General features: G+C 40.8%; 114 protein-coding genes, 1 tRNA gene and 3 riboswitches (2 of these 118 cut by a window edge). Of the genes, 95 read left to right on the top strand and 20 right to left on the bottom strand.

Features of this window, described 5'->3' with window-relative positions:
• The 10 genes from spoIVA to mrdA all read left to right on the top strand — a co-directional run.
• Positions 1 to 158, top strand: the final stretch of a protein-coding gene (spoIVA, locus tag SRRS_RS12685; protein ID WP_371369334.1) for a stage IV sporulation protein A. The gene continues 1321 nt to the left of window position 1, outside the view; 158 of the gene's 1479 nt are visible here — the last part of the coding sequence; its start codon lies off the left edge, out of view; it ends in the stop codon at positions 156 to 158.
• Positions 159 to 310: 152 nt separating this feature from the next.
• Positions 311 to 760 carry an ACT domain-containing protein gene (locus SRRS_RS12680; RefSeq protein WP_371369332.1) on the top strand — a complete coding sequence of 150 codons (450 nt, stop codon included), beginning with the start codon at positions 311 to 313 and terminating at the stop codon, positions 758 to 760.
• Positions 761 to 770: 10 nt separating this feature from the next.
• On the top strand, positions 771 to 2063 hold the full coding sequence (locus SRRS_RS12675) for a homoserine dehydrogenase (RefSeq protein ID WP_371369330.1): 1293 nt from the start codon (positions 771 to 773) through the stop codon (positions 2061 to 2063).
• A 20-nt stretch (positions 2064 to 2083) separates the two neighbouring features.
• Positions 2084 to 2989 carry a homoserine kinase gene (gene thrB, locus SRRS_RS12670; protein WP_371369328.1) on the top strand — a complete coding sequence of 302 codons (906 nt, stop codon included), beginning with the start codon at positions 2084 to 2086 and terminating at the stop codon, positions 2987 to 2989.
• Positions 2990 to 3133: 144 nt separating this feature from the next.
• A complete protein-coding gene (locus SRRS_RS12665) occupies positions 3134 to 4417 on the top strand; it encodes an FAD-dependent oxidoreductase (RefSeq protein WP_371369326.1) in 1284 nt (427 codons plus the stop codon).
• Positions 4418 to 4642: 225 nt separating this feature from the next.
• Positions 4643 to 4719: transfer RNA gene (locus SRRS_RS12660), tRNA-Pro, on the top strand.
• 371 nt (positions 4720 to 5090) lie between these two features.
• Positions 5091 to 5729, top strand: a complete 639-nt coding sequence (locus SRRS_RS12655) for a hypothetical protein (RefSeq protein WP_371369324.1) — start codon at positions 5091 to 5093, stop codon at positions 5727 to 5729.
• Positions 5730 to 5752: 23 nt separating this feature from the next.
• The gene (locus SRRS_RS12650; RefSeq protein ID WP_371369322.1) at positions 5753 to 6571 is read left to right on the top strand and encodes a prolyl oligopeptidase family serine peptidase; all 819 of its coding nucleotides are present in this window, start codon (positions 5753 to 5755) and stop codon (positions 6569 to 6571) included.
• Between the two features lie 610 nt (positions 6572 to 7181).
• Positions 7182 to 8693, top strand: coding sequence for a peptide MFS transporter (locus tag SRRS_RS12645; RefSeq protein WP_371369320.1), 1512 nt, complete (start codon positions 7182 to 7184; stop codon positions 8691 to 8693).
• A gap of 327 nt (positions 8694 to 9020) precedes the next feature.
• Positions 9021 to 10877: a penicillin-binding protein 2 gene (gene mrdA, locus SRRS_RS12640; RefSeq protein ID WP_371369318.1), complete on the top strand. Its 1857-nt coding sequence runs from the start codon at positions 9021 to 9023 to the stop codon at positions 10875 to 10877.
• A gap of 119 nt (positions 10878 to 10996) precedes the next feature.
• Here mrdA and SRRS_RS12635 read toward each other — a convergent pair whose 3' ends face one another.
• Both SRRS_RS12635 and htpG read right to left on the bottom strand, forming a co-directional pair.
• The gene (locus SRRS_RS12635; RefSeq protein WP_371369316.1) at positions 10997 to 13234 is read right to left on the bottom strand and encodes a UvrD-helicase domain-containing protein; all 2238 of its coding nucleotides are present in this window, start codon (positions 13232 to 13234) and stop codon (positions 10997 to 10999) included.
• Positions 13235 to 13464: 230 nt separating this feature from the next.
• Positions 13465 to 15420, bottom strand: a complete 1956-nt coding sequence (gene htpG, locus SRRS_RS12630; RefSeq protein WP_371369314.1) for a molecular chaperone HtpG — start codon at positions 15418 to 15420, stop codon at positions 13465 to 13467.
• 498 nt (positions 15421 to 15918) lie between these two features.
• Between htpG and SRRS_RS12625 the strand changes: the two genes are divergently transcribed.
• On the top strand, positions 15919 to 16611 hold the full coding sequence (locus SRRS_RS12625; protein WP_371369313.1) for a TerC family protein: 693 nt from the start codon (positions 15919 to 15921) through the stop codon (positions 16609 to 16611).
• Between the two features lie 284 nt (positions 16612 to 16895).
• Here SRRS_RS12625 and SRRS_RS12620 read toward each other — a convergent pair whose 3' ends face one another.
• Positions 16896 to 18155, bottom strand: a complete 1260-nt coding sequence (locus SRRS_RS12620) for a DNA recombination protein RmuC (RefSeq protein ID WP_371369311.1) — start codon at positions 18153 to 18155, stop codon at positions 16896 to 16898.
• Positions 18156 to 18344: 189 nt separating this feature from the next.
• Here SRRS_RS12620 and SRRS_RS12615 point away from each other — a divergent pair, with 189 nt between their 5' ends.
• The 21 genes from SRRS_RS12615 (at position 18345) to pyrR (ending at position 37449) form a co-directional block, all read left to right on the top strand.
• Positions 18345 to 19601, top strand: a complete 1257-nt coding sequence (locus SRRS_RS12615; RefSeq protein WP_371369309.1) for an acetylornithine/succinylornithine family transaminase — start codon at positions 18345 to 18347, stop codon at positions 19599 to 19601.
• Between the two features lie 27 nt (positions 19602 to 19628).
• A complete protein-coding gene (locus SRRS_RS12610) occupies positions 19629 to 20072 on the top strand; it encodes a type II toxin-antitoxin system RatA family toxin (protein WP_371369307.1) in 444 nt (147 codons plus the stop codon).
• Positions 20073 to 20221: 149 nt separating this feature from the next.
• Complete coding sequence (gene htpX / locus SRRS_RS12605) at positions 20222 to 21091, top strand: zinc metalloprotease HtpX (protein ID WP_371369305.1); 870 nt, start codon at positions 20222 to 20224, stop codon at positions 21089 to 21091.
• 140 nt (positions 21092 to 21231) lie between these two features.
• The gene (locus tag SRRS_RS12600) at positions 21232 to 21996 is read left to right on the top strand and encodes a fumarylacetoacetate hydrolase family protein (protein ID WP_371369303.1); all 765 of its coding nucleotides are present in this window, start codon (positions 21232 to 21234) and stop codon (positions 21994 to 21996) included.
• An 87-nt stretch (positions 21997 to 22083) separates the two neighbouring features.
• Positions 22084 to 22500 carry a nucleoside-diphosphate kinase gene (gene ndk, locus SRRS_RS12595; protein WP_371369301.1) on the top strand — a complete coding sequence of 139 codons (417 nt, stop codon included), beginning with the start codon at positions 22084 to 22086 and terminating at the stop codon, positions 22498 to 22500.
• A 22-nt stretch (positions 22501 to 22522) separates the two neighbouring features.
• Positions 22523 to 23029, top strand: a complete 507-nt coding sequence (locus SRRS_RS12590; protein WP_371369299.1) for a cob(I)yrinic acid a,c-diamide adenosyltransferase — start codon at positions 22523 to 22525, stop codon at positions 23027 to 23029.
• 433 nt (positions 23030 to 23462) lie between these two features.
• Entirely contained in the window at positions 23463 to 25544 is a 2082-nt protein-coding gene (gene fusA / locus SRRS_RS12585; RefSeq protein ID WP_371369297.1) for an elongation factor G, read from the top strand.
• A gap of 169 nt (positions 25545 to 25713) precedes the next feature.
• A complete protein-coding gene (pgeF, locus tag SRRS_RS12580) occupies positions 25714 to 26535 on the top strand; it encodes a peptidoglycan editing factor PgeF (protein WP_371369296.1) in 822 nt (273 codons plus the stop codon).
• A 201-nt stretch (positions 26536 to 26736) separates the two neighbouring features.
• Positions 26737 to 27408 (top strand): YggS family pyridoxal phosphate-dependent enzyme, encoded by a 672-nt coding sequence (locus SRRS_RS12575; RefSeq protein ID WP_371369294.1) that lies wholly within the window; start codon positions 26737 to 26739, stop codon positions 27406 to 27408.
• A gap of 17 nt (positions 27409 to 27425) precedes the next feature.
• A complete protein-coding gene (locus SRRS_RS12570) occupies positions 27426 to 27872 on the top strand; it encodes a cell division protein SepF (RefSeq protein WP_371369292.1) in 447 nt (148 codons plus the stop codon).
• 26 nt (positions 27873 to 27898) lie between these two features.
• Entirely contained in the window at positions 27899 to 28714 is an 816-nt protein-coding gene (proC, locus tag SRRS_RS12565; RefSeq protein WP_371369290.1) for a pyrroline-5-carboxylate reductase, read from the top strand.
• The gene (locus SRRS_RS12560; protein WP_371369288.1) at positions 28714 to 29508 is read left to right on the top strand and encodes an RNA-binding protein; all 795 of its coding nucleotides are present in this window, start codon (positions 28714 to 28716) and stop codon (positions 29506 to 29508) included. The genes proC and SRRS_RS12560 overlap by 1 nt, the downstream gene beginning before the upstream one ends.
• A 16-nt stretch (positions 29509 to 29524) precedes the next feature.
• Complete coding sequence (locus tag SRRS_RS12555) at positions 29525 to 29977, top strand: DivIVA domain-containing protein (protein WP_371369286.1); 453 nt, start codon at positions 29525 to 29527, stop codon at positions 29975 to 29977.
• Positions 29978 to 29979: 2 nt separating this feature from the next.
• Positions 29980 to 30291, top strand: coding sequence for a DUF167 domain-containing protein (locus tag SRRS_RS12550; protein ID WP_371369284.1), 312 nt, complete (start codon positions 29980 to 29982; stop codon positions 30289 to 30291).
• Positions 30292 to 30595: 304 nt separating this feature from the next.
• Positions 30596 to 33388 (top strand): isoleucine--tRNA ligase, encoded by a 2793-nt coding sequence (gene ileS / locus SRRS_RS12545; protein ID WP_371369282.1) that lies wholly within the window; start codon positions 30596 to 30598, stop codon positions 33386 to 33388.
• 77 nt (positions 33389 to 33465) lie between these two features.
• A complete protein-coding gene (locus SRRS_RS12540; RefSeq protein WP_371369281.1) occupies positions 33466 to 33789 on the top strand; it encodes a DUF5665 domain-containing protein in 324 nt (107 codons plus the stop codon).
• A gap of 23 nt (positions 33790 to 33812) precedes the next feature.
• A complete protein-coding gene (locus SRRS_RS12535) occupies positions 33813 to 34340 on the top strand; it encodes a nitroreductase family protein (protein WP_371369279.1) in 528 nt (175 codons plus the stop codon).
• Between the two features lie 314 nt (positions 34341 to 34654).
• The gene (locus tag SRRS_RS12530) at positions 34655 to 35359 is read left to right on the top strand and encodes a TVP38/TMEM64 family protein (protein WP_371369277.1); all 705 of its coding nucleotides are present in this window, start codon (positions 34655 to 34657) and stop codon (positions 35357 to 35359) included.
• 104 nt (positions 35360 to 35463) lie between these two features.
• Positions 35464 to 35916 carry a signal peptidase II gene (gene lspA, locus SRRS_RS12525; protein ID WP_371369275.1) on the top strand — a complete coding sequence of 151 codons (453 nt, stop codon included), beginning with the start codon at positions 35464 to 35466 and terminating at the stop codon, positions 35914 to 35916.
• 15 nt (positions 35917 to 35931) lie between these two features.
• Complete coding sequence (locus tag SRRS_RS12520) at positions 35932 to 36882, top strand: RluA family pseudouridine synthase (protein ID WP_371369273.1); 951 nt, start codon at positions 35932 to 35934, stop codon at positions 36880 to 36882.
• Positions 36883 to 36885: 3 nt separating this feature from the next.
• On the top strand, positions 36886 to 37449 hold the full coding sequence (gene pyrR, locus SRRS_RS12515) for a bifunctional pyr operon transcriptional regulator/uracil phosphoribosyltransferase PyrR (protein ID WP_371369271.1): 564 nt from the start codon (positions 36886 to 36888) through the stop codon (positions 37447 to 37449).
• On the opposite strand, the gene SRRS_RS12510 is transcribed toward pyrR, so the two are convergent.
• Positions 37436 to 39187 (bottom strand): NFACT family protein, encoded by a 1752-nt coding sequence (locus tag SRRS_RS12510; protein WP_371369269.1) that lies wholly within the window; start codon positions 39185 to 39187, stop codon positions 37436 to 37438. The two genes, pyrR and SRRS_RS12510, sit on opposite strands and share 14 nt — an antisense overlap.
• A gap of 154 nt (positions 39188 to 39341) precedes the next feature.
• On the opposite strand from SRRS_RS12510, the gene SRRS_RS12505 reads away from it, so the two are divergent.
• The 31 genes from SRRS_RS12505 (at position 39342) to hslO (ending at position 69853) form a co-directional block, all read left to right on the top strand.
• Entirely contained in the window at positions 39342 to 42098 is a 2757-nt protein-coding gene (locus SRRS_RS12505; protein WP_371369267.1) for a calcium-translocating P-type ATPase, SERCA-type, read from the top strand.
• 26 nt (positions 42099 to 42124) lie between these two features.
• Complete coding sequence (dapF, locus tag SRRS_RS12500; RefSeq protein WP_371369265.1) at positions 42125 to 42958, top strand: diaminopimelate epimerase; 834 nt, start codon at positions 42125 to 42127, stop codon at positions 42956 to 42958.
• A gap of 251 nt (positions 42959 to 43209) precedes the next feature.
• Positions 43210 to 43812, top strand: coding sequence for a hypothetical protein (locus SRRS_RS12495; RefSeq protein WP_371369263.1), 603 nt, complete (start codon positions 43210 to 43212; stop codon positions 43810 to 43812).
• A gap of 146 nt (positions 43813 to 43958) precedes the next feature.
• Positions 43959 to 44843 carry a YicC/YloC family endoribonuclease gene (locus tag SRRS_RS12490; RefSeq protein ID WP_371369261.1) on the top strand — a complete coding sequence of 295 codons (885 nt, stop codon included), beginning with the start codon at positions 43959 to 43961 and terminating at the stop codon, positions 44841 to 44843.
• 50 nt (positions 44844 to 44893) lie between these two features.
• Entirely contained in the window at positions 44894 to 45160 is a 267-nt protein-coding gene (gene remA, locus SRRS_RS12485) for an extracellular matrix/biofilm regulator RemA (RefSeq protein WP_075755680.1), read from the top strand.
• 20 nt (positions 45161 to 45180) lie between these two features.
• On the top strand, positions 45181 to 45798 hold the full coding sequence (gene gmk / locus SRRS_RS12480; protein ID WP_371369259.1) for a guanylate kinase: 618 nt from the start codon (positions 45181 to 45183) through the stop codon (positions 45796 to 45798).
• Between the two features lie 44 nt (positions 45799 to 45842).
• The gene (gene rpoZ, locus SRRS_RS12475) at positions 45843 to 46049 is read left to right on the top strand and encodes a DNA-directed RNA polymerase subunit omega (RefSeq protein ID WP_371369257.1); all 207 of its coding nucleotides are present in this window, start codon (positions 45843 to 45845) and stop codon (positions 46047 to 46049) included.
• A gap of 6 nt (positions 46050 to 46055) precedes the next feature.
• Positions 46056 to 47261: a bifunctional phosphopantothenoylcysteine decarboxylase/phosphopantothenate--cysteine ligase CoaBC gene (gene coaBC, locus SRRS_RS12470; protein ID WP_371369255.1), complete on the top strand. Its 1206-nt coding sequence runs from the start codon at positions 46056 to 46058 to the stop codon at positions 47259 to 47261.
• Positions 47262 to 47314: 53 nt separating this feature from the next.
• Positions 47315 to 47420: riboswitch (SAM riboswitch) on the top strand.
• A 71-nt stretch (positions 47421 to 47491) separates the two neighbouring features.
• On the top strand, positions 47492 to 48682 hold the full coding sequence (metK, locus tag SRRS_RS12465; RefSeq protein WP_371369253.1) for a methionine adenosyltransferase: 1191 nt from the start codon (positions 47492 to 47494) through the stop codon (positions 48680 to 48682).
• 70 nt (positions 48683 to 48752) lie between these two features.
• Entirely contained in the window at positions 48753 to 48980 is a 228-nt protein-coding gene (locus SRRS_RS12460) for a heavy-metal-associated domain-containing protein (protein ID WP_371369251.1), read from the top strand.
• 11 nt (positions 48981 to 48991) lie between these two features.
• Complete coding sequence (locus SRRS_RS12455) at positions 48992 to 49120, top strand: hypothetical protein (protein WP_371369249.1); 129 nt, start codon at positions 48992 to 48994, stop codon at positions 49118 to 49120.
• A gap of 185 nt (positions 49121 to 49305) precedes the next feature.
• Entirely contained in the window at positions 49306 to 51726 is a 2421-nt protein-coding gene (priA, locus tag SRRS_RS12450) for a primosomal protein N' (protein ID WP_371369247.1), read from the top strand.
• A gap of 79 nt (positions 51727 to 51805) precedes the next feature.
• On the top strand, positions 51806 to 52258 hold the full coding sequence (gene def, locus SRRS_RS12445) for a peptide deformylase (RefSeq protein WP_371369245.1): 453 nt from the start codon (positions 51806 to 51808) through the stop codon (positions 52256 to 52258).
• A gap of 5 nt (positions 52259 to 52263) precedes the next feature.
• A complete protein-coding gene (gene fmt, locus SRRS_RS12440) occupies positions 52264 to 53205 on the top strand; it encodes a methionyl-tRNA formyltransferase (protein WP_371369243.1) in 942 nt (313 codons plus the stop codon).
• Between the two features lie 13 nt (positions 53206 to 53218).
• The gene (locus SRRS_RS12435) at positions 53219 to 54025 is read left to right on the top strand and encodes a DUF116 domain-containing protein (RefSeq protein WP_371369241.1); all 807 of its coding nucleotides are present in this window, start codon (positions 53219 to 53221) and stop codon (positions 54023 to 54025) included.
• Positions 54018 to 55373: a 16S rRNA (cytosine(967)-C(5))-methyltransferase RsmB gene (rsmB, locus tag SRRS_RS12430; RefSeq protein WP_371369239.1), complete on the top strand. Its 1356-nt coding sequence runs from the start codon at positions 54018 to 54020 to the stop codon at positions 55371 to 55373. Before SRRS_RS12435 ends, rsmB begins: the two co-directional genes overlap by 8 nt.
• A 13-nt stretch (positions 55374 to 55386) precedes the next feature.
• On the top strand, positions 55387 to 56442 hold the full coding sequence (gene rlmN, locus SRRS_RS12425) for a 23S rRNA (adenine(2503)-C(2))-methyltransferase RlmN (protein WP_371369238.1): 1056 nt from the start codon (positions 55387 to 55389) through the stop codon (positions 56440 to 56442).
• Positions 56443 to 56524: 82 nt separating this feature from the next.
• Positions 56525 to 57298: an FhaA domain-containing protein gene (locus SRRS_RS12420; protein ID WP_371369236.1), complete on the top strand. Its 774-nt coding sequence runs from the start codon at positions 56525 to 56527 to the stop codon at positions 57296 to 57298.
• Between the two features lies 1 nt (position 57299).
• Positions 57300 to 57782, top strand: coding sequence for an FHA domain-containing protein (locus tag SRRS_RS12415; protein WP_371369234.1), 483 nt, complete (start codon positions 57300 to 57302; stop codon positions 57780 to 57782).
• 5 nt (positions 57783 to 57787) lie between these two features.
• Complete coding sequence (locus SRRS_RS12410; RefSeq protein WP_371369232.1) at positions 57788 to 58501, top strand: Stp1/IreP family PP2C-type Ser/Thr phosphatase; 714 nt, start codon at positions 57788 to 57790, stop codon at positions 58499 to 58501.
• A gap of 3 nt (positions 58502 to 58504) precedes the next feature.
• Positions 58505 to 59767: an FtsW/RodA/SpoVE family cell cycle protein gene (locus tag SRRS_RS12405; protein ID WP_371369230.1), complete on the top strand. Its 1263-nt coding sequence runs from the start codon at positions 58505 to 58507 to the stop codon at positions 59765 to 59767.
• Positions 59760 to 61184, top strand: a complete 1425-nt coding sequence (locus tag SRRS_RS12400; protein WP_371369228.1) for a peptidoglycan D,D-transpeptidase FtsI family protein — start codon at positions 59760 to 59762, stop codon at positions 61182 to 61184. Before SRRS_RS12405 ends, SRRS_RS12400 begins: the two co-directional genes overlap by 8 nt.
• Positions 61185 to 61196: 12 nt before the next feature.
• Positions 61197 to 63077 (top strand): Stk1 family PASTA domain-containing Ser/Thr kinase, encoded by a 1881-nt coding sequence (pknB, locus tag SRRS_RS12395; RefSeq protein ID WP_371369226.1) that lies wholly within the window; start codon positions 61197 to 61199, stop codon positions 63075 to 63077.
• Between the two features lie 11 nt (positions 63078 to 63088).
• Positions 63089 to 63964, top strand: coding sequence for a ribosome small subunit-dependent GTPase A (rsgA, locus tag SRRS_RS12390; protein ID WP_371369224.1), 876 nt, complete (start codon positions 63089 to 63091; stop codon positions 63962 to 63964).
• Positions 63965 to 64621 carry a ribulose-phosphate 3-epimerase gene (gene rpe, locus SRRS_RS12385; RefSeq protein WP_371369222.1) on the top strand — a complete coding sequence of 219 codons (657 nt, stop codon included), beginning with the start codon at positions 63965 to 63967 and terminating at the stop codon, positions 64619 to 64621.
• A gap of 58 nt (positions 64622 to 64679) precedes the next feature.
• A riboswitch (FMN riboswitch) is annotated at positions 64680 to 64812 on the top strand.
• A gap of 108 nt (positions 64813 to 64920) precedes the next feature.
• Entirely contained in the window at positions 64921 to 66057 is a 1137-nt protein-coding gene (gene ribD / locus SRRS_RS12380; protein WP_371369220.1) for a bifunctional diaminohydroxyphosphoribosylaminopyrimidine deaminase/5-amino-6-(5-phosphoribosylamino)uracil reductase RibD, read from the top strand.
• Positions 66020 to 66673, top strand: a complete 654-nt coding sequence (locus tag SRRS_RS12375; RefSeq protein WP_371369218.1) for a riboflavin synthase — start codon at positions 66020 to 66022, stop codon at positions 66671 to 66673. The genes ribD and SRRS_RS12375 overlap by 38 nt, the downstream gene beginning before the upstream one ends.
• 28 nt (positions 66674 to 66701) lie before the next feature.
• A complete protein-coding gene (locus SRRS_RS12370; protein WP_371369216.1) occupies positions 66702 to 67916 on the top strand; it encodes a bifunctional 3,4-dihydroxy-2-butanone-4-phosphate synthase/GTP cyclohydrolase II in 1215 nt (404 codons plus the stop codon).
• The gene (gene ribE, locus SRRS_RS12365) at positions 67916 to 68386 is read left to right on the top strand and encodes a 6,7-dimethyl-8-ribityllumazine synthase (RefSeq protein WP_371369214.1); all 471 of its coding nucleotides are present in this window, start codon (positions 67916 to 67918) and stop codon (positions 68384 to 68386) included. Before SRRS_RS12370 ends, ribE begins: the two co-directional genes overlap by 1 nt.
• 12 nt (positions 68387 to 68398) lie before the next feature.
• Positions 68399 to 68956: a phosphodiesterase gene (yfcE, locus tag SRRS_RS12360; RefSeq protein WP_371369212.1), complete on the top strand. Its 558-nt coding sequence runs from the start codon at positions 68399 to 68401 to the stop codon at positions 68954 to 68956.
• Positions 68957 to 68974: 18 nt separating this feature from the next.
• Positions 68975 to 69853, top strand: a complete 879-nt coding sequence (gene hslO, locus SRRS_RS12355) for an Hsp33 family molecular chaperone HslO (RefSeq protein ID WP_371369210.1) — start codon at positions 68975 to 68977, stop codon at positions 69851 to 69853.
• Positions 69854 to 70017: 164 nt separating this feature from the next.
• On the opposite strand, the gene rpmB is transcribed toward hslO, so the two are convergent.
• Complete coding sequence (gene rpmB / locus SRRS_RS12350; RefSeq protein WP_371369208.1) at positions 70018 to 70209, bottom strand: 50S ribosomal protein L28; 192 nt, start codon at positions 70207 to 70209, stop codon at positions 70018 to 70020.
• A 196-nt stretch (positions 70210 to 70405) separates the two neighbouring features.
• On the opposite strand from rpmB, the gene SRRS_RS12345 reads away from it, so the two are divergent.
• The 4 genes from SRRS_RS12345 to SRRS_RS12330 all read left to right on the top strand — a co-directional run bounded on the left by SRRS_RS12345 (position 70406) and on the right by SRRS_RS12330 (position 73799).
• Positions 70406 to 70609, top strand: coding sequence for a DUF1858 domain-containing protein (locus SRRS_RS12345; RefSeq protein WP_371369207.1), 204 nt, complete (start codon positions 70406 to 70408; stop codon positions 70607 to 70609).
• Position 70610: 1 nt separating this feature from the next.
• Complete coding sequence (gene recG, locus SRRS_RS12340; protein ID WP_371369206.1) at positions 70611 to 72683, top strand: ATP-dependent DNA helicase RecG; 2073 nt, start codon at positions 70611 to 70613, stop codon at positions 72681 to 72683.
• Positions 72684 to 72871: 188 nt separating this feature from the next.
• On the top strand, positions 72872 to 73078 hold the full coding sequence (locus SRRS_RS12335) for a hypothetical protein (RefSeq protein ID WP_371369204.1): 207 nt from the start codon (positions 72872 to 72874) through the stop codon (positions 73076 to 73078).
• 49 nt (positions 73079 to 73127) lie between these two features.
• Positions 73128 to 73799, top strand: coding sequence for a TVP38/TMEM64 family protein (locus tag SRRS_RS12330; protein ID WP_371369202.1), 672 nt, complete (start codon positions 73128 to 73130; stop codon positions 73797 to 73799).
• 119 nt (positions 73800 to 73918) lie between these two features.
• Here the strand turns inward: SRRS_RS12330 and SRRS_RS12325 are convergent, their stop codons facing one another.
• Complete coding sequence (locus tag SRRS_RS12325; RefSeq protein ID WP_371369200.1) at positions 73919 to 74704, bottom strand: HipA family kinase; 786 nt, start codon at positions 74702 to 74704, stop codon at positions 73919 to 73921.
• Between the two features lie 251 nt (positions 74705 to 74955).
• Positions 74956 to 75558, bottom strand: coding sequence for a hypothetical protein (locus tag SRRS_RS12320; protein WP_371369198.1), 603 nt, complete (start codon positions 75556 to 75558; stop codon positions 74956 to 74958).
• A gap of 571 nt (positions 75559 to 76129) precedes the next feature.
• Between SRRS_RS12320 and SRRS_RS12315 the strand changes: the two genes are divergently transcribed.
• The 4 genes from SRRS_RS12315 (at position 76130) to guaB (ending at position 79610) form a co-directional block, all read left to right on the top strand.
• A complete protein-coding gene (locus SRRS_RS12315) occupies positions 76130 to 76309 on the top strand; it encodes a 2-hydroxymuconate tautomerase (protein WP_371369197.1) in 180 nt (59 codons plus the stop codon).
• 60 nt (positions 76310 to 76369) lie between these two features.
• Positions 76370 to 76858 (top strand): hypothetical protein, encoded by a 489-nt coding sequence (locus tag SRRS_RS12310; protein ID WP_371369195.1) that lies wholly within the window; start codon positions 76370 to 76372, stop codon positions 76856 to 76858.
• A gap of 374 nt (positions 76859 to 77232) precedes the next feature.
• Positions 77233 to 77370: riboswitch (cyclic di-AMP (ydaO/yuaA leader) on the top strand.
• A 4-nt stretch (positions 77371 to 77374) separates the two neighbouring features.
• Positions 77375 to 78013 (top strand): peptidoglycan-binding protein, encoded by a 639-nt coding sequence (locus SRRS_RS12305; RefSeq protein WP_371369193.1) that lies wholly within the window; start codon positions 77375 to 77377, stop codon positions 78011 to 78013.
• Positions 78014 to 78155: 142 nt separating this feature from the next.
• On the top strand, positions 78156 to 79610 hold the full coding sequence (gene guaB / locus SRRS_RS12300; protein ID WP_371369192.1) for an IMP dehydrogenase: 1455 nt from the start codon (positions 78156 to 78158) through the stop codon (positions 79608 to 79610).
• Positions 79611 to 79744: 134 nt separating this feature from the next.
• Here guaB and SRRS_RS12295 read toward each other — a convergent pair whose 3' ends face one another.
• Positions 79745 to 80674: a polysaccharide deacetylase family protein gene (locus tag SRRS_RS12295; RefSeq protein WP_371369190.1), complete on the bottom strand. Its 930-nt coding sequence runs from the start codon at positions 80672 to 80674 to the stop codon at positions 79745 to 79747.
• Between the two features lie 132 nt (positions 80675 to 80806).
• Between SRRS_RS12295 and SRRS_RS12290 the strand changes: the two genes are divergently transcribed.
• From SRRS_RS12290 to SRRS_RS12190, 21 genes are all read left to right on the top strand, one after another.
• Positions 80807 to 82774: a transglycosylase domain-containing protein gene (locus SRRS_RS12290; RefSeq protein WP_371369188.1), complete on the top strand. Its 1968-nt coding sequence runs from the start codon at positions 80807 to 80809 to the stop codon at positions 82772 to 82774.
• A 58-nt stretch (positions 82775 to 82832) separates the two neighbouring features.
• The gene (locus SRRS_RS12285) at positions 82833 to 83561 is read left to right on the top strand and encodes a WecB/TagA/CpsF family glycosyltransferase (protein ID WP_371369186.1); all 729 of its coding nucleotides are present in this window, start codon (positions 82833 to 82835) and stop codon (positions 83559 to 83561) included.
• An 85-nt stretch (positions 83562 to 83646) separates the two neighbouring features.
• Positions 83647 to 84288 carry a phosphatidylserine decarboxylase family protein gene (locus tag SRRS_RS12280; protein WP_371369184.1) on the top strand — a complete coding sequence of 214 codons (642 nt, stop codon included), beginning with the start codon at positions 83647 to 83649 and terminating at the stop codon, positions 84286 to 84288.
• Positions 84285 to 84959, top strand: coding sequence for a CDP-diacylglycerol--serine O-phosphatidyltransferase (gene pssA / locus SRRS_RS12275; protein ID WP_371369182.1), 675 nt, complete (start codon positions 84285 to 84287; stop codon positions 84957 to 84959). The genes SRRS_RS12280 and pssA overlap by 4 nt, the downstream gene beginning before the upstream one ends.
• A gap of 154 nt (positions 84960 to 85113) precedes the next feature.
• Complete coding sequence (locus SRRS_RS12270; protein WP_371369180.1) at positions 85114 to 86397, top strand: glycosyltransferase family 2 protein; 1284 nt, start codon at positions 85114 to 85116, stop codon at positions 86395 to 86397.
• A 109-nt stretch (positions 86398 to 86506) separates the two neighbouring features.
• Positions 86507 to 86884, top strand: a complete 378-nt coding sequence (gene queD / locus SRRS_RS12265; RefSeq protein WP_371369178.1) for a 6-carboxytetrahydropterin synthase QueD — start codon at positions 86507 to 86509, stop codon at positions 86882 to 86884.
• A 3-nt stretch (positions 86885 to 86887) separates the two neighbouring features.
• On the top strand, positions 86888 to 87613 hold the full coding sequence (locus tag SRRS_RS12260) for a 7-carboxy-7-deazaguanine synthase QueE (RefSeq protein ID WP_371369176.1): 726 nt from the start codon (positions 86888 to 86890) through the stop codon (positions 87611 to 87613).
• A 17-nt stretch (positions 87614 to 87630) separates the two neighbouring features.
• Complete coding sequence (gene surE / locus SRRS_RS12255) at positions 87631 to 88389, top strand: 5'/3'-nucleotidase SurE (protein ID WP_371369175.1); 759 nt, start codon at positions 87631 to 87633, stop codon at positions 88387 to 88389.
• A 75-nt stretch (positions 88390 to 88464) separates the two neighbouring features.
• The gene (locus tag SRRS_RS12250) at positions 88465 to 88881 is read left to right on the top strand and encodes a TIGR04086 family membrane protein (RefSeq protein WP_371369173.1); all 417 of its coding nucleotides are present in this window, start codon (positions 88465 to 88467) and stop codon (positions 88879 to 88881) included.
• Between the two features lie 219 nt (positions 88882 to 89100).
• Positions 89101 to 89751 carry a pyrophosphatase PpaX gene (gene ppaX / locus SRRS_RS12245; RefSeq protein ID WP_371369171.1) on the top strand — a complete coding sequence of 217 codons (651 nt, stop codon included), beginning with the start codon at positions 89101 to 89103 and terminating at the stop codon, positions 89749 to 89751.
• A 9-nt stretch (positions 89752 to 89760) separates the two neighbouring features.
• Positions 89761 to 90552 (top strand): S-methyl-5'-thioadenosine phosphorylase, encoded by a 792-nt coding sequence (mtnP, locus tag SRRS_RS12240; protein WP_371369169.1) that lies wholly within the window; start codon positions 89761 to 89763, stop codon positions 90550 to 90552.
• A gap of 57 nt (positions 90553 to 90609) precedes the next feature.
• Positions 90610 to 91851: an adenosylhomocysteinase gene (locus tag SRRS_RS12235; protein WP_371369167.1), complete on the top strand. Its 1242-nt coding sequence runs from the start codon at positions 90610 to 90612 to the stop codon at positions 91849 to 91851.
• A 25-nt stretch (positions 91852 to 91876) separates the two neighbouring features.
• Complete coding sequence (locus SRRS_RS12230; RefSeq protein WP_371369165.1) at positions 91877 to 93151, top strand: amidohydrolase; 1275 nt, start codon at positions 91877 to 91879, stop codon at positions 93149 to 93151.
• Positions 93152 to 93272: 121 nt separating this feature from the next.
• Positions 93273 to 94439 carry an aminotransferase class I/II-fold pyridoxal phosphate-dependent enzyme gene (locus tag SRRS_RS12225; RefSeq protein WP_371369163.1) on the top strand — a complete coding sequence of 389 codons (1167 nt, stop codon included), beginning with the start codon at positions 93273 to 93275 and terminating at the stop codon, positions 94437 to 94439.
• Positions 94440 to 94458: 19 nt separating this feature from the next.
• On the top strand, positions 94459 to 94806 hold the full coding sequence (locus SRRS_RS12220; RefSeq protein WP_371369161.1) for an ASCH domain-containing protein: 348 nt from the start codon (positions 94459 to 94461) through the stop codon (positions 94804 to 94806).
• 38 nt (positions 94807 to 94844) lie between these two features.
• Entirely contained in the window at positions 94845 to 95417 is a 573-nt protein-coding gene (gene pduL, locus SRRS_RS12215; RefSeq protein ID WP_371369160.1) for a phosphate propanoyltransferase, read from the top strand.
• Positions 95418 to 95534: 117 nt separating this feature from the next.
• The gene (locus SRRS_RS12210) at positions 95535 to 95759 is read left to right on the top strand and encodes a 4Fe-4S binding protein (protein ID WP_371369158.1); all 225 of its coding nucleotides are present in this window, start codon (positions 95535 to 95537) and stop codon (positions 95757 to 95759) included.
• A 256-nt stretch (positions 95760 to 96015) separates the two neighbouring features.
• Complete coding sequence (locus tag SRRS_RS12205; protein WP_371369156.1) at positions 96016 to 97482, top strand: diguanylate cyclase; 1467 nt, start codon at positions 96016 to 96018, stop codon at positions 97480 to 97482.
• A gap of 59 nt (positions 97483 to 97541) precedes the next feature.
• Positions 97542 to 98258: a cyclopropane-fatty-acyl-phospholipid synthase family protein gene (locus SRRS_RS12200; protein WP_371369154.1), complete on the top strand. Its 717-nt coding sequence runs from the start codon at positions 97542 to 97544 to the stop codon at positions 98256 to 98258.
• A 117-nt stretch (positions 98259 to 98375) separates the two neighbouring features.
• Positions 98376 to 99296 carry a patatin-like phospholipase family protein gene (locus SRRS_RS12195; protein ID WP_371369813.1) on the top strand — a complete coding sequence of 307 codons (921 nt, stop codon included), beginning with the start codon at positions 98376 to 98378 and terminating at the stop codon, positions 99294 to 99296.
• Between the two features lie 93 nt (positions 99297 to 99389).
• The gene (locus tag SRRS_RS12190) at positions 99390 to 100406 is read left to right on the top strand and encodes a hypothetical protein (protein WP_371369153.1); all 1017 of its coding nucleotides are present in this window, start codon (positions 99390 to 99392) and stop codon (positions 100404 to 100406) included.
• Between the two features lie 124 nt (positions 100407 to 100530).
• Here SRRS_RS12190 and SRRS_RS12185 read toward each other — a convergent pair whose 3' ends face one another.
• Together SRRS_RS12185 and SRRS_RS12180 are read right to left on the bottom strand one after the other, a co-directional pair.
• Entirely contained in the window at positions 100531 to 100887 is a 357-nt protein-coding gene (locus SRRS_RS12185) for a spore coat protein (protein ID WP_371369151.1), read from the bottom strand.
• A gap of 35 nt (positions 100888 to 100922) precedes the next feature.
• Positions 100923 to 101156 carry a ferritin-like domain-containing protein gene (locus SRRS_RS12180; protein ID WP_371369150.1) on the bottom strand — a complete coding sequence of 78 codons (234 nt, stop codon included), beginning with the start codon at positions 101154 to 101156 and terminating at the stop codon, positions 100923 to 100925.
• Positions 101157 to 101505: 349 nt separating this feature from the next.
• Between SRRS_RS12180 and SRRS_RS12175 the strand changes: the two genes are divergently transcribed.
• Positions 101506 to 102027 (top strand): hypothetical protein, encoded by a 522-nt coding sequence (locus tag SRRS_RS12175; protein WP_371369148.1) that lies wholly within the window; start codon positions 101506 to 101508, stop codon positions 102025 to 102027.
• A 109-nt stretch (positions 102028 to 102136) separates the two neighbouring features.
• Positions 102137 to 102451 carry a hypothetical protein gene (locus SRRS_RS12170; RefSeq protein WP_371369146.1) on the top strand — a complete coding sequence of 105 codons (315 nt, stop codon included), beginning with the start codon at positions 102137 to 102139 and terminating at the stop codon, positions 102449 to 102451.
• An 875-nt stretch (positions 102452 to 103326) separates the two neighbouring features.
• Here the strand turns inward: SRRS_RS12170 and SRRS_RS12165 are convergent.
• Positions 103327 to 103620 carry a LysM peptidoglycan-binding domain-containing protein gene (locus SRRS_RS12165; RefSeq protein ID WP_371369144.1) on the bottom strand — a complete coding sequence of 98 codons (294 nt, stop codon included), beginning with the start codon at positions 103618 to 103620 and terminating at the stop codon, positions 103327 to 103329.
• Between the two features lie 164 nt (positions 103621 to 103784).
• Here SRRS_RS12165 and lexA point away from each other — a divergent pair, with 164 nt between their 5' ends.
• Positions 103785 to 104405, top strand: a complete 621-nt coding sequence (gene lexA, locus SRRS_RS12160; protein WP_371369812.1) for a transcriptional repressor LexA — start codon at positions 103785 to 103787, stop codon at positions 104403 to 104405.
• A gap of 1383 nt (positions 104406 to 105788) precedes the next feature.
• Here the strand turns inward: lexA and SRRS_RS12155 are convergent.
• The 9 genes from SRRS_RS12155 to SRRS_RS12115 all read right to left on the bottom strand — a co-directional run.
• Positions 105789 to 107168, bottom strand: coding sequence for a VanW family protein (locus tag SRRS_RS12155; protein ID WP_371369142.1), 1380 nt, complete (start codon positions 107166 to 107168; stop codon positions 105789 to 105791).
• Between the two features lie 102 nt (positions 107169 to 107270).
• The gene (locus SRRS_RS12150; RefSeq protein ID WP_371369140.1) at positions 107271 to 108068 is read right to left on the bottom strand and encodes a PRC-barrel domain-containing protein; all 798 of its coding nucleotides are present in this window, start codon (positions 108066 to 108068) and stop codon (positions 107271 to 107273) included.
• A 31-nt stretch (positions 108069 to 108099) separates the two neighbouring features.
• Positions 108100 to 110916, bottom strand: a complete 2817-nt coding sequence (locus SRRS_RS12145) for a hypothetical protein (protein ID WP_371369139.1) — start codon at positions 110914 to 110916, stop codon at positions 108100 to 108102.
• A gap of 25 nt (positions 110917 to 110941) precedes the next feature.
• Positions 110942 to 112276, bottom strand: a complete 1335-nt coding sequence (miaB, locus tag SRRS_RS12140; RefSeq protein ID WP_371369137.1) for a tRNA (N6-isopentenyl adenosine(37)-C2)-methylthiotransferase MiaB — start codon at positions 112274 to 112276, stop codon at positions 110942 to 110944.
• A 126-nt stretch (positions 112277 to 112402) separates the two neighbouring features.
• Positions 112403 to 112774 carry a sulfite exporter TauE/SafE family protein gene (locus SRRS_RS12135; protein ID WP_371369135.1) on the bottom strand — a complete coding sequence of 124 codons (372 nt, stop codon included), beginning with the start codon at positions 112772 to 112774 and terminating at the stop codon, positions 112403 to 112405.
• The gene (locus tag SRRS_RS12130; RefSeq protein WP_371369134.1) at positions 112771 to 113127 is read right to left on the bottom strand and encodes a sulfite exporter TauE/SafE family protein; all 357 of its coding nucleotides are present in this window, start codon (positions 113125 to 113127) and stop codon (positions 112771 to 112773) included. The genes SRRS_RS12135 and SRRS_RS12130 overlap by 4 nt, the downstream gene beginning before the upstream one ends.
• A gap of 15 nt (positions 113128 to 113142) precedes the next feature.
• Positions 113143 to 113487, bottom strand: a complete 345-nt coding sequence (locus tag SRRS_RS12125) for a DUF3870 domain-containing protein (RefSeq protein WP_371369132.1) — start codon at positions 113485 to 113487, stop codon at positions 113143 to 113145.
• 24 nt (positions 113488 to 113511) lie between these two features.
• Positions 113512 to 114342 carry an Asp23/Gls24 family envelope stress response protein gene (locus SRRS_RS12120; RefSeq protein ID WP_371369130.1) on the bottom strand — a complete coding sequence of 277 codons (831 nt, stop codon included), beginning with the start codon at positions 114340 to 114342 and terminating at the stop codon, positions 113512 to 113514.
• A gap of 249 nt (positions 114343 to 114591) precedes the next feature.
• On the bottom strand, positions 114592 to 115343 hold the 3' portion of the coding sequence (locus SRRS_RS12115; RefSeq protein ID WP_371369128.1) for a PHP domain-containing protein. The gene runs 70 nt beyond the window's last position; the window shows 752 of its 822 coding nt (coding positions 71-822); its start codon lies off the right edge, out of view; its stop codon occupies positions 114592 to 114594.

Here is a 115343-nt window from a genome sequence, read left to right as displayed (position 1 = left end):
GAACCAATTTATTTGGTAAATCATTAAATGAACTTGTCCGTGAAGGTATTCAAAATAAACTGACAGGTATGCCGGAAAATGCACAAATAAAACTAAAAGATACACTGCAGAAGATTGTAAATGATGGTAGTGGCGGGTTAATATGTATCATTTTTTAAAAAGGACTATATTTTTCACAAAACTAATCGTCAGTCTGTAAAGGGCTGACTTTTTTTTTGTATTTTCGCTTGTATTTATACGCTATTTGATGATATAATGTCTACCATATACAGATATAAATCCGCAACAGCAGTACCAAGGAGGGAATCGTATGGTTACAGGTCAAAAAGCCGTTTTTTATCTAGTTCGGGAAGAGATTTTGCCTGAAGCGATAAAGAAAACAATTAAAGTAAAAGAGTTATTAAAACGTGGAGAAGCAAGAACAATTAACGAAGCCGTAGAAAAAATGGAATTAAGCCGTAGCGCCTATTATAAATATAAGGACTATGTATTTCCGTTTTACGAAGCTAGTAAAGAAAAAATTGTTACACTTGCTTTATTATTAGAGCACAAATCAGGTGTATTATCGAGAGTTTTAAACACTATCGCTAATGAACATGGAAGCGTACTTACCATCAATCAGGGCATCCCGTTACAGGGAGTTGCCAACGCAACAATCTCCATTGAGACTGCCGAGTTAGTTATTGATTTGGAAGCAATGCTTGACAAACTACGCATGGTAGACGGAGTGAAAAGGCTAGAAGTTTTAGGTCAAGCTTAGGAGGAGAACTATGAGCGCAATCCATATTGCCTTGCTGGGAATGGGGACTGTCGGTACCGGTGTTGTAAAAATATTATCTAATCATGCTCCTAACATTGAAAAAAAGGTAGGAGCACCCGTTATTATAAAGAAAATACTGGTACGAAATCCCAATAAAACAAGAGATATAGCTACAGATGCTCAGATTGTCACCAATTTTGATGAAATATTAACTGACCCTGACATCAAGGTTGTTGTTGAAATTATGGGTGGCGAATTTCCTGCTAAAGACTATATGTTAGCCGCACTTAACGCGGGCAAACATGTTATTACCGCAAATAAAGACGTCGTCGCTAAACATGGCCGCGAACTATTTGAAGCGGCCGAAGAAAATCATACCGATTTCTTATTTGAAGCTAGCGTTGGCGGTGGTATTCCCATTATCAGACCACTTAAACAGTGCTTAGCCGCCAATAAAATTAGCGACATTATGGGTATTGTCAATGGTACTACCAACTATATGCTCACCAAAATGACTAATGAAAAAATGGATTACGGCGATGTGCTGGCAGAAGCCCAAAGTAAAGGCTACGCTGAAGCCGACCCTACAGCTGATGTTGGTGGTTACGATGCAGCCCGCAAAATTGCTATTTTGGCTTCTATCGGATTTGGTGCCAGAATTACCTTGGATGACGTCTATGTTGAAGGGATAACTAATATTACTATTGAGGATATAGAGTACGCCCGGGAACTTGGCTATGTAATCAAACTTCTCGCTGTAGCCAAACAAGATGAACACGGCATCAACGTCCGGGTACATCCGGCGTTCTTACCCAATACGCATCCGTTGGCCGCAGTAAATGACGTATACAATGCCATATTTATCAAAGGTGATGCCGTAGGAGAAACTATGTTTTATGGCCGCGGCGCAGGGGAATTACCAACAGCCAGTGCAGTAACTGCCGATATTATTGATGTTGCCCGTGATATTCGCCATAATGTCAGCAGTAGAATCTTGTGCACTTGCTTTGAACAAAAACCTATATATCCTGTTAACAAGACTGAATCCCCTTACTATATCAGGTTATTAGTAGAGGATAAACCGGGTGTGCTAGCGGCAATCGCCGGCGCTTTTGGCGCTCAACAGGTCAGCCTGCACTCAGTAATTCAGAAACGTAAAGTTGGTTCTGCAACCGAACTTGTACTTATAACCTACCGGGTATCGGATGAAAGCATCCGCCTAGCCATGAATACCTTGCTTGGTATGTCCATAGTGAGTAAAATTGGCAACGTAATTCGCGTAGAAGCAGAACAAATTTCATAGCATAACAAGGTGGCGATACCATGGCAAATGCCGTAAAAATCCGCGTACCGGGAACAACGGCCAACTGCGGTCCAGGCTTTGATGCGGTCGGCATAGCCTGTACAATATATAACGAGCTGGAGCTTAGCTTGAGCAATGAAGGCGGGATATCTCTCGAAGTAATTGGCGAAGGTGCGGGAGCCATCCCCTCCGATAATTCCAATGTTGCCGTTAAGGCAATTAAAATGGTTCTAGCCAAAACCGGCCACAATTATCAAGGTATCCAATTGAAACTGACAAATAACATTCCTTTAGCAAGGGGACTGGGAAGTAGTGCTGCAGCCATCGTCGGCGGCCTTATCGCTGCTAACGAACTAACCGGTAACTCGCTTACTAAAGAAAATATTCTTGACATGGCAACCGCTCTTGAAGGTCATCCCGATAATGTGGCTCCAGCTATTTTTGGCGGGATTACCATTAGTATCCTAGACAGCGGTAATACCCAGTACTTACGCTTCCTGCCACCCAGCGGCTTTTCTATGGTAGTTGTTATTCCTGCGTTTAATTTATCGACAAAGGCGGCCCGTAAAGTTTTACCGGACTCGGTACCTTTTTCCGATGCAGCTTTCAATGTAGGCCGGACAGCGCTCTTAGTTGGTGCTTTGTGTTCCGGCGAACTAAAACTACTATCTTCAGCGCTTGAGGACAAATTACATCAACCATACCGTGAAAAACTTATTCCGGGTATGGCGCAGGTACTGTCAGCAGCTCGTCAAGCCGGAGCCCTGGGAGCCGCGTTAAGCGGTGCCGGCCCCTGTCTTATAGCCTTTACTTCTAGCAATCCCGAGGAAGTAGGGCACGCAATGGTTAAAGCCTTCAGAATCCATAATGTAGAAGCAAAGTTTCATATACTAAATATCGATACGCAAGGCGCAATTAAATTATAGCTAATAACGAACCCCTGCTCAAAATAAATGAGCAGGGGTTATTTTATGTATTTTTACGACACAATAACTTCAACTGACTGAATTTTACCATTAGGATTAGAGCTCAGGCTTAGTTTACTACTACGACAACAGGAGGTATCCCTCGTGGCTAAAGTAATCGTTATTGGTGGGGGGTGGGCAGGCTGCAGTGCAGCCGTATCCGCAAAGAAAGCCGGGGCAGAGGAAGTAATCCTGCTTGAGCGAGCAGATATGCTCCTTGGTACAGGATTAGTCGGTGGTATCATGCGCAACAATGGCCGCTTCACAGCTACTGAAGAAGCCTTTGCACTGGGCGGTGGTGATATATTTGAGGCAATTGACAAAGTTGCCCGCCACAAAAACATTGAATTTCCCGGCCATAAACATGTTACCCTTTATGATGTTGCCCATATTGAACCTGCCATTAGAAAAGTTTTAGAGAGTTATGGTATTACCTATAACCTTATGGCCAGAGTACGCGATATTACTATGGAAGGTCAAAAAATTAAATCCGTTATTACCGACAAAGACGACGAAGTATACGGTGATGCTTTTGTCGAAGCTACCGGTACAGCTGGCCCACAAGGTCAATGCAGCAAATACGGTAACGGCTGCGTAATGTGCATTATTCGCTGCCCGTCGTTTGGCCCTAGGATAAGTATTGCCGCCCGCGCTGGTGTTAGGGAAATGCTCGGAAGAAAAGCGGATGGGAGTTTGGGCGCAATGAGTGGTTCATGCAAGCTTCATAAAGAATCCTTAAGTCAAAATATTGTCAATGAACTTAATACCAAAGGAGTTGTTGTTGTCCCTATCCCGGAGGAGCTAAAGAAGGCTGATTCTCTTTCAATTAAAGCCTGTCAACAGTATGCCTTAAAAGAATTTGCTGACAACCTAATTCTTCTTGATACCGGCCATGCCAAACTGATGTCACCATTCTATCCTCTGGACAAATTGAGGAAGATACCTGGGTTTGAAAATGCCCGTTACGAAGATCCCTATGCCGGTGGCGTAGGGAATTCGATGCGGTTTACGGCGCTGTCTCCTCGTGATAATACCCTTAAGGTTCAAGGCGTAGACAATCTATTTTGCGGCGGCGAAAAAGCCGGGCTCTTGGTAGGTCATACCGAAGCCATTGTTACAGGCACACTAGCAGGTCACAACGCCGTTCGCTATACTTTAGGAAAAGAACTTTTAGTACTGCCTGAATCCTTGGCTATTGGAGATGCGATTGCCCATGTCAGAGAACAGATGCAAACAGAAGATGGCTTAAAACTTAAATACACTTTTTCCGGCGCCGACTATTTCAAGCGTATGCAGGAAAAAGGCTTATATACTACTGATGTCCAAAAAATAAAAGATCGTGTAGCCAAAACAGGTTTAACCAATATTTTTGCCCGACCCATCAAATAATAGTAATGGGAAAGTTTTAAATAACTACGATTTTCCGCCTTATCTAGATGTTGGCATAACACTTCAAGGTAAAATCCATACCCGTCTATGCCGTTGGGCGAAACAAACAGACTAATCGAAGCTTCCATAAAAAGCGGGGCTGTGCTGTTGACAACACAGCGTAAATTAGGTAAAATATAATTTGTCAGTCAGCACATATAAGAAAATAAATGACGGCATAAATATCGGGGCGTAGCTCAGTTTGGTAGAGCGCTACCTTGGGGTGGTAGAGGCCGCACGTTCAAGTCGTGTCGCTCCGACCAGAATTACAAGAAAAAATCTAGATAAGTTAGGACTTTGCGAGTTTTACTTGCAAGGTTTTTTTTATTGTCAAACCAAAACTACCCTGATAACACCATCGTGAAAATGCCTTGAACGATTATTTCACCTAGCGGATGATCAAATAGGAAACTCCAAAATACTTACACATTCCATTGAAGAATGCTTTTTTAATCTTCATGCACATTTTTTTTGCAATGATAATATAAGACAACTGTTATTGTCTTTGATAATAAATTCCAGTAGTATATAATTCATAAGCTACAGTTCTTTTTGTTGCCTATTGTTTTATTATTTTCTGACTAATAGACAATGATATGCATTCAATTTAACGTCTTGCCAGGGAGCAAATACCATGAAACGAACTTGGATTACAATTTGTTATATAATAATTATCCCTTTCTTAGGATTAACTGCAATAGCACTAAACGTGAATCAGCATGATAAAACCGCTGCTGATCAGCAACCGATAGTAGAAAAATCGTCAGTACCCAATAAGAGGATTTATAAACCGGCTAATGCTAATGAATCAAGAAATGATTTTACAACGAATATTGTTACTAAACCACAAAAAGTTGACTGGACAGGTGCGGTCTTGTTTGCCACGGTAATGCAATACCTAGAAACTCCACAGACTAATATCCAACAATTATTTGACGGAAAAATAAACCGTCTTAGTCAGGAAGAATTTTATGCTGGATCATACTATTTGGAAGACAGTTTGTATTGTGAATTAATATGGATTTCAAATAAGGATCATTTGTCATTGGGTTTTAAAATATCGGGCATAACTCCGAATGTCAAAGCGTTAGAAAATGTAATAGAAGCAAGATTAAACAAGCCATCAAAAGAAATTTATCAAAAAAATGATTATATGAAAGGGTGGTATGATAAGACATACAATAATATGAATTATGATATTGAATATTACCACCACGCTGACAATGAGCGATCAACTTTAATAATGAACATTCATCCGTACGTTTATCATTAAGATGATTGGAAAGGGATGCTATTTTGAAGAACACGATTGGCATCATAATTTTTCTGTTGATTTTAGTATCATGTTATTTTTATCAAGAAAGTTTTAATGCTAATGAACGGAAGGACGTAAATATTGAATCATCATCAATACTTGCGCCACCTACAAATGAAACTATTGAACCATCAGATACTTTTGTGGAAAAAAGAAGTACTTTTACATATAAAGATCAAACAATTCAATACCTACTTATTTTCCCTGCTGGATACACCCAAACTACCAATCGGTGGCCATTAATTTTATTTTTACATGGAAGTTCACTTCGTGGACAAAATTTAGATTTAGTGAAGGAATATGGTCCAACCTGGGTTGCAGAACGCCGCATCGATTTTCCCTTTGTTGTTCTTGCACCACAATGTTCCGAAAATGATGACTGGGTGAATAAGCCAGATATTCTAGTTACACTGCTTGATGAAGTTTTAAAGAAATATCGTATAGATCAGGACAGAGTTTACTTAACAGGAACAAGTATGGGAGGAAGGGGCACATGGTCTTTAGCTTGTCAGCATCCGGAATATTTCGCAGCAATCGCTCCTCTGGCCGCTGCCAAACCAATAATTCCCACAAATTGGAGTAAGCAAATGATTTCTATGCCAATATGGGCTTTTCATGGCGAAAAAGATACTATTGCTCCACTAAAAAATGATGAAGCTATCCTTGATGCACTACGCAATCAAGGAGGTACACCTCGTTTCACGATTCTGCCCGGTCAAGGACACTACATCGCTGGTGTTTATAAAAATCAAGAACTTTATGATTGGTTTCTTACCAATACTCGTACTCATCTGCATTGATATAAACAATAGTGAAAGTAAGTAGCTTGCTGAACAGCTGATACCGATGTTTTTGCCATCGGTCAAGAGTCAGACTCAGTTGCTCATAAAAAATTTATCGGACATAACACCTAATCTAGGTCATTCGATGCTTACTGCATTACAGCCAAAAGAGATCCACATACTCACGAACTTGAATTTTCTAGATTACTCTTACTGACAAAGCCGCTAGCCTATGTTGGGGTGGGAGAGACCGCACGTTCACTCTCCGAGCAGAAAATTCGCGGGTTCGCAGGTATTGCGAATCCGCTTTTGTATTAATCTATCTCCAGAGTTGTCCCCTAAAGCAATTTTAAGTGGACAAAATTACATATTGTACACATATAAAGGGCAGGTCATTAATGACCTGTCTTTATTTTAATGTCTACTTAATGAAAGTTACATTTTCATAGTCGTTCGTAAAAATGGCAATATCAAAAAATGTCCACTTCCGCCGGACTTTTTGGCAGGAATTTCCAGATAGATGAAGAAGTAGCAACGATGTGAGCGAATTAGACATTTCAAAAGCTTTACCTTTGATCCGGGCGGAGGCAGTGATCTCCGTAAAAATAAAAAAGGAGCAGTGATAAACATGGTTGAATCAAGTACCCCGCAAGCCCAGACGGATAAATCAATGTCCAAAGCAACAGGCGCTTTATTTTTCATTCAGACTTTTTCCACGCTTGGATATGCAATTCTTTACTCAACGTTAGTACTTTATGCAACAAAAAAACTGGAAATACCCACAGATATGGCAACCGCCGTAATGGGCAGCTTCGCCGCCTTCAATTACGGGCTGCATTTTCTTGGCGGCTACATGAGCGGGAGGTTTATTTCCAATCGTCACCTTTTTATTATCGGTATGGTGTTTCAACTGATAGCTTGCTTTGTTATGGCACAATGTACTATTTTTACGATGTTCCTGGGATTGGCCATGTTCCTGACGGGATGCGGTCTCAATGTAACCTGTATAAATAATATGCTTACCCAGTTGTTTGACGCGGAAGACCCGCGGCGGGAAAAGGCCTTTTTATGGAACTACAGCGGCATGAATATTGGCTTTTTTATTGGCTTTACAGTGAGTGGCTATTATGAATTAGCTGCCGATTACACCTCTTTATTTCTTTTCGGTGGCATTGGAAACTTGGTCGCCATTGTAGTTGTACTCCTTAACTGGAAGATTTTAGCCGACAAGGATACTTACCTTACGGATAAACCGGTTGGGGAACGGCACAAACAGTTGTGGAAAGCTTACCTTATTATATTTGGACTCTTTGCAGCCTTGAATGTTTTACTTAAAAATTCCGACTTAAGCAACTACTTATTAATTGGCACCGGTATTGCAATGTGGGCCGTCACTCTGGCCATTTCCCTATCAAGGCCAACATTGCAAGAAAAGGCCCGAATGTTGGTTTTCTTTATTCTCACCATGTCTTCCCTGGTCTTCTGGATGTTATACCAGCTTGCTCCGATGGCCTTGGTCATCTTTATTGATAACAATGTAAATAACATCATGGAGATTTTCGGAAATTCCATTAAAATTGCTCCGCAATGGGTTCAAAATATAAATACCGTAGTAATTGTTTTTGGTGCTCCGGCTATGGCTTGGTTATTAGATATTTTACGCAAGCGCGGCTTTACTATTTCAAACCCCACACTGTTTGCTATTTCATTAACTTCAATTGGCATTGGTTTTGTCATATTGCCTTTAGGTATCAGCCTGGCGGATGCAACAACCGGTTTGGTAGCTTTTAGCTGGGTATTCTGGTCCTATATTTTGCAAAGCATCGGCGAACTTTGTATCTCCCCAATCGGATATGCGATGGTCGGAAAGCTAATACCGAAAAAATTGCAGGGAATGATGATGGGTATTTGGATGATGACCTCCGGCGTGGCGGCAGTTGGCTCTACTTATATTTCCAACTGGGCTATGGGCAATTCAAATGAAACTAACCCTCTATTGACGAATGCCGGCTATTCTCACACGTTCGGTATCATTGGCTGTATTGCAATTGGCGTAGGGATCCTCCTATTTATCCTATTACCCTTGCTTAATAAAATGATCGACTCAAAAGAGGAAATGCCAACAAGCATAAGTGCATAATCCTTCTTAAAGCAAAGAGGAAGTAATAATCAGAAGAAAGAGCCTGATAGTAGTCACAACATTACTATCAGGCTCTTTTGTTTAGTGTTCTCGATTTTTTTTTGCCTTTTTGTACCCACGCAACTATGCTATTGAAAACGCTGACGTGCCACCCCGACTTATTCAAGCTGAAATCTTCACTAACTATTAACCATTAACTGAACTATTGCTAAAATCTGGTCGTTGAGGCTGTTATGAGCATCTGATAAACTAATATAGATACTTGTATTGGGCTAGATAGAATAATATCGCGTGAGGCTAGTTTTCTAGAAAGTAGGGAGGTTCGTTTTGGTCAAAAGCAGTTCTAATCGCAGACTTGACACCTTGCTCATCATCGTATTCTTAATTATTTCCGTACTTATCGGCAGACTAGCAATTTTACAGATGATCCAAGGCAAATCTTATGCGCTGCAGGCCGATGATAATCGCATAAGATTGATGCCAATCACTGCCCCGCGTGGTACCTTTTATGACCGAAATGGTACCTTATTGGTTACTAACCGCCCAGGTTTTACCGTATCGTTAGTGCCAATTTCCGGTCCAATAACTGATGATGTTATTATCAAGCTTGCAAGCATTTTAGACATGAAACCAGAGGAAATTAAAAAGAAGATTGCACAGCAAGAGAATCCACTTGAACCAGTTCGCATAAAAAATGATGTTGGTCCTGAAATTGTCACCAAAATCGAAGAACGCCGCAACCAACTTGAAGGAGTTGTTATTGAAGTTCAAGCTGTGCGGAATTACATTAACAACGAAATGGCTGCCCATCTCTTTGGTTATGTTGGTGAAATAAGTGAGTCAGAGCTTGAAAAAGCAAAAAATGAAGGTTATAAAACCGGAGACCTTGTTGGAAAATCCGGTCTGGAAAAAGTATATGATAAAGAGTTACGCGGCGTTAACGGCGGCAGCCAAATTGAAGTAAATGTTAGCGGTAAACCGCAACATTTACTAGGAAAAAAAGAGCCGATACTTGGTAACGGTTTGGTACTTACAATTGATGCCAAAATACAGAAAGCCGCCGAACAAGCCATGGATAACCAATTATTATACTTACAAAAACAACTTGGCAATCCGAATGCCAAGGCAGCGGCGGCTGTTGCTATTAACCCGCAAACGGGAGAAATTCTAGCAATGGTAAGCCGTCCCACCTTTAATCCCAATTTATTTAACGGCGGGATTTCAGCCAGAAACTGGAAAGCAATCACTGATAATCCTGACAACCCTATGCAAAATCGAGTAATAAATGCTGAGTATCCTCCTGGATCTGCTTTTAAAATAGTTACCGGTACAGCAGCCCTGGAAATGGGAAAAGTGACACCTGAAGAAAAGATTTATGATACTGGCCGCCACTGGCTAATACCTAAAGGCAACGCTCATGGCGCAGCATTAGGATGGATTGACTTTAATGTTGCGATGGTCAAATCAGATAATGTCTATTTCTATGAAATGGGTAACAGGGTAGGTATTGATAACTTAGAAAAATGGGCTAGAGCCTATGGTCTCGGAGCAAAGACCGGTGTCAACTTACTTGGCGAAGATGAAGGTCTTGTTGCTAATCGAAAGTACAAAGAAAAAGTATACGGAGAAGAATGGTACTTATCTGAAACCTTCGACGCTGCTATTGGTCAAGGTTTTCAATTGGCTACACCGCTGCAAATGGCTTCTTTGATTGCCCAAGTAGCCAACGGCGGCCACCGTTACCGCCCTTATCTGGTAAGCAAAATCGTATCGCCAGAAGGAGCAGTCGTTAAAACGTTTGCTCCTGAAGAGCTGAGCAGAGTACCAGTTTCCGAAAAAAATCTCAACGTTATCCGCAACTCTCTTAGGGCTGTTATTGCGCCCGGTGGCACAGCTTCTTATATCTTTGAAGGATTTCCAATACCAATAGCCGGCAAAACCAGCACTGCTGAGAACTCGCACGGTGACGACCACGGATGGTTTGTCGCCTATGGGCCTTTCGACAACCCGACAATTGCCGTAGCAGTAATTGTCGAGCAGGGCGGTTACGGCTCAGATTCCGCTGCGCCAATAGCCAGAAAAATTATGGAAGCAGCCTTTAATTTGCCGCCTGCCAAAGATGTGGCTGACATTTTCGCAGAAGGTGAAGCCGCAAAAGCAAATGGGGGGCAGGCCAAGAAATAACTGTTATCCAATATTGCCCGAATTAAAAAATCTTACATTCTATTATTTCTAAATAGTTAGCAGCCCTATAATCAAAATTTAGGACTGCTATTTTCTATATCCTATTTTTTCGTCTTACGCTATATCCACTCAGGCTTCTGGTACAATTTAGTATCTATTTCATTCAAAAAGTGAGAGGGAGTACCCATATAATAGATATATAGGCAATGCAGAGCACGGGTGCAAACAGTATATAAGATTTGGCGATCTTGACTTCGCCTATAATTTTCTGCATCAGCATTTACCACAAGTACCGCATCGAATTCTAATCCTTTAGCTAAATAGGAAGGAATAACAATAACCCCACTATAGTATTCATCATCTTCCTTGGTAACAAGAGTAATATTCTTGAGGCTTTTTAACAGCTCATAAACTTCTGTGGCTTGTACTGCATTTTTAGTGATTATGCCAATAGAATGCCAGCCCGCATGTAAAATCACCTGAACCGTCTGGTTAATTTGCTCTGCTAACATTTCAAAATCCTTCACTGAAATAACTGTCGGCATTTGCCCCTTTCGTCTGATTGCTACCTCGGTGTGTATACCTGGCAGCAAAGCTTGACAGAAAGCTTGAATCTCCAATGTTGCGCGATAACTCTTAGTAAGCGTAAAGATGAGAGTATGCTCCTGGTCAATAATCTCGCTGGCCTCGGCAAATTTTACGGTTGACAAAAAAGGCTGTATGGATTGGACTGGGTCACCAACAATTGTCCACGAACAGTTAGGAAATAACCGGGTAAGTATTTTATAGTGAAAAGCAGTATAATCCTGTGCTTCGTCAATTACGATATGCTTAATATCTTTGTTTACGGCAAACCCCTGTATCACTCCTAAAAAATATAAAAACGGGGGTAAATCTTCAAATGGAAGTATACCTCTGCTCACAGATTTGACGGTATGAGTTTTAATTGCTTGCCAATCCGTAGGAGAAGTAGTATTACTAACAGCACTGTACAATTTATCGTCTGCGAATAATCTTTTGTATTCAGCGATAATATCAAAACTTGTAAGCTGCTCAATTTGCTCAATAAGCGGCCTTAATTCCTCCCGTGCTTCAATCCTTGCCAACGCTTTTATTATTTTTTCGTTAATTTCTTCACCGGCAGCGGTTATTTGGTCCACTTTTTCCTGACGAATGGTATGAACAAGATCACGCATTCTGTTCTGCAAAATTATTCTTATTTTCTCCAGCCTTATCGAAGGCGGCATCATTGCAAAACTTTCTTGGTAATAATGCAGCCATTCCTCTTTGCGAAATATGGTTTCACCACGGAACTCAATAGCAGGATATTCGCCAACCCATTCCGATGATAGCCATTCTAGATATTTGATTAATGCTTGCATAAAAGGGCTTGAAGACTTAAAGCTTATATTGACTGCTCGTTTTTTGCTAACATTATTCGATAGCACTTCCTCCAGGTAGTCCTTACGGCTTTGGAAGTGCAATTGGATATTAGCATTCGATAAAGTTACATAGTCTTGAAAAGTCATTTGTACAACGTTTTCTTCGCCGATTTCAGGCAATACATTAGAAATATAGTCACTAAAAATATGATTGGGAGATAAAATTAATACGTTTTTAGACGTTAAACTTTCACGATTTTGGTATAACAAAAAAGCTATCCGGTGCAAAGCAACTGATGTTTTGCCGCTGCCGGCCGGACCTTCTACAAACAGCACTTTGTGTTTCTGATCACGGATAATTTGATTCTGTTCGCGCTGGATGCTATTAACAATGGTATGCATCTTATCATCTGCGCTTTTTCCCAGCAGTTGCTGCAAAATTTCATCATCTATTTTTAGGTCAGAATCAAACATATACTCAATACGGCCATCCACAATTTTAAATTGGCGCTTTAGCATTATAACTCCGGTAATAGTTCCGGCAGGGCAATTATAGGACGCCTGACCCCGGCCAAAATCATAAAACATAGCAGACACCGGGGCACGCCAATCATAAACAAGGAATTCACCAGTTTCATTGTCTGATAAACTACCAATACCAATATATATTTTTTCGGTCTCGGAAAACCCACTTTCGATAAAATCAACCCGCCCAAAGTAAGGCGATTTTAGCATTTTTCTCAAGTGTTCCGCCGTATAATGGATGTGTGAAGTGAGGGCGCGCTGCCTGTTCATTACATCAATAATCTGCGCTTCATCAATAGAACTGCCTGTTTTCCAATATTCCTGTAGTGTATCCCGCAGGTTACTTTGGTGACTTTCTGAGGTTTGTTCACTTATCTTTATTTGTGCATGCACTTGGCTGAGTGTTTTTTCCAGTCTCGCTATTTCAAACTGACGTTCTTGTTGCTCCATGAGATCCTCCTGATAAAGAAAATAACGATAAGAGAGTATTCTGTATAAAAGAAGATATGATAGGGGAGGAAAAATAGTATAATCATTTTATAATGATTATCTTAGCACTAAACACATTTGCTATACGTAAAACTTAGACCTCATAACCAAAAAGTAATCAGGTAAAATATATCGCCCTAACTTACACAGTTAGGGCGATACTATTTTTGTTGTCTGCTTATAGCTAGCGTTTATTTTTCAGTATGAGCCATCAGATTAGCTACTATTTTGGCAAAGTTTACTGGATCTTCAGGAGTAAGCCCTTCCATGAGTAACGCTTGACCATAAAGCAATTCACAGTAATCTTTGAAAGTATCAGCTGCAGAAGGCTGTTCAAATATTTTTTTGAGAGTATCAAATATTTGATGTTCGGGATTAAGCTCCAGGATACGTTTGGCTTTAAAAGAGGTTCTATTCATCTCGGCTAAAATTTGTTCCATTGAGATACTAATGCCATTATCATCGCTTACTAAGCAAACAGCACTTGATTTTAACCGGTTACTGATTTTCACGTCGGCTACTTTGCCTTTTAACTGCTCTTTAATTGCATTAATAAGTGTGTCATTTTCCTGGGCAACCTGATTAATGTTTTTCTGTGAATCTTCATTTGCTATCTCTTCGATATCTAGTGTTCCGCGGCTAATTGACTGGAACTTTTTGCCGTTATATTCGCGGAGAGCATCAATAGCAAATTCGTCGACCCGATCAAAAAGGTAGAGAACTTCAATATTCTTTTCTTTTAGAAGTTCCATTTGCGGCAAACTCTCTACCGCGGCGCGATCTTTACCTGTGGCATAGTAGATAGCCTTTTGATTTTCATGCATTCGCGAAATATATTCGTCCAGAGTGCTTACTCCTTCCGAATGAGAAGAAGAGAAGAGTAACAAACCCTTTAACTTGTCACGACCGCTGTAATCCGCATACACGCCTGTTTTGATAGCTTGGGCGTATTCCTTCCAAAACTGCTCATACTTGGTACGGTCTTTATTGAGCATGTTTTCCAATGTTTTGAGAACGCTCTTTTCCAGGTTTTTGCCTACCAATTTAAGTTGTTGGCTATGCTGTAAAAGTTCCCGCGAAATGTTAAGAGAGAAGTCAGGAGAATCAACTAAGCCTCGCACGAAGCGAAAATACTCAGGAAGTAAATCCTGACAGTTCTCCATGATAAAGACATTTTTGGAGTATAACCGGATCCCATTAGTTACTTCCTGCTGATATAAGTCGAATGGAGCATGGGCAGGGATAAAGAGGAGGGTAGTATATTCAACAGCGCCTTCTACTTTGGAATGAATGGTCTCAAGCGGGTTTTCCCAATCATGGAAAAGGTTTTGATAAAGCTGATTGTATTCGTCTTGAGTTATATCGTTTTTGTTTTTCGCCCAAAGCGGCATCATCGAATTAAGGATTCTTACCTCAGTGGTTTTAATGGCAGGGGCATCCTCAATTATTTTCCCATCAGGATCCTTCGGTTTTTCTTCTTTTACGAAATTCATTTTGATTGGATAGCGAATATAATCAGAGTATTTCTTAACTAAATTCTGCAGTATGTACCGGTCAGTGAAATTCTCTTCCGGGTGATCTGGCGAGTTATATTCTTTCTTAAGAGTTAAGATAATAGTTGTACCACGTGTATCCTTGTCGCACTCTTCGATAGTATAGGTACCGTCACCATTTGATTCCCATTTAACACCTTTATGACCTGGAACACGAGTTAACAGCGTAACCTTTTCAGCTACCATAAAGGCTGAATAAAAACCGACTCCAAATTGGCCAATTAGTTCTGTATCAGCGACAGAGCCAGTCTCCTTTATTTTTTCCAGGAAGGCTTTAGTCCCAGATTTAGCGATAGTACCGATGTTGTCAATAACTTCATTAGCGGTCATACCCATACCATTATCAGAAATAGTAAGCGTATTAGTAGTATCATCCGGAATAAGGAAGATTTCAAAATCTCTATTACCTTCTAACAAATCATGGTTGGTAAGAGACTCAAACCGCACTTTATCGATAGCATCTGAGGCATTGGAAATTAGCTCCCGCAAGAAAATCTCACGATTTGTGTAGATAGAATGAATCATCAAATCCAAGAGCTGTTTTGTTTCTGCTTGAAATTCTCTTGTTTCTTTGGCAATGGTTTCTTGAGACATAGTAAACCTCCGATAAAATTAGTATTGTTAGCACTCTAAGTCTCTGAGTGCTAATTTATATTTAAATAATAACCAAAATGTTTAACAAAATCAAATACTTTATTAGATAAAAATACCTTAAAATAGTATAAATAGCATTTTTTCTTTAAATAAATACGAATTACGCAATCTTACTTCGTCTGTCGCCTAATAGCTTCTTTTTAGAAACTTCCTTGACAACCAGCCGGATATTAGCTATAATTCAAACAAATAAATATACTCCTAAATCGTAAGGGGAGTAACTCTCGGATAACGTCAACATACGGTGCCAGGTGGCATCTGGCGTTATCGTTGGTGATAGCCAATAGTGAGACCTTCGGTATGTATTATTGCGTACCTAAGGTCTCTTTGTTTTTTTGGAAAGTGGGAAGGGGAGGGTTATTAAGCTAATTATTTCTTTTCGTTATACAGTATTCACTTAGGTAATACTATAAAATATAAGCATAGGAGGTCTTTAACATGGACTTTTTCGGTACAATTGGACCAGAATGGTTTATGGCACTAGGAAGTATTCTACTAATCAATCTGGTTTTAAGCGGTGATAACGCTGTAGTTATTGCTTTAGCCAGTAAGAACCTACCGGCCGGACAAAGAAAAATGGCAATTTTATGGGGAAGTGTAGGCGCGGTTATCCTGAGAATTATCTTGACTTTTGTAGCAGCTTTTCTTTTAAATATTCCTTACCTACAATTTTTAGGCGGTCTCGCCTTGCTCTATATCGCCATTAACCTCTTACAGTCAGATGGCAATGAAAGTGATTATGGTGAAGCGACATCTTATCGTGAAGCCATTAAGATTATATTGTTTGCCGATCTTATCATGAGTCTCGACAATGTAATTGCATTGGCAGCAATTGCCCAAACTGTTCCTTCCGGAAAATACAGCCTGATAACCGCCGGTCTTGCAACCAGCATTCCATTAGTCGTATTTGGTGCTCAGCTTTTAATGAAGCTTATGGATCGTTTTCCGGTTATTATTTATTTCGGGGCAGGGGTATTAGGCTACGCTGCTGCTGAAATGATTCTCAGCGACAGCGCCGTAGGAGCTTACATTCATGAGTATGCGCTAGCCGTAAAAGTATTGCTGACTTTGGCTGTTATCGTTGGTGGTTATATCTTAAAAGCGCGAAATATTGCCAAAGAAAACAGCTAAATTTATAAGAAAACCCGCATACAGTCACATGAAATGAACCCGGAAATGGAAAGATGAAACAAAAAGCCTCCTATGGTAGGATAAAAATAACCCACGTAGGAGGCTTTGCTATGTCTGAAAAAAAGGAATGAGACATTATTCCAGTAGCTATTAAGGAGCAAGCTATACGAATGCACTTAGAGGATGGGATGACAACAAAGCCATCTCAAACTACATATAAAAAAAGTATAGACCATTGAATTTGATACTAGCGGTCTGTGCCTTTTTGTCTTAACTATTCTTGTTTAATCATCGTATTGCCCTAATACTTTGACGGCATCCGTGATTGGTAACTGCTCAACAGTTTTAAGCTTACGCTCTATAGCGCGGGTACGAACAGCGGCGCCCTCTATTTGCCTGCTTGCCTGTTCAAGTTTTTCTTTAGTTTTCTCAAGCACATCACCAAACTTACCAAACTCAGTTTTAACTGCACCTAAAAGAGTCCAAACTTGGCTTGAACGCTTTTCGATAGCTAGTGTCCGAAAACCTAACTGCAGACTATTTAACAGAGCCGCTAATGTAGTCGGCCCAGTAATGCTAACACGATACTCGCGCTGCAAAGTATCACATAAGCCTGGACGACGTAACACCTCCGCATATAACCCTTCGACAGGAAGAAACATAATGGCAAAATCAGTAGTATTAGGTGGATCAATGTACTTCTCTTTGATTGTTTTAGCTTCCTGCCGAATTCGTATCTCCAAGTTGGCAGCAGCCGCAGCTGCCAATTCCGCGTTAGCCGCTTCCTGCGCATCCATTAGGCGTTGATAATCTTCCTGTGGAAATTTAGCATCAATAGGCAGCCATACAGTCGTATCGTACTCATCCTTTCCGGGAAGTTTTACGGCAAATTCAACCCGGTCTTGACTGCCACGCTTGGTTATCACATTAACAGCATATTGTTCCGGCGTTAGAACTTGTTCTAGCAGAGACGCCAGCTGCATCTCTCCCCAAATACCACGTGTTTTAACATTGGATAAAACTTTTTTTAAATCACCAACCCCGGTCGCCAGCTGTTGCATTTCACCTAGTCCTTTGTGTACCTGTTCCAACCGTTCACTCACTAACTGAAACGATTCACCAAGCCGTTTTTCGAGGGTGGAATGTAGCTTCTCATCAACCGTTACACGCATTTCCTCCAGTTTCTTATTATTGTCAGTTTGAATACTTGCAAGTTTACTCTCCACAGTTTCGCGAAGTTTATCAAGTTTTTGTTCATTCATTTGGGTAAGACGAATAATTTTTTGGTCATTCGCATTAGTAAAGTTATGAAGTTGTAAGGCTAACTCCTCACGCAATACTTTGGTATTAAACGTAAGCTCCTGCCGGTTTTTCCCTAATTCGTCACGTAATATGCCTTCTAAACGTTCCTGTTTATAATTAATTTGTTGTAGTGTTGATAAATCAATCGAGCCCATTTTTTTTAGTTTAGTTAGTATTAAAACGAGAAGACCGACATTAATAATAAGTAGTATAAAGTTGAGTAGAGTAACTATATCATTCATAAATATCCATCCTTATTTGTAGTCTTACGACTTATTCAAGAAACCTTGTTTTAAACCCTTCTTCAAAGGGAAAACAGGAACAATTCTTGGGCATAATGGAATAAAGAAGGAATTATTGTGTTATAAATAGAAAAATACTACCATAATTTAAGGTAATAGTATAATTACGATTATATAGGGGGGCTGACCATGCCTAATAGCCAAAAAATTATTAATGAGACGATTGAAAAGTATGAGAAATATATTAATCCTGCCGTTGCCAAATTGTTTAGATTTATGGGTCTTTCTACTATTGAGTGGGAAGCGCAGGGCAATGTTATTCGGGATATTGAAGGAAAAGAATATATAGATTGCCTTGGCGGATACGGTGTATTCAGTTTAGGACACCGTCATCCTAAAGTAGTCGAAGCTGTTAAAGCCCAACTAGATTTAATGCCGCTTTCCAGTAAAGTTTTATTTGATAAACCGATGGCTGATTTAGCAGAGTTACTGGCCGAAATAACGCCAGGTGATCTCCAATACAGTTTTTTTGTTAACAGCGGGGCCGAAGCCGTAGAAGGCAGTCTAAAATTAGCCCGGTTACATACCGGTCGTACTAAGATCATTGCTACTACTAATTCGTTTCATGGTAAAACTTTAGGAGCTTTAAGCGCTACCGGCCGCGAAATGTTTCGTGACCCGTTCCAACCCCTGTTAACAGGCTTTAGCCATGTTCCATTTGGTGATATTGATTCTCTGCGGGAGGCTGTCGACGATGATACTGCTGCAGTAATTATTGAACCCATTCAAGGGGAAGGAGGCATTATTGTCCCTCCAGATACATACCTAGCCTCAGTGCGCGAGATATGCGATAAAACAGGCGCGCTTTTAATCTGTGATGAAATCCAGACAGGGCTAGCCCGCACTGGCAAAATGTTTGCTGTTGAACATTACAATGTCATTCCGGACATAATCACCACAGCTAAAGCTTTAGGGGGCGGCGTCATGCCTATTGGTGCTTTCACCGCACGTCCCCATGTTTGGGACAAATATATTATCAGCCCGTTCTTACATACTTCAACTTTTGGCGGCAATCCTCTCGCTTGTGCCGCTGGCGTCGCAGCCATTAAAGTTATCAAAGAAGAGGGGCTTATCCATAAAGCTGAGAAAAGCGGTAATTATTTTTTAGGAAAACTGCGTAGTTTAGCGAAGGCATACCCGCAAATTATTAAAGAGGTACGCGGCAAAGGCCTCATGATTGGTATTGAGTTAACCAAAGAAGGTATTGGTGGCTTAATCCTATCCGAAATGATTGACAAAGGCGTACTCATTGCCTATACACTTAATAATCCAAAAGTAATCCGCATCGAGCCACCGCTTATTGTTACCGAGCAACAAATTGATTACGTTATTGATGCTTTTACCAGTGCTTTAGAAAAAGCTGATTCTATGCTGGAAGACTTATAATTACTATTTAGAGGAGGAAGTTAACAAATGCCTTATGTTGAAGTAAATTTACCGGTTAAAGCCACTAAAAGCGAAATTTACCCAATTTTGAAAAATATGGAAAAATACCCGGAATTTATGGCTGACTTGGTAAGTGTTGAAGTAGTAGATCGCAAAGAAACTACAACAATTACGAAATGGGTATCAAATGTAGATGGACGTATTATTAAATGGACGGAACTGGACACATTTGATGATGCTGCTATGCACATCCATTACAAACAAACTGAAGGTGACCTAAAAAAATTTGAGGGGGAGTGGATACTAACGCCCCTGGAAGATGGTACTACAGAGATAAAACTGACGGTAGATTTTGAATTTGGTATTCCAATGATAGCGGGACTCTTAAATCCGATTCTTAAAAAGAAGGTACGTGACAACAGTATGAATATGTTGACTGCCATCAAGGAACGCATGGAAAATCGGGCTTAAATGACTGTTGTTGAATATAAGTAAATCGCTTATAATTAATGTAGATGCATAAGAGAAATGGAGGAGCGATGTCATCTTTAGCTAGCGTGTGTAGTTACTTGAGGCGGTAAAGATAATACTTTTATAGACGCAAATTTGGAGGTGTCTTAATGAACACGCTTAAAACTACTGTTTTGCTTGCTGCATTGACAGGCTTGCTCGTCGCTGTTGGTGCTTTGTTTGGCGGCACTAAAGGCATGACGTTTATGTTTGTTATTTCAATTTTGATGAATTTTGGCAGCTATTGGTTTAGTGATAAAATTGTCCTTAAAATGTATGGTGCCGAAGAGGTTACACCCCAAGACGCACCTGACTTAATACGCATGGTAAGCAACTTAGCTCAAAAAGCTAAAATGCCTATGCCTAAAGTGTATATTATAAACACGGAAGTACCTAATGCCTTTGCTACCGGCCGCGACCCTGAACACGGTGTAGTAGCTGTGACAACAGGCATTATGCGCGCCCTTAATTACGAAGAACTGGAAGGGGTTGTAGCGCACGAGCTTTCTCACATTAAGAACCGTGATACCCTGATAAGCACTGTTGTTGCCAGTGTAGCTGGCATTATAACGATGATTGCTAATATTGCTCAATGGACCGCTATCTTTGGCTTTGGCCGTGGCGATGACGAGGATAGTGGCGGCATCGGCGGTATCGTTGAGTTTATCTTCCTGGTGGTTCTGGCACCACTAGCTGCCACACTTATTCAGCTTGGCGTTTCGCGTTCCCGCGAATATTTGGCTGACCAGACAGGCGGAAACGTATCCGGTAATCCACTTGCCTTGGCAAGTGCTCTTAGAAAAATTGAATACTTTGCGCAGCATCGGGTAATGCCTGAAGCTACGCCAGCCACCTCGCACCTATTTATCATTAATCCTTTTAGCGGTGCAGGCGGTATGATAGTTAACCTTTTCAGCACACATCCGTCAACGGCTGATAGAGTAGCCAAGTTGGAAGAGCAAGCAAAAAAAATGAGATAAAAATTTTAATGCAAAATCCCTCTGAAAATATTTTTCAGAGGGATTTTGTGCAGGATATACGCAGATAAGTATGGAAAAAATATACTAGCGTTATGCGCAGGCAGTTCGATAAAGATTATTTTAGTGGTTAGGGGGTATCTATGAAACTAGTAAGATTTGAATTTGATGACAAAATCAGCTACGGCATTTTGGGACTAGACAATCTAATTACTATTATTGATGGTGACATTTTTAACGGCGGTTATATCGAAAGCACCAAAAAAATACCGTTAACTAATGTAAAATTATTAGCTCCATGCCACCCCAGTAAAGCCGTTTGTATCGGACTCAATTATCATGATCACGCAAGAGAGATGAATCTGAAAATACCTGAAGAGCCACTTATTTTTTTAAAACCTTCATCAGCACTTAATCATCCGGATGGAAAAATCAACTACCCGGCTATATCGCAAAATCTACACTATGAGGGCGAATTGGCTATCGTTATAAAAAAAGAAGCCCGTAAAGTGTCTGTAGAGCAGGCCAGCAATTATATTTTAGGTTACACATGCGCCAATGATGTAACAGCACGCGATCTTCAAATGCGTGATGGACAATGGACACGGGGAAAATCATTTGACACTTTTTTACCGCTGGGCCCCTGTATTGAAACCCAACTTGATCCACACAAACTATCTATCAAACTATTATTAAACGGCCACGTTAAACAAACATCCACTACCTCTAATTTAATTTTTAAAGTTCCAGAATTGGTAGCCTTTGTTAGTCAAGTTATGACCTTGTATCCCGGCGACGTCATCCTTACGGGTACACCCTCAGGTGTAGGACCTATGGAAGTAGGAGATACTGTTTCTGTTGAAATTGAAGGTGTTGGCCAACTTAACAATGTTGTTGTAAAAGAATAATAGAATCGAACCATGTGAATTTCTCACGTTAATTAGAGAAATACTAGTCTCTATCATTATGCCAAATACATGTTATGGAGGCCAAGTATGGAAAATAACTATGAAAGTACATTGGTATTGTTAAAACCCGATGCCGTTCGAAGAAAAGTATGCGGAGAAATCATTGCCCGTTTCGAGCGCAAGGGACTAACAATTTCTGCCATGAAATTATTGACGCTTACACCAGAAATGGCCGCGGAACATTATGCCGAACATAAAGGAAAGCCCTTCTACTTAGGATTAATTGAGTTTATTACATCAGGTCCTGTTGTGGCTTTAGTTTTAACTGGACCGAATGCTGTGAAAATGGTTAGGAACATGATGGGAGCTACCGATCCTGCCAATGCTGCACCAGGTACCATTCGTGGTGATTATGCAGCAATCATGTCTAAGAACATTGTACATGGCTCAGATAGCATAGCCAGCGCGGAGAAGGAAATCGCTATTTATTTCACTGAACAGTAATCTGTCAGTACGGAGGTAGAAAATGAGTAAAGTTTATACGAAAACAGGCGACAAAGGAACTACCGGTCTATTAACAGGTGAACGTATTAAGAAGACAAGTGCCAGAGTAGAAGCTTACGGTACTGTGGACGAGATTAGTTCAGCCTTGGGGTTGGCGAGAGCAAACTCTGTCAAATCAGAAGTAAAAGAAACAGTATACAAGCTTCAAAAATTATTGATGCTGATTATGGCAGATTTAGCTAGTAGTGGTTCCGCAAATCATTATATAACAGCAGACCACGTAACAACCTTAGAACAAATTATTGACGAATTTGACGCAAAACTACCGCCCTTACATAGCTTTGTTATTCCTGGAGATACCCCCGGAGCAGCTGCTTTAGATCTTGCAAGAACAATTACCCGGCGGGCAGAACGACAGTCTCTGAGGGTACAAGAGCAGGGAGAGGCAATAAATGAAAACTTGCTAATATGCCTAAATCGCCTGTCTGATTTGTGTTTTGTATTGTCCCGTTATGAATCTGAGGTCTAACAGTAAATAATTTTCAGCGGCTTTCCATTCATTGCACAACTTTGCTCGGCCCGCATAAACTATATCGATAGCTAAAGAATGGATGCAATAGATAATAGTTAACAAGGGGGCGTACAGGGTGAATTTTCGTTTTTATGTAATGTCGCTGCCAGGACCGCTGCGTAAATTGATGCGTATGTTCATAAAAGTATAAAGGTTTAACTGATACATACAAGAAGAGCCATTAGATATAATGGCTCTTCTTGTATGTATTGAGTTGTTTGCATACTTTTTGGAAAAATTTTATAAATATGGAATAAAGATTAAAAAAAATGCTCATTTTAACTTAAACAAAGAAGTCTGAAAAGAAGGAATATTTGAAGTAAGCAGAGAATTACAGCTAACAATATGTCAGTAATGAAATTAACCATACCACAACAGGAGGGAACTAGCCATGAAAGAGTACAAGAGCGACAGGTTAAGAAATGTTGGAATTGTAGCCCACGGAGGAGCCGGCAAGACATCCTTGACAGAAGCCATGTTATTTAATTCTGGCGCGGTTAACCGTTTAGGACGTGTTGATGATGGTTCGGCAACAACTGACTTTGATCCGGAAGAGATCAAACGTAAGGTTACAATTAGTACGGCTTTAGCGCCTTGCGAGTGGCGCGAACATAAGATAAATTTTGTGGATACACCTGGCTATGCAGACTTCGTAGCCGAAGTTAAGGGAGCCCTCCGTGCTGTTGACAGCGCGCTCATTGTGCTGTGCGCCGCTGCCGGAGTCGAAGTTGAAACCGAAAAAACCTGGAATTATGCCAGTGAATTAGGATTACCCCGAATGGGTTTTATTAATAAAATGGACCGGGAAAACGCCGACTTTTATAGTGTTGTCGATAGTATGAAAGAAAAATTCGGCAATGGCGTTATCCCGGTTCAACTACCGATTGGCGCTGAAGATAGCTTTACAGGTATCGTCGATTTGATAAAAATGAAAGCATATCTTCCAGGGAAAAATGGCAAAGAGTGTGTCGAAGAAGAAATTCCCGCAGATATGCTTGAACAAGCGGAAACAGCCCGGATGGCGCTAATTGAAGCAGCAGCCGAAGGCAATGACGACCTGCTAACCAAATACCTGGACGGCGAAGAATTAACGGATGAAGAGGTGCAATCAGGCTTGTTAGCAGGCATTGCAAAAGCCAAAGTTTTCCCGGTATTATGCGGATCGGCCACCAAAAATATCGGTGTAAGACATGCGCTTGACTCAATTCTCAACTATCTGCCATCACCTGACGCTAGTACAGTAATCGGATATCATCCTGCTACTAAAGACGTAATAGAGAGAAATGCTTCTGATCCATTTTCAGCTATGGTATTTAAGACAACAGCAGACCCCTTTGTTGGGCGTTTAAGCTATATCCGTTTGTTCTCCGGCACCATGAAACCCGACAGTACCCTATACAACGCTACCAAAGATAAATCCGAACGAATTGGCTCAATTTTTACTCTCCGCGGCAAACATCAAGACCCTGTTACAGCTGTTCATGCCGGCGATATTATTGTCGTTGCCAAACTGCAAGAAACAGCCACCGGAGACACCCTCTGCGAAAAAGATAAATCGATTATCTTTGATCCAATATCTTATCCCAAACCGATGTTTACGCGCGCTATTGAAGCCAAAAACAAAGGTGATGAAGATAAAATCGGTCAGGCTTTAGCGCGTCTTATGGATGAAGATCCGACGTTCAAAGTCCGTAAAGATGTAGAAACTCACCAATTGCTGATCTCCGGTATGGGCGAGCTGCATTTAGACATTATTTCCGAACGTATGAAACGCAAATTTGGGGTTGAAACTCTGTTAGCCGACCCCAAAGTTCCCTATCGGGAAACAATTCGTGGAACAGCTAAGGTAGAAGGCAAACATAAAAAGCAGAGCGGCGGTCACGGACAGTATGGGCATGTTTGGCTTCAGCTTGATCCGCTTACACCTGGCGCACAATTTGAGTTTGTAGATTCTATTTTTGGCGGATCAGTACCTCGTCAATATATTCCAGCTGTTGAAAAAGGTGTGCGCGAAGCATTAAACAATGGTATCCTTGCCGGCTATCCTATGGTAGATGTCAAAGTAACTTTAACTGACGGTTCTTATCATACCGTCGACTCGTCCGAAATGGCATTCAAGATCGCCAGTACAATGGCACTTCGTAAAGGTGCGCTTCAAGCCAAGCCCGTACTCTTGGAACCAATTTACTCCGTTGAAGTACTTGTTCCAGAATCATATATGGGTGATGTAATTGGCGACCTAAATACTAAACGTGGCCGCATTCAAGGCATGGAACCCATTGGAGGCGGTTTAGGCAGAATTAAAGCGCAGGTGCCATTAGGTGAAATGTTCCGCTATAGCATTGACTTACGCTCAATCACCCAAGGCCGCGGTTCCTTTGATATGAATTTTTCTCACTACGAAGATGTACCCGCCCGCATTGCCGAAAACGTTATTGCTAATGCTAAGAAAGATAAAGTAGAAGAATCGTAGAACTAAACCCTTGGTACACCGAATACAGTGCACCAAGGGTTTTCTATGTCCAAAACAATTGTTTAGGTAAAAAATAACGCATATATTCTATTTTTCGCTTATAGATATTTGAATTAGATAAGGTGTACTATATAATGAAGTTACATATCCTTGATTTATGGAGGTTCAAATGAGCAAATTTGTTTTAAAATACAGCACGAATGGTGTCTGGTATGGAATATTTAGCAACTTAGACGCTAAAGGCGTAAAACATGGAATATCATCACGACTGGGAGGAAAAAGCGCTCATCCTTTTGCAAGCCTTAATCTTGGCTTACATACAGGTGATGACGCCGAAGCAGTGTGGCACAACCGCCAAGCTTTCTGTCAAGCACTGCAATTACCTGTTGAAAAAACAATTACCGCTGAACAGGTGCATGGTGATGTAGTTCAAGTCGTTACAGATCAGGACGCCGGAAAAGGTATCCGACATTACCATGAATCTATCCGAGGAACAGACGCCCTTATAACAAATGTGAAAAATTTGCCACTAATGCTATTTTTTGCAGACTGTGTCCCTGTTTTAATTTTCGACCCGGTAAATAGAGCCATTGGCATTAGTCATGCCGGTTGGAAAGGCACTGTTGCCAAAATAACACAAAAAACCGTATTATCAATGCAACAGCATTATAATACGAATCCCTCTGATTGCATTATAGGTATCGGTCCGTCTATTGGTCCTTGCTGCTACGAAGTTGATGAAACTGTGATAAACAAATTAAAAACCAATTTTTCCAACTGGGAAAGCCTAGTGATACCAAACGGCAGCCGCTGGCAACTTAACTTATGGGAGGCTAACCGTCAGCAACTAAGAGAAATAGGGGTACAAGATACTAACATTACCATAAGCGGCGTATGCACTGCTGATAATACAGCCCTTTTCTTCTCTCACCGGGCTGAAGCCGGACGTACAGGCCGTATCGGTGCAGTTATTTCTTTATCCGATAACTAACCCTCTTCTCCAAGTGAGAATTAAGAACGGAAAATCCCTGGATAAGGGCAACTAACCTTAACGTGGAATTAAAACCTCATCTGAAGTTAAGTCTACTTTATAAAATGGGCAATTTTTTATGTAAAAAGCTAGAATAATATATATTTTTTGGAGGAAAATCTTTTTTATAGGCGAATAAACTATTAGAATGGAGGATTTGCTATGTCTATTGCTCAAAATATTTCTGAAATCAAAAGCAAAATTGATATAAATAAGGTAAAACTGGTAGCTGTCACTAAGAATCATAGTGTGCCAGCCATGGTTGAAGCTATTGCGGCAGGAATTACTGCAGTAGGCGAAAACCGTGTTCAGGAAATGATGGCTAAACACCCTGAAATTCAAGCCGCTGGTAAATTAGTTGAATGGCATCTTATTGGACATTTACAAACTAACAAGGTGCGTCAAGCAGTGCCTTTGGCAGACCTCATTCATTCAGTGGATAGTGAACACTTGGCGGTTGAAATTGACAAAACTGCCGGTAAATGTAATAAGCGGCAAGATATACTCCTACAAGTCAACGTAGCTGACGAAGACAGTAAATTTGGAGTAGAGCTGGGACAAGCTTTGCCATTGGCCAAACAAATTAGTCAACTTGCTCACATTAGATTGTGCGGACTTATGACGATTGCACCGTATGCAGACGACCCCGAAACGCTTCGGCCTGTATTCAGAGAGTTACATACACTGTTTGGTGAATTAAAGGCTCTAAATTTAGCCAATACTGATATTAAATGGTTATCCATGGGTATGACAAATGATTACCAAGTAGCTGTTGAAGAGGGAGCAAACTTGGTACGTATCGGCACTGGAATATTTGGTTCGCGTAAATATTAAGGAGGAGAGAGAAAGTTATGAAGTTCATGGAAAAAGTTTGGGGCAGTCTTGGTCTGTTTGAACCGTCAGAACAAGAGGAAGAGCGTCCAAGAATAGAAGAAGCCGATCCTAAAACCAAACTAAAAAACAACAACGTTGTTTCATTGCCCACGGCTCCCCACAGCCCGCAACAATCTAAACAAGTTAAAGTGATGGTAGTCGAGCCATTTTCGTTTGATGATGCTCAACACGTAGCTGATTATCTTAAAAGCCGTAAACCAGTTGTGGTTAATCTTGAAAGCACTGAACCAGAGATTGCTAAACGTATGATTGATTTTATTAGTGGTACAACTTATGCATTAAATGGACAAATACAAAAAGTGGGCAATAATATTTTCTTATGTGCCCCCAACAACGTCGATGTTGCTTATAGCCCGAGGGAAGATGTCAGCGACAAAACGCTGTTGCCTTGGGTAAATAAATAGGTTTCGAATTACCGGATGGAGGTATTATGTTATCAAATAAAAAAGTTGGGTTTATTGGCGGCGGCGCAATAGCGGAAGCACTCATTCGCGGTATATTGAACTCTAAACTGGTATCCCCAACCCAAATTGCAGTAAGTGATATTTCCATACAGCGTCTGGATTATCTTCACAACACTTTTGGAGTAATAACAACTAATAAAATTCAAGCAGTATCCGAACAATCCGATATATTATTTTTGACAGTTAAACCCCAGGTTATTGATAGTGTTATTGATTCGGTAGCATCGTCAGTAACAGTCAAATCAGTGGTAGTATCGGTTGCTGCCGGTATAACGCTTGATTACCTTCAAGAAAAAATGCCGGGAATCCCAGTAATTAGGGTTATGCCCAACACACCTGTTGCAGTAGGCGAAGGTATGGCTGCCATGGCGCTAGGCAGCCATACAACCCAAGAAATAAGTGAACCGGTCTCTACAATTTTGGGCTCCGTTGGTCGGGTAGTAACGATTCGCGAAGAAGCCATGGATGCCGTTACCGGTGTATCAGGCAGTGGTCCGGCTTATGCATTTCTCCTAATCGATGCATTAAGCGATGCAGGAGTTTGTGTCGGTCTTTCCCGTAATACAGCAGTATTGTTAGCCGCTCAAACGCTCTTAGGTGCCGCTAAAATGGTTCTCGAAACTGGCAAGCATCCTGCTGAATTGCGCGATATGGTTACATCTCCAGGCGGCACTACAATTGCCGGAGTTCACGTATTAGAACAAAAAGGAGTAAGGGGCGCTCTAATCGATGCGGTTGTTGCCGCTACCACTCGCTCCCGTGAGATGGGGAAAAAATCGTAATGAGTGAACGTGATAAAATTTTACGTTACTATCGGTCATCAGGAGATGCTGAACTAGCGGCAAAACTCTTGGATTTGGCTGAAATAGCACTTAAAAGCCGTAAATATAAAGTTAGCGAATTTCTTGATCCTTATGGGCAAAGTATTGCTGAAACCATTGTTGCCCACTATGACCGTCTTACTTTAGAAATAAATGGTGGATATAGCGGCTCAGAACGTGTAAAAGTGGCTTTTGTAGAGTCTGAATTTCTCGATTATGCCGGATCACTCGATTTTGGTATAAAAGCGATTGTAATTAAATGGGACAGCCGGTATTGTCGATTATCCCACCGGGACGTTCTTGGCGCACTAATGGGATTGGGAATTAAACGAGAAGTTCTTGGCGACATAATCATGGCTAGCGAACAATGCTATGTCGTTACCGATACAGCTATGGTCAATTATATTTCGCAAAATCTTACTGAAGTTGGTCAAGCAACTATCTCGGTTGAATCAGTTACCCTGGATGACCTGCCTGCCAAAGAAGAAAAAGTCAAAGAAATACGTGCTACTGTTGCTTCTTTAAGACTTGATTCTGTAGCGGCATCAGGGTTTGGTACGTCTCGGACCAGAATGTCCGAAGATATTGCAGCAGCAAAAGTAAAGATTAATTGGCAAGAAGCAAAGAGTTCATCCCAGTCGGTAAAAGTTGGCGATATTATCTCCATGCGTGGCCGCGGTCGAGTAGAAGTAGTCGAAATCCCGGGCCAAACTAAAAAAGGAAGATACAGTATTTTACTTAGAAGATTTATTTGAATGAGGGTGAGGAGTTATGCTTACACCATTAGATATTCACAATAAAGAATTCAAACGTGGTTTTCGTGGCTATAACGAAGAAGAGGTTGATGAATTTCTTGATAGGGTAATCAAGGATTACGAAACTCTCTACCGCGAGAATATTGAATTAAAAGAAACTATTGAGCGCCTTAACAGCAAGCTTGAGCATTACCAGCACATGGAGACTACTCTTCACAGTACTCTGGTCATCGCACAAGAAACAGCCGAAGAAGTTAAACTTAACGCAAAAAAGGAAACTGAGCTTATCATTAAAGAGGCCGAAATCCGTGCCCAAAAACTAGTTGATGAAGCTTTGGCCAAAGTCCGCAAAATGACCGGTGAATACGAAGAACTGCAAAAACAGTCCCAAATTTTTAGAACAAGACTTCGTACTTTGCTGCAGGCCCAAATGGAAATGCTTAATAATGCCGAAGAGGATGAAAACTAATTTTGCTTAGCGCGCTTTCCTCCTTAGATATAAAAGAAGTTTCTAATGGCATTGCTTTCCGAGTGCGGGTTCAGCCACGATCAAGTAAAAATACTATTTCTGGACTCATGGGTGACATGCTAAAAATTAATCTTACTTCACCACCAGTTGACGGCGAAGCAAATACAGCTTGCATTGCTTTTTTTGCTAATCTTTTGAGTGTATCAAAAAGTCAGGTTACAATCACTACCGGACAAAAAAACCGTTCTAAAATTATCAAAATAACTGGCATGGATAAAGATGACTTTTTACGTGTTTTGGCTTCCTATATTTGACTTTATTCGCCAATCATGTATAATAATATCACAAAGATAATAATAACTTTATCAGTAATGACGGAGACTCGCCTTGGTGGCGGTTTACAGCGAACCAGGAACGGTGCAAGCCTGGTAACCAAAATCACGGCCTGATATCACTCCCGAACTGCGGACTGAACATGCAAGTAGGCTCCGCCGTTTAACGCCCGTTAGCGCGTTTCAAGTGGCTTATAAATTAAGCCAATAGGGTGGTACCACGGGAACACAAACTCTCGTCCCTTCGCGGGATGAGAGTTTTTTATATTTTATGGAGGTGCTAATTTTGGATTATAGCAAAACACTCAACTTACCGCAGACAGAATTCCCAATGCGCGCAAATCTCCCTGAACGGGAACCAAAAATGATTGATTTCTGGAATGAACAAAAAATTTATGAAAAAAAGATAGCCAAAAATAAAGGCAATACCAAGTTTATACTTCATGATGGACCGCCGTATGCAAACGGTAACATCCATATCGGTACCTCTTTAAATAAAATTCTTAAGGATATCATTATCAAATACAAATCTTTGCATGGGTTCAACGCTCCTTATGTCCCAGGCTGGGATACTCACGGTTTGCCGATTGAACATGCTGCCATAAAAATTCTCGGTTTAAACCGCCACGAACTTAATCCTTTGGACTTACGCCGGGAATGTAAGCAATATGCGCTAAAATGTCTTGATATGCAGCGCGAAGATTTTAAACGTCTGGGCGTTGCCGGTGATTGGGAAAACCCATATGTAACACTGTATCCTGAATATGAAGCCAAGCAAATTGAAGTCTTTGGCGAAATGGCTAAGAAAGGCTACATCTACAAAGGTCTAAAATCAGTATATTGGTGTACCTCTTGTGAAACAGCCTTAGCTGAAGCTGAAATTGAGTATGCTGAAAAAAAATCTCACTCTATCTACGTGAAATTTCCTCTTATTGATGACAAAGGCCATTTGCCTGTAGGTATTAGCCATGAAAACGTATATGCTGTTATCTGGACGACGACACCCTGGACCATGCCGGCTAACGTAGCTATCTGTGTTCATCCGGACATCGAGTATGCCTGGGTTCAAGTTGGTACTGAAATTTACCTCCTGGCAACAGAATTGATTGAAGCTGTTGTAAATGCCAATAGCTTAGGGGAATATACTATTTTAGCCACCATGAAGGGTGCCGACATTGAAGGTATGGCATTCAGTCATCCGTTCTTTGACCGTCAATCACCAATTATTCTTGGTGATCATGTCACCCTTGAAGCTGGTACCGGCTGTGTTCATACAGCTCCCGGCCACGGCCAGGAAGACTTTGAAGTCGGCATGAAATACGGCTTGCCGGTTATTAACCCGGTCGACCCAACTGGTAAATTTACTGCCGAAGGCGGCAAATTTGAAGGCCTGACAATCGCCGACGCCAACGTTCCTGTTATTAAAGAATTAGCGGCACTCGGTTTATTGTTAGGCAAGAGTACAATTAAACATCAATATGCTCACTGCTGGCGCTGCAAAAACCCCGTTATATACCGTGCAACTGAACAATGGTTTGCTTCGGTAGAAGGTTTTAGAACCGAAGCCCTTAAAGCTATTGCCGAAGAAGTAAAATGGATTCCTAGCTGGGGTGAAGACCGCATCCATAACATGGTGGCAGATCGTCATGACTGGTGCATATCACGCCAACGGGTATGGGGTGTGCCAATACCAATTTTCTACTGTACTAAATGCAATGAGCATATAATTAATGACACCACCATTGATGCCGTTAAAGAACTATTCCGCCGTGAAGGTTCTGATGCGTGGTGGGCAAAAACTGCCGGCGAAATTTTACCTGAGTCATTCAGTTGCCCGCATTGCGGTCATAAAGAATTCCGCAAAGAAACTGATATTATGGACGTTTGGTTTGACAGTGGCTCCAGCCATGCAGCTGTACTTGAACAGCGTAATGAACTTGAGTGGCCGGCCGATATGTACCTTGAAGGCAGCGACCAGCATCGCGGCTGGTTCCAATCATCACTCCTGACATCAGTAGCCACTCGCGGCCAAGCTCCGTACAAGTCGGTATTAACCCATGGTTTCGTTGTTGATGGCGAGGGCCGGAAAATGTCCAAATCCATTGGCAACGTAATCTATCCCCAGGAAGTAATCAAACAATATGGAGCCGATGTCCTCCGGTTGTGGGTCGCTTCTGCCGACTATAAGGCTGATATCCGTATTTCCAACGATATCTTAAAGCAATTATCAGAGGTATATAGAAAAATCCGCAATACCTTCCGTTACATCTTAGGTAACTTGCATGACTTCAATCCCGATACTGATAAAATTTCTTACGAACAATTGCTCGAAATTGACCGGTGGGCGCTAATGCGGTTAGAGCAAGTTCGTGCTAAAGTAACTCAAGCTTATGAAGAGTATGAGTTCCATCTGTTATATCATACGGTACACAACTTCTGCGCTGTAGATCTGAGTTCAATTTATCTTGATATTCTTAAAGATCGTGTTTATACAGCGGCACCCACTTCTGTTGAACGCCGGGCAGCCCAAACAGCTATGTATGAAATTTTAAACACTTTGGTTACCTTGGTAGCGCCGGTATTAACATTTACTGCTGATGAAGTTTGGCAATATATGCCCAAAGAAAAGGGACGGCCGGAAAGCGTACAATTAGCTAACTGGCCAATGCCTCAACCTAAGTACCTTGATACGGTACTTGAAATTAAATGGGCTAAGCTACTTGAGATGCGCGGAGAAATCACTAAAGCATTAGAAACTGCCCGGCGCAGTAAGGTAATTGGTCATTCCCTTGATGCAGCAGTAACGCTTTATGCGGCAGGTGAAGAATTAGACGCTCTCACTGTTGTTAAAGACGATTTATCCACCCTACTCATTGTTTCTAATGTAACTTTATCTGATAAGTTTGAAGAGGCTCCAGGAGATGCTTTCCGGGCTGAGAACATGCAACTGGCTGTTGCAGTAGCTCCGGCACAAGGCGTCAAATGCGAACGTTGCTGGATTTACAGCCCAACAGTAAACCAAGATAAAGAACATCTGGCTCTTTGTCAACGGTGTGCTGCCGTAGTAAAAAATATGTAAGCAGAATAAACCGGGAGTCTAATCCCGGTTTATTTTTATTCGGTGGGGAATACTAATACAGGTGGAGGACTGTTTGCATGGACAATAAAAATATAGTAAATACTACAAAGACAGACGACCAGCCCGAGTTTATGGCCAAACAACTGGAGCGTTTAGTCATCCGTTTGGAAGCCATGCGCATTGCAGATTACATGGAAATGTTGGAACGTCCGGCCAGACTGATTTTTACTAATTTTGCGGCAGGCATCGCCCGGGGTTTAGGTATTGCGATTGGTGCCAGTTTGGTGTTCGCCTTATTACTTTCTTTTCTTAAACAATTAATTTTGCTCAACATACCAGGTATCGGCGGTTTTATTGCCGATATCGTTAGGTTTGTCGAAACTAAAAATGGTACATTTTAACTACCATAACAGGAGGTTAACCCATGACTAAGGATATTTTTGACTGCATCCGCGAAAGCCACAGTGTTCGCCATTTTAAACCAGAGCAGCTTCCTGAGCCGACCCTGACAAGAATTTTAGAAGCCGGTAATCTGGCTCCCAGCGCTGGTAATCTACAACCGTGGTATTTTTATGTAGTACAAGATCCTGAAGTAAAGCAAAAGCTGCATGCCGCTGCGTTTGATCAAGAACAAATTGCTGACGCACCAACGGTAGTTGTCCTTCTCGCAGACCCCGCCCGCTCAAACGAACGCTATGGCGAAAGGGGCGCTCAGCTATATTGTCTCCAAGATACCTCCGCTGCAGCTCAAAACATTCTTTTAGCCGCAGAGGGCTTAGGAATTGGTGCCTGCTGGGTTGGTGCTTTTGATGAGGTCAAAGTGGCAGAAGCAGTAGAAGCTCCGCCACGCCTTAGAGCCGTAGCTATGATTTGCCTTGGATATAGCGATGAACAACCAAAAGAGTTTAAAGAACGACTTCGTTTAACCGATGTCACTAAATTTATTCAATAACTATTGAACTTTAACTTACCCCCTGAGCAATTAGAAAGATAAAACATAATTACCGGCAAAAATCCGTTCCGCGTATTAAACACCCCTGTAGTTTATTTTTATCAACACGATGAAGAAACAGTAAAAGAAAAGGCTCTAAAATAAAAACAAACCAAGTGCCGATAGCTTGGTTTGTTTTTATTATGCAGGAATTTATTTCGCTATGTTTAATAATTACATGTCAACAGGGTATACTATTTAGGTTAATAAGCTATTGGCATCATAACTAGCAGACGAATATTATGTACAGAATTCGGAGAGAGGGAGGTGGCTTAATGACCCGTCCGAAGACTAACTACATAGTTTTCGCTAAAATTGGCGTCTTAGGACTGGCTCTAGCTACCTATTTCTATTTTCCTGGAGTTCAGGACTTTGCCATTAAAGGTTTTTCCTTTATTAAATCCCGCAACTTTGAAGGACTACGCCAATTTATCCTTTCTTATGGCATCTGGGCACCAGTAACCAGTATTGCGCTTATGACACTGCAGTCTGCGGTACCGCTAGTACCGGGAGTCATTATTACCATTACCAATGCTTGGATATTTGGCTGGCAATATGGGGCAGTATATTCCTGGACAGGCGCATTGCTTGGTGCGACCCTGGACTTTATTGTTGCCCGGTGGTATGGTCGCCCGGTGATAGAGCGCTTCGTTAACACTAAGTATCTAACTCTTACTGATGCGTTTTTTAAACTTCACGGCATACTGGCAGTTTTTATTACTAGGCTAACGCCGATAATACCTTTTAAAGTTATTAGCTATGGCGCCGGACTAACAAAACTGACACTATGGCAATTTATTGTCGCAACGGCCATCGGTCAAACACCAGCAATCGTACTTTATTCGATATTAGGACAAAACCTTTCTCACAACGCTAAATCAGTAGCAGGCATTACCTCGCTCCTATTGATTGCCGGCCTGATCGTTTATTATTATCGGGATACCATAGAACTCTATTTGGGTTCAGAAAAAAACAAGTAAATCAAAGCGTGGCAAATTTGCCGCGCTTCTTTACGTTTGGAAAAAATTCCGGTATCATGGTATCATAGTTTATACTATTGCTTACAGGATAGGAGAGAGTAGCAGTGCCAATATTAATACTAGCAGCAGTCGTAATTATTGACCAGTATTCCAAGCATTATATTCAAACTCATATGCTGCCTGGAATATCACTTCCGGTGATAGACAATATATTTCACATTACCTATGTGCTTAACCCTGGTGCCGCCTTTGGCATCCTTGAGAATCAACAAGCATTTTTCGTTATTATTGCATTACTCATGTTATGTCTAAGTGCTTACTTCTTTTCGCGAATCCCCCAAAACTTCCGGCTAATGCGACTGGGTATCAGTCTTTTGGCTGGTGGAGCTGTAGGTAATGTGATTGACCGTGTTCAAACAGGGTATGTGGTAGATTTTTTTGATTTGCGCATTTGGCCGGTATTTAACGTAGCAGATATTGCTATTGTTACTGGAGTTGGCTGCGTAATTTACACCCTTGTTTTTATGTCTTTTTCATTCGAAAACCAAGAAAACTAACGATAGGATGATATTGTGAACACTCAGATAGATAATACTAATACACAAACTTTAACAGTAACGCAAGACGAACAGGGCACCCGGCTTGATGTGCTGCTAACTAGCCGGTTTCCAGAACTTTCTCGTTCGCATCTGCAAAAAATAGTGGCTGATGGCTTTGTACTTGTCAATAATAAACAGGCCAAATCCAACTATAAAGTACAAACCAACGATATTATTACTATATCGTTTCCTGAAGCCAAACCAATAGAGATTCAGGCCGAAGCTATTCCGCTGGAAGTACTTTATGAAGATGTGGACATTATTGTGATCAACAAACCCCGTGGTATGGTAGTGCACCCGGCAGCCGGCAATTACGCCGGCACATTAGTTAACGCACTGCTTGAGCATTGTAAAGATTTATCAGGCATCAATGGTGAAATCCGCCCAGGTATTGTTCATCGTTTGGATAAAGACACCTCCGGGGTAATGGTAGCCGCCAAGAATGACCAGGCTCATCTGAACTTAGCTGAGCAAATTAAAAACCGCACTGCCAGTCGTAAGTATTGGGCCATAGTACATGGAATTATTGCCGAAGAACAGGGAATAATCAATGCGCCTATTGGACGCCATCCATCCGACCGTAAAAAAATGGCTGTTACCTTCAGTAACAGCAAAGAAGCAATCACCCGTTTCCGAGTTATTGAGCGGTTCGTAAACTATACTTTAGTTGAGTGTAAATTGCAGACAGGCCGCACTCATCAAATTAGAGTCCACATGCAGTATATTAACCACCCGGTAGTCGGAGACCCTAAGTATGGTCCAGAAAAAAAGAGATTTGCCATTACAGGCCAAGCTCTGCATTCAGCAGAACTTTCACTCAAACACCCAACTACAGGTGATGATATGCTGTTTACCGCGCCACTACCGCCTGATATGGCTATTATACTTACCCAACTGGAAGCGATAAAAAGAGAGGAGAAGTAGATTATGACTAAACAAGTTAGTATGGTCGACAAAGCTATCATTATGGATTCCCAGGCAATCAAACGTGCTCTTACCCGGGTAGCACACGAAATTGTAGAGCGCAATAAAGGGGTCAGTGATGTTATACTTGTCGGAATTCGTACCCGTGGAGTACCTTTGGCCCAGCGCGTAGCCGAAGAAATCAAACGCATTGAAGGGGTAGAACTACCGGTCGGAATCCTAGATATTACTTTGTACCGTGACGATTTATCCACTTTAGCCTATCAGCCTATCGTTCATGAGACGCTAATTCCTTTTTCAATTAATGATAAAAAAGTAGTACTAATCGACGATGTTTTATTTACCGGTCGCACCGTCCGGGCGGCACTAGACGCCATTATGGATATTGGCCGTCCCTCTGCTATTCAACTGGCTGTACTTATTGACCGCGGCCACCGCGAATTGCCTATCAGGGCAGATTATGTGGGAAAAAATGTTCCTACTTCAAGCAAAGAAATAGTCAGCGTACAGCTGACTTTAACAGATGAAACCGAACAAGTTGTCATTAAGGAATTTATGGAAGAGTAAGTAATTTTCGGACAATACTCTCATCCGGAGTTACATAGAGTGTACTTTGATGATCATAAATAACAAAACCGGGTTTGGCCCCTGAAGGTTTGCGTACATAACGCCGTTTAGTATAATCAACAGGAACATTCGCCGATTGCCGGCTTTTGCTAAAGTAGGCTGCCAACTGAGCAGCTGCAGTAATAGCCTGTAATGTAACCTCTTTATTTTCGGCACGAATGATCACATGCGAACCGGGTATGTCCTTTGTATGCAGCCAAATATCGTCAGGCCGGGCCTGTTTAAACGTGACGTAATCATTCTGCCTGTTATTTTTGCCAATAACTACACTAAAACCTTCACTAGTTTTTAAGGTTAGCGGCAAAGAATGAGTGGAAGGAGGCACCCGGCGTTTTCCCATTGGTTTTATATAACCGGAGGAAATAAGTTCCTGCTTGATTTCACCTGTCTCGACATTCGATTCTGCGTGATACAGAGCCACCATAATACTCTCTAAATAGTCAATTGTTTGTAAGCATTCTGTAAGTTGTGAAGCCAAATGCTCTATCGAGCGTTTGGCTTTATTATATTTAGCATAATACCGCTGTACGTTCTCTAACGGAGATAATAAAGGGTCAAGCGAGATTACAACTTTTTCTGACTGCTCACTATAAATATCAGTTAATTCCTGATTAGCACTTCCGGCGGGAATATTGTATAGGTTCGCCATTAAAATATCCCCGTACCTTCGTAAAGACTCAGCGTTTTCCGCTTGGGTTAATTCTTCGGTGAGCATTGCTTGCTTACGGGTTAGTTTTGTCAATTCCACCGTTACCAGTTTTGTCAGCACTTCTTTTTCTGGTAAAGTGGGCCGGCCTTTAAAACTATCAAAGAATTCAACAGCTTGACTCATGGTAACAAAGCTATGAATAGTATGCTGCTTAAGGTGTTCCGGAAAAAAGGCAGTAAGCGCTAATGGCTGGCCTTTTCCGTCAATAACAACAGTAGGAGCAATCTGGCTACTTTTTAGCGGCTCAGCCAAACTTGCCACGGCATCAACCAACGCGCCTTGGTCAGCTTCATCTAAATTTTCAATACGAAGGTCTGGCGAAAAACCGCCACGCCAAGCAATTTCTCTGGCAGTAACCGGTCCTAAGCCAAAGCCGGCAGCAATAATCGCTTTATTAAGAGGCAGCTCATTTGAAGTTAGTGCTTTCTCAACAAATAATTCCGGTTCGACCGCTAAAATATTCAGCCTATCCTGGCCGGGAGGGTAAACATATTCTTTACCGGGCAACACTTGCCGAAACCTGCTTAAACCAGCACCTACCCGCTTTATAGCGTCAATAATAATATTATCCTGAGTCAAAATAATATTGCTATGTTTCCCCATTATTTCAATAACCAGGCGCTTGGTGTAAATCATACCGCGCTCACCACGGACATCTATATTAATGTTGACAATGCGGTCAAGGCTGTGCTGTTCAATTCCGGCAATCCGTCCGTCTTCAAGGTGTTTTCTAAGTAACATACAAAAATTTGGCGCAACAGCCGGATTCTCAGGAGAAGCAGCAGTAATGAGTAATTTGGGGCGCTCCGGATTAGCCGAAACATACAACCGTAAATTCTCCCCCGGCTGCCGTATCCATAGTAAAAGTGAATAAGGGTCTGGTTGAAATACTTTATCAATCCGCCCGCCAGCTAATACACCATTAAGTTCATTTACCAGCGGGGCTAGAGACAGTCCATCGATATTCATTAGCGTTACCTCCGTAAGCTTACAAGACTTGAGACAATTTGCCAATAGTATAACACCCTTGGAATTAACGGTCAAACCCGGTCTAATTCTGCAGCCATCAGAATAACATGGTTAATAAGACAAAACCAAAAACGCTTGTTAGCGAGGTGGCTGCATGGACAGAGAAAAATGGTACGCACGTACGCCGGAAGAAGTATTAGAGTTCTGGCAAACTAACTTTACTGATGGCTTATCTTCCTCCGAAGTAAAAACCAGGCTGGATAAATTCGGATTTAATGAACTGGCTGAAAAAGAAAAAACAGTTTGGTGGAAGCGATTTTTAGCTCAATTCCAAGACTTTATGGTACTAGTATTATTAGGTGCGACACTAATATCGGCTTTTTTAGGCGAATATGCCGATGCAATAACAATTTTAATCATTGTCCTTATGAATGCAATATTAGGTTTCGTTCAGGAATATCGAGCTGAGCAATCTTTAGCAGCTTTAAAAAAGTTAGCATCGCCAACTGCCAGAGTTGTTAGAAATGGTATGGTCCAGCAAATTCCGGCCAGAGAACTGGTACCCGGTGATATTCTGGTACTAGAGTCAGGCGATAAGTTAGCTGCCGACGGACGACTTATCGATGTTTTCAATATGGAGGCCGAAGAGGCGGCATTAACAGGTGAGTCTTTACCAGTGAGAAAAATTGCTGACCGTAATTTCAATGAAGATGCTCCCTTAGGAGATAGAAGGAATATGGTCTATGCCGGCACAAGTATTGTACGTGGCCGCGGCCGCGCAGTAGTATGCGCCTCTGGCATGGCTACCGAAGTCGGACATATTGCCGGTATGATCCAAGCTTCCACAGAAGAAGCTACCCCTTTGGAAAAAAGACTGGAACATCTCGGCAAATTACTTGTCTGGGGCTGCCTGGCTATCTGTTTAGTTGTTGTTATCACTGGTGTAGCAAAAGGCGAATCCGTATTCCTGATGTGTATGGCTGGCATAAGTTTGGCAGTTGCCGCCATTCCCGAAGGATTACCAGCTATTGTTACAGTAGCCTTGGCACTCGGTGTTCAACGCATGATTAAGCAACAGGCAATTGTCCGCAAACTCCCTGCTGTTGAGACACTTGGTTGCACAACTGTAATATGTTCCGATAAGACGGGTACCCTAACCCAGAATGCGATGACAGTCAGACAGATCTTTGCTGATGGCAATAGTTATGATGTTAGCGGAGCTGGCTATGATATTAAGGGCAATATTCTCCTTAATCAACAAGAAATAGATATTACTAAAGATAAAGCACTCGAACAATGCTTAGTGGGCGGTGCGCTGTGCAATAACAGTGTATTAAAACAAAATAATGTTACCATCACAGGAGTATGGCGCAAAAAAACTGAAAATGGTTGGTCTATTGAAGGTGACCCAACGGAAGGTGCTATCATTGTAGCTGCCGCCAAGGCTTCGATATGGCAAGTCGACCTTGAAAAGAAGCAAAAAAGAATAGCCGAGATACCCTTTGAATCGGAACGACGCAGGATGTCAGTAATTTATCGTGATAGTAACAACAATAACATCCTTTATAGTAAGGGTGCGCCTGACACTATTCTTGAGCTTTGCAGGTATTACCAGACAAATGCCGGTCCGGCATCTCTTACCAGCGAATATATTGCAAAAATAAATACTATCAGTGAGCGAATGACGGGGCAGGCTCTCCGGGTACTGGCAGTCGCATATCGTCGCTTAACGCCGGCGCAAACTCAGAATCCTGATGAATCTCTTGAAAAGGATTTAGTTTTCGCGGGTCTAATCGGTATGATTGATCCCCCTCGGGAAGAAGCTAAAGCATCTATTATCCGTTGCCGTGAAGCCGGTATTAAAACAGTCATGATTACCGGCGACCACAAAAATACAGCTATCGCCATTGCCCAAGAGTTGAATATTTTTAAAGAGGGCCAGCAAAAGGCCCTCACCGGCAAAGATCTCGATTCATTGAGTGAAGCAGAACTTGACGCCATAGTTAACAATGTCACCGTATATGCCCGTGTTTCGCCCGCCCACAAGCTAAGAATTGTTCGTGCCCTTAAGCACCAAGGGCATATTGTAGCAATGACTGGTGACGGTGTTAACGATGCTCCCGCCATAAAAGAAGCCGATATCGGCGTAGCAATGGGACTTACCGGAACCGATGTCACTAAAGAAGCATCTGCCATGATTTTGGCCGATGATAACTTTGCTACTATTGTTGCGGCAGTCGAAGAAGGGCGGGGGATTTACGAAAATATCCGGAAATTTATTAGATATCTATTGTCCTGCAATATTGGCGAAGTATTAACAATGTTCCTTGCATCACTCCTCGGAATGCCTATGCCGTTGCTGCCTGTACAAATATTGTGGGTAAATCTTGTTACCGATGGGTTACCCGCAATGGCGCTTGGTGTTGATCCCAACGATCCCAGCATTATGCGCCGGCCACCCCGGCATCCAGGAGAAAGTGTGTTCTCTCGCGGGCTAACACGCAAGATAGTGGGGCGGGGAATTCAAATTGGCATAAGCACACTTTTGGTCTTTAGTGTGGTATACTATTTCCAGAATGATTTGGCGCTGGCTCGAACAGCAGCATTTGCGACACTAGTTTACTGTCAAATGTTTCACGTATTTGATTGCCGTTCAGAAACAAATACCATTTTTGAGCTTAAATTCTCGACAAACAAATATTTGCTTGCAGCAGTTACTTTCTCGACAATAATGCAGTTATCAGTTATGTATATACCTTTCTTATGTTCTATCTTTTCTACTGTCCCATTGTCCTTAAGTGACTGGCTGCTTGTTTTGACAGTTTCAGGGTGGACGTTACTACTTAATGGCTTTAAACACATATTTAAACGTCGTCCTGCTCGCCGCGCCGCTTTACCACAAAACCGGTAACATAACTACCTTAGGAGGAATATACAATGCAGTTTACTAAATGGCATGGATTAGGTAATGATTTTGTAATTGTCAATGGTATGAAAGAACATATCGCCGATTATCATCAACAAGCGCTCAATATCTGTGACCGAAACTTTGGCATTGGTGCCGACGGGCTTGTCGTATTATTACCATCAGATATTGCTGATTTTAGAATGAGAATATTTAACTCTGACGGTAGTGAAGCTGATATGTGCGGCAATGCTACCCGCTGTGTCGCCCGCTATCTCTTTGAGAACAAAATTACTGATAAAAAAATAATCACTTTAGAAACCCTTGCAGGAATAATTACACCAGAACTCATTTTCGAAAACGGTAATTTAGTGACAGTAAAGGTAGATATGGGCGAACCTCGACTTAAACCCGTCCAAATTCCTGTTACTATTTCAGAACTCGAACAAGTTGTGCATATACCGCTCAATGTGGACGGTGAAACCTATAATATTACCTGTGTTTCCATGGGCAATCCTCACTGTGTTATTTTTGTTGATGATATAAATAAAGTTAATCTTTCTAGTATAGGTCCAAAAATTGAAACACATCCGGCCTTCCCCAAGAAAACCAATGTGGAATTCCTGCAAGTAATTGATCGTCAAACAATTAGAATGCGCGTTTGGGAACGTGGTGCTGGCATAACTAAAGCTTGTGGTACTGGTGCCAGTGCTGCCTTGGTCGCTGCCGTTTTAAATGGTCACGCTAACCGCCAGGCTACCATAATCCTCGATGGTGGTAACCTATTTCTCGAATGGGCAGATAATAACCATATTTATAAATCGGGACCGGCAGTAGAAGTATTTCGTGGAGAATACTTATTGTAAAGCAAGTAACCGGCTCATTTAGAGTCGGTTATTACTTTACCGCTCTAAGACTTCGTCTTCTATAGGCGGGAGTTATACCCTATGGAGACTGACGAGCGGATAAGCCCCTGAATAAGGGCGAATAACCTTCTGAGAGGGGAGTAAGCCCTGCCTGGAGATAAGTCTACTTTATTTTTCAGAAAAAAAGGAATTTTTAGTTCCCGTGGATAATATTGTATACCACAAAAGATTTTGCCGTCGGAGGTGATAAGGTGAAGCTTGTTGCCGGGATTCTCATCGTATTCATCTTACTGGCTATTCCACTGTCCACTAACGCAATAGCATTGGTAAACAGAGACGTTATCCTGGAAGCACAAGAGTATGGTACAAAATGCAAGCAAATGCCACTTACTGATTTTTTGCAACCGTGGCTTGCTTATGAAGAAAATGCAACAATCCTTAATCAAACGACTGAGCGGGCCTATTTATATACCCCGTTTTTGCTCATAGCCAACGATGCCCGTGATAAAGCAAAAAGCAAACAACCAGTCGAACTGGCCGATAGTGAAAAGGTTTTGGCTGATTACGCCGGATGTCTTGCTTTTGCTATTACAATTAATGGCAGTACTGAGACTTTTAATAATAATGTTCAGGTAACTATCAAACAGGATAAAAAAATAATTAAACCCTACCAGGCACTGCCCAACGTACCCGTAAAAAACCCTTGGTTTCCAAGTGAGCCACAATTCACTGCCCATTCCTACTTCTACTTCCGTGATAGTGAAATAGTTCTAAATAAACCTGCCACTCTTGTGGTAATTACCAAAGATAAACAGGAACGTCACTTTTACTTTGATTTGTCTAAATTTAAATAGTCTCGACATAAAAATGGAGGATACCTCCATTTTTATTTTTGTGAAAAAAGGATTTAGGGCGAGTAAAGCGAAGTAAATGTAAAAATCTACGGTTAAAATCGTATTATCAGTCAATAATAACATACGCAAAGGAAGGTGTAAGTTTCGTGCTCAAGAGTATGACCGGCTTTGGCCGGGGTGAATACATTGATTCAAGCCATCGTATCGTAGTTGAAATTAAAGCTGTAAATCACCGCTATAATGAAATAGTTATCCGCATGCCCAAAATTCTTGGCAGTTTAGAGGACAAAGTGCGCCGTAATATTGCTAGTACAATATTACGCGGCCGGGTAGACGCCTTTATTACTGTTGATGAATATGGTGAAAAGAAACGAGCGGTAAGGGTTGACAAAGAATTGGCAATGGCTTACCATAATGCAATGAGAGAATTAGCTGGCTTGCTAGATATGCCGGCAACCGATAATATTTACCACTTATCTAAGTACCCTGATGTTCTCAAAGTAGAAGATGTTTCGGAAGACGTTGAAACATTATGGCCAAAACTTTCAGCAGCCATTGAGGTAGCATTGGTTAATCTGATGAAAATGCGCGAAGCCGAAGGTTCCAACATTGAGCACGATCTCTTAGAACGGGTTGATAAGCTTTATTCTTATATTGCTGCGGTTGAAGAAAGAGCCCCACAAATCCTTATTGAGTACCGGGAAAAGCTATTACATCGTATGCGTGAATTACTAGCTCAGATTAGTGCAGAGCCTGATGAAACAAGACTGCTGCAAGAAACAGCCATATTTGCCGATAGAACTAATTTCACAGAAGAAATCGTTAGACTTAAAAGCCACTTAGGACAATTTCAATCAGCAATAAAATCTCCTGATGCCGTAGGACGCAAGCTAGATTTCATTGTTCAGGAAATTAACCGGGAAACGAATACGATTGCTTCAAAAGCAAATGATTCTACCATTGCAAATATTGTCGTCGAAATTAAAAGTGAAATTGAGAAGGTCAGAGAGCAAATCCAAAACATAGAGTAGTATAGAAGTATTACGTCTTAGTAGCCTATAAATTTATAGGAGGAGTCTTAATGGACATAAAATTAATTAATATTGGCTTTGGTAATATTGTATCGGCTAACCGGATTATTTCCATTGTCAGCCCCGAATCAGCTCCCATCAAACGGATAATTCAGGAAGCCCGCGATAGAGGAATGCTTATCGATGCCACCTATGGCCGCCGGACTCGCGCTGTGATTATCACCGACAGTGACCATGTTATTTTATCTGCAGTTCAGCCTGAAACCGTTGCTCACCGCTTAACAAGCAAAGATACGAGCGATGATACTGCCGAATAAAATTTGAGAGGAGATAACCTATGCCGCAGCAAGGACTACTAATAGTTGTTTCCGGCCCTTCAGGCACTGGTAAAGGTACAATTTGCCGCGAGTTGCTGCGTAGCAATCCCCAGTTAAAATACTCGATATCAGCTACTACTCGGCAGCCTAGAGTAGGAGAAGTTGATGGAGTTAATTATCTATTTGTTGCCAAAGACAAGTTTCAAACAATGATTCATAATGATGACCTATTGGAATGGGCTGAGGTCTATGGCAATTTCTACGGGACGCCACGCCAATACGTGCTTGAACAACTAAATAACGGATATGATGTCGTACTAGAAATAGATACGCAAGGGGCTTTGAAGGTAAAGGATAAAATTCCGGAAGGTGTTTATATATATATTATTCCGCCTTCATTGGATGAACTTGCTGACAGAATCCACAAACGTGGAACCGATAGTTTGGAAACTATAAAAAAACGATTAAACTGTGCCGGCGGTGAACTTACTCAAGCACAGAACTATCATTACATCGTGGTAAACGATCAAGTGGAAACAGCTGTACAAAAAATCGAAACAATTATTACTGCCGAAAAACACCGGGCAGACCGTAATTCCGATTTAATCTCCCGCCTTTGTCAAACAAATTGTACGTGAAACGAGCACTTGGCACCTCCAAATAATAAGTAAGGAGAGACGTTATGATTAATCCATCTTTAGATGTATTAGTAGAAAAGGTAGATAGCAAATACACATTGGTAGTGTTAGCCGCAAAACGCGCGAGGGAAATTATGGATGGCCAGCAGCCGCTTGCTGAATCAAAGTCCAATAAGCCGGTAACTATCGCTCTGGAAGAGGTAGCACAAGGTAAAATTACCTATGAGCGTACCAAAACCGGTATCAAGTAAAAGTCAATGAATTCTAGTCATAACATCGTTATCGGAGTTACGGGCGGCATTGCGGCCTATAAAGCGGTCGAGATTGTCAGCCGTCTTAAAAAAGCAAATTGCAACGTCCATGTTATTATGACTAAAGCGGCCACAGAATTTGTTACGCCTTTGACGTTCCGGGAAATTAGCGGAAATCCGGTAGTTTCAGATATGTGGGAAGAACCAAAAACCTGGAATGTACAGCACATTGCGCTAGCTACTCGTGCCGATATATTTCTGATAGCCCCGGCAACTGCTAATGTTATTGGTAAAATAGCAAATGGTATTGCCGATGATATGCTTTCTACTACTGTTATGGCTACAACAGCACCGGTAGTCTTAGCACCCGCCATGAACACCAATATGTACCAAAATGCCATTACCAAGCAAAACTTAACTAAACTGGCGGGACTCGGTTATCATATAATAGAACCGGCTTCCGGTATGCTAGCCTGTGGCGTAGAAGGACCAGGCAGACTTCCAGAACCATCGATTATTGTTGAAAAAGTTCTTGAACTGCTGAAAAACAATCAACAGTTATCAGGTAAACGGGTACTAATTACCGCTGCCGGAACGCGTGAACCAATTGATCCCGTAAGATACATTGGAAATCGTTCCAGCGGCAAAATGGGTTATGCTCTCGCCGAAGCAGCCGCAGTAAGAGGAGCAGAAGTTCTACTCGTTTCCGGTCCGTCAAATCTCGCCGTCCCGCCAGGAATCACAGTTAAACGAGTAGAAACAGCCGCTCAAATGCGAGACGCTGTTTTAGCTGAATTTGACAATGTTGATATAGTAATTAAAGCAGCCGCAGTAGCTGATTATCGACCAGAGTTGCCATCGGAACAAAAGATAAAGAAAAGCGATAATACACTAACAATAACTTTGATTAAAAACCCCGATATTTTGCGTGAACTTGGAGAAAAGAAGAAACCGCACCAACTTCTTATCGGTTTTGCAGCCGAAACACAAGACCTCCTGGTTCATGCCAGAGAAAAACTAATTAAAAAGAATCTTGACCTGATTGTTGCCAATGATGTTACCTTACCTGGAGCTGGTTTTAATATAGATACCAACATTGTCAAACTCATACATAAAAATGGTGACATTGAAGAATTGCCACAACTTAGTAAAAAGCAGGTTGCTGAGATTTTAATAGACAAAATTTATGCAATGATGACAAAATCTACTTGATTTTTTTTTATATTTCGTTTAGAATTTTTTTGGTGTGAAAATTGCATATGCTATACTCATCAAGAGTTGGTGGAGGGACTGGCCCGATGAAACCGCGGCAACCATTTTAGTTTATGCTAAAAACGGTGCCAATTCCGGCGATAAAACGCAAGATGGGAGTGAACAGATCACGCCTCCCTTGCAGGAGGTTTTCTTTTTTTGCAATGAAAAAATAGGAGGGAAAATATTTAATGGAAAAAAAACGTGTACTCTTTACATCTGAATCTGTAACAGAGGGCCATCCTGATAAGATTGCCGACCAAATTTCCGACAGCGTCCTTGACGCAATTATAGCTCATGACCCGCAAGCCCGGGTAGCTTGCGAAACCTTAGTCACAACAGGTATTGTCCATGTAGTAGGTGAAATTACTACAAACTGCTATGTAGACATTCCTAAAATTGTCCGTGAAACCATTAAAAATATCGGTTATACCCGTGCTAAATACGGTTTTGACAGCGAAACTTGCGGTGTATTAACTTCTATCGACGAGCAATCTGCCGATATCGCAATGGGTGTAGACAAAGCACTCGAAGCTAAACAAGGCGATATGGACACCATTGAAGCCATCGGCGCTGGTGACCAGGGTATGATGTTCGGCTATGCCACTAATGAAACCCCTGAGTACATGCCGCTTCCAATTGCATTAGCGCATAAAATGGCTCGACGCTTGTCAGAAGTGCGCAAAAGTGGTGAACTTACTTATCTGCGGCCAGACGGAAAAACACAAGTTACTGTTGAATATGAAGATGGTAAGCCTGTAAGAATCGATACCATTGTAGTTTCAACCCAACATAGCCCTGAAGTAGATCGCGAAACAATTGAAAAAGACCTCATTGCTAAAGTAATCGTCCCAATTGTCCCGGCCGAATTATTAGATGCACAAACCAAATATTATATTAACCCAACCGGCAGATTCGTTGTGGGTGGTCCCCAAGGTGATGCTGGCTTGACTGGACGTAAAATTATTGTCGACACCTATGGCGGCATGGCTCGTCACGGCGGCGGCGCATTCTCCGGAAAAGATCCTACAAAAGTTGACCGCTCGGCAGCTTATGCAGCCCGCTATGTTGCCAAGAACGTAGTTGCAGCCGGACTAGCAGATAAATGCGAAATTCAGTTGGCTTACGCGATAGGCATTGCCCGCCCGGTATCTATCATGGTAGAAACCTTTGGCACTGCAAAAATTGAGGAAGCTAAAATTGTCGAACTGATTAACAAACATTTCGACTTAAGACCTGCCGGAATCATCAAAACATTAGATCTGAGACGTCCTATTTACCGCCAAACAGCCGCTTACGGACATTTCGGACGTACTGATGTAGATTTACCATGGGAACATACTGATAAAGCCGAAATTCTTCGCAAAGAAGCTAATATATAAACTTATTAATTAATAGCCATTGGTAATACTAACATTGCTGGACACTTATCAGTAAAAAGGAGGTATTCCATTGGCTATACAAAATAAGACTAAACAGTCGGTTTACCGTGTCGGGGGCCTCAAAGGCGACCATTGCCGAGACCGTATTGAGCATACGCTGTCCCACCTTCATGGCGTTTCGTCAGTAAAGGTAGATCTGGCTTCCAAACAAGTAGCGGTCAGCCATGATGAATCTGTAACTTCTAGCGGCTACATCGAAGAGACATTACAGTCGCTTGGTTATTCGATTCAAAGCTAGGAGTCTAATTTATGAAGCTCCATTTTTCACCGCTACGAAAGCGCCGGATTAAACGTTTTTTCAAACGTTTGCCAATGGACACCGGGCTTGATTGGGAAATAGCCGCTCATTACCCCGAAAAACCGGTAGCAGGTATTTGACGTTTAAAAGCGAATATATACTTAGTTAAAAAAAGGGGACTGTATTAGTCCCCTTCTCTTTATCCGATGACTAACCCGCTCTAAGACTTCCGCTTCTCCAAGTGGGAGTTATACCCTTACGGGCACAGGCGAGCGGCTAAGTCTACGTTTATACAATATACAATGAAAAACGCTTAGGTGAAAAAATGTCAAATATAGCTCAAGTAATTGTCAACATTCCCACCCGCAGCATTGACAAGCCCTTTTCTTATCTTATTCCTCCGCATCTTCAGGGTGTTGATGTGGGCTGGCGCGTACTTGTACCATTTGGCAATAGAAAAGTAGAGGGATTTGTTATTGCCTTAGCCGCCGAAAGGCCCGAAGGCTTAAAAACCATTCTTGATGTACTTGATACGTATGCTTGGTTTAATACTAATATGATTGAAACTGCCAAATGGCTAAGCACGTATTATCTTTGTTCACTAGGAGAAGCACTGCGTTTGTTTGTACCTGGCCAGTCGGGAATAAGAACACAAAAAGCATACAAAGCTCCTGATGAGGCAGATTTTGAACAGGCAGCTGTTATCTTAGAAAATAAGCCAGTAGAATATAGTACTGTACTTAGTTATATTTATAACCAGGGTTCGGCTACACTCACTGAACTCGTTAAACTGTCTGAAAACACAAATACCATTCTAAAATTTTTTTTACAACACAAACTTATCGTTCATTCTGATACAGTTAATAAACGCGGAAAAAGTAATACCACCACTATTGTAAATTTGGCTGTCGGCAGGGAGGTTGCGGCCCTAACTGAGCAACAATTACCAAAAACCTGTCTGGCTCAACGCCGGTTGTTACATGCACTTATCGATAATAATGAGCTTACAACAGCGCAACTGCGCGATCTAAATATTACCCCAAGCACCATTAAGAAGCTAGCTTCCCAGGGTCTAATCACAATTCGTACTACCCAAGTATTCCGCAATAGCTATGATACTCTCTGCAAGTCAGCAACAAAAATAACTTTGACTGAAGAACAAGAACATGCGCTTAAAGCAATCATTCCTCTGATTTGCGCACAAGCACATAAATCTTTTTTACTTCATGGTGTTACCGGCAGTGGTAAAACACAGGTCTATATCAACGCTGTAGCCGAGGCACGCCGGCTTAACCGGCAAGCTATTGTGCTAGTACCGGAGATAGCCCTTACCAGCCAAATTATTGCACGCTTCCAGGCCGCATTTGGTAACGATATTGTTGTTATGCATAGTAAATTGTCAGTCGGAGAAAGGCACGATGCATGGCGCCGTTTACAATTAGGTCAAGCAGGTATCGTTATTGGTGCTCGTTCGGCCCTATTTGCGCCAGTAAATAATTTGGGCATAATAATCATAGATGAAGAACATGAATTTACCTATAAACAAGAAGAATCACCACGTTATCATGCCCGCGAAGTAGCTTTAATCCGTGCCAAACTTGCCGGTGCGGTAGTTATATTAGGCAGCGCTACACCAGCGGTCGAAACTTACTATCAGGCCCTTAACGGTAAACATACGTTACTTCCGATGCGCAAAAGGATTGATAACGTCCCGATGCCGGCAGTCACAGTTGTTGACATGCGTCAAGAACTAGCCCAAAGGCGTCGGAGTGTTATCTCACCACCATTACAGGAAATGCTGGCAGAAACATTGGCCAATAAAGAACAAGCTGTAATTTTACTAAACCGGCGTGGCTACTCAACGTTCGTTCTCTGCCGTGAATGCGGTCATGTACTTAAGTGCCGACACTGCGACATCTCACTCGTATATCACACATCGGGAAATACTTTACGCTGCCATTACTGCCAGGAGCGCCACTCAATACCTGACACTTGCCCGGAATGTGGCAGTAGATATATCCGATACTTTGGTACTGGTACACAGAAGGTGGAAGAGTCTCTCAATTTGTTATTTCCAACAGCTAAAATCATTCGCATGGATCAGGATACTACCTCACGTAAAATGGCCCATGATAAAATTCTGTCAGCTTTTGCAAACGGAAGCTATGACATACTTTTAGGAACGCAAATGGTAGCAAAAGGTCATGACATTTCTAATGTAACGGCTGTTGGTATAATCTCAGCCGATACAGCTCTAAACCTGCCAGACTTTAGGGCGGCGGAAAAAACTTTCGCCTTGTTAACCCAGGCGGCAGGTCGTGCCGGCCGTGGCGCGAAAGCTGGCCGAGTAGTTATGCAGACTTATAATCCTGAGCATTATGCAGTTCAAGCCGGGGCGGCACATAACTACCAAGAGTTTTTTGAAAGCGAAATCACATTTCGCCGTCAATTAAACTATCCGCCTTTTACTCATTTGTTGAAAATAACGGTACAAGCCAATGACGAAACAATTGTCCACCGTAACGCAAATCTATTAGCGTCGGAATTAGCACAAATACTTACCGGTGTCGATTCCTCTATTGTAGGACCTTTCCCGGCATCAATAAATAAAATAAAAGATATATTTCGGGTTAATATTTTAATTAAAACAACAGATTTGCCCAATGTAACCCTAAAACTTACTGATGTAGATATAATCAGCCGCAAAGACATAATTGTCGATGTAGATCCTATTAATGTGCTTTGAGTTGCTTAAATACTTTTATGACCGAGTAAATTGTGGTAAAATTTTTCTAATGGCCGGAGGTAAGAGGAGGTATATCATAATGCCAACAATGGATATCAAAAAGGCTGGCAATAAAGTTCTTAAAGAAATTGCCGCCCCTGTAGGAAAAATTGACCGTAAAATAAAACAACTGCTCGACAACATGGCGGAGACCATGTATGCTGCCGATGGTGTTGGATTAGCCGCTCCGCAGGTAGGGGTTTCCCTTCGTATCGTAGTTATAGATATTGGTGAGGGACTACTTGAACTCATTAATCCAGAAATTGTTAGTAAAGAAGGCTCTGAAACAGATACTGAGGGATGCTTAAGTGTCCCAGGCATGTATGGCGAAGTGGAACGCTATGCTTCGGTAACAGTAGAAGCTCTTAATCGCTCAGGAAAAAAATTCAGAGTAAACGGTTCTGGTCTTCTTGCGCGAGCTCTTCAGCATGAGATAGACCATTTAAATGGTATTCTATTCATAGAACTCGCAAAAACCGTTCACAAGGGGTAATCTCAATGAAAAAACTACGTACAGTATTTATGGGAACACCAGATTTTGCTGTTCCTTGCCTAGATATGCTTGTTGAAGAAGGCTATCCAATAGCGGCGGTAGTAACGCAGCCAGACCGGCCAAAAGGACGCGGTCAAAAATTGGCTTATTCACCCGTTAAGGAAACCGCATTATCTTATAATTTACCCGTACTGCAACCTGCCAGTATCAAGAACGATAACACTTTTGAGCAGATAGCCGCTTTAAAGCCGGATATTATAATTGTTGTTGCTTTTGGACAGCTTTTACCTAAGAAACTCTTAGACTTACCACCTTATGGTTGTATAAATGTACACGCCTCGATATTGCCTCACTATCGTGGGTCAGCGCCAATTCATTGGGCCATTATAAACGGTGAAACAGCAACCGGTATTACTACAATGTATATGGATGTAGGTATGGATACCGGTGATATGATTTTAAAAGCCGAAATACCCATTTTACCATCAGATACTACCGGCAGCTTACATGATAAGTTAAAAGATGTTGGAGCCTCCGTGTTATCAGATACGTTACAACAACTGGCGGACGGAAATGCGCCGCGAGTATCGCAAAATAGCGCAGAGGCAACTTATGCCCGGATGCTCTGCCGCGATACAGAGCGCATTAACTGGCATCAGCCAGCAATAGCTGTTCATAACTTAGTTCGCGGACTGAACCCCTGGCCGGTAGCATACTGTAAATATCAAAATAAATCGTTAAAAATCTGGAAAACTAGAATATATGACGAATCAGCTGTGTGCTCCGAACCTGGACGCATCATTCAAATGACCAAAGATGGATTTGTTGTTGAAACAGGCAAAGGCACAGTTGAAATACAAGAAGTACAGCCGGAATCAAAACGCAGGATGAAGGCCAGTGATTGTGTTTGCGGCTACTGCTTAACCGTAGGTAATATGCTTGAATAGAAGGTGGCTGTAAATGATCGAAGTAGTCCAAAGACCCCGAAAACGTTTATTTTTAGCTTTAATTCTTCTTAGTTTATGTATTGCAACCATTTCCACTTATGGGCTATGGGTCGTTAGTCTGCCTGGACTAACGAATATTAGCAGTTACTTGCCGATGATACTAGGTACACTGTTAGTTGCCATAATTTTAGCCGCAGTCTGCGGTGTTATTGGTATTATTTTAGCTATTCTGGGATTTAAAACCCCCGGAATATTTCAAAGCTCGGCATGGTCGGCAATAAATGTTTTGTTTCCAATGGCTATCGCTATTGGCAAGTTATTTGACGTTGACAAAGAGCGGGTTGAACGCTCTTTTATCGAGGTTAGCAATCATTTAATTAAGAAAAAGAATGTTACAGTACGACCTGATAAACTATTGATTATGACGCCGCACTGCCTACAATTTGAAACTTGCCCGCATAAGATTACCCGCGATGTTTCCAATTGCCGCCGTTGTGGTCAGTGTCAAATTGGTGATTTAGCAGAGCTTGCCAACAAATACGGAGTTCATATCGCAGTCGTAACAGGCGGAACCCTGGCAAGAAAAGTAATAAAAACAATTCGCCCGCATGCCGTTCTTGCCATTGCTTGCGAACGTGATTTGACCAGTGGCATTCAGGATGTTTTTCCACTCCCAGTTATCGATGTTCTCAACGAACGACCTTTCGGCCCATGCTGCAACACTCAGGTTGATTTGAAAAAAATTGAACTAGCTATTAAAGGATTTGTAGGTGATACTTATCCAACAACAAAAATTAAAGATGGTGACATCAATGACTAAAAAGGTTGACGCCAGAGAAGTTGCATTAAAAGTAATCAATGAAGTCGAAAGCAAGGGGGCCTATGCCAACATTGCCCTGGCTCACGAGATAAACCGCCGAATATCCCAAGGCCAGCTCTCTGACCAAGATCGGCGGTTTATTACTGAGTTAGTATACGGCACTGTAAAAGCAGGTGCTACGCTGGACTGGATACTGGGTAATTACTTAAACCGTCCTATTACTAAAATAGCACCGGTAATACGAAACATCTTAAGGTTAGGAATATATCAGTTATTTTTTCTTGAAAAAGTACCCGTTTCAGCTGCATGCAATCAATCAGTAGAATTAGCTAAAAAATACGGACACGCGGGTACCGTCAAATTTGTAAACGGCGTTCTTAGAAATGCCGCCCGCAGCCCAGAGAAAGTTGAATATCCTAACCAAGATAAACAACCGGCAAAATATCTATCTCTAAAATACTTTCATCCGGAATGGTTAGTGGAACGTTGGGTTAACCGTTTAGGGTTTAGTGCCTGCGAAGCTTTATGCCAAACAAATAATATTACACCACTGCTTTCTCTACGCACAAATACCATTAAGATTGACCGTAAGCAATTACTGCAGCGCTTAGAGGAAGAAGGCGTACTCTGCCATGAGTCGGTTTGGACGCCGGAGGGGCTTGTATGCTATCAGCATCCCAGTCTTAGTACACTAAAATCACTGCAGGAGGGATTATTTCAGGTTCAAGACGAAAGTTCTATGTTGGTTGCCCATATTCTTGACCCGAAACCTGGTGAATTCATTATTGACGCCTGCGGTGCGCCGGGAGGCAAAACGACACATATTGCTGCTCTTATGGACAACACCGGACAGATATTGTCTACAGATATTTACGAACATAAACTCGAAATTACCCGAGAAAACGCTACGCGCCTTGGTCTGACAAATATTGAAACAAGAGCTTTGGATGCTGTAACCTTAGATCAGTTCTTCCCGGGTAAAGCTGACAAAGTACTTGTAGACGCACCGTGCTCCGGCCTTGGCGTATTAAGACGTAAACCAGATTCACGCTGGCGCAAAACCGCCGATATTCTGCAAGATCTGCCAAAACTACAATCAGCTATACTGACAAGCGCAGCTCAGTGTGTCAAACCAGGTGGTACTCTTGTATACAGTACCTGCACTACTGAACCGGAAGAAAATCAGAATATCGTAAATAATTTTCTAAATACACATTCAGATTTCGATTTAGAACCGGCCGGAGAGTATCTTCCTATTCAAAGACGCCCGGATAAGATGCTTCAACTTTGGCCACATCTTGATGGGGTTGACGGCTTTTTTATTGCACGTATGAAGCGGCGTAACTAAGGCGGTAATACTTATGAAAACAGATAAAATTGAATTATTCGGATTGTTTGCCACAGAAATTGCCTCAGCAATAAAACCATTCGGACTAGAACAATACCGGGCTAAACAAATTGCAGAATGGTTGTATAAACACGGTGTTTATCAATTTGACGATATGACAAATCTTTCTAAAGACCAGCGCACCAAACTTTCCGCCGACTTTACTATTACCAAAATTATTCAGAAAGCAGCCCAACATTCAGGTGATGGTCGAACAAGTAAATTTTTGCTTGCTTTTCCCGATAATGCCGGCGTTGAAACTGTCCTGATGCGCCAGCCGTATGGTAATAGTGTTTGTATCTCCACCCAGGTTGGCTGTGCCATGGGCTGCGCATTCTGTGCATCAACCCTGGATGGTCTAACAAGAAATCTCACTGGTGGCGAAATATTAGCTCAAGTTTTATACATTAATAAGCTCTTGGAGCTCGAAGGGCAAAAGGTTGATTCTATCGTCATCATGGGTTCGGGTGAGCCTTTAGCGAACTATGATAATGTACTAAGATTCATCCGACTCATTCACGAACCTTATTGCCTTACTCTTAGTTATCGCAGTATAACTTTGTCAACTTCCGGACTTGCGCCTGAAATCGACAGGTTAGCTACTGAAAATTTACCAATCACACTATCAATTTCTTTACATGCACCTAATAATGAGTTACGTACGAAACTTATGCCTATTAATAAAAGATTTCCTATTGAACAAGTACTCGCTGCAAGCGACCGTTATATTGCTGCCACTGGCAGGCGGGTTACTTATGAATATACCTTAATTTCCGGAATTAATGATAAGCCGGCTCATGCGCATGAATTAGCGGCATTACTTAGAGGTCGATTGGCGAATGTCAATTTAATTCCCATAAACCCAGTACCGGAACGCGGTCTATTACGGCCTCGGCTAAGTGAAATTGATAAATTTGCCCAAATTTTAAAAGGCCAGCATATTAATGTCACAATCAGAAGAGAAATGGGAACTGACATCGATGCAGCCTGCGGCCAGCTACGGCGCAAAGTAATGCAACAAGGCGGTTAATTTTGACTAGATTGCCATTATCGCGTATAATAGAAAAGACTTGGCTTGTATTTTCTTACACAATTAGCGGGAGTGTTATAAATTGAAGTTTGTCCGCAATATTGAAAACTTTTTTGAAAAATATATTGAAGGTTTTTTTAATAAGCAATTTTCTAGCGGCTTACAGCCTGCCGAAATTGCAAAGCAATTAGCCCGTGAGATGGAAGACGAGCGTACGGTTGGAGTTTCTTATGTTTATGTTCCCAATCATTATTCTGTTTATGTAAACAGGGATGATTACGAACGCTTGGAACCATTTGTAAATGCCATATGCAGCGAACTATCCGGTTATTTAATTGAAGAAAGCCGGAAAAAAGCCTACACAATGGCTGGTAGTCCGCAAATCGAATTTTTTGCCGACGAAAAATTAACAAAGCAGGATTTCCGGGTTACGTCAAGTTTTACAGAAGCCCCCTACGAAGAAGATACCGGTGGTCTTGAAAAAAGCGATATACAAGCCAACGATACAAGAGTATTTGATAAATTCGAACCAGGGACACTCTTCCATCAACAATCAAGACAACTTTTGCTTGGTATCTTGACAGTAGTTGATGGCTTAGACGCTGGCTTGAAGGTCGACTGTACAACCAACAGAATAAACATTGGTCGCCGCAATACCAACGAACTACCGCTTACTGACATGAATACTTCGCGGTTACACGCATATGTTGTATATGAAGACGGGCATCATGTTATCCATGATGCCAAAAGCCTTAATGGGACTTACGTCACAAATCATCGTATTACCCATAAACAACTCAAAAGCGGCGATAGAATAAAAATAGGTAATACTGTTATTTTATATGAGGTGAAGTAGATTGCCCGGTAAAATGCAGGTACTCAGTATTCTGGTAATAGCCTTGCAGTATAGCTTGGTAATACTGTTGTATTACTTTTTATACAGAGTAGTAAAGATAGCTTCAAAAGACTTAAATAAAGTTGCTTTTGACGAACCAGCTACTTCACTTGTCAGATACGCTCCCGATGAGGATTCTAATTTCGCTGATTCGCCAAGGCTGATAGTCCTTGATGATAAAAACGCTCTTTTATCACAAACTGTTTTTACAATTGATGATAGCTTATCAATAGGACGCAGCCAACATAATGATTTAATAATAAATGATAATTTTGTTTCTCACGAACATGCTTGTATTTCCAAATCTAAGCACAATTACCTGTTGGCTGACTTAAACAGCACAAATGGCACAATTCTTAATGGCCAACAGATTGAAGAAGAAACTGCCTTGAATTACGGAGATGTTATACAAATCGGTGCAGTTACTCTTAAGTTTGAGAGGTGACTTCCATGCTGGCATTTGCACAGTCAGACATTGGTATAGTACGAAAAACCAATGAAGATAGTTATGTCTTTTCGCCGCCCCAATTATTTGTGGTCGCTGATGGCATGGGTGGACATGTTGCCGGAGAAATTGCCAGCAACCTTGGTTCCAATACTATCCAGGAGTATATGAAAAAATTTATTACTCCAGCAGACTGGGAACAAGTTTTAAAAGAAGCAATCATCGAAGCAAATACTATTATTTTTCAAATGTCCCAAGCCAAGAGCGAATGTTTAGGTATGGGAACGACTGTTACTGCCATATATACCAATAACAACGAAGTGTATTGGAGTCACGTAGGGGACAGCCGTCTTTATCTAATTCGAGATAATGCATTGCAGCAAATAACCAGTGATCATTCGTTAGTTTGGGAATTAGTACAGAATGGTAGTATAACTTATGAAGAAGCGCAAGTTCATCCCCACCGCAACATTTTGACAAGAGCAGTGGGTACCAACGAAACGATTTGTGTAGATTCTGGACGATTTTTATGGAAACCCGGAGATAGTTTGCTATTATGCACAGATGGGTTGACAAATATGCTTAGCGAAGATACTATTTTAAATATTTATTTGCAACATGATAAACCACAGACAATTGTAAATACCCTTATTGAACAGGCAAAAGCGGCCGGCGGCTACGATAATATTACATGTATTTTAGCCCAATATAGGGATTAATCCATGAGACATAAAAAAATCACTGAGTTTGGGCTATTGTTAATAGGCGGGCTCGTTTTAATTAATGGTTACCTTGCTGTTACACTTTCCAACCATCAGTTTACCTATCAACACTTCGGCATGCTTTTTGGCTTAATTGCTTTGTTTTTCATTACTTCGCAAATTAGCCGTAAATTCGCCGCTACCGCAGATCCGCTACTATTACCTTTAGCCGTATTTTTAGCGGCTATCGGGTTAACACTTATTGTAAGGCTGCGTCCAGATTTATTTATCGCGCAAACGATATGGATGTCGTTAGGGCTTATTGCCTTCATGTTTACAGTCGCCATTTTTCGAAGGCCTGAAACTGTTGCCAAATATAAATACCTCTGTGGTATAGCTGGCATTTCTCTTTTGCTAATCACTATTTTGTTTGGGGTTGATATCGGCGGCAATAAAAACTGGGTAGTTTTCGGCCCCATACGATTTCAGCCTTCCGAATTTGCTAAACTGTTAATCATTATCTTTTTAGCTGCCTATTTGAGTGAACGGCGGCAACTTCTAACCTATGCAACTAAACATTACGGTCCTTTAACTTTGCCACATCCTCGTTTTATTGCTCCTTTACTGGCTTTATGGGGACTAACTATGGCTATACTTATAGTTCAGCGAGATTTGGGTTCCGCTTTGATATACTTTGGAACTATAGTCGCCATGTCTTATATGGCGAGTGGCCGTCTAAGTTATGTTATTTTGGCACTTATTCTATTCTTTGCAGGCTCTGCACTTTGTTATCTGTTATTTCCCCATGTTCAAGTCCGAATTGACATTTGGTTGAACCCTTGGACTGACCCTACCGGGCGAGCATATCAGATTGTTCAATCGTTGTTTGCTTTTGGATCAGGTGGAATCCTTGGCAGTGGACTTACTTTCGGATATCCAACTATTATACCCGAAGTACATACTGATTTTATTTTTTCCGCTATCGGAGAGGAACTTGGGCTAGCTGGCAGCGTTGCAGTAATCATTGCCTATATACTCGTTGTATACCGTGCTTTTCGCACGGCGCTGATTTCCTCAACGATGTTTACTATGTTACTGGCAGGTGGCTTAGGTATACTTACCGCACTGCAAGTATTTATTATTATTGGCGGTGTCACCAAATTTTTGCCCTTGACCGGCATAACACTACCACTTATTAGTTATGGTGGCAGTTCTATGGTTTCAAGTTTTATCCTGCTGGGAATGTTATTTGCCGTATCGGAGGCGACGACACCCCATGAATAAAAATGACTTTCACCATAAGGCACTTCGCAAGAGTATCCGCAAAACGGCTCTGTTTTCCTTAAGCCTGCTTGTGATGCTCATAGCCTATGTAACATACCTCCAGGTTATAGAAAGTAATACGCTTGCCTATAATCCTCTTAACCGCCGCACAGTTGAAGCTTCCAAAAGAGTTGAACGCGGCAAAATAACGGACATTCATGGTAAAGTACTGGCACAAAGCACACTTGCAACCACAAAAGAGTACAAGCGCGAATACCCATATGATGTACTCTTTGCCCATGTTGTTGGATATGACAGCACTAAATATGGCAAGGCAGGCATTGAAAGTGCTTATGACGGATATTTGTCTGGTCAAACAAACCCTGAAAAACGATTAGGGGCAATTGGGCAATTATTTCAAGGTGGTACAGGCAATACTATTATGCTTACCATCGATTCCCGTACTCAACAAGCCGCCTATCAAGCTTTAGGCTCTAACCGTGGCGCCATTGTAGCTATAAATCCAAAAACCGGTGCAATCATAGCGATGGTTAGCCGCCCTAGTTTTGATCCAAATAATTTAGAAAATAATTGGGGCGAAATTTCGCAGTCCGGCAGTAGTCCATTACTTAACAGAGCATCTCAAGGTTTGTATCCGCCTGGCTCTATAATTAAAGTACTGACTGCCGAAGCAGCATTAGCTGAACAGGTGGCCACCAGTAATCGCCAGTTTACCTGTACCGGAGCTTTGAAAATTGCTCCTGATTATACTCTGCCAGAAGCCAACAATACAGCCCATGGCAAAATCGATCTTAAACAAGCTCTTGCCGTCTCCTGTAACGTCACCTTCGGTCAATTAGCGCTCGATTTGGGGCGTTCTAGAATGGCCAAACAATTTGAACGCTATGGATTTACAAACCCAATCAACAGTGATATTCCGGAAAGCGCTCCAAAACTTCCTGAATTCTCCAGACTTAGTGACGGTGATTTAGCTCAGATTGGTATAGGGCAGGGGAGTCTCTTAGTCACGCCGCTTAGAATGGCCATGTTGGCATCAACTTTTGCTAACAAGGGAACCATAATGAAACCTTATTTAGTACAAAGAATTACGGCACCTGACGGAGAAATAATTAATGAAACCTCTCCAGAAAAATGGCTTTCACCGGTAAGTATTACACTTGCAGAACAGGTTGGCAGTATGATGGTTAGTGTAGTAAACGAAGGAACGGGTACTGCCGCAGCAGTAAGAGGTGTGCAAATTGCTGGTAAAACCGGCACTGCTGAAAATCCGCACGGTGCACCGCACGCATGGTTTATTGGCTATGCGCCAGCTGAAAATCCACAAATTGCGATTGCCGTAATTGTTGAAAATGCTGGTTCGGGCGGAAGGGTAGCCGCACCGATAGCCCGGCAAATATTTGTACAGGCATTACGTTAAGGGGGTGAATAAATGCTTAATCGCACACTTGATGATCGTTATACAATTTTAGAACGAATTGGCGGCGGTGGAATGGCCGATGTATACCGCGCTCATGATAAACTCTTAGACCGTTCCGTAGCCGTAAAAGTGCTCCGTTCGCAGTTCACTGATGACGAAGAATTTGTCAGCCGCTTCCGGCGTGAAGCTCAGGCAGCCGCTAAATTATCTCACCCTAACATTGTTAATATTTACGATGTTGGTCTTGATGAGCAAGCCTACTATATCATTATGGAATATATATCAGGCGAAACACTTAAAGATAAAATTGAACGTGAAGCGCCGCTCCCCGTAGAAACTGCAGTTCGCATTGCTATTGAAATAGCCGAAGCTCTTGAACATGCACATCAAAATAATTTGATACACTGTGATATCAAGCCTCATAACATCCTAGTAACACGTTCAGGACGAATCAAGGTAACCGACTTTGGCATAGCCAGAGCCGTTACTTCTTCCACTATGACTAACTCCGGTACAATTATTGGATCAGTACATTATTTTTCTCCAGAGCAAGCCAAAGGAACCGCTGTTGGTGCGAAATCAGATATATATTCACTTGGTGTCGTTCTCTATGAAATGCTTACAGGACAAGTACCATTTACGGGAGAATCGCCAATTAGCATTGCTCTTAAGCATTTACAAGAGGAACCTAAGCCGCCAAGGGAGTTAAATCCCGAGATCCCGCCACTGATTGAGGCCATTATAGGTAAAGCCATGCATAAGGACCCGGCAGCACGGTTTGATGATATTAGCGAAATGATTACCGATTTTAAAATGGCTCAAAATTACTTAAGGGACGACCATACCCGCAGATTGTCCAGGAACGATTTTCCTACCCAGATATTACCGCCAATTACACCATCACTAGAACAAGATAGCCCTAAGCTGACACCGCGGACAAATAACCCGCAAACAAATAAACCAAAAATCTCTAAGTCCTGGCTTGGCGGCATGCTGTTAGTTTTACTGCTTGGCTCTGCATTAGCTGCCTTTTTAGGATTTGGGAAGTTTTGGAGTCTTAATGAAGTTGTTGTACCTGACGTAGTAGGTAAGCAGGTAGATACAGCTCGGAACATACTTATTAGTAAAAATCTTAGGGTTTCAGTCTCAGAAGCTTTCAACGATAAAGTTCCGATAGGATCTGTTATTTCACAGCAGCCCGAAGCAGGAACAACAGTTAAGGAGCAAAGAACAATAAATATTATTGTCAGCAAAGGCGGCGAAATAACAGTTGTTCCAGACTTACGGGGACTTAACCGGCGAGATGCCGAATTGCAAATCAAAAATGCTGGACTTAAATTAGGACGTGTTGACGAGCAGTTTACCGAAGACTCGCCACCAGATACGGTTATTAATCAAAATCCTCGGCCACCGGCTCAAATAACCAAAGGAACAGCGATTGATATTGTAATCAGTAAAGGAGCAAGTCCAAAAAAATTAGTTTTACCTGATTTTCAGGGTTCACTCCTGACCACCGTTGTTTCCCAGTTGGAAAGCCTGAAGCTTAAGCAAGGAAAAGTAACAGAAGTTGCTAATGATAAATATCCTGCTGGAACTATTGTTAGTCAGAACCCACCGCCTGCTACTGAAGTAACCGAAGGAACTACCATTGATTTTTCTGTTGCAAAGGGTGCCCCAGGAGCGGTAAAGCGGGCTTCTGTTCAGGTAACAGTTCCAGAGGGGCCGTCACGTCAGACTTTGCAAATAGTAGTAACTGACGCTAATGGCCGTCGCGTTGTATACGAAGGCACCCATAAACCGGGTGAACGCGTAGAAAAGACAGTGGAAGGTATTGGCCAAATACGCGTTCAAGTTTATATTAACGATAAGTTACTTCAAGAACAAACAATTTAGGAGGCCCTTATGTGCTGAACGGTATTGTAGTAAAAGCCTATAACAGTTACTACTATATACAGTCAGGTAACAAAATTGTAACCTGCAAACTACGTGGCCGGTTTAAAAAAGAGCGGTTTTCCCTGATCGTCGGCGATGAAATTAGCTACACCTTAACCGGCCCAGATAAGGGCATCATCGAAGAAATATTGCCGCGCCGCAGTATGCTAAAGCGTCCGATGGTAGCAAATGTTAATCAAGTTGTTTTAACATTTGCTGCTGTCAATCCCGACATTAATCCATCTCTAGTAGATAGATTTTTGGTAATTGCTGAGTTTTCGGAACTGGATATAATTATTTGTATCAATAAAGTGGATTTAACCGACATTGATTCATTACCAAACCTGGTCGACCGCTACAAGCAAATAGGCTATAAAGTACTTACCACAGCGGCCAAAACTGGTATAGGAATCGATGAATTGCGAGAATTGCTCTATGGTAAAATCTCCGTCTTTGCCGGTCCGTCAGGAGCAGGAAAATCAACTCTACTTAACACCATCCAACCAGGCCTTGAACTTACAACTGGCGAAGTTAGTCATAAAATCGGCCGTGGTAAACACACCACCCGGTTTGCCGAACTTTTGCCGCTGGCAGGCGGCGGTTTTGTCGTAGATACTCCGGGGTTTAGTTTCACCGAATTTACTGACATAGAACAAGCTCACTTAATGGACTACTTTCCCGAGATAGCCAAAGTAGCGCCGGATTGTAAATTCAATACCTGCCTTCATTATAAAGAGCCACAATGCGCTGTTAAACAAGCGGCTAGTGACGGCCGCATTCATCCTGACAGATATCAATCTTATCTTGAAATATTGACCGAAATTAAAGAGAATAAGAAAGGGTACTAAATGAATACTATCAAAATTGCACCTTCCATTTTATCTGCTGATTTTTCCCATCTAGCCGATGAAATAATCAAAATAGATGAGGCTGGCGCAGACTTAGTTCATATTGACGTTATGGACGGGCATTTTGTTCCAAACCTAACATTCGGCCCGCCGGTTGTTGCTGCCATTCGCAAAATAACAAACCTGCCATTTGATGTACATTTGATGGTTACTAATCCTCAGGATTTGATTGTACCCTTTGTTAAAGCCGGCGCTGATATTATCACCATTCACGCTGAAACCGCACCACATATGCACCGTTTGATTCAAAATATCAAAGAATGTGGTAAGAGAGCAGGGATATCGCTTAATCCTTCTACACCGCTGGCAGTAATCGAAGAAGTGCTTTCAGATGTTGATATGATTCTTATTATGAGCGTAAATCCGGGATTTGGCGGCCAAAAATTTATCCCTAATGCCATAAATAAAATTGCAAGACTTAAAACTATGATTGATGAACGTAAGCTAACCGTTGATATTGAAGTTGATGGCGGAATAAACGCCGCTACTGCCCAGCAGGTGATTGCCGCAGGTGCTAATATTTTAGTTGCCGGTTCAGCAGTGTATGGTGCACCTGATATAAAACAGGCAATTAAGAGTATTAGAGGTATTGATTAATTTGCCGCTTAATGGTAACATAGATAGCAGATAGTGGATTATGGATAAAAATTACATAGTAAGCCTTTGGGGCATGGTGAAAAAGAGCAATCTTTTAATTCCTGACCGGCGGTAAAGCCCGCGAGCCGTTATACGGCTGATTCGGTTAAATTCCGAAGCCGACAGTATAGTCTGGATGGTAAAAGGCGTAATACTGCCATAACTGGCGTTACTTTAAGTTAAAAGCCTATTAACTGTTGATTGCCCCAAAAGCAAATCAACAGTTTTTTATTTTTCCTATCATCAACTGGGGGATTTCTATGGACGAATATTATATGCGCCAAGCGCTAACAATTGCACAGTACGCCTCGGGTCGTACCAGCCCCAATCCACTGGTCGGCGCGGTTATTGTAAAAAACGGTCGTATTGTGGGACAAGGCTGGCATCGTAAAGCAGGTACACCCCATGCGGAAATTCATGCTTTAGCCCAAGCCGGTGATTTAGCAAAAGATGCTACCGTCTACGTAACACTTGAACCATGTTCCCATCACGGCCGTACCGGCCCTTGTGCCGATGCCTTAATTGCTGCTGGAGTAAAAAAAGTAGTCGTAGCCATGACTGATCCAAATCCATTAGTAGCCGGAAATGGCTTAACCCGGCTTAAAGAAGCCGGCATTGAAGTGGTAACAGGTCTACTTGCAGCAGAAGCAGCCAAACTAAATGAAGTATTTATAAAATGGATATCTACAGGAATGCCATTTGGTGTGCTTAAAACTGCGATGTCCCTCGATGGTAAAATTGCTGCCTATACTGGCCATTCCAAATGGATCACTGGCTCACCAGCCCGCCAATTTGTTCATAAGCTTAGAGACACTTACGATGGTATTTTAGTAGGGATTGGTACAGTATTAGCTGATGATCCTGAGTTAACCACTCGTTTGCCGCATGGCGGTAATAATCCCACGCGGATTATTGTGGATAGCATGGCCAGAACACCACTGACAGCTAAGGTAATAACAGACGGGCGCGCGCCAACTATCATTGCAGCTAGTTGCGCAGCACCTGCCGAACGAGTAGAAGCATTACGAAGCCGGGGTGCAGAAGTATTACTGCTTGAAAAGACTCCTTCCGGGGTTGACTTGCGCCAATTGTTCAAGTTACTGGGAGAAAAACGTATTACCAGTGTGTTTGTTGAAGGCGGAGCAGCCATAAATGCCTCCTTATTAGATGCAAATTTAATCGATAAAGTATATTGGCTCATAGCCCCAAAAATAATTGGGGGCAAAACAGCACCAAGCCCAATTGGCGGCACAGGAGCAACAACCGCCGATCAAGCCATTTTGCTTGAAGATATCACAACACATTCTATTGACGCTGACGTATTAATTACTGGCTATATTGCTGGACGGGAGGGTAGAGATGTTTACAGGACTTGTGGAAGAATTGGGGAAAGTTAAAGCTATTGCAAAAGGAGCAAAATCAGTCCGCCTTACTGTTTACGGTAAAAAAGTTTTGGAGGATACTCAGCTTGGCGATAGTATTGCCGTAAACGGTACCTGCCTGACAGTAGTTGATTTTAGTCGTGATTGGTTTACTGCTGATGTTATGCCCGAAACAGTAGACAGGACTGCTCTATCTGGTCTCAAACCAGGCGACACCGTAAATTTGGAACGTACATTACGGGTCGGCGACAGACTGGGTGGTCATATTGTAAGCGGCCATATTGATGGCATAGGTACTATCTTATCCAAGGAACAAAATGATAACGCTGTTATTGTCCGAATTGGAGCCGGTCCGGAAGTCATGCGGTATATCATACAAAAAGGTTCCATTGCTATTGACGGTACAAGCCTTACTGTCGTTGAATTCGGAACTAACTGGTTTACGGTATCACTTATTCCGCATACTACGGCTATGACCACTGTTGGACTTAAGGCAACCGGTGAAACAGTGAATTTAGAAGCAGATATCATCGGTAAATATGTAGAAAAACTTTTGGGCTTACAGCACCAAGCTAAACCCGCTGAAAAAATAACACTTGGGTTTCTTGAACAGCACGGGTTTACACGATAAAATTCAAAAAAGAATGGAGGAATTTTACATGAAATTCAATACTATTGAAGAGGCTATTGAAGATTATAAAAGTGGTAAGATTATTGTAGTAATCGATGATGAGGATCGTGAAAATGAAGGCGACCTGCTGATGGCCGCTGAAAAAGTAACACCAGAAGCTATTAATTTTATGGCAACATATGGACGTGGTTTAATCTGCATGCCAATTATCGGCAGTAGATTAGATGAACTTGAAATAGGCCAAATGGTAACTGAAAATACAGACAATCACTCAACAGCTTTTACCGTATCCATTGACGCTAAAACAACAACAACCGGTATTTCTGCCCATGAACGCGCCCTGACTGTTCAGGCCGTGCTTGACCGTAAAACAATTCCCAGTGATCTCAGACGCCCAGGTCATATCTTTCCCTTACGGTACGCTGAAGGCGGCGTATTAAGACGAGCAGGCCATACGGAAGCTGCGGTCGATATGGCTAGCTTAGCTGGTCTTTACCCTGCGGGAGTTATCTGCGAAATTATGAACGAAGACGGCACAATGGCCCGCACACCTGAGCTTATGGAGTTCATTAAAAAACATGACCTTAAAATAATTACTATCGCCGATCTCATTAAGTATCGTAAGAAACATGAACGGTTCATAACCAAAGCTGCCGAAACTAATCTGCCCACTAAATATGGCGATTTTAAACTGGTTGCCTATGAAAGCCAGCTTGATAATCAGTGTCACGTAGCTCTAGTTAAGGGTGATGTAGCAAACAAAACAAATGTACTAGTTCGGGTACATTCTGAGTGCTTAACCGGTGACGTTTTTGGTTCGCTGCGCTGTGACTGCGGTGATCAACTGGGTCATGCCTTAAAACGCATTGAAAAAGAAGGCAGCGGCGTTCTGCTTTATATGCGGCAAGAAGGCAGGGGTATTGGTCTTGCTAATAAAATACGGGCATACGCATTACAAGACACAGGAAAAGACACTGTAGAAGCTAACGAACTACTGGGCTTCGCTCCGGACCTAAGGGATTATGGAATTGGCGCCCAAATCTTAGCCGATTTAGGATTAACCAGTATTCGGCTGCTCACCAATAATCCACGTAAACGAGTAGCCCTTGAGGGTTATGGTTTAACCATTACTGAAAGGGTTCCTTTAGAAATACTCGCTAATAAATTTAACAACAGATATTTATCAGCCAAGAAATCCAAGCTTGGTCATTTATTAAAACAATATGAGGAGGTTCAAAAATAATGAACAATGTTAAAATACTGGAAGGAAATTTAGTAGCAGAAGGATTAAAAATCGGTATCATAACGGCAAGATTCAATGAATTTATTAACACAAAACTGCTCGAAGGTGCTTTGGATGCGTTAAAGCGCCACGGCGCCTCTATGGAAAATGTAGAAATTGCTTGGGTTCCGGGAGCATTTGAAATTCCGCTTATAGCGAAAAAAATGGCTATGAGCAAAAAATATGATGCTGTAATCTGCCTGGGTACAGTAATCAGAGGCAGTACCAGCCATTATGATTATGTTTGCGCTGAAGTATCTAAAGGAGTAGCCCATGTCGGTTTGGAAAGCGGAGTGCCCACCATTTTTGGCGTTCTTACTACTGACACTATAGAACAAGCCATTGAACGGGCAGGTACCAAAGCTGGTAATAAGGGCTTTGATGCTGCCGTTTCAGCTATTGAGATGGCAAACCTTATTAAAGGTCTATAATTGGGAGGTACTATGAAAGTAGGCATAATCAGCGATACACACGGTTGTTTGAAAACATGGCAAACAGTTTTTGATCGCTACTTTGTAGATACAGAGCTAATTATCCATGCCGGCGACGTTTTGTATCACGGACCACGCAACACCATTCCTGCTGAGTACAACCCTAAACAATTAGCCGATGTCTTGAATAGTTGTCCGGTTCCTATAATTACTGCCTGTGGTAACTGTGATGCAGAAGTTGATGGAATGGTATTAAACCTACCAATTCAATCGCCTTACACATACTTAATGCTTAATGGATTACGAATTGCTGTAACCCATGGCCACAACTTGACTGACGAAACTAAGCAGGAGATGGCTAAACGCCTAAAAGCTGATATCTTTATTACCGGTCATACTCATGTAGCCACATTGGAGAAAATTGAAAATATATTCTTTTTAAATCCTGGCTCCCCGGGAATGACGAAGCGTCCTGACGGTCGGGGCACCATTGCCTGGATAAATGAGAACAAAGTCGAAATACTAGATATAGCAACAGGCCAAGTGATGATTTCCGAATCCTTGGTCTAATACCGGAGGTTACCGTTAATGTATGATCATCTTATTCGGGCAACAGCGCCCGGAGTTCGCGGCTTTGCCGCTATTACTACCGATCTAACGGAAGAAGCCCGCAAGCGCCATGACTGTTTTCCGTTAGCCGCCGCTGCGCTTGGCCGCACAATGACTGGTGCATTATTAATGGCTGCGAATTTAAAGACCGCAGAAAGCTTAACTATTAGAATTTCCGGGGATGGGCCGCTGGGAGAAATTGTAGCCGATGCTTACCCTGATGGTTCTGTCCGCGGCTATGTCAAAAACCCATTTGTTGACTTACCGCTTAACAATGGCAAATGGGCTATTGGCCAGGCAGTAGGTAAGGGACATATACATGTTACAAGGTTTGTTGGTCTGAAACAGCCTTTCACAGGCAGCTCTGAACTGATATCAGGCGAAATAGCCGAAGACTTTACCCAATACCTTACTATGTCTGAACAGACGCCATCCAGTGTGGCTCTCGGAGTCCTTATTAATCCTGACACAACAGTTTCTGCTGCAGGAGGATTTCTTATTCAGGCTTTGCCGGGAGCAGAAGAAGATGTCATAAGTAAAATTGAAACCAATTTAAGCCAAATGCAGCCTGTCTCTCAAATGGTACATAAAGGTTTAGATGCAAGAGGAATTCTGGAAACTGTATTTTCGGGACTGCCAACAACAGTGTATGACTCGATAAATCTTCATTTTAACTGCAAATGCTCTCGCGAACGAGTTGAAAACATGCTAATTAGTCTCGGAAAAGAAGAGATCAAGGAAATGGTTGCAGAAGGACAAGCCGAGGTCTGCTGTCATTTTTGTAGCGAAAAATATCATTTTAACGCCCAAGAGTTGAAGAATATTTTAGAAAAGCTAGCTGCACCACAGGCTAGATAAAGCCAAAAAACCAGCACAGTACTGTGCTGGTTTTTTGGCTTTATCTAGCAACTGCTTCCGAAGTCAGTGGCAAAATAGAAAATGTTGTGGGTGAATTTTATATACTTTTCAAGGAAAAAAATAAAAAAGGACTTGATATCAAGCCCTTTCATTAACGTATGTTATTAGACTGCACGCTGAATTTTACCAGAACGCAGGCAACGGGTACACACATTAACACGTTTAACGTCACCTTTAACTAAAGCCTTAACTCTTTGTATGTTAGGTTTCCAGGTGCGCTTGGTTTTAAGGTTGGAATGGCTGACATTGAAGCCTGAACGCTCACCTTTACCGCAAATCTCACAAACATTTGCCATCTATTTCCACCTCCTGTAAGAAAACATCCTCATGTACTGAACATGACTATTTTAGCACAAATTACTTATGATATGCAAGGCCAAATCCGTTTTTTTAGTGATATTTTCATAAATACCTAGCATTTGGTGTGCATTAGCAGGAATTGTGCGTATTATATTGAAATTAAAAATAAGAAAATGTAGGGGGGCTTCATCTATGTTAAATAAAAGCACTCCAATAATCGAAGCGCTTAAGTCGCATCCTGAGGCAAAAAGGATCTTTGCTAAACATGGTATGGGATGCATAGGCTGTATGGGATCACTTACCGAAACTATTGAAAATGGTGCTAAAATGCACGACATTGATGTAGAAGCTTTGCTGGAAGAATTAAACGATCTCCTCAAAACAAACAAATCATAAGGTGATTATTATTCAAAAGTTATGGTCTGCTAAGATACAATTTCTCAAAGGAGTAGGGCCTGCAAATGCTGCCAGACTCAGCAAGCTAAATATTTTTTCTATAGGTCAATTGCTTGAGCATTATCCGCGTCGGTATGAAGACCGAAGCAAAATCAAGCTGATTGCCGAACTAATTGATGGCCATTTTGAAACCTTTCGCGCAGTAGTTATGAATATTAGCGAATTAAAGACTTACCGTGGTCTTAAAATCGTTAAAATCGCTGTAAGAGATAGCTCTGGTATAGCTCATTTAACATGGTTTAATCAGTCTTATATAAAAAACAAATACCGTCCTGGTATGGATCTTATTATCTTTGGCAAAGTTCAGCGTAATCATGGCATAATTGAAATTAATAAACCGGATATTGAGCTTGTAGAAAGAAACAGCCCGTCTACCGGACGCATTATGCCTGTATACCCCGCAACCGAAGATATTCCGCAATGGCAACTGAGATCCCTTATAGAGCAAGCTTTGCAAATATTTCAAAGTACACCCGGCAGTGAAAGCACAGAAATCTTACCTGCCGATATTATTATCCGGTTCAATTTGATAAACCGGCAGCAGGCTTTGGCTAATATTCATTTTCCTGTCAGCATGGAAACCTTATTACAGGCTCGCCGGCGGCTGGTATTTGAAGAACTCTATTTACTTCAATGCGGCTTAGCCTATATAAAACAGAAAATGAAATATGGTTCGAAAGGCATTAAGCATGCACGAGACAACGAATTGGTAGTAGCTGTTGAAAAAAGCCTGCCGTTTGCCTTGACCGCCGATCAGCTTCAGACACTTCGTGAAATTAAAACGGATATGGAAGACACCACTCCGATGCAGCGCTTAGTTCAAGGTGATGTTGGTTCAGGGAAAACAGTCATCGCTGCCATATCGCTGGCCAAAACGGTCGAAAACGGCTATCAGGGGGCGATGATGGCACCAACAGAAATATTGGCAGAACAGCATTATCATACACTTGCCCGGTTATTGGCGCCGCATGGTATCAAAATTGCTGTACTCACCGGAAAATTAAACCGTAAGATAAGAGAAGAAATACTAGACAATATCAAAACAGGACTAATTGATATCGTCATTGGCACACATGCACTTATCCAAGATGATGTGGAGTTCAAGCACCTCGGACTAGTAGTTACAGATGAACAACACCGCTTTGGTGTTCGCCAACGCTCCAAGCTGGAAGCAAAAGGAAATCATCCCGATGTACTTATAATGACGGCAACACCTATACCCCGAACTATGGCGCTTACCGTATATGGAGACCTTGATGTATCAATTATCCGGGAGCTACCTCCCGGTCGACAGCCCATTGCCACTTACGCGCGTAATAACAACCGTCGTGAAAAGGTTTATGGTTTTGCCGTTGGTCAAATTAAAGCTGGCCGTCAAGTGTATATAGTATGTCCGCTTGTTGAAGAGTCGGAAAAAATTGAAGCACAATCTGCAGTTTCAATGTATAATGAACTAACCGCCACCTTTTTCAGAAACATTCCTTGCGGCTTACTGCACGGTAAAATGAAACCACAAGAAAAAGAAGCTGTTATGGCTGCCTTTGCCAACGGTAATATAAAAGCACTTATCGCTACTACGGTAATCGAAGTAGGAGTTAATGTTCCCAATGCCACGGTAATAATAATCGAGGGTGCCGACCGCTTCGGCCTGGCGCAACTTCATCAGTTGCGCGGCCGTGTCGGCCGTGGTGAATATAAGTCTTACTGTATTCTGTTATCAGACAGTACCAACGAAGAAACAGTTGAACGTTTGAAAATTATGACCGAAGTAAACGACGGCTTTATTTTGGCAGAGAAGGATTTGGTGTTAAGAGGACCGGGGCAGTTTTTCGGTACACATCAACATGGTATGCCGGACTTAAAGATTGCCGACATTGTCAGGGATACTGATATATTACTAGAGGCCCGCCAAGCTGCTCAGCAGACGGTTTGTACACCGGAATACTTAGAAAAGGTGTGGCAAACACTTAAGCATTGGTTTGGCGACAAATTCAGCATGGTGTTCCATCGCTAAATCGGATAAAAAAAAAGGAGCGGCCAGAAGGCCGCCAATTATGGGAGAGGAGAAAATTTACATTACTAATATTGACATTTTGAATGGGGTTTATACGTACCTTATTAAATTTTTTTAAATTTATTTCTTATTTTTTTTTACTGTCACGTACACACTAAAGATAAATAACTGTAAGGGTGGTGGGCAGTTTGAAAAATAATAGTTATTCAGAAGAGCAATTACGTAGTATTGCCGGCGAATGTCGTGAATTTGAACATATTATAAACGCTATGGGCTATGGTTATTCCTTACTCAACGTATCGGCTTCAAATTATGTCAGACGCTGCACTGACTGCACGCATTGGTTTGATGGTTCCTGCAACATATTTCAAAGAGAAATAGCCCAATGGGAATAAACAAACAGCGCTGATTCAGCGCTGTTTTTGAGAGATAGGAAGGTACTAGATGAATAAGTTACTAGGTTGGCTCGCAATTATTGCACTTATCGGATTAACGTATATGTGGCAGCCGGAATTTTTCCACCACGCTTATGGTATTATTGAAAGAGGCGACATTGCCGCCTTGGCAGAATATTTAAGATCTTTCGGACCTAGCGCCGTCATGATAACAATTGTTCTATTTGTTATCATGACTTTTACAATTGTTTTTCCATTTATGATTTTATCAGGTGCTGCCGGCATCGTCTTTGGACTATTTTGGGGTACAATAATCTCTTGGATCGGTGAAGTGATTGGTGCCTTATTTATGTTCGTTTTCGCCCGCTATTTTTTCCGTCACGCCGTCGAGGGCTGGATAGCGAAAAGTCGTTATCTTAAGCAAGTAGATGACTATAGTGCCGCCAATGGATTTAAAGCACTTTTGCTAGCCAGACTCTTACCCTTGGCACCATCCGGTATTATAACTGCCGTTGCTGCGATTAGCCGTATCTCTTTCAAAGACTTTTTTCTGGCAACCATCATCGGTAAGCTACCGCCGGTAGTTGTTAAGGTATTACTGGGACACGATATTGTTTTTGCCGGTGAAAATTTAGGTCGGCTAATTTTTATTATCCTGCTGGTTATCGTTATTTATGGCGTTCTCTGGTGGCAAAAAAGAAATAAAAAAACCGAACTTTGAAATTTTTGTGTAGGGAACTAACGGCACTTTATAAAAAAACGAAACTACTTACCATCAGTAAAAAGTTGGTATTCGGTAGTTTCATTTTTATTTCGTTTTTTAGGAATTATAGCAATAAATCATTTTTGCCCGCCTCTGCTTCTCGGAATCAACCTGCAAAGTTCTTCACATATCAAATCGACCATATCCCTGCGTATTTTTGCATATTCCGATAAAGCGGTGCGATCCACCTCACCCGGCAGCCATTTCTGAGGAATTTCCTGTATGATACCGTCAATTTGCTCATTACTAATCTTTCTTACTATATTGACATATGGTACAAAATCCTGAAAAAAAAGAATATTGTTTAGCAATTTTCTATAGTATCGAAAATAATATGTTATTATTTTTGTACCCAGTTTCTGTAGCGAGTCAATCGTCCAGCGACTGGATCTAAATAAATGCGAATTATCGATTGCATAGATTTTGTACTGCTCATTCTCAAGACGGAGAAGTAAGTTTTTATGATTTTTTGCCCGATCCGCATTGTGAAACATATGGTCAAACAACACAACGCCAGCCATGTCTTTGACATTAATAGCCTTATATAGTTTCTCTTTTCTTACGTATTCCGTATTTTCAATGTAGCGCGAGGCAAAATGCAGTCCTGGTTCCAAACCTAACTCAAGAAGATATGAATTATTATTCAATATTTTTTCATCAATGCTAATGATATCACTCGCCGGAAAACACAACCCCATTATCGCACCAAACTTTGCTGCAAAAAATTCGCTTACCAAAACCCTGGAGCCAAGCCGGTTGTTTTGGAATTTTACTACATAGACGTTTTCATCTTGAGCACGAAAAAACTGCGGCACAGTAACCCCGACGCCTACTTTCCCCAAATATGCTGCCGCCATTAGCATACTGTCAATCCCTCCTAACGCAGTCAAAAAAAATACGGCTTGTGCCCAGCATCAGCGAGAGCAGCAGAAACCGCTGTTACTCTATCCGAATAAAATATATTTTTATCCGGAAAAAATATATTTTCATTATTTACTGTGACAATAGAACTCTCTTGATAAAAAGACTCGGTAAAAAAATTCACCGAGTCTTTTACCCTGGCATTAGCATTAATTTAATTGATATTTTCACTCGTACCCAAAAATCGTCAGCTTTAGCAACATTCAGCTGATCTGGACACTGACGTTAAAGCTTCAAGATTTACTACAGCTGTACTTACCGTATTATCAGATATTCCCGAAGAATTACCTGGGCCGAATATCTCATTAACCGATATAAAGGCCAGCTCATCATCGACATTTCCAAGTATACCCTCAAATATAAAGCCACCAAGAGTCGTAACTACTACGTTATCACCAATCATACGTCTTAGTATGCAAATCAGTTCATGGCTCTCTTGGCGCTCACTTGTTTCGGTTATTTGCTGCGATACCTCAGTCCTCATAGAGTGAGCCGAATCACAATCCTCTGATGATGTAAATGGATTAGCTCTTATCCCAGTAGCTTTGGCAACAATTTGCCACAAATCAACTTGTAAGAATCTTACCTCTACGACTTCTCCACCGGGAGAAAGAATTTCTACGTTCGATTGAGCCTCAATAGCTGGCGATAAAAAAGCTATACGGCAGTCCTCAACCTTTTGTAAATTACCAAAATATGTCATACCGTCGAAGCCAAATAACAATACATCTGTGTTTAACTCGCGATCGAGTTCCCTAATCAAGCATTCGTTGCGGAGTTCTCTGAAGATACTCACAAGTATAGACCTCCTTCAATATCTAATAAGCAATATACTACTATACTTTATGAGTAATAGAATCAATTTGTTACTTTCGCATCATTATAAAAAACAAATAGTTATATATTTACGTCAGATTAACTATGCACAATTTGTAATTTTGAAGGTATATGTTTTTTAACCATCTCCGGCTTATGGGATCCGTATTAGTTTCATCAATGAGAGGCCCGGCTTTGTGATAAGGTAACGACCGGATTTTGGCCCAATGTGTGGCAGGAAATAAGCACTAACAGAGGTATTGGCGGAGATTTCTTACCTACCGGTACTGGCTACGACGTAAACCAAAAGCAGGATTAGGCAAATTTATATGCTGTTCCTAGCAACCGGCAAATCAAAAAAGAGTCAATCACGGTTGCAACGCGACTAACATTTTATAAGTTTGACAAAAACTTCGCTTACTTTTAATAAAATTGCGGCCTGATATTGTTTTTACAATCTATGAAATTTTTAACTGCTGCTACCAAATTTAAGCAGGGGATATATTATCTAGCACGAAAAATACTAATAATAGATTTTGGAGGTGTAGCAAATGCCAATTGTACAAATTGACCTGCTCGAAGGCCGTTCTCAAGAACAAAAGCAGGAAATGGTCAAAAGAGTGACTGAAGTAATTGTCGAAACTGCAAAATGTCCACCTGAAGCCGTAACTATCATCGTACGTGAATCTCCTGTCGCTAAGGCTGGTGTATTTTTGTCTAGCAAGAAATAATTTGTCAGGCCATTTCGCAGAGCGAAATGGCCTGATTATTAGAAAGGTAGTGCTTAACGTATGAACCCTATACAATTTGCACTTGAAATTGAAACTGCTATAAGCAGTGAAATAGCGTCATTAGCAGATATCGTTACCGAAAATTTGCCGTTTATTACTCTCCTTGAGCAATTCCAAGATGGCTTTTTACAACTTTTATTCGCAGCAGAGGCAACTAACATCGACATCGCTCACTATCCTAATGTAGATGAAACTAAATTGCTCGGCTTGGACACAGCCTGGCAAGAGGCTATTAACCCGAGTAAAATAAATACTAATATTAAGGTATTAACAAAGCTTTGGGCAGTCTACACTGCTATAGACAAATCAGTGCAGTTTTACCATCAAGCAGCACTCAATAATGCCCACCCCCAAACCCGGATATTTTTTAGTTCTCTCAGCCACGTAAAAAAGATCTTACAGAGAAGAGTGAATGGCATTATCCAAGTGTACGACAACCATTACTGGGGCGAGCTTGGGTTTGCACCATTTATGCTGGGCAAAAACTAGCCATCCCGAAAAGAGACTCCAAACCCATTTTGCGGGTAGGTAAACCCAATATTATTAAAAATTGGCAGACTGCACTGCATACTGCTTGTAATAGACTAAGATGGGACTATCTGAATGGTAGTCCCATTTTACTGTCAGTATCCTAATTGTCTACAAATGATATACTGATAGATTGGCCGGTTATTCTGTAAGGCTTTTTTGTCGCATACCAATGCTTTAACATATAATTCCTAAGTTTTGTTTACGCGTAATAAAAATTTATATTATATAAGGTAGCATATAGGAGCATACCAAAGAATAAGCTTGTCTAATAATAAGTGTTTTCTAATAACTACTTCATATATTGTTTGCCCTTTATAAATATATCGTGTAATATATACGACAAGCCGAATTTCCTAATAAAAAAGGAAAACGGGGGAACCATTTCTGGGGTGAATCCGCATAATGCGGTAGGGATTTCCCTTTGTCCCGAACCCGTCAGCTAACCTCGTAGGCTTTTAGAAAGGGGTGTTTTTAATGAAAAACATCAAAAAAATTATTAGTTCCGCCATTGCTATGGCATTCCTAGGTGCTACATTCTGGACACCATTAGCCTTAGCTGCATTAGGAGATCAAGCACTTAAATCAGGAATGACAGGTCAAACAGTAGAAGAGCTGCAGTCTAGACTTATCGAATTGGGTTATGATAGCATCTCAGTTGATGGGGTTTTTGGCGAAACTACTGAGCAATCGGTAATCGACTATCAAAATAAGAAAAACCTTGCCGCTGACGGAGTTGTCGGCCAGGAAACTGTTCAAGTCATGCAAGACAGTCGTATGCCAGAGGTATCAAGAAGTAACGCTCCAGGACGCTATAAAGCTGTTCTGGATATAAAGGCTACTGCTTATGCCGCCGGTCCGCATGATAACGGCCAATGGGGCAACATGACGTATATGGGTACCATGGTACGCCCAGGTGTAATTGCCGTTGATCCACAAGTAATTCCACTTGGTTCTCGCTTATATATTGAATTTGCCGACGGAAAAGGTATGTATGGAGTAGCTGAAGATACCGGAGGCGCAATCAAGGGAAACCGTATCGATATTGCCATGCAGTCAGTAGCAGTGGCTTATGATTTCGGTATTCAAAATGTAAAAGTATATGTTCTTAGTTAATGATAAGCCTGGCATTATTTTGCCAGGCTGAATTATTTTTTTTTATTATTACATAAAAAGAGGTAGATTTGGCTAGTTTATTTGTGTTATTATATTGGGAAATACCTATTACGATGATGTTCACTGAAAGGAGTTTCAACTGATGTTTGACAACAAATTTGGCCCCGAAGGTTTAACTTTTGATGATGTACTACTTGTACCCGCAAAATCAGAAGTTCTGCCGAGAGAAGTAGAAGTATCCACTTACTTGACAAAAAACATTAAGCTTAATATGCCTATTATCAGTTCTGGCATGGATACCGTTACGGAAGCCCGTATGGCAATTGCCATGGCACGTGAAGGTGGCATAGGGGTAATACATAAAAATATGCCGATTGCTCGTCAAGCAAATGAAATTGATAAAGTCAAACGCTCTGAGCATGGAATTATTGTTGACCCAATATTTTTATCTCCCAGTAATACACTGCAAGATGCCCATAACCTTATGGAAAAATATCATATTTCCGGTGTTCCGGTAACTAATGCTGGCAAACTTGTCGGTATTCTTACAAACCGGGATTTGCGTTTTGAAACCGATTTAAGCCGTAAAATTTCTGATTGCATGACCAGAGAACACCTAATCACTGCCCATGTTGGCACTTCATTAGAAGAAGCCAAAGAAATTTTACGTGAGCATCGCATCGAGAAGCTGCCCTTGCTTGATTCCGAAGGAAACTTAAAAGGACTTATTACAATAAAAGATATTGAAAAAGCCCAAAAGTACCCGAATTCAGCCAAAGATCCTAAAGGTCGCTTATTAGTAGCCGCCGCTATTGGTGTTGGTTCTGATATGATGGAGCGTGTTGAAGCTATTGTTGCAGCCAAAGTAGATGTTCTCGTTGTAGATACCGCCCACGGCCATTCACGAGGGGTACTTGAAGCGGTTAGAACCATCAAGAATACATTCCCGCATGTTGACCTAATTGCCGGAAACGTAGCCACAGCTGAGGCTACCCGTGATTTAATTGAGGCAGGGGCAGATGCTGTGAAAGTAGGAATTGGGCCAGGTTCTATATGCACCACCCGTGTTATCGCCGGCATTGGTGTGCCGCAAATTACAGCAATCTACAATTGTTCCAGAGCTGCTCGTGAGTATAATGTCCCCATTATTGCTGACGGTGGTATTAAATACTCTGGAGACGTTGCCAAAGCTATCGCGGCCGGAGCTCAAGTGGTAATGATAGGCAACCTTCTCGCAGGTACTGAAGAAAGTCCTGGCGAAACCATTATTTATCAAGGCCGCAGCTATAAAGTATACCGTGGCATGGGATCACTGGGGGCCATGGCAGAAGGCAGTAAAGACCGTTACTTCCAAGAAAACATGGACAAACTTGTGCCCGAGGGAATTGAAGGCAGGGTACCGTATAAAGGCTCCGTTGCCGATACAGTATTCCAATTGCTTGGTGGTCTGCGTGCCGGAATGGGATACTGCGGTGTTCGCAATATCCAAGAATTAATTAGCAAAACCCAGTTTATCCGCATCACCGGTGCCGGCCTAAAAGAAAGCCATCCTCACGATATCAGCATTACAAAAGAATCTCCTAATTATAGTTTATAAAAAACTTACGGCTTATACTGAACCCATAAGAAAGAGGAAGCCGTTATTACCTAATCCACGTGAAAGTCAACCTTTCAGAGCAGGATAAAAAAATGCTTTGGACAATAGTCCAAAGCATTTTTTATATCAATAAATTACCATGGTGCTGGAGTCTCAAAGTTGACTACACGGAATTCAAATTTACGCTCTTTATAGTATTTAATAATATCCGTCAGCGCCTTCACTGTTTCCGCATGACCCCGCCCATCATGCATTAGTACAATAGCATGACTCCACAAGTTTTTATTTTCCATTTGGGAAACGATATTATTTAAAATACGATTGGCTTTAGCACTAGAAGCATCGCCGGAACTTATATTCCAGCCTACTTCAATATAGCCTAGTTTATTTAAAGCTCCCCAGTACTCTTTGGTAAAACTACCCGCCGACCCTCCGGGGGCTCGTGATATGCGGGGACGAACGCCGATTGCTTTTTTAATAACATCATCGGTATGACGCAATTGAGCAATATAACTGTTGGCCGATTGATATAAATCACGGTAAACATGATTATAGGAGTGATTTCCGATGGCATGTCCTTCTTGATAAATTCGACGCAAAATATCTGGATACTTTTCTGCCTCGTTGCCCACAACGAAGAAAGTAGCTTTAATACTATTACTTTTAAGGATGTCTAGAATTACCGGTGTGTTTTCAGGATCTGGTCCATCATCAAACGTAAGATAAACAACTTTTTCGCCGTAATATTGGCTTACTTTAGGAACTTCTAACACTAAGCCCCTTGCTTGGCGTTCTTCTACCGTAAAAACGTCGTAAACCGGTTTAGCAGCTGTTGGCGGATTGTCGGGGTTTTCATTTATATAGTAAGCGTCAACATTCTGGTTCGGAGAAGTATTGATGGCAGTTGATTGAGAAGGTGCTTGCTCTAAAGGCAAACCAATTACTGAAGCCGACGAATTAAAATCGGCAAATGCTAACAAAGCTAACGGTGACGAAACTAATAACAGTAAACATATTGCACTCAGTCCGCAAACTGTATGAAAAAATCTTGACGTATTATTCATTATACGCTCCTATTTTGAAATAGTTTGATAAACTGTGTCTAAAATTCGTATATTCTCCAACAGGAATGCCTATTCCTGCATGTAAAAATCATGCAGCTTGGAGATACTATTTCTAAGAGGAGTGTGTAAATAATGCCTAATAATACGAAAAAAGTTATAGCTTGTACAGTTTTATTAGTAATGTTAACTAATATTGGATATGCATTTTTAGGTTTGCCGGAAACTAAAAGTCTTGAAAATCTCAATTTGGTTTCCGCGACTCAGGTATATGATATAAACGGCCAGCTAATCTCTAAACTATTTGAGGAAAACCGTGTAGTTGTAACGATTAATAACATTTCTCCTTATGTACAACAAGCGATTATTGCTAATGAAGACACCCGGTTTTATAGTCATTTTGGTCTTGATCCTATCGGCATTATGCGGGCAATAGTCGTAAATATTCGCCATGGCAGCCTGATCGAAGGTGGAAGTACATTAACTCAACAGTTAGCGAAAAATATGTTTCTTACCCAAGAACGTACACTACTACGCAAACTCAAAGAAGCTATGCTGGCGGTAATTATAGATTATAAGTTTTCTAAACAGGAAATTTTACAGGCTTACCTGAACCAGGTCTACTTTGGTGAAGGTGCCTACGGGATCGAAGCGGCCGCTCAAATGTATTTTGGCAAACATGCCAAAGATCTGACTTTGGCGGAAAGTGCATTATTAGCAGGTCTACCCCGGGGACCAAATATTTATTCACCCTATGTTGATATCAAAGCAGCAACAGACCGAAGATCAGTTGTTTTGGCTGGTATGGTTAAAGAAGGCTATGTAACTGAACAAGATGCCGCAAAATCTAAGGCGGAACCAATAAATCTTGCCGGTAAAAAAAAGCGCTTAGTCCAGGCTTCTTATTTTCTTGATTATATTTCCAACGAATTAGTAGGGCGCTACGGTGCAAATAGAGTCTATAAAGGCGGTCTCAAAGTATATACAAGCTTGGATATTAAACAGCAGCAAGCCGCTGAGGCGGTGCTAGGAGAATTGCAAGGAGCTGTATTGGCTCTCGATCCTAAGACTGGATATGTCAAAGCAATGGTTGGGGGACGTGATTACGAGGAAAGCCAGATTAACCGGGTGTTTGCAGAAGTTCGTCAACCTGGCTCAGCTTTTAAACCTTTTTTATATGCAGCGGCTTTAAATGAAGGTCTTACCGCTAATGCCACTATTATCGATGAACCAATTAATATCAATGGTTATTCCCCTTTAAATTATGATAAAAAATACCGCGGAACAGTTACCTTGAAAAAAGCCTTGCGCTGGTCGGTAAATATACCTGCAGTTAAGCTTGCGCAGCAAATAGGTATCGATAAAGCACTAAATTTAGCCAAGAATATGGGTATAACGACCATTGTTCCTGAAGATTATTCTTTATCTTCAGCATTAGGGGGGTTAACACAGGGAGTTAATCTGTGGGAAATGACCTCAGCATACACTGCTTTTGCCAATGGCGGTGTAGTATCCAAGCCTATAGCTATTTTAAAAGTACTTGATGAGAACGATCAGGTATTAGAAGAAAACAGAATTATTCAGCAATCTGTACTAAGACCGGAAGTTGCTTATATTTTAACTGACATGTTAAAAGGTGTATTACAAGATGGAACGGGAACGCCAGCTAGCCTTGGCCGCCCAGCTGCAGGAAAAACAGGTACTACCGATAATTACGAAACGGCTTGGTTTATCGGCTATACTCCTGATCTTTTAGTCGGTATATACGCTGGCTATGATAACCGAAAACCGATTGGGGTATCCGGTACCGAAATGTCGGCCTTATGGGGAAAAATGGTGTCTAAATTAGTAGCTAATACACCTCCAACCGATTTTCCTATTCCACCAAATGTGGTAGTAGGGATACCAATTTGTGCTACCAGTGGCAAACTGGCAACACTTGGCTGTAAAGAGGTAGAATATAGCGCTTTTATACAAGGAACGCAACCAACAGCACCTCAGTGGCCGTCAACGAACGAGAATCAGACAAAACCGGCCGAAAAGCAAGAGCAAAAACAACAACCTTTCTGGAAATGGCCGTGGTCGAGATTGCCGTCATTTTAAACTTGTGGTACAATGTGCTAGGATAGTAAAACAAAGTTTAAGGAGTAAATATTTCTCAGTGGGTACAAAAGTAATGGTGTTAAATGTTTCTATTGATGCAGTAACAATGCCTGAAGCAGTAGCTAGGCTTGAAAACTTTATTGCGGAGAAAAAACCACATTTGGTTGCTACTGCTAATGCGGAAATGGTTATGCTGGCGCAAGAAGATCAAGAGTTAGCTGACATTCTTGCCAGTTGCCACTTGGTAGTACCAGATGGAGCTGGTGTGGTATGGGCGGCAAGATACCAGGGTTATACTATGCCTGAGCGAGTCGCAGGTTATGATTTAGCCCAAAATCTACTAGCGCAAGCGGCAGAAAAAGGGTACCGTGTATTTATGTTTGGCACCAAACCGGAAATTATCGAAAAAGCTGAAAATACAGCCTTATCTCGGTTTCCTGGTCTTGTTATTGCCGGTACAAGACACGGTTTTTTTACGAAAAATGACGAAGCTGAAATTATTGCGACCATAAACGCTGCTAAACCTGACATTTTGCTGGCCGCTCTAGGCGTTCCGAAACAAGAAAAGTGGTTGGCTAGTAACCTCGACAAACTTCAAGTACCTGTTTGTATGGGGGTAGGCGGAACCTTTGATGTAATGGCCGGTGCTGTTAAGCGTGCACCTCTTTGGATGCAACGTACTGGATTAGAGTGGTCTTATAGACTAATCCGTCAGCCCCAACGCCTAATCCGGATGACGGCATTACCGAAGTTTGTCATGAAAGTCATGTTAGGCAAAAAATGTTAGACAAAGTAAACTAAGTATATTATACTGATATACTGAACTTGCTTTTTGATTAATGTTGCTAAAAGGTTACGGGGGAGGTGGATAGATGGTAAAAACTCCGATTATTAAAGAAGGATATATATATATAGCTGTACTTGGACTGGTCACTACCATAACTGCTTTGACCCTCGGTGCATATTGGGCACTTATTCCCGGAATTTTGACAGTTTTCGTTACTTTCTTTTTCCGTAATCCCAAACGCGATGTGCCTTATGACGATACCTTAATTTTATCGCCGGCTGATGGTAAGGTTATGGGAGTCACCGAAGTATATGATGACCAGTTTCTTAACGATAAAGGTATAAAGGTTACTATCTTTTTATCGGTATTTGACGTTCATATTAATCGTAGTCCTGTTGAAGGTGAGATTAAATTTCAACAATATACTTGCGGCAGATTTAAACCTGCGTATAAAGAGTCTGCGGCGTGTGAAAACGAGCGGCACGCTATTGGATTAGAAAACAGCAAGATGCGTGTATTAGTTACACAAATCGCCGGAATCTTAGCCCGGCGTATTGTTTCCTGGGTTACTTTAGGCACTGTCCTGAAGCAAGGTGAACGCTACGGACTTATTAAATTTGGATCCTGCACAGAACTTATAGTACCAACAACAGTAGAAATACTGGTAAAAAAGGGGGATAGAGTAAAAGGAGGTAAAACAGTAATAGGGAGGTTAAGGGAAGAGTGAAAAACGCTATTCCTAATATATTAACAGGTTTAAATATTGTACTAGGTATGTTTGCCCTTATCTTTACTTTTGAAGGGCAATTTACTTACGCAGCACTTTTTGTCGTAGCTGCAATGGTTGCAGACGGTTTAGATGGAAGAGTTGCCCGCTACTTTGGCGTAAGCAGTGATTTTGGAAAAGAACTTGATTCTTTATGCGACTTAGTATCTTTCGGAGTAGCACCGGCAATTTTAGCATATAGCTATATGCTAAAAGACTATACCGGCGGCTATCTTATCGCTGCTGCATTTGCAACTTGTGGAGCACTACGCCTTGCTCGCTTCAATGTTAACACATCCAAGGTTAAAGGATTTTTTATGGGGTTGCCTATACCCGCTGCAGGCTGTGTAGTCGCAACTTTTGTCATGCTTGACATAAAGCCATCGGGCTGGATTTTTCCTTTAATGGTAGCCATCTTTGCCTATCTAATGGTAAGCACAGTTAAATATCCCGATTTTAAAGGTAAGGACGGCGAACCTGTTCGTCTAATTCCAGCAATTATTACCGTGGTAGTAGGCGCATATATATTATTTCTGACATTAAAATCCATTTTGTTCGTTCCGTTTTTCGTTTATGCATTATTTGGCATTCTAAATACGATTTTCGGTTTATTTGACCATCGTTCTGCTTAACAGTTGGATTTTGTCAGATTACAAAACAGGAAAATAAGCATCGTGCAGAAATCTTAGCATATGATGTATTGTCATATTTCTTCCAAAAAACCGTTATAAATTCTGTATATCCTTATTATCTTTAGAGAGCAGGATTTTGTAAGGAGAATAACCCATGAATTACATTTTTGATTACATAATGATCCCCATGCAGCTAATTATCGTGTTTTTCACGTTATATTATTTTATTCTTGCTTTTTTCGGACTCTGCAAAAGACATGAAGATAAAATAACCACACCAAAAAACACTTTTGCTGTTATTGTTGCGGCGCACAATGAAGAACAGGTAATTGGTCAGTTGGTTGAAAACCTGCATGTCCTCAATTATCCGCGGGATCTTTATGACATTTATGTCATAGCTGACAACTGTAAAGATAAAACAGCTCTTATTGCTAAAAACGCTGGTGCAATTGTGTACGAGCGATTTAACCTTGAACAACGTGGCAAAGGTTACGCTATGGAATGGATGTTTGAAAAACTGTTCTCCCTGAAAAAACAATATGATGCTGTAGTTGTATTTGATGCTGATAATCTAGTAGATACAAATTTTTTAATGGAAATGAACAATCGCCTTTGTAAAGGTGAAAAAGTAATTCAAGGTTATCTTGACGCTAAAAATCCAAACGATACCTGGATTGCGGCTACTTTTGCCATTTCTTTCTGGGTAGTAAACCATATTTGGCATCTAGCTAAATATAATATAGGATTATCGAGTGTACTAGGTGGAACAGGGATGTGTATTTCAACAGATATCTTGAAGAGGTTTGGGTGGGGAGCCACTTGCCTTACAGAAGATATGGAATTCACGATGAAAACACTTTTAATTGGTATTCGTACTACTTGGGCACACGATGCTATTGTATATGACGAAAAGCCGCTAACTTTTAAGCAATCTTGGAATCAGAGAAAACGTTGGGCGCAAGGTCATTTTGATGTTGCAGGCCGTTATATTCCCAAGCTGCTTGTTGAAGGAATAAAACGCCGGGATATCCGAATATTAGATGGTATACTTCATCTAGTACAACCGTATTTTTTGATCTTGTCCACAACTTTTGTGTTGTTAAGTTATGTTTATCATATTGTACCTTTTTACACCAATATTCTCTATATGGTTCTACCTATTGAAGTTTGGACAGTAATTGCGATCGGTCAATATATTTTTCCTGCGATAGTTTTGGCAAAAATACGTGCTAACTGGAAAACCTGGTTTTATTCACTTTTCTATCCGCTGTTCGTCTACAGCTGGATACCGATAACATTCTTAGGCTTCTTGCATCGGAATGATCGTAACTGGAGCCATACAACGCACACTCGCAGTCTTAGCTATCGTGATATACTCTTGAGTAATTCTGATGAGTTTTCGAAAGAAAATCTCTTAAGCAAGCAAGCTATTAAATAAAAGGTGAGTTAATGCTCATCTTTTTTTATATCACAAAGTGCTTTAAACCGTTACCCTGTATATTTCTTATGGTACAGTAAAAACCTAATGTTTAAGGAGGCGTTTATATATGTATGATTTGACTATTATTGCCGAGTTTGAGGCAGCACACCAATTACCTGACTATCCCGGAAAATGCGCTCGTTTGCATGGACATAACTGGAAGGTTGAGGTTACCGTTACTGGAACCGAGCTTAATTCCTTGGGAATGATAATGGATTTTAAAGACCTCAAAGCAGAAGTAAATAAGGTAATTGATGCTTTAGATCACTATTATCTTAATGATTTGCCCGAATTTAAAACACTCAACCCAACTGCCGAAAATATCGCAAAATATATTTACGACTCATTGGCCAGTAACCCTGTTTTTCAGAAGAATGTTAAAGTACGCAGTGTGCAGGTATGGGAGTCACCCCGGTCATGCGTAAAATATTGTCCACAGGGGTAAACAATGGCAAATATTGTTGAGATTTTTTCATCCATTCAAGGCGAAGGTTTATATATTGGCACCCGACAAGTATTCGTACGTTTCGCAGGTTGCAATATGGCCTGTGCCTATTGTGATACACCAGAATCGCGCACTTTCGGCAAAGAAGCGTTAATTGAATGCACCCCTGGTAGGCGGGATTTTTCTAAAATTGCAAATCCGCTTAGTATCGAATGTCTTGCCCAACATATTAATTCGCTATTAACATTGCGCCACCATTCGATAAGCCTTACCGGCGGTGAACCTTTGTGTCAGGTGGATGCCCTTGTCGAACTGACAGCTAAATTAGATGCCCCTAAATATCTTGAAACCAACGGTATTCTATTTGAGCAACTGGCCAAAATATTGCCCCAGCTCGATATTATCAGTATGGACATCAAACTCCCAAGCATCGCTGGTAAAGAATATTGGCAGGAGCACCATGAATTCTTGCGTTTGGCTTCCACCAAAGAAGTATTCGTTAAGATAGTGGTTACCGGCCAAAGCTCTAAAAATGAACTGCAACAGGCATTTGAATTAGTAGCGTCAATCAATAAATCTATCCCCGTAATTCTACAGCCAGTCACTCCCCTAAATGGCTGTGAATCCGTTTTACCAGCCGATATACTGCTTTACCAAGAGCAGGCATTATCTGTCCTAAGCAGCGTCCGGGTAATTCCGCAAACTCATAAGTTTATGGGACAATTATAAGTAAGGGGGTTATATGTTTGCATATACTTTTGACAAACGATGATGGAATACTTGCTCCGGGCATAAGAGCCTTGTGGCAAGAATTATCAAAAGTTTTTAGAATATCAGTAGTCGCGCCTGACAGCGAAAAAAGTGCTTCGAGCCAAGCAATAACAGTGCATCATCCTATCTGGGTAGATAAACACCCCCTTGATAATCAGGATATCTGTGCGTGGAGAGTAGGAGGCACACCTACCGATTGTGTCAAGATAGCTTTAGAGGCTCTCTTAGTAAACGACCAACCTGACATTATAGTTTCGGGAATTAACCAAGGATCAAACCTTGGAACAGACGTTTTGTACTCGGGTACGGTAAGTGCAGCGATTGAGGGGGCACTACATGGGTTACCATCTGTGGCGATGTCTTTAGATAGTTGGCAGTCCTTTGACTTTACTGCTGCAGCCAAAACTGCCAGAAAAGTTGTTGAAACTATGATGAATAAAGAGCTACCGCCCAACACACTGCTCAATGTTAATGTTCCAGCATTACCGGAAAACCAGCTCAAAGGTATTGCTATAACCAAACTTGGAATTCGCAGTTACGAAAATACTTTTGAACGCCGCCAAGACCCCCGTGGACGAACCTATTATTGGATGAGCGGCCAGGTCTCCGAAACTGAAAATGCACCCGATAGCGACATTGTCGCTGTTAAAAACGGTAAAATTTCTGTGACGCCGATTCATTTTGATTTGACTAATTATGGCATAATGAATCTATTAGAAACTTGGGAATTATAAAGTTATCTTTAATCCGGCATATTTGGCTGATATTTGCATAGATTTACAGTAAAAGACTTTTCAGGAGGGAATATTATGGCCAAAGTTTCCCGTCGGACAAGAAACAGTCCCAAAACTCCACGAAATACAAATATTTCTCTAGCTATTTTTAAAGGAGTAGCTGTTAGCGTAGTTGTCTCGCTCGTTTGTGCCATATGTCTTTCCTTAGTCAGTCTAATTTCAGAAAACAAATTCATAGACAATTATATTGAATATATAATGGTTGCAGTAACTATGACAAGTATTTTTATTGGCAGTATGTATGCAACAAAACAAATAGCGGCCAAAGGCCTTCTAATTGGCTGTGCTGTTGGTATAATATATGTCCTTTTTTCAGTGGGAGTTGGACTGGAACTGGGGCAGGAACAGGTTTCCTGGTTGATGTTAGGGAATAAGTTCGCCGCCGGCAGTTTAGCGGGAGCCCTTGGTGGTTTTATTGGTGTAAATTTATAATTGAATTATAAAATAAGCAGGGATTCTCACGAAATTTATTGAACTTTTATAGTAACATTTACAATTACCCTCCAATTGATACGAATATTGTAAAAGGTTCATTAATAGCACACCTTACTTTCTTTAGATTATCTTGACATGAAAATGCGGGCTTAATCTGCCAGGAGCCGCTGACAGGCTCCTGTTTTTCGGTTATATAATAAAGTAGGAGGATAAGGCTTGAAATTTAAAGGTATTTTATTTGACCTCGACGGAACACTTATTGATACTTCCAATTTAATTATCCGTTCCTTCCAACACACGTTTGACCTTCATTACAGGCGATATCTTAGCGCTGAAGAAATCTATGACTTTTTTGGTAAGCCGTTAAAAGCTGCAATGGAGTATTATGGACCTGATAAGGTCGATGATCTTATAAAAACCTATCGTGAATTTAATTTAGCTCATCATGACCAACTGACAACAGGTTTTGCCGGAGTGCCGGAAACCATACAAAAGCTCCATAACGCAGGTGTTTTAATGGCAATAGTAACATCAAAAACTAAACGTACGGCTATTCGTGGGCTTAAACTTTTTGACATGGACAAGCATTTTCCTATTGTCATTGGACATGAAGAATGTCAAAAACACAAGCCTGATCCAGAACCGGTGCGATTGGCACTGACTCAGTTAAACCTCGAACCGGCAGAGTGTCTGATGGTTGGAGACAGTCCCTTTGATTTAGCTAGTGCACGAACAGCCGGAGTTAAAACGGCAGCAGTACGCTGGACCCAAATTGCCTGGGACAAGCTGCTTGCCGAACAACCCGACTATATATTAAACACTATTGAAGATTTGCTTACTGTCTGCGAACTAAAAAAAATAAGGTAAGGTGATATAATGAAAATTGCAATTATCGGTGGTACAGGAGTTTATGACCCTAAAATTCTTAATAATATTAAAGACCTCGAAATTGCCACCCCTTATGGAGTGGTGCGCTTTAAAAGCGGTGAGTATGCAGGCCAAGAGGTTGCATTTATACCACGCCACGGCAGTAACCATTCCATACCACCCCATCTGATCAACTATCGAGCTAACATTTGGGCTATGAAGAAAGTCGGTGTCCAAAATATTATCGCCACAACTGCAGTTGGCTCACTGAATCTTGATATGAAACCAGGAGATTTTGTACTTATAGATCAATTTCTAGACTTCATAAAAAACCGTACAACGTCGTTTTATGAGGGAGGGGAGCGTGGTGTCGCCCATCTTGATGTGACAACACCATATTGCCCATCTATCCGCAATGTATTAATGGACGCTGCTAAGCAAATCGGTATTTCCATTCATACTCAAGGAACCTACGTCTGTACTGAAGGTCCTCGCTTTGAGACACCGGCTGAGATCAAAATGTTTGCCAAGTTGGGTGGTGACCTTGTTGGCATGACCAATGTTCCGGAAGTTATTTTAGCCCGAGAAGCGGAAATGTGTTATGCCACAATTTCCATGGTTACCAATTTTGCAGCAGGTATCTCCCCGCAGCCGCTAACTCATCATGAAGTTCTAGAAACAATGCAAGCCAATACTGAAAATATAAAAAAACTTATACTGACTGCTATCGAACGCCTTCAGCCAGATAAAGATTGTGCCTGCAAACATGCATTGTCCGAATATGGCGGGTTTAAATTGTAAAAGTATATTCAAATTTGATTTGCAGAAAAATTAAGCAAGATAAAGGTGGTATTATTTATGGAATCTATTATTCGTAATATTAATCTGGCTCCTCAAGGTATGGATAAGATTAACTGGGTTAAAGAGTTCATGCCGGTACTTAATGTATTAAATGATGAACTATCCCAAACTAAACCTTTAACCGGAAAAAATTTAGTTATTACCATGCATCTCGAAGCAAAAACTGCCTATTTGGCACTTGTGCTTAAAAATGCCGGTGCCAATGTGGCCGTAACTGGCAGCAATCCGTTGTCTACGCAAGACGACGTGGCTGCAGCATTGGCTTCACAAGGCGTTAAAGTATTTGCCTGGTACAATTGTACTGCTGAAGAATATGATGAATTTTTACATAAAGCGCTAGATACCAAGCCGGATATCATCGTCGATGACGGTGGTGACCTAGTCTCTTTATTACACGGCGAACGCAGTGAAATAGCAGGAAAAATTCTAGGCGGCTCTGAAGAAACGACAACAGGTGTACTGCGCCTGAGAGCTTTAGCCGACTCCGGACGTTTAAAATTCCCAATGATCGCAGCAAATGACGCTTACTGCAAATATTTATTTGATAACCGTTACGGTACTGGACAATCAACCTGGGATGGCATAATGAGAACCACTAACCTTACTGTAACAGGAAAGACAGTAGTAGTTGCAGGATATGGCTGGTGCGGCAAAGGTGTTGCCATGCGCGCCAAGGGATTGGGAGCTAACGTCATTATCACTGAAATAGATCCTATTAAAGCAATAGAAGCAGTATTTGACGGATTTTCCGTACTGCCGATGCAGGAAGCTGCAGCTCGCGGAGATATTTTTGTTACATTGACCGGCTGCAAGGACGTTATTCGCGGTGAGCATATGAAAGTAATGAAACCAGGCGCAATCATGGCGAATGCGGGGCATTTTGACGTAGAAATTAATAAAGTAGAGCTAGCTGCGCTGGCGAAAAGCCGTCGTGTAGTACGTAAAAATATCGAAGAGTTCGTTATGGCAGGCGGGCGTAAACTTTATCTGTTAGCAGAAGGCCGGTTAGTTAACCTGGCTGCAGGCGACGGGCATCCGACTGAAATCATGGATTTATCCTTCGCGACACAAACACTAGCCGTTCTCCATATTGCAGGTCACCATGCTGAACTTGAAAATAAGGTGTATACTGTTACTTCCGAAATGGATAACCGTATCGCCTCATTAAAACTGAAAGCTATGGGCTTTAATATCGACAGCCTTTCGGCAGAGCAGAAGGAGTATCTGAGCAAAGCCTAATCATAGGTTTGAAGGGAGTATCGCTATGTTAAATATTGTGTTAAAAGGCGGCGACGTCTTATGCGCCGATGGCCAGGTTCGCCAAACTGACCTTGCTATCAGCGGTTCAATCATTGCGCAAGTAGGTAACATTAATGAGACAGCAGACAGAATTATTGACTGTCGTGATAAACTCTTAATCCCCGGCTTTGTTAATACCCATACTCATGCTGCCATGACATTATTCCGCAGCTATGCCGATGATATGATGCTTATGGACTGGCTGCAGACAAAAATCTGGCCCGCTGAAGAAAATCTTACAGGAGAAGATGTCTACTGGGGAACGCAGTTAGCCATTGCCGAAATGCTGAAATCAGGTACCACCTGTTTTGCAGACATGTATTTTTTCATGCCGGAAGTCGCTAAAGCGGTAGCTGAAAGTGGCATTCGAGCCGTTCTAGCTAGAGGTATGGCTGGAGTAGCTCCTACAGCGAATCAAGCGCTCGCTGAAAGTGAAAGCTTTTATAAAGAATGGAATAATGGTGCAGATGGTCGCATTACCATCATGCTTGGCCCCCATGCTCCATATACTTGTCCTCCTGATTACCTGAAAAAAGTAACAGCATTGGCTGAAAAGCTTAAAGCACAAATTCACATTCACCTATCGGAAACAGCCGGTGAAGTGGCTGAATGCCAAAAACAGTATGGTAAATCCCCAATTGCTCTAATGAATGAGCTTGGCGTCCTTGACCACGGAGTATTAGCAGCGCACTGTGTACATGTATCCTCTGAGGATATTGCTATTATGAAAGAAAAGAAAGTAAGGGTAGCTCACAATCCTGGCAGCAATATGAAGCTTGCCAGCGGAGTAGCGCCTGTCCCGGATATGCTTGCGGCTGGTATTTGTGTTGGCTTAGGAACAGACGGAGCAGCAAGTAACAACAATCTCGATATGCTTGAAGAATTACGTCTAACCGCAATGCTACATAAAGTGCATCGTCTTGATCCGCTGGCGATTCCGGCAAATAAAGCGGTAGACATGGCTACCTGTAAAGGTGCCGCCGCTTTGGGATTAGATCATGTAGGTAAATTAGAACCGTCATATAAAGCCGATATCACAATTTTAGATATGAAAGAGCCACATTGGCATCCACGCCATGATCGCTTGTCATTATTAACCTATGCTGCTAACGCAAGCGACGTACACACAGTAATTGTTAATGGTAAAGTACTGCTCGATAACCATCAGCTTACAACTATTGATCAAGAGCGTCTTTTAGCAGAGGTTGACCGCCGCGGTCTACGGTTAGTAAAAAATTAACTTAAATAATTTTTTTTAATTTAATCTTAGCAAACAGGATTTGCCCTTTATAGCATTGAATATAAAGTTAACTCATATTTGACCAAAAGAATATTTGTGGTTACTTGGAGGGGGGGCAATAATGTTTAAACAAGCTGACCGTATGCAAGCGTTAACATCGGCCATCTTTACTCAGGTTGATGATATGCGCAGAGCGGAAGTTGCCGCTGGAAGAGATGTTATTACCTTAAGTATTGGTAGTCCTGATTTGGCGCCTGCACCGCATATTATTAATGCCCTAAAAGCCGCCGCAGACTGCCGTCTCAATTATGGTTATACTTTGTCTAAAGGTATTCCCGAATTATTAAATGCCATTGCCAATTGGTATCAGAGTAAATTCTCAGTTAAATTAGATCCAGCAACTGAAATACATTCCCTGATTGGCTCGCAAGATGGGCTTGCTCATATAGCATTGTGCATGGTTAATCCTGGCGACATAGTTCTTGTGCCTGATCCCGGCTATCCGATTTTCAGTGCCGGCCCACTAATTGCCGGCGCTGAACTTTATCGGATGCCCCTTACCCCAGAGAATGATTATTTACCAGATTTAGCAGCAATCGATGCATCCGTGTTACAACGGGCGAAAATCATGATCTTAAATTACCCGAATAATCCCCTAGCAACTACCGCTCCACGCAGCTTCTTAGAACAGGTAGTGGCCTTTGCTAAACGTTATAATATTCTAGTCTGCTATGATTTTGCCTATAGTGACTTAGTTTTTGACGGTTACAAACCTGACAGTTTTTTATCGATTCCTGGTGCTAAAGATATTGGTATAGAATTTAATTCCCTGTCAAAAACCTATAATATGGCGGGCTGCAGAGTTGGTTACGTCGTTGGCAATGCTAAAGTAATTGCCATGTTAGGGCGTTTAAAATCCAACTTTGACTACGGAATTTTTTATCCATTACAGCAGGCCGCTATAGCTGCTCTTACTGGCTCTCAAGACTGCGTTAAAGAAACAGCAGAAAGGTATCAGCGACGCCGTGATATCATTGTTGATGGGTTTAACGATATTGGCTGGAAAGTAGAACGCCCAAAGGCTTCGATGTACATATGGGCACCTGTTCCGACCGAGCAATCCTCTTTTGATTTTACAGTATCTTTACTACAGAATACCGGTATAGCCGTTATACCAGGAAGCGCTTTTGGCGCTTGTGGTGAAGGATATATTCGCATAGCGCTTGTTCAACCTGAAGACCGTCTGGAAGAAGCTGTAGATAGAATAAAAGAATGGATAAGATTATAGAAATTGGGAGGGTTTTGGGATGAAGGCACTGAACTTCTACTCGTCTAATTATCATAGCCAGTTGGTTTGCCGGCGCAAAACATGCACCATCAGACTCGGCGATAAAACCAACAAATACGCTGAAGGCGATATTATCTGGGTAACTGTGGGTAAACGTTTTTCCCAAAAGAAAAAGATTTTTACCGGAACAATTGATCGAGTCTTGGTTAAGCCTATTTCTCAACTCACTATGGATGATTTACAAGGTGAAAACTCGGATCTTACCAGCATCGATGATTTAATGGTCTTTTTGCAATCAATTTATGATAAGACCTTAACCTCAAGTGACATTGTGACTGTAGTCTATTTCTCCGAAATCATCGAATAGCAGGTATAATATATTTTTCAAAAGGAGTGCATTTTTTTATGTCTAAATTAATTCCTGTAGGTATTTCCGCACGCCACGTACATGTATCACGTGAGCATCTTGATATTCTATTTGGTGAAGGATATCAACTCACTGTGAAAAAAGATCTGTCCCAACCTGGTCAGTTTGCATGCGAAGAACAAGTTGACTTGGTCACAGAAAAAGGATCGTTTAAAAAAGTTCGTATTCTTGGACCAGAACGTAAACAAACACAAATTGAAATTGCTCTTACAGATGCATTAAAACTTGGCCTCAAGCTCCCCGTCCGTGATTCTGGAGACTTAAAAGGTTCACCGGGAATTACCTTAGTTGGCCCAAAAGGTGAAGTAAAATTAACAGAAGGCGTCATCGCTGCTTGCCGTCATATTCATATGACAACTGCCGAAGCTGCTGAGCTGGGTTTAAAAGATAAAGATGTTGTTAAAGTTCGTTTTGGTGGCGAACGCGCTCTGATATTTGATAACGTTTTAGCTAGAGTAAGCGATAGTTTCAAGCTGGAATGTCATCTTGACACAGATGAAGGAAACGCCGCAAAGATTAATACTGGCGATACAGTTGAAATCGTAAAATAGAATTATCCTCCAAAAGTACTTCACTTGTTGAGATTCCAAGTGGAGTACTTTTATTATATATTGGTAATGGGCACAATATCTCTATATCCTGCTTTAGCATAGAAGGGAGGGAAATTTATGCCAAGACCAGTATTTAACGAAGAAAGATGCAAAGGCTGTGAACTATGTACGGTAGCATGTCCGCACAAGATTGTGGTTCTTGCTAACCGATTTAACAGTAAAGGTTATCGCCCTGCCGTTTGTATCGATGAATCTAAATGCGTAGGATGCGCATTATGTGCAAAAACCTGTCCCGACGTTGTGATCGAGATCCACAAAGATAAAGATCCAGCCGGGAAGTAATTTTCCTTTAAATAAAAAAAGGTTATGGTAAAAACTCGCATGAGAAGTCCTAGAATCTCTATAAAAAGTAGGATATATAAAGGTATAAATTTCGTAATTACATAGTAATAATAAATGAACTGCCTGGAATAAAGTGCTTCCCAACCACTAGGCAGTTTATTATTTATTAATATTTAAACCAAAAAATGGGAAGGAATTTAGGCACAAATAGCGAATTTGTACTTAATATTCAAAAATCAGAGTGAGATGATTGTCGTTGAATACTAATTTGATGTATCCCTCAATGTTAGATACCCTAATCAACGCAAACCAATCAGCACTTATAGCAATCAACGCTGATGGTGTTATTTCACATATTTATCTGCCAAATCGACCGCAATCTTCACTAGCGCTATATATAGGCAAAAGCTTTTTTAAGCTAATCCAAGCAGTATTTAATGCTGATAACGCTGAACTTATTTTTGCCACCGCTAATAACTGCCGCTCTTTGCGGCAACAAAAGACGGTTAATAAATTAAAACATATTTCTAAAAGAAATCTAACTGAATACTATGATTGTATCTTTGCACCTGCTCCTGAGCAGCATGTTGTAGTTCTTTTTAAAAATACTACTGATGCTGTGTTATTTCATAACGAGTTTTCCAATATTATGGAACAACATGAAACTTTAAATCAAGATTTATGTGTCGCAATGGCTAACCTTGATTTTCAGCTGATGGATTTAGACCACGCCCATAGAAAGCTATCTGCGCTATACCGTATAACAGCAATAGTTCAAAAAACGGTTGATGAAAAAGAAGTACTTGAAGAAATAGTCGATGGTATTACCCGTGAACTGGGTTTTGCTAATGCTGCAATATTCCTCCTTGACCCAGAATCCCAAGAGCTGGTCAATAAAGCCCACCGGGGCTATAACGACCACGTTCGGATATCATTAGGTCAGGGTATAACCGGCTATGCCGTTCAACACCGCGAACTAGTCTATGTGCCTGATATAAGACTCGAACCACGCTATATACCTGGTAGTTCAAACGGTTTAAGTGAAGTGGCTATACCGCTTATTGTTAATGATCAGGTTATTGGCCTTCTCGACGTAGAAACAACAGAAGAGCAGGCACTCAAAGCTTATGATCTTGATTTGCTTCGCTCTTTAGCCAGCCAAATTGCTATGACTATAGCTCATGCCAACCATGTTAGTAAAGCTTGTACAGAAGCGTCTACTGACGGTTTAACAAATGTTTATAATTATCGCCACTTCCGAAATACTCTTAACCTGGAGTTTAAGCGAGCTTCGCGATATAACCGTCCACTTTCACTATTAATGATTGATATTGATTACTTCAAACACTATAATGATATTAATGGGCATTTATATGGCGATGATGCACTCAAAGCTGTTGCAGACCTTGTTCGCCAAAATTGTAGAGATACAGATTTTGTCTTTCGATATGGTGGAGAAGAGTTCGTAGTACTACTTCCTGAAACAGCTATTGCACAAGCTCACATAATTGCTGAACGAATTAGAAAGGCTATTGCTGAGTATCCATTTCAAAATAGCAGCACCCAACCTGGGGGGTCTTTAACAGTCAGTATTGGTATCGCGGGCTATCCCGATGATGCAGAATCAGAAACTGAACTTATTGGTGCTGCTGATACTGCCCTATATTCAGCAAAACGTTCTACCAGAAACCGGAGTTGCTTATATAATACAAATATTAGCTAAAGCAATTTTTCACTGCAGCAAAAAATCTAGCAGAATAGTATGCACTGGTGGTGTCAATCATGACTCATGATATATTAGGGGACTATAAAGCGTATTCTTTGGCAGGTACTGACCGGGAAGTTCGATTTATTACAGAAGTATTGAACCTACATCCAGGCGAACCACTCTTAGACTTATATTGTGGTTATGGCCGGCATGCAATAGAATTGGCTAAATACGGTTATAAAGTAACAGGCGTAGACGCTACCAAAGATTTCTTAGATATTGCCGCACAGAATGCCCAAGAAGCTAAGATAGACATAACTTTTGCACAGAAAGATATGCGGGAACTTGACTATGATCAACAATTTGCCGCAGTTATCAATATGTTCGCCGCCTTCGGCTATTTTACCGACGATGAAAATGCCAATATAATCAATCTTATTGTAAAAGCATTAAGACCAAAGGGGTTATTCTTAATTGATTTACTAAATAGGGAATGGATGGTACGTAATAATATAAATCGTTACTGGCGGCATCCCAGTGGTGAATATGTTCTTTCCTATAAAGTGGAGTTAGAAAATGGCATTGCAACTATGAAACGCCAATTAATAAACCAAGTTACCGGTGCGAAAATTCAATATGAATTTGTTCTAAGAGCTTATTCACTGGCAGAGATGACAAATATCTTCAATACAAGCGGTCTTTCGATCATATCAACTTATGGCGCTTTTGACGGGCGCCCTTATAGTTCAGAAACGCCTCGCATGATCATTCTTGCCAAAAAAGATATTTAATTATATACGATCTTTATTGCAAACAGAGACTATGTCTCTGTTTTTTTGTTTGCTAATTGCTAGCACAGTCTCGCTCTGTCTCATAACATAATATAAGAGGAATGCGAGGTGAATAATATGCTGATCAGTATCAATAATCCTCTGCGTAATAACTCCCGTCCTAAAATAGGAGTTGCCTTAAGCGGTGGAGGACTAAGAGGAACCACACATATTGGTGCACTTAAGGCATTAATTGATTATAAAATACCTATTGACTATATTTCAGGTACTAGTGCTGGAGCTATTGTTGCAACGATGTATGCTTGCGGTTATTCACCACAACAAATGCAATCGATCATTAAGAATATAAGAGTTCAAGATTTAATAGATCTAAAAGTTACTACTTCGGATCTGTTTAAGCATGGTTTTAAGTGGCTTATGAACGGTAGATTTCGCTTTTGGTCCGTATTACCTACAGGCTTACTAAAAGGTGACAAGATTGAAAATTTTTTAGTAAGTTTGTGGAAGCAACGTACTGTCCGTGATACAAAAATACCTCTAGCCATAACCGCTGTCGATATAAATTCAGCGGATACCGTCTTTTTTATATCCCCGTTACCCCCAAATAGAACTATCTTAAATGCAAGATATTATCATAATGCGGTGCTCGCCGAAGCTGTCAGAGCCAGTATCTCAATCCCCGGCGTTTTTTATCCGAAAAAATACCGGGGAATGACACTAGTAGATGGTGCAGTTAAGAATAACCTGCCTACCGATATTCTACATCATATGGGCGCAGACAAAATCATAGCTGTCGATTTAGGCTATTCCGGCCAGCCTAACTATGAAATAGATTCAGTAGGTGAAATCCTTATGCAATGTATCGAGATTATGGGCAGAGAAGTCACGTTAATGAAGTCTGAACAATATGCAGACTTAATTATTAGACCAACGTCTTATGATTTAAATCATAAAGACTTTAAACAGGCTAATGAGTTCATAAAGCGCGGCTATCAGGCCACACTCGAAAAAATTAGAGATATTAAAGACTTTATATAAATATCGTCATATAGTTCCCAGTCATCTTGCATGCATATCATATAATAACAATTTCTTGATACAGCAGCAGGGTATAGCGGAGGAGGCATGATAATGAAAAAAATCGATATCCTCGGGATTTTTCGGGAGCTAATTAACTCGGACAGCTATGATAACAATATAGTTGGTGTTGGGCAAGGTAATAAATATATCCGCGGCGTAAATACTGGCAAGGCAGCCTTAACAATACTCGTCAAAAAGAAATATTCAAAATCGAATTTACGGCATGAAAGTCTAATACCGAATGAAATTGATAATTTACCAACAGATATAATAGAAGTAGGAGATATTCGTTTACTAAATGAAAGAATAAAGTTCTGTCGCCCAGCACAGCCGGGAATGAGCCTTGGCCACTATAAAATTTCAGCCGGCACTTTCGGAGCAGTTGTAAAAGATAAAACTACTGGTGAACTGCTTATATTATCAAACAATCATGTGTTAGCGAACATCACTGATGGAAATGATGATCGCGCAAGTATTGGTGATGCTATTATTCAGCCGGGAACATATGATGGCGGTAAATTAGAGGACTGCACAATAGCTCAGCTACGTAGATTTGTACCTTTATGTCGTCAACACACCACCTCACGCTGCAAGATTGCCAGAGCTTTTGAAATGCTTCTAAATAAATCAATTCATGTTTTTCGACCTAACTATCGAATACAGGTCTTACGTGAAAGCGAAAAGGCCAATTTAGTTGATTGTGCCGTAGCCGCTCCTTTAAACACTGAAGCAATTAATCCTGAAATTTTAGAAATTGGATCTATTTCTGGAATAAAAGAAGCTACTCTCAATATGCCTATTAAGAAAAGCGGCCGGACCACTGGATTGACCTATAGTAAAGTGTTAGCAACTAACGTTACATTTCAGGTTAACATGAACAACCAAGAATATGCTATATTTACCGATCAGATTTTAGCAGAGCCTATGAGTTTACCAGGCGATAGCGGATCATTAGTTCTAAGCGATGATAATTATGCGATAGGGCTTTTATTTGCAGGTTCGGAACAAGCAACAATGTTGAATAAAATTCAGCATGTGCTTGATAAACTTAATATTACCTTCAGTTAAATAAAGAAAACACGGTTTACGCCGAGCCTTGACGAAAGCGAAAGCCGATGTTGCCCTTATCCAGGCGAAAGTTATACTTTCTATCAGAACAAAAAAACCAGGAATACTCCTGGTTTTAACTATATCACGAATATTGGTAAGGTTGATTGTTGTATGATTTATTTCTTTGATTTCCGTGCTTTCTTTTATTTGAACTCATACTAAAATTCTTTTTAGAAATGTTCCTTTGTACTTGCTCCGGATTGTACCAGCCACGCTCCTGCATAACATTAAAAAGGGTATAAGCCGCTTCATGCTCATCATGCTGCAACTCTTCCATAGCGTCATGAACGGTATTATTACTAGATTCCATTATTGCATGCTCATACAGATGAGAGAGATGCTTTTCCGTATTGATTAAATCAACCACCATATCGCGGTCAGACAATCTATTTCGACTGGTTGTTGTATAATTGTTACCATAACGTCTACCTTGAGCCATTAATCATCACCCCTAGAAGATTTTATATAAAATATTTATTGATATTGATTAGAGTTTGATTTACCAATTAATTGTTTTAAGCGATCTGCATGCTGGCGTTTATTTTGCGAAATAGCAAAAAACAGGTCTTTGAGTTCATGATCCTGGCATTCATCTGCATAAACATTATATTTCGTAATCGCTAAATTTTCCAATTGCAAAGCATCTTCTAAATAATTCTTTTCTTTTTGAGTTAGTTTTTGGAAATAATCACTGCCATAATAAGCCAATATATTCACCTCCATATAATATAAGCAACATTAACCTTGCCTGATAGATTTATTCTGCCTTAGCATGATTTTGCTGCAATGTAGTGACACAAATATAGTATCTTAGATATAGAAGCCTGTTATTCAGGATAAAAATTACATTTGTTTTGGTAATATATTCCTTATTGATAGTATAGATGTTTAAATTAGTTGCGATTCATACCGCAACTAAATCGCAATAACCGCGATTAAACTCACGTATATATTGTGATTATGTTGGTTTAGTAGTATAATATAATCACAATATCATTGTGGGTTTACCGGTTTTACTGTATTCTTCTGAGTTACACTTTTTTTTAGGGGTGCAGATATGTATATTGAAAAACGCAAGAATGGAACTTTTTATTTAAAAGAAAGTATATATAATCCGGAAACAAAGCTTCCAAAAAACACATCGATTTACCTTGGCTCAAATCCCATACAAGCTAAAGAAAAGTTAAAACAATATACTGACGATTTAGTAATTTTAAATCAGATACCTGATATGCAACTATATGAGATCGAACTTAATAAAATAATCAAAGAACTGCAGAAGGTAAACCAAATCCAATCAGAAGGTGTAAATAGAATCTTCGAAGACTACTTAACTGTTCTTATAAACGCACGGCAATTTATACTTACAGCAAAGGGGGGAATAGTTGTTCGTACCGCTGATTGCCCTAATTGCCGGTTTAATAAACCAACCTACTGTGAACATTTTAAACAAAACTTTGTAAGCTCTCAAGGTAAATATAGAGACGGAAAGCTTCCTCGTTGCATTGCAAGTGAACTTGGAAGAAGTGAACCTATTGGTAGGGGGATGATTAAGTTTCCTCGTGATTTTCGTGGGTAGAAGGGTAGGGGACCCCAATAGCAACCACTATCTTATTTACATAGAACCTTTACCGAATTTTTTCATATTATGTATTATAAGATAGAAGATATCTAAGGAGTCATATAGTATGAGTTGCTATGAGCATTACCCTAATTATGGACACCTTTTTCCGGTAAATACTAAACTAGTAATATTAACAACAGAAGATTACAAATTTACAGGAACCTTAGATGCCGTTATATGTTTTAGTTGTGATAGCACCAATAATTATTGCTACAATACATCTGCTTTTTGTAATCAAACTTATCAAGAAAAAGAAAAGGATACTCTTATAAAATTAACTGTTCAAGAATTACAACATAATGGTACTGTCATTACTGCTACATTCCCAACTGAGGCTTATATTAATGTAGAACAGATTATTGCGATTGGGCGAGCATAGATAATTGTTAGTTTTAGCCTTGGCATCTTTTTACATGATTAACATTTAACTATAATCGAAAACCCGACAAAGTTTCTTAGTAATCAACGTCCTTTTGATAGAAACTTGTAAAGAGCAAGAGATGGATGAAAAGAAGCTTCCGGTACATTGCTGTTAGCATTAGCAATTTCTTCTCTTTTTCTATTTGTAGGATTTATATGTTTAATCCTATGGATTTCAAGAGGGATAGCCATACACTTTAATTTTTATAGGGACACCAGTATCAATTAATGCTAAGTAGTAATGCTAGTAGTATCGTGATTTACATAATGTTATTTCACATATAAATAATAACTAGACCAGCCATTGAATTTGCTTATTATAAAATAAATTATATTCAGTATCGCGATTAATTAATTGCAAACTGATGTTCGTAACACTAAATTTGACTCAATAACTGTTAAACTATTTGTCCGAGGTCTACAGCGGGACTCGATACTATAATATAATTAGTGCTAAAGAACTGAGATGATAATGCACTTTATTTATTTTGCAATATTGTCTCAGCTTTTTATTATTTTGAGTCCTTCAGAAACGTACCATTTTTGCCTCCCTCAGGCTCTTGTTAACATAATAGATATTATCGGACATAAAATTATCGTGAAAAATATAGGCGCCTACATATATAGTAAATTTAAACATACTACATACGCTCATCCTATTGGTGCGTACCTTCAGGTCAACGCTCGTAACCCATGTAGCTAAGATGTCTCATAATTTACAACACAAAAATACCTAGTATGTTATAGACTGGTCTATAATTACTAGGTATTTCTATTGGTATTATTAAGGCACCGGCCAGAAACCTTTTTTTAAGAGCAATATATCTAAATTATTTAAATTTGACTTTTTACAGGTATTTTTAATTCTTGTCCTGGAGTAATCTGCACGTTCTTGTTAAGTCCATTGATTTTTATGATAGCACTAACCACATCCCGAATATCATCTTTTGGCGTAGAATAAGCTGCCGCAATGCTCCATACAGAATCGCCTGACTTAACGTAAATACTAGTATAATTAATCGGTTTTGAATAAACATCACCGTTAGCTGAAACAAAAGAAAAGCTATTCCAGATAAAAAGTACAAAAATAACGCTTACTGCAACTAGTATAAATTGAGATTTTTTCATAAAAATCGCCCCTTAGAACATATGTTTGGTGTTATTATATCACGCACATATGTTCGGGTCAATAGAAATTCACCATTTTTTCGAACGAATGTTTGCATTTTACTGTTATGATGTTATAATAAATAATAGTATAATTTACTATTTGGTTGGTGATCTTTTTGAGTATTAATAAAGAAACGTTGTTAAATACTAGGCAAAAACAAATACTACAATATATTAAGGAAACTCTCCGAAGTAAAGGTTATCCGCCTTCAGTACGTGAAATTGGTGAAGCTGTTGGATTAAGTTCGAGTTCAACAGTACATAGTTATTTATCTAAGCTTGAAAAATTAGGATTTATACGTAGAGATCCAACCAAACCACGTGCCATTGATCTTTTAGAGGAAGCTCCCTGGCGACAAAAAGAAATCACTCCTGTACCGTTAGTAGGAAAAGTTACGGCCGGTAAGCCTATTCTCGCAGTGGAAAACGTTGAGGAAACTTACCCACTACCAACCGAACTTATAGGTAATGACGATGTCTTTATGCTTACCGTGCAAGGCGACAGTATGATCGACGCTGGAATTCTAGATGGTGATTATATTCTAGTTCGCAGCCAAAATACTGCACGAAACGGCGATATTATAGTCGCCCTTGTTGATGAAGAAGAAGCAACAGTAAAACGCTTCTTTAAGGAAAAAGACTATATTCGTTTGCAGCCTGAAAACACTTCTATGGACCCTATTTTTTCTCGAAATGTCGCTATCTTAGGTAAAGTTATTGGTGTATTCCGCCGTCTTCACTAAGGCTCATACTTAGCATTTTTTCATACCTATTCTCCCCTCTACTGTGCTACTTCTCGCTGAACCACTTGCCGTCATCACAAAATAAATAAATACTTGTTTGCATCAATACAGAACAAACGTTCTGTATTGTAATGATGGGATAAATTGTTATAAGGCATCACTACTGTTAAGTGATGCCTTATAAGGTGGTTCTTATATCGCGTTGTGGTTTGGTCTTTAAATTAAAATTACTTAACAGGTTGGGCTGCACTCATCTTCAAAGCAACAGAAAAATAAAAGAATAATTATGATTATTATGATCCCACTAAAGCCGTTACGGCCACCACAGCCTCCAAATCCACCAAAACCCATAAACTAACCTCCTCATTGCATAGAAGTAAAGGATACACTATAATCTATGAAAAGCTGAGCAGTTTTGCGACAAATAAAAGCGTTCAATTTTACTATGTGTTTCCTGTATTTCGGCTTTCACTTTTACGTACATTCAAGCCATCCGTTTTTTCAAAAACGGATGGCTTAATTAATAGGTATGCTATTTCTCAATAAACCATTGTTTATCTATAGTCCTGAACAAACGTTCGATAGTGTAAAGCGGAGATAAATGGAATTTACTTGTATGAAAATGATTATTTGTTATAATAATAGTACAAGCATATACTAAAGGAGGGAAATGATATGAGGCCCGCTTTTCTAAATTCTATTGAAAAATCCCTCGATACCTTGCGATTTTTGTCCCGCGCCGCTCCAGTTATTCTAGGACTATGCTTTGCGGTAGCAGTGTTGGTTTGTTATATATTAATAATTTCTTACTAGGAAAATAAGTCTATGAATAACCTAACCTGCCTATTAGGCGGGTTTATTTTTATCCAAGTTGACAAAAAAATATTAAGTATAATCAAAAAATTTGCCCTATCTCAAAGGGTAGAGCGGAACTTATTGCTGTAGCATCTTTGCTGTCAACCATTTATAAAATATCTCTCCACACCTGCCACAAAAGCACTTATTCCATCCGATTGCTGCTACGCCCACAGTATAAGCATTGCCACCGCATTCATGTCTAAAAACCATAACGAACCTCCACTACATAGTAATACTACTAAAGTATATTCAACATTCTTTAAATTACCTCTATACAAATACAAAAAGTCGCCACCAACAAACCCGGTAGAGGGCTAAACCATTACTTACTAAATTCCGTTACCTCAAAGTTTTTGAATCTTGTCGGATGTGCAATATAATCCTTCCGCCTGTAAATGCCCCTAATTTTTAGATGCTCTTAGAAAAATAAAATCCCCGCAAATCCAGTATTTGCGGGGATTTTGTACTTTCAAAAATTAATTATTGGGGAACTGCTTTTTAGTTAGTAATTATATATAATTATTGCTATTTTTTAGGTTCTTGCGGCGGAGCTTTAGTTCCAATCCTCACGACTTTATCAATAGGTCTAAACTCGTCCGATGCTAAAAATTCCTGCTTAATTACTTTGCCTTCAACCTTTTTTATACGATACGTAGAAACAATAAAACCTTTTTGCCCTTCTACCTCCACAATCTCTTTGCCTATATCCAAACTAGGATCTTGCTTAATTAAAGTAGTTGGTTCTAATACTCTGCGATCTGCCGAAACAACATAAATCTCGGGAGGATCTTCCATACGTTTACCATAGATATTAACAACCAGCTGATTTCCAAAAACTTCGCTAATAATATAAATATTCTGTGCTAATGTGTTTTTAAACTTAAAATCCAGCAGATTATCAGCGACCGTAGCATCCTGTCCGATAGGCACATATCCGGGAGGGCGATAATGGGGCGTTCTTTCTTCAATACTTAGGTCGGCTAACAGTACTGCGTTATATAAAGTACTGCTTACTTGGCAAACGCCGCCTCCCCAATCTGGTACCAACATTCCATCAATATATGCAGGAGCTTCCTTATAACCAAATTTAGCTAACCTTAATCCTACAATATTATTAAAAGAAAAGACTTCACCGACCCTAACTAAAGCTCCATCAATACTTTTCGAAGCCAATAAGACATTTTGCGTACGATTATAATCCCAAGAATCAAACTGCGTGGTATAGGAAGCAATTAATCCATCTATATGCTCTAGATCGCGAGCTATAACTGGTGGCATTATTTCTTCTACTGCTATCAAAAAAGTAAAAGCAAGTTTGGTGTTAAGATTAGAAGTAACCTCCACTAGTGTTTGAGGTAAATCAACCTTACGACCTATTACCTCTGGAACAACTTCAATTTTAACGTGATTTATTGGTTTTAGTCTTGCATTCTTAGGCTCTTGGTTAATACTTTTAGCGATGGTAGCTAAAATACTCTGCAGTTTGTCCCTATTATATTGAACTGTTATTGGCAAACTATACCCCTGATGAATTGCTAAATAACGTTCCTGTAAGCGATTGATAATGTTACCAGTTCGCCCAACCTTAAAAGCGCATTCCGCTAAATCATCAGCTTGAATAACAAGGTCGATATCTTGGGCAGAAATAGTCCATTGCTGCTCTTTGTATTTTGCTATAATTACCGGACCCTTTTCTGTCCGTTCTTTAAAAACTGTATTAATTTTTTGCTGAGCCTGGTCAACTGATAGTCCGCCTACATGAATGTCCCCTACGCTAACACCTCGATATATTTCATTAGTTACCATAAAGGCAGTGTTAGCTGCTATCATGCTGACCGAACTAAACAGCATTATAATGATTAAAAAAAATAATATATTTGTGTTTTTAGATGTGACGGTCTGCACAGAGTACACTTGATCCTTTCATTACTTAAGTGTTGAAACAAACATTAATTAAGGTCAAGTAAGCCCCCGCTGCATTAGCGGGGACTATTAATGGGCTGATGTTTATTGAATATTCATTGATAACTCAACAAATTTACCGGCAAGTTTTGCTTTTTGTAAAACTTCTTCTGTAATTTCGCTGCCCTGCTCAACAATCAACATGCCATTGTCAGTTTCAATACGGCGTGCGGCTTTTTTGCCAAGTAAGAATTTACGATGCTTGTCATCAAATTTCTTGGCGGAATCATCTACAGGCTGCTCCTTTTCTTTGGTCTCAACAGCAACAGTCACTGCAGGTACTTCAATTTGTGGTGCAACTATCTCTTCATCCGGAACAATAGTTGGTTCAGGTTTTACTAAAACTTCTTCAGTGGTTTTAGGCTGAATAGTTACGGTTTCGTTACTGTCAGAAATAATTAATACTTCTTTACCAAAAGTAACAATAGATTCCGCTGGTAACTCAACTATCTCTCCATCAGCTTTTTCCATTTCGCACACACTTATTTTACCAGTATTATCAATTATAAGCTCATTAATTTTACCTTGAATTCGTCCACCTTTAGTAAGAACTTTGTTTCCAATGATTTTTACTCCTGCGGCAAATAGTTTTTCAAATTCAGGATGATCGGCAATAGTTAAAATGTCTCCACTGTTATTAACAGTAACCGCATACTCCCCTATCCCAGCAATAGACGCAAAGGGTAAAAGCTTAGCTCCTAAATACCATTTACCATCATCAATAACCAAAGCAGCAACTGTACCATTTGTGTGGTTAATAAGCAACTCTTTGACATTACCAAATTCTATACCCTCGGTAATGCTAACAATGGGTTGTCCAACAATTTCTACACTTTTTTTCATTTTGTAACCTCCATCTATTCTATAAATCGGTTTAGATATTACCTACACTACGCCATTCCTTAAACTCTTCGTCTATTTGGGCTATTACTTGTGAGGGTATTTCCAAAAACGGGATACAGCCTGAGCGATTTTGTAACAATACATTCTTGATAATACGCAAGTATGCAATAGTACTAATAAACTCTTGCTCCATCATCTCATCCTGTTTGGATTGAGAAAGAGCACGCCCATCGGAAAACACTTTAATAGCGTCATCATAGGCCCCTCTATTCTTTAAAATATTCCCAATTTCTACAATCAAGAAAGGAGCAGCGTCAGAATCAGGATATAAGGTTAATGCCCGATTAAAAGCGTTAAACGCAGCACTAAAGTTTAGCTTTTCTTTATTAATAAAAGCAAATTCAAGTAAATCATCTAGCTCTTCGGTCTCAAATGATGCAACCCCGGCCATTTGTTCGCTATTAACCATTATTGAATTATCCGCCTCCTGAACAAATGGCTGTTCTGGCATCGACATTATACCTTCTTGGTTTTCTCCTTTATCCACTACCGCATCAGACATTTGTTCTAATTCTTTAACTACTTCTGTAGATTCTTCCGACTTTTCGGGTTCATCTGGCATTTCATTTGATACATTTCGTTCATTATGTAAGACTTCTTCTTCATCAATTAACGAAACTAGTTCGTCAGTCAATTCAGTAGAAGTTGCAGTCACCATTTCACATTCAGGTAATACCGAAGTATCAATTGCGTGTTTACTCTGTATTTCTACTTCAGCTAAATCACTAGATAACTCTTGAGGCGTCGGTAAGTCTCTATAATTTGTCTCCGATATACCTGTCTGCATATTTGATAAAAGCGCCGAATCATTACTTAGAGTAATTTCATTCACAAGAGCCGGATATTCTTCTTCAGACATTTCAGCAGCGAAATTTGTATTTACCTGACTATCACTTATACCTTCCACTATAAATTCTTCAACTACTTCTTCAATCAGTTTTTCTGCCTTTTCGGCTTCGACTGCTTTTTCATCTGAGGTACCTGGATGTTGTTCCTGTACCAAGTCAATAACAAGATCAGTATCTTCTTGACTATTGTCAGTATCACTAACGTCTGAATCCGCTACTATCAATCCTTCAACGACTTCACCAATCAGTTCCTTTGACTCTTCAGTGGGCTTTACACTTTGTACAACGTATTCATCAATGCTGCCTTCTTCTTGTTCAATAAATGGTTCTGAAACAAGCCCGGCTGCTATTTCATCAGAATTCTCTATTGACACTTCACTGTCTTCCGGTAAAGCCGGAGAATTATTAGTTGAGGTTTTTTCGGCCGGGCTAGCTGCTTCAATAGAAGCTAGGATAGACTCTATAAGCTGATTGTTATGTTCATCCATTATCTCAGTATCGCTAAGCTCACCTGAGAACATTTCAGTTTGAGCATTTTGATCCGTTTTATCAGCAGATACACCGGGTGAATTCTCGTCCACAGCAAGACAACTTGCTACATCACTATCAACGGCAGTGTCTTGTACTGAAGGTTCACCTTCATACCTGGCAAAAAAAGAAAAAATAGGAAAAAAGTGTTTTTTTTCAAAAAAACTTAAAAAAAATGCCATTATATACCACAAGGGCGCTTGTGCAGGTGAGATAGATGTAAATGTAATATCTACTGTTAAATCCGACTGGCATTCCTGCAGTTTGGTTTTTATTTCAGGTAATACTGATAACGATGTTTTCAAGGCTACTAAATCCCGGGCATTAGCAGTACCGACTTCAATTCTCGTTAAAATACGTTCAAAATCGTATATTTCATTCAAAAGCTCCTGTAACGCTTCGCGGGCTCCCGCTTTGTTAATAAATTCAGTAATTGTCTCCTGCCGTTTTTGAATACTTACAGGACTTAGAAGGGGGAACTCAAGCCATTTTTTAAGAAGCCGTCCACCCATGGCCGTTTTAGTAAAATCCAATACCGATAATAACGTATCTTTGCGACCACCATCCCGCATGTTGCGGGTAATCTCAAGATTGCGTAAGGTCGAAGCATCAAGAGTCAGATGGTCCTGGGTATTGACTCGAATCAGCTTATTGACATGAGATAGGTCACTTTTAAGCGTGTAATGCAAATAATATAGGAGATAACCTACGGCTGCTGTCGCGATGGGAAATTCCGGTAGTTCCTCGCTGGAAAAATGTTTTTGCGGCAACTCCGAAGCTAACGCCATATCCGGTACTGTCAGTGGCGTGATTGCGCAGGCAGATACCCTTTGCGATAAAAAGGTATTTATTAGTGAAAATCCCTCAATTTTATTCGCCATTACCAATTCTGCCGGCAATAAGCGGTACAACTGATCACAAACAGCACTCGTACGGGAACTGCCGGAAAATATCGCCCACAGGCACTCTCCAGTAGAAATATCTGTAGCCGCTAAACACAGTTCATCTGCTTCTTCGTACAGCAAAGCCAAATAGTTATTTGCCTTATCCGGCAAGGATGCCTCTGCCAGAATAGTACCTGGCGTAATAATCTTGACAACTTCTCTGCGAACAATTCCTTTCGCTTGTTTTGGATCTTCTACTTGTTCACAAATAGCTACCTTAAATCCTTTAGTAATTAATTTCGCAATATAATTATCAGCTGCATGGTAAGGAATACCACACATGGGAACCCGGTTATTGTGACCGCCTTCACGCGAAGTTAAAGTTATTTCCAGTTCCCGAGACGCTACTTCTGCATCTTCAAAGAACATTTCGTAAAAGTCGCCTAACCGAAAAAATAATATTTCGCTGGTATGTTTACTCTTTACCTCTCGGTATTGTTCCAGCATTGGAGTATAGCTTACTGACATGTAAATTCTCCTCTATCAACCACAATTAGATCAACTGGCCTTTTAAGACCCACGTCTGAGCTGTGTCAATTTGAATATTTACCAAATCGCCAGCTTGTTCTTGTCCGGTTTTCTGCCATAATACAATTTTATTTGTACGTGTACGTCCCATAAATTTGGTTTCATCGTTTTTGCTGGGTCCTTCAACTAAAACCTCTACTACCGAACCTTCTAGCTGCTTATTTATTTCCAGACTGATTTCATTTTGTACCGCCATTAATTGCTGTAGGCGCGCCTTCTTGGTTGGCAGCGGTATTTGATCAGGATATTTCGCAGCCGGAGTGCCAGACCGCTGAGAATACAAAAATGTATAAGCTGCGTCATATCTAATATCTTTAAGAAACTGAAGTGTTTCCAGAAATTGCTCCTCAGTCTCCCCGGGAAATCCAACAATTAAATCTGTGGTAACACTAGCATTAGGGAAATCACGACGAATTTTAGTGATAAGTTCCCGATAATAACTAGTAGTATAACCTCTATTCATGCGTTCAAGAATCGTATCGCTTCCGGCTTGAATCGGCAGATGAAAATGTTCGCATATCTTCTTACTTTTTCTGATAGTATCAATTACTTTATCATTCATATCCCGCGGATGTGAAGTCATATAACGAATGCGGGCAATAGATTCAACTTGGTCAGCGGCATGTAGTAAATCTGCAAAATCGATGGATTCTTCACTATCCTTGCCATAAGAATTGACATTCTGTCCAAGCAGTGTCACTTCCTTAAAACCTTCACTGCCCAATTGCCGCATCTCAGTTAAGATGCTATCAAGCGAACGACTTCTTTCCCGTCCTCTAACATAGGGAACAATACAATATGTACAAAAATTATTACAGCCATACATAATGGGCACCCAAGCAGAAATTTGCCCTTTTCTCACAGTCGGCACATCAGGTGCCAACCGTTTCGCTTGATCCCATACGGCTAATACAGGTTCTCTGCTTTGTTCTACTTTATTAATAAGTTCAACAAGCTGATGTGTATTATGGGTTCCCATTACTAGATTAACGTGAGGATATTTTTTTAGAATTTTATCCTTGTCCTTCTGAGCCATACACCCGACAACCCCAATTATGAGATTAGGGTTAACAAGTTTTAGTCTCTTAAGCTCACCAATTTTTCCATAAATTTTTTTCTCGGCACTTTCTCTAACACAACACGTATTTATTAATATTAGATTGGCCTGTTCGATATCATCTGTAGCCTCATAACCAATCGTCCTCAACTGTCCTGCTAAACGTTCTGAATCGTTAAGGTTCATCTGACAGCCAAAGGTAATGGTATGAAAAAGCTTGGTGGTTTTTTGGTCTAACTCCATCTATATATCAGCTCCGATTGCAAAAAGTATATGTTGATTATTATAGCTTAATTATAGCTTAAATTTAAGGCTTACACAAATTGAAGCCAAAACAAAATCCCCGGCCCACTCCAGCCAGGGATTTATTTATTGCTTTTTCCAAGTTGCCTTAATCATCTTAAAACCGGTATAAATAACAAAGATACCAAAAATGCGTTTAAGTTCAGCAGCGGGAATATACTGAACCAGATTAGCACTGATTAAAGCGCCGATAACTGCTCCTCCGGCCATGTAAAAAGCGGCTTGATAATTAATTAATCCGTCTTTATAAAAATGCCAGAGACTAACAATAGCTGTCGGGATTATAACAAGCATTGAGATTCCTTGCGCAGTATGCTGTGCTATACCTAATATAAAAACCATCATAGGCACCAGTACTACGCCGCCGCCAATTCCCAGCAAACCGCTCAAAACGCCGGTACAGAGCCCCATTAAAATAACAATAAGCACACTATTCATGCCACCGCCATCCTCAAACCAATAACCATAAGTAAAATTCCGAACAACTGTTTTAATCGATCAGCAGGTACTTTTTTCATCATCCTAGCTCCAAAAGACGCCCCAAAAACACTGCCAATTACTAGGTTTAAGGCCAAGCTTATGTCAATATTCCCATGGAAACCGTAGATTGCACTGCTAACTAATGCCGTTGGAATAACGATTGCCATTGAAGTAGCTTGAGCAATATGCTGAGTAATAGAAAAATATATTACCATAATTGGTACAAGAAAAATACCTCCACCAACTCCCAGCAAACCGCTAAGAATACCTACTAAAAATCCAGCACCCGAAAACTTAAGCCGCTCAGACATCCTTAAGACTCCTTATCAATCAATCGCACTAGGCGCTAACCCTTCCTGGTAGCTTCTGTATTTATCATAGATAATACGAATGGCTGTAATAATCGCCTTCTTAGCGCTTCCTTGATATGTTTTATCAACTATTCTGACTAAATTATCTGGATTGGTAATTGATTTACCAACCAGAATTGAAGAAACATGATTACGAGCTACCGCCGTTGCCAGAGTGCAGTCCGCTTCCATAATTGTTCCAGTATCTTCATCAATACTCAGTATAACGCCAATAACCTTGTAAATCTCACTGGCTGTAATCCCGGTAGGTAACTTAGCATAACCCGAAAATAAAATACGTTTACCTTGATTGTTTTCCACTATATTACCATCCTTATATAATAATTAATCTATACTTAAACGCTTTACCGCTATATTCACTTCACTGACTATCATGCCTGTCATATATTCAACAACCTGCTTAACCCGTATTTGTGCATCACGGACAACATTCCAAATGGATGATTGTCCATACCTAACAGTAACATCTAGGGAAATTGATATTCCTTTTTCTCTATCATGGAAATTTTTAATGGCAATCTGACTAGTTTTTGTAATAGTATCATCACTTGTCGCTACATGCTCGACAATGGATGCTATTGCAGCATCAGAAATAAGTAATTTACCGTAGTAACTGAATGTTGGCCGAACAATAGATTTTTCGCCTAACTTACGCCGTTGTTTTGAGCGGGGCTTTTTAAAGAAAATGTCCAGTGGATCAATGAGGTAACCTGAGAAATGCGGCTTAAGTTCAATAGTCGGTACCGGTATAATATGCTTTCCTTCTTTTAATCTACTTTCCCGAGCCTTGGCAATTTCAGCTTTGGTTGCAATATCTTCTATACGAATTATATTACTTATGGGTGGTAAATTGAGCACGTCAACTATTTTTTCCACCATGTTTTTTGATGTACCTAACACTAAAATACGTTTAGGCATAACTCTGGTAATTGCATCTTTAACTTCAGCAGCATGATCGGGTTCCATAAATATGGCACGTTTAACAGCTTGAATTTTGCTAGGCTCTTTTTTAGCAGAATGCCCCGCAATAATTTTGCTATCTTTTATTAACAGCCCATCGTCAATAATAGTATCAACGTCATGTTCGTGTGCTACAATCAACGCCCGATGGCTTTTGCCTGTTCCACTTGGACCTACCAACGCAATGGTGTCCATAGGCTAGCCTCCTGATTTAGAATGTAATGTTAACATAAAGAAACGGCTTACGCCGATAAAGTAGACTTAGCTTCAGGTGGGGTTTTAACCCCATCTGAAGGTTAGTCGCCCTTATCCCAGGACTTAGTTGCTCTTAACTCCCGCTTATAGAAGCGGGAGTCTTAGAGCAACTTGGTCACAGGATAAAAAAAATAGTTCCTAATAATATAAAAATAAACACCTTTCTAGGTGTTGTCAAGTAAAAGTATGTTACCTTGACAAAGTTTCAACCATATCGGCAGAAATAGCAAATATTCCAAGTTTCTCCGGAAACCGGCCAGGAATAGCGTGAAAGTCTGATCCGCCTGTGATTTTTAAGTTATGTTCAACAGCCATATTCAAATACTTGTCAGTCATCTCCTGGTTATGTTCAGGGTGGTAAACTTCTAAGCCTTGAATGCCTGATTGAATTAGATCACTAACTATATTATCATCTCCTACTAACCCCGGATGGGCCAATACCGCAATTCCTCCTGCCTGTTTTATCAGCTTAATTACCTGTTCTGGAGCTAGTTTATAGTGAGGAACATAGGCTGGTCCATTCTTGGCTAATACTTGATCAAAGGCTTCTGATACAGTTGAAAAATACCCTCTTTCTACAAGCGCTTTAGCTACATGCGGACGTCCAACTGATTTTGACCCGCTGGTTATTTCCAATACTCTGTTGTAGTCAATTGCATAACCTAATTTATTAAGTTTTTCGACCATCTTCTTTGAACGTAGTATCCTATCATTACGAATTACTTCCAACTGTTCTTTAAGAATGGTATTGTCTATATCAATAAAGTACCCCAAAATATGAACTTCGTTTCTTGGTAAATCGGTGCTAAATTCAATTCCGGAAATAATTGATAGTTTAGAAATGAAAGCTTTATCACCGCTTTCATTTCTAAGTTCAAAATGAGCATCAACTGTATCATGGTCAGTAATCGCAATAGAGCTTAAACCAACTTCCAAAGCAT

It is taken from the genome of Sporomusa rhizae (genome assembly GCF_041428845.1).
In the GTDB taxonomy this organism is placed as follows: Bacteria; Bacillota; Negativicutes; order Sporomusales; family Sporomusaceae; genus Sporomusa; species Sporomusa rhizae.
The sequence above is the reverse complement of the archived record's forward strand: the minus strand, read 5'-3'. Positions and strand labels throughout refer to the sequence as shown.

What these genes read in the sequence shown, in the direction of transcription:
- SRRS_RS12680 (WP_371369332.1), top strand. Translation starts at nt 311, where the DNA reads ATGGTTACAGGTCAAAAAGCCGTTTTTTATCTAGTTCGGGAAGAGATT.
- SRRS_RS12675 (WP_371369330.1), top strand. Translation starts at nt 771, where the DNA reads ATGAGCGCAATCCATATTGCCTTGCTGGGAATGGGGACTGTCGGTACC.
- thrB (WP_371369328.1), top strand. Translation starts at nt 2,084, where the DNA reads ATGGCAAATGCCGTAAAAATCCGCGTACCGGGAACAACGGCCAACTGC.
- SRRS_RS12655 (WP_371369324.1), top strand. Translation starts at nt 5,091, where the DNA reads ATGAAACGAACTTGGATTACAATTTGTTATATAATAATTATCCCTTTC.
- SRRS_RS12645 (WP_371369320.1), top strand. Translation starts at nt 7,182, where the DNA reads ATGGTTGAATCAAGTACCCCGCAAGCCCAGACGGATAAATCAATGTCC.
- SRRS_RS12635 (WP_371369316.1), bottom strand. Translation starts at nt 13,234, where the DNA reads ATGGAGCAACAAGAACGTCAGTTTGAAATAGCGAGACTGGAAAAAACA.
- htpG (WP_371369314.1), bottom strand. Translation starts at nt 15,420, where the DNA reads ATGTCTCAAGAAACCATTGCCAAAGAAACAAGAGAATTTCAAGCAGAA.
- SRRS_RS12625 (WP_371369313.1), top strand. Translation starts at nt 15,919, where the DNA reads ATGGACTTTTTCGGTACAATTGGACCAGAATGGTTTATGGCACTAGGA.
- SRRS_RS12620 (WP_371369311.1), bottom strand. Translation starts at nt 18,155, where the DNA reads ATGAATGATATAGTTACTCTACTCAACTTTATACTACTTATTATTAAT.
- SRRS_RS12615 (WP_371369309.1), top strand. Translation starts at nt 18,345, where the DNA reads ATGCCTAATAGCCAAAAAATTATTAATGAGACGATTGAAAAGTATGAG.
- SRRS_RS12610 (WP_371369307.1), top strand. Translation starts at nt 19,629, where the DNA reads ATGCCTTATGTTGAAGTAAATTTACCGGTTAAAGCCACTAAAAGCGAA.
- htpX (WP_371369305.1), top strand. Translation starts at nt 20,222, where the DNA reads ATGAACACGCTTAAAACTACTGTTTTGCTTGCTGCATTGACAGGCTTG.
- SRRS_RS12600 (WP_371369303.1), top strand. Translation starts at nt 21,232, where the DNA reads ATGAAACTAGTAAGATTTGAATTTGATGACAAAATCAGCTACGGCATT.
- ndk (WP_371369301.1), top strand. Translation starts at nt 22,084, where the DNA reads ATGGAAAATAACTATGAAAGTACATTGGTATTGTTAAAACCCGATGCC.
- SRRS_RS12590 (WP_371369299.1), top strand. Translation starts at nt 22,523, where the DNA reads ATGAGTAAAGTTTATACGAAAACAGGCGACAAAGGAACTACCGGTCTA.
- fusA (WP_371369297.1), top strand. Translation starts at nt 23,463, where the DNA reads ATGAAAGAGTACAAGAGCGACAGGTTAAGAAATGTTGGAATTGTAGCC.
- pgeF (WP_371369296.1), top strand. Translation starts at nt 25,714, where the DNA reads ATGAGCAAATTTGTTTTAAAATACAGCACGAATGGTGTCTGGTATGGA.
- SRRS_RS12575 (WP_371369294.1), top strand. Translation starts at nt 26,737, where the DNA reads ATGTCTATTGCTCAAAATATTTCTGAAATCAAAAGCAAAATTGATATA.
- SRRS_RS12570 (WP_371369292.1), top strand. Translation starts at nt 27,426, where the DNA reads ATGAAGTTCATGGAAAAAGTTTGGGGCAGTCTTGGTCTGTTTGAACCG.
- proC (WP_371369290.1), top strand. Translation starts at nt 27,899, where the DNA reads ATGTTATCAAATAAAAAAGTTGGGTTTATTGGCGGCGGCGCAATAGCG.
- SRRS_RS12560 (WP_371369288.1), top strand. Translation starts at nt 28,714, where the DNA reads ATGAGTGAACGTGATAAAATTTTACGTTACTATCGGTCATCAGGAGAT.
- SRRS_RS12555 (WP_371369286.1), top strand. Translation starts at nt 29,525, where the DNA reads ATGCTTACACCATTAGATATTCACAATAAAGAATTCAAACGTGGTTTT.
- SRRS_RS12540 (WP_371369281.1), top strand. Translation starts at nt 33,466, where the DNA reads ATGGACAATAAAAATATAGTAAATACTACAAAGACAGACGACCAGCCC.
- SRRS_RS12535 (WP_371369279.1), top strand. Translation starts at nt 33,813, where the DNA reads ATGACTAAGGATATTTTTGACTGCATCCGCGAAAGCCACAGTGTTCGC.
- SRRS_RS12530 (WP_371369277.1), top strand. Translation starts at nt 34,655, where the DNA reads ATGACCCGTCCGAAGACTAACTACATAGTTTTCGCTAAAATTGGCGTC.
- pyrR (WP_371369271.1), top strand. Translation starts at nt 36,886, where the DNA reads ATGACTAAACAAGTTAGTATGGTCGACAAAGCTATCATTATGGATTCC.
- SRRS_RS12510 (WP_371369269.1), bottom strand. Translation starts at nt 39,187, where the DNA reads ATGAATATCGATGGACTGTCTCTAGCCCCGCTGGTAAATGAACTTAAT.
- SRRS_RS12505 (WP_371369267.1), top strand. Translation starts at nt 39,342, where the DNA reads ATGGACAGAGAAAAATGGTACGCACGTACGCCGGAAGAAGTATTAGAG.
- dapF (WP_371369265.1), top strand. Translation starts at nt 42,125, where the DNA reads ATGCAGTTTACTAAATGGCATGGATTAGGTAATGATTTTGTAATTGTC.
- remA (WP_075755680.1), top strand. Translation starts at nt 44,894, where the DNA reads ATGGACATAAAATTAATTAATATTGGCTTTGGTAATATTGTATCGGCT.
- gmk (WP_371369259.1), top strand. Translation starts at nt 45,181, where the DNA reads ATGCCGCAGCAAGGACTACTAATAGTTGTTTCCGGCCCTTCAGGCACT.
- rpoZ (WP_371369257.1), top strand. Translation starts at nt 45,843, where the DNA reads ATGATTAATCCATCTTTAGATGTATTAGTAGAAAAGGTAGATAGCAAA.
- coaBC (WP_371369255.1), top strand. Translation starts at nt 46,056, where the DNA reads ATGAATTCTAGTCATAACATCGTTATCGGAGTTACGGGCGGCATTGCG.
- metK (WP_371369253.1), top strand. Translation starts at nt 47,492, where the DNA reads ATGGAAAAAAAACGTGTACTCTTTACATCTGAATCTGTAACAGAGGGC.
- SRRS_RS12455 (WP_371369249.1), top strand. Translation starts at nt 48,992, where the DNA reads ATGAAGCTCCATTTTTCACCGCTACGAAAGCGCCGGATTAAACGTTTT.
- priA (WP_371369247.1), top strand. Translation starts at nt 49,306, where the DNA reads ATGTCAAATATAGCTCAAGTAATTGTCAACATTCCCACCCGCAGCATT.
- def (WP_371369245.1), top strand. Translation starts at nt 51,806, where the DNA reads ATGCCAACAATGGATATCAAAAAGGCTGGCAATAAAGTTCTTAAAGAA.
- fmt (WP_371369243.1), top strand. Translation starts at nt 52,264, where the DNA reads ATGAAAAAACTACGTACAGTATTTATGGGAACACCAGATTTTGCTGTT.
- SRRS_RS12435 (WP_371369241.1), top strand. Translation starts at nt 53,219, where the DNA reads ATGATCGAAGTAGTCCAAAGACCCCGAAAACGTTTATTTTTAGCTTTA.
- rsmB (WP_371369239.1), top strand. Translation starts at nt 54,018, where the DNA reads ATGACTAAAAAGGTTGACGCCAGAGAAGTTGCATTAAAAGTAATCAAT.
- rlmN (WP_371369238.1), top strand. Translation starts at nt 55,387, where the DNA reads ATGAAAACAGATAAAATTGAATTATTCGGATTGTTTGCCACAGAAATT.
- SRRS_RS12410 (WP_371369232.1), top strand. Translation starts at nt 57,788, where the DNA reads ATGCTGGCATTTGCACAGTCAGACATTGGTATAGTACGAAAAACCAAT.
- SRRS_RS12405 (WP_371369230.1), top strand. Translation starts at nt 58,505, where the DNA reads ATGAGACATAAAAAAATCACTGAGTTTGGGCTATTGTTAATAGGCGGG.
- SRRS_RS12400 (WP_371369228.1), top strand. Translation starts at nt 59,760, where the DNA reads ATGAATAAAAATGACTTTCACCATAAGGCACTTCGCAAGAGTATCCGC.
- pknB (WP_371369226.1), top strand. Translation starts at nt 61,197, where the DNA reads ATGCTTAATCGCACACTTGATGATCGTTATACAATTTTAGAACGAATT.
- rpe (WP_371369222.1), top strand. Translation starts at nt 63,965, where the DNA reads ATGAATACTATCAAAATTGCACCTTCCATTTTATCTGCTGATTTTTCC.
- ribD (WP_371369220.1), top strand. Translation starts at nt 64,921, where the DNA reads ATGGACGAATATTATATGCGCCAAGCGCTAACAATTGCACAGTACGCC.
- SRRS_RS12375 (WP_371369218.1), top strand. Translation starts at nt 66,020, where the DNA reads ATGTTTACAGGACTTGTGGAAGAATTGGGGAAAGTTAAAGCTATTGCA.
- SRRS_RS12370 (WP_371369216.1), top strand. Translation starts at nt 66,702, where the DNA reads ATGAAATTCAATACTATTGAAGAGGCTATTGAAGATTATAAAAGTGGT.
- ribE (WP_371369214.1), top strand. Translation starts at nt 67,916, where the DNA reads ATGAACAATGTTAAAATACTGGAAGGAAATTTAGTAGCAGAAGGATTA.
- yfcE (WP_371369212.1), top strand. Translation starts at nt 68,399, where the DNA reads ATGAAAGTAGGCATAATCAGCGATACACACGGTTGTTTGAAAACATGG.
- hslO (WP_371369210.1), top strand. Translation starts at nt 68,975, where the DNA reads ATGTATGATCATCTTATTCGGGCAACAGCGCCCGGAGTTCGCGGCTTT.
- rpmB (WP_371369208.1), bottom strand. Translation starts at nt 70,209, where the DNA reads ATGGCAAATGTTTGTGAGATTTGCGGTAAAGGTGAGCGTTCAGGCTTC.
- SRRS_RS12345 (WP_371369207.1), top strand. Translation starts at nt 70,406, where the DNA reads ATGTTAAATAAAAGCACTCCAATAATCGAAGCGCTTAAGTCGCATCCT.
- SRRS_RS12330 (WP_371369202.1), top strand. Translation starts at nt 73,128, where the DNA reads ATGAATAAGTTACTAGGTTGGCTCGCAATTATTGCACTTATCGGATTA.
- SRRS_RS12325 (WP_371369200.1), bottom strand. Translation starts at nt 74,704, where the DNA reads ATGCTAATGGCGGCAGCATATTTGGGGAAAGTAGGCGTCGGGGTTACT.
- SRRS_RS12315 (WP_371369197.1), top strand. Translation starts at nt 76,130, where the DNA reads ATGCCAATTGTACAAATTGACCTGCTCGAAGGCCGTTCTCAAGAACAA.
- SRRS_RS12310 (WP_371369195.1), top strand. Translation starts at nt 76,370, where the DNA reads ATGAACCCTATACAATTTGCACTTGAAATTGAAACTGCTATAAGCAGT.
- SRRS_RS12305 (WP_371369193.1), top strand. Translation starts at nt 77,375, where the DNA reads ATGAAAAACATCAAAAAAATTATTAGTTCCGCCATTGCTATGGCATTC.
- guaB (WP_371369192.1), top strand. Translation starts at nt 78,156, where the DNA reads ATGTTTGACAACAAATTTGGCCCCGAAGGTTTAACTTTTGATGATGTA.
- SRRS_RS12295 (WP_371369190.1), bottom strand. Translation starts at nt 80,674, where the DNA reads ATGAATAATACGTCAAGATTTTTTCATACAGTTTGCGGACTGAGTGCA.
- SRRS_RS12290 (WP_371369188.1), top strand. Translation starts at nt 80,807, where the DNA reads ATGCCTAATAATACGAAAAAAGTTATAGCTTGTACAGTTTTATTAGTA.
- SRRS_RS12280 (WP_371369184.1), top strand. Translation starts at nt 83,647, where the DNA reads ATGGTAAAAACTCCGATTATTAAAGAAGGATATATATATATAGCTGTA.
- SRRS_RS12270 (WP_371369180.1), top strand. Translation starts at nt 85,114, where the DNA reads ATGAATTACATTTTTGATTACATAATGATCCCCATGCAGCTAATTATC.
- queD (WP_371369178.1), top strand. Translation starts at nt 86,507, where the DNA reads ATGTATGATTTGACTATTATTGCCGAGTTTGAGGCAGCACACCAATTA.
- SRRS_RS12260 (WP_371369176.1), top strand. Translation starts at nt 86,888, where the DNA reads ATGGCAAATATTGTTGAGATTTTTTCATCCATTCAAGGCGAAGGTTTA.
- SRRS_RS12250 (WP_371369173.1), top strand. Translation starts at nt 88,465, where the DNA reads ATGGCCAAAGTTTCCCGTCGGACAAGAAACAGTCCCAAAACTCCACGA.
- mtnP (WP_371369169.1), top strand. Translation starts at nt 89,761, where the DNA reads ATGAAAATTGCAATTATCGGTGGTACAGGAGTTTATGACCCTAAAATT.
- SRRS_RS12235 (WP_371369167.1), top strand. Translation starts at nt 90,610, where the DNA reads ATGGAATCTATTATTCGTAATATTAATCTGGCTCCTCAAGGTATGGAT.
- SRRS_RS12230 (WP_371369165.1), top strand. Translation starts at nt 91,877, where the DNA reads ATGTTAAATATTGTGTTAAAAGGCGGCGACGTCTTATGCGCCGATGGC.
- SRRS_RS12225 (WP_371369163.1), top strand. Translation starts at nt 93,273, where the DNA reads ATGTTTAAACAAGCTGACCGTATGCAAGCGTTAACATCGGCCATCTTT.
- SRRS_RS12220 (WP_371369161.1), top strand. Translation starts at nt 94,459, where the DNA reads ATGAAGGCACTGAACTTCTACTCGTCTAATTATCATAGCCAGTTGGTT.
- pduL (WP_371369160.1), top strand. Translation starts at nt 94,845, where the DNA reads ATGTCTAAATTAATTCCTGTAGGTATTTCCGCACGCCACGTACATGTA.
- SRRS_RS12210 (WP_371369158.1), top strand. Translation starts at nt 95,535, where the DNA reads ATGCCAAGACCAGTATTTAACGAAGAAAGATGCAAAGGCTGTGAACTA.
- SRRS_RS12200 (WP_371369154.1), top strand. Translation starts at nt 97,542, where the DNA reads ATGACTCATGATATATTAGGGGACTATAAAGCGTATTCTTTGGCAGGT.
- SRRS_RS12195 (WP_371369813.1), top strand. Translation starts at nt 98,376, where the DNA reads ATGCTGATCAGTATCAATAATCCTCTGCGTAATAACTCCCGTCCTAAA.
- SRRS_RS12190 (WP_371369153.1), top strand. Translation starts at nt 99,390, where the DNA reads ATGAAAAAAATCGATATCCTCGGGATTTTTCGGGAGCTAATTAACTCG.
- SRRS_RS12185 (WP_371369151.1), bottom strand. Translation starts at nt 100,887, where the DNA reads ATGGCTCAAGGTAGACGTTATGGTAACAATTATACAACAACCAGTCGA.
- SRRS_RS12175 (WP_371369148.1), top strand. Translation starts at nt 101,506, where the DNA reads ATGTATATTGAAAAACGCAAGAATGGAACTTTTTATTTAAAAGAAAGT.
- SRRS_RS12170 (WP_371369146.1), top strand. Translation starts at nt 102,137, where the DNA reads ATGAGTTGCTATGAGCATTACCCTAATTATGGACACCTTTTTCCGGTA.
- SRRS_RS12165 (WP_371369144.1), bottom strand. Translation starts at nt 103,620, where the DNA reads ATGAAAAAATCTCAATTTATACTAGTTGCAGTAAGCGTTATTTTTGTA.
- SRRS_RS12150 (WP_371369140.1), bottom strand. Translation starts at nt 108,068, where the DNA reads ATGAAAAAAAGTGTAGAAATTGTTGGACAACCCATTGTTAGCATTACC.
- SRRS_RS12145 (WP_371369139.1), bottom strand. Translation starts at nt 110,916, where the DNA reads ATGTCAGTAAGCTATACTCCAATGCTGGAACAATACCGAGAGGTAAAG.
- miaB (WP_371369137.1), bottom strand. Translation starts at nt 112,276, where the DNA reads ATGGAGTTAGACCAAAAAACCACCAAGCTTTTTCATACCATTACCTTT.
- SRRS_RS12135 (WP_371369135.1), bottom strand. Translation starts at nt 112,774, where the DNA reads ATGAATAGTGTGCTTATTGTTATTTTAATGGGGCTCTGTACCGGCGTT.
- SRRS_RS12130 (WP_371369134.1), bottom strand. Translation starts at nt 113,127, where the DNA reads ATGTCTGAGCGGCTTAAGTTTTCGGGTGCTGGATTTTTAGTAGGTATT.
- SRRS_RS12120 (WP_371369130.1), bottom strand. Translation starts at nt 114,342, where the DNA reads ATGGACACCATTGCGTTGGTAGGTCCAAGTGGAACAGGCAAAAGCCAT.